Origin of the sequence: Staphylococcus gallinarum (assembly GCF_000875895.1) — a bacterium.
Taxonomy (GTDB): Bacteria; Bacillota; Bacilli; order Staphylococcales; family Staphylococcaceae; genus Staphylococcus; species Staphylococcus gallinarum.
The window spans coordinates 230,687-346,029 of record NZ_JXCF01000003.1 but is presented as its reverse complement, the minus strand read 5'-3'; the positions used below and the strand labels follow the sequence as shown (position 1 = coordinate 346,029).

The 115,343-nt window shown below is 32.7% G+C and carries 104 protein-coding genes and 1 tRNA gene; 35 read left to right on the top strand and 70 right to left on the bottom strand.

Annotated elements, in window-relative coordinates:
* The first annotated feature begins 78 nt into the window (after window positions 1–78).
* The 3 genes from SH09_RS03575 to SH09_RS03565 all read left to right on the top strand — a co-directional run bounded on the left by SH09_RS03575 (window position 79) and on the right by SH09_RS03565 (window position 1,760).
* Window positions 79–276, top strand: coding sequence for a hypothetical protein (locus SH09_RS03575; protein WP_042738247.1), 198 nt, complete (start codon window positions 79–81; stop codon window positions 274–276).
* A 378-nt stretch (window positions 277–654) separates the two neighbouring features.
* On the top strand, window positions 655–1,551 hold the full coding sequence (locus SH09_RS03570; protein ID WP_042738246.1) for a TIGR01777 family oxidoreductase: 897 nt from the start codon (window positions 655–657) through the stop codon (window positions 1,549–1,551).
* Between the two features lie 26 nt (window positions 1,552–1,577).
* Entirely contained in the window at window positions 1,578–1,760 is a 183-nt protein-coding gene (locus SH09_RS03565; protein WP_042738245.1) for a hypothetical protein, read from the top strand.
* Window positions 1,761–2,269: 509 nt separating this feature from the next.
* On the opposite strand, the gene clpP is transcribed toward SH09_RS03565, so the two are convergent.
* Window positions 2,270–2,854 carry an ATP-dependent Clp endopeptidase proteolytic subunit ClpP gene (gene clpP / locus SH09_RS03560; protein ID WP_042738244.1) on the bottom strand — a complete coding sequence of 195 codons (585 nt, stop codon included), beginning with the start codon at window positions 2,852–2,854 and terminating at the stop codon, window positions 2,270–2,272.
* Between the two features lie 154 nt (window positions 2,855–3,008).
* Here clpP and SH09_RS03555 point away from each other — a divergent pair.
* Window positions 3,009–3,080 (top strand) — tRNA-Arg (locus tag SH09_RS03555).
* An 863-nt stretch (window positions 3,081–3,943) separates the two neighbouring features.
* Here SH09_RS03555 and SH09_RS03550 read toward each other — a convergent pair.
* Together SH09_RS03550 and SH09_RS03545 are read right to left on the bottom strand one after the other, a co-directional pair.
* Entirely contained in the window at window positions 3,944–6,229 is a 2,286-nt protein-coding gene (locus tag SH09_RS03550) for a bifunctional glycosyltransferase/CDP-glycerol:glycerophosphate glycerophosphotransferase (RefSeq protein WP_042738243.1), read from the bottom strand.
* Window positions 6,230–6,604: 375 nt separating this feature from the next.
* Window positions 6,605–8,401, bottom strand: coding sequence for a glycosyltransferase family 2 protein (locus SH09_RS03545; RefSeq protein WP_052495407.1), 1,797 nt, complete (start codon window positions 8,399–8,401; stop codon window positions 6,605–6,607).
* Window positions 8,402–8,760: 359 nt separating this feature from the next.
* Here SH09_RS03545 and SH09_RS03540 point away from each other — a divergent pair, with 359 nt between their 5' ends.
* Window positions 8,761–9,087, top strand: coding sequence for a putative quinol monooxygenase (locus tag SH09_RS03540; RefSeq protein ID WP_042738242.1), 327 nt, complete (start codon window positions 8,761–8,763; stop codon window positions 9,085–9,087).
* Between the two features lie 338 nt (window positions 9,088–9,425).
* Here the strand turns inward: SH09_RS03540 and SH09_RS03535 are convergent, their stop codons facing one another.
* From SH09_RS03535 to fakB1, 20 genes are all read right to left on the bottom strand, one after another.
* On the bottom strand, window positions 9,426–10,145 hold the full coding sequence (locus SH09_RS03535) for an SAM-dependent methyltransferase (protein ID WP_042738241.1): 720 nt from the start codon (window positions 10,143–10,145) through the stop codon (window positions 9,426–9,428).
* Between the two features lie 176 nt (window positions 10,146–10,321).
* A complete protein-coding gene (whiA, locus tag SH09_RS03530) occupies window positions 10,322–11,269 on the bottom strand; it encodes a DNA-binding protein WhiA (protein WP_042738240.1) in 948 nt (315 codons plus the stop codon).
* Window positions 11,270–11,310: 41 nt separating this feature from the next.
* On the bottom strand, window positions 11,311–12,306 hold the full coding sequence (locus tag SH09_RS03525) for a gluconeogenesis factor YvcK family protein (protein ID WP_042738239.1): 996 nt from the start codon (window positions 12,304–12,306) through the stop codon (window positions 11,311–11,313).
* The gene (gene rapZ / locus SH09_RS03520) at window positions 12,293–13,219 is read right to left on the bottom strand and encodes an RNase adapter RapZ (RefSeq protein ID WP_042738238.1); all 927 of its coding nucleotides are present in this window, start codon (window positions 13,217–13,219) and stop codon (window positions 12,293–12,295) included. The genes SH09_RS03525 and rapZ overlap by 14 nt, the downstream gene beginning before the upstream one ends.
* A 421-nt stretch (window positions 13,220–13,640) precedes the next feature.
* Complete coding sequence (gene trxB, locus SH09_RS03515; RefSeq protein WP_042738237.1) at window positions 13,641–14,585, bottom strand: thioredoxin-disulfide reductase; 945 nt, start codon at window positions 14,583–14,585, stop codon at window positions 13,641–13,643.
* A 65-nt stretch (window positions 14,586–14,650) separates the two neighbouring features.
* Entirely contained in the window at window positions 14,651–16,087 is a 1,437-nt protein-coding gene (locus SH09_RS03510; RefSeq protein ID WP_042738236.1) for a tetratricopeptide repeat protein, read from the bottom strand.
* A gap of 29 nt (window positions 16,088–16,116) precedes the next feature.
* Window positions 16,117–16,590, bottom strand: coding sequence for an acyltransferase (locus tag SH09_RS03505; protein WP_042738266.1), 474 nt, complete (start codon window positions 16,588–16,590; stop codon window positions 16,117–16,119).
* Window positions 16,591–16,599: 9 nt separating this feature from the next.
* Window positions 16,600–17,436 (bottom strand): prolipoprotein diacylglyceryl transferase, encoded by an 837-nt coding sequence (gene lgt, locus SH09_RS03500; protein WP_042738235.1) that lies wholly within the window; start codon window positions 17,434–17,436, stop codon window positions 16,600–16,602.
* Between the two features lie 3 nt (window positions 17,437–17,439).
* The gene (gene hprK, locus SH09_RS03495) at window positions 17,440–18,375 is read right to left on the bottom strand and encodes an HPr(Ser) kinase/phosphatase (protein ID WP_042738234.1); all 936 of its coding nucleotides are present in this window, start codon (window positions 18,373–18,375) and stop codon (window positions 17,440–17,442) included.
* Between the two features lie 459 nt (window positions 18,376–18,834).
* The gene (gene uvrA, locus SH09_RS03490) at window positions 18,835–21,672 is read right to left on the bottom strand and encodes an excinuclease ABC subunit UvrA (RefSeq protein ID WP_042738233.1); all 2,838 of its coding nucleotides are present in this window, start codon (window positions 21,670–21,672) and stop codon (window positions 18,835–18,837) included.
* Window positions 21,673–21,677: 5 nt separating this feature from the next.
* Window positions 21,678–23,660 carry an excinuclease ABC subunit UvrB gene (gene uvrB, locus SH09_RS03485; RefSeq protein WP_042738232.1) on the bottom strand — a complete coding sequence of 661 codons (1,983 nt, stop codon included), beginning with the start codon at window positions 23,658–23,660 and terminating at the stop codon, window positions 21,678–21,680.
* 305 nt (window positions 23,661–23,965) lie between these two features.
* The gene (locus SH09_RS03480; RefSeq protein WP_042738231.1) at window positions 23,966–24,196 is read right to left on the bottom strand and encodes a CsbA family protein; all 231 of its coding nucleotides are present in this window, start codon (window positions 24,194–24,196) and stop codon (window positions 23,966–23,968) included.
* Window positions 24,197–24,201: 5 nt separating this feature from the next.
* Window positions 24,202–24,843 carry a YfbR-like 5'-deoxynucleotidase gene (locus SH09_RS03475; RefSeq protein ID WP_042738230.1) on the bottom strand — a complete coding sequence of 214 codons (642 nt, stop codon included), beginning with the start codon at window positions 24,841–24,843 and terminating at the stop codon, window positions 24,202–24,204.
* 229 nt (window positions 24,844–25,072) lie between these two features.
* Window positions 25,073–26,002: a COG3942 and LysM peptidoglycan-binding domain-containing protein gene (locus SH09_RS03470; protein ID WP_042738229.1), complete on the bottom strand. Its 930-nt coding sequence runs from the start codon at window positions 26,000–26,002 to the stop codon at window positions 25,073–25,075.
* Window positions 26,003–26,382: 380 nt separating this feature from the next.
* Window positions 26,383–27,493 (bottom strand): peptide chain release factor 2 gene (gene prfB, locus SH09_RS03465; RefSeq protein ID WP_107512795.1). Its coding sequence is split into 2 segments (ribosomal slippage): window positions 26,383–27,420 and window positions 27,422–27,493, totalling 1,110 coding nucleotides; the frame shifts between segments, so codons are not numbered across the junction.
* Between the two features lie 220 nt (window positions 27,494–27,713).
* The gene (gene secA, locus SH09_RS03460) at window positions 27,714–30,251 is read right to left on the bottom strand and encodes a preprotein translocase subunit SecA (protein WP_042738227.1); all 2,538 of its coding nucleotides are present in this window, start codon (window positions 30,249–30,251) and stop codon (window positions 27,714–27,716) included.
* A 295-nt stretch (window positions 30,252–30,546) separates the two neighbouring features.
* The gene (gene hpf, locus SH09_RS03455; RefSeq protein ID WP_042738226.1) at window positions 30,547–31,125 is read right to left on the bottom strand and encodes a ribosome hibernation-promoting factor, HPF/YfiA family; all 579 of its coding nucleotides are present in this window, start codon (window positions 31,123–31,125) and stop codon (window positions 30,547–30,549) included.
* Between the two features lie 66 nt (window positions 31,126–31,191).
* A complete protein-coding gene (locus SH09_RS03450) occupies window positions 31,192–31,866 on the bottom strand; it encodes a ComF family protein (protein WP_042738225.1) in 675 nt (224 codons plus the stop codon).
* Window positions 31,859–32,941, bottom strand: a complete 1,083-nt coding sequence (locus SH09_RS03445; protein ID WP_042738224.1) for a DEAD/DEAH box helicase family protein — start codon at window positions 32,939–32,941, stop codon at window positions 31,859–31,861. Before SH09_RS03445 ends, SH09_RS03450 begins: the two co-directional genes overlap by 8 nt.
* A 282-nt stretch (window positions 32,942–33,223) precedes the next feature.
* Window positions 33,224–34,087: a fatty acid kinase binding subunit FakB1 gene (fakB1, locus tag SH09_RS03440; protein WP_042738223.1), complete on the bottom strand. Its 864-nt coding sequence runs from the start codon at window positions 34,085–34,087 to the stop codon at window positions 33,224–33,226.
* A gap of 174 nt (window positions 34,088–34,261) precedes the next feature.
* Between fakB1 and SH09_RS03435 the strand changes: the two genes are divergently transcribed.
* On the top strand, window positions 34,262–34,903 hold the full coding sequence (locus SH09_RS03435; protein ID WP_042738222.1) for a YigZ family protein: 642 nt from the start codon (window positions 34,262–34,264) through the stop codon (window positions 34,901–34,903).
* Window positions 34,904–35,209: 306 nt separating this feature from the next.
* Here the strand turns inward: SH09_RS03435 and SH09_RS03430 are convergent, their stop codons facing one another.
* Window positions 35,210–36,259: a glycosyltransferase family 4 protein gene (locus tag SH09_RS03430; RefSeq protein WP_042738221.1), complete on the bottom strand. Its 1,050-nt coding sequence runs from the start codon at window positions 36,257–36,259 to the stop codon at window positions 35,210–35,212.
* Window positions 36,260–36,661: 402 nt separating this feature from the next.
* Between SH09_RS03430 and gdpS the strand changes: the two genes are divergently transcribed.
* The 4 genes from gdpS (at window position 36,662) to pepT (ending at window position 40,698) form a co-directional block, all read left to right on the top strand.
* On the top strand, window positions 36,662–37,732 hold the full coding sequence (gene gdpS, locus SH09_RS03425; protein WP_042738220.1) for a GGDEF domain-containing protein GdpS: 1,071 nt from the start codon (window positions 36,662–36,664) through the stop codon (window positions 37,730–37,732).
* 443 nt (window positions 37,733–38,175) lie between these two features.
* Window positions 38,176–38,937 carry a threonine/serine exporter family protein gene (locus SH09_RS03420; protein WP_042738219.1) on the top strand — a complete coding sequence of 254 codons (762 nt, stop codon included), beginning with the start codon at window positions 38,176–38,178 and terminating at the stop codon, window positions 38,935–38,937.
* A 15-nt stretch (window positions 38,938–38,952) separates the two neighbouring features.
* On the top strand, window positions 38,953–39,453 hold the full coding sequence (locus tag SH09_RS03415) for a threonine/serine exporter family protein (protein WP_371664234.1): 501 nt from the start codon (window positions 38,953–38,955) through the stop codon (window positions 39,451–39,453).
* Between the two features lie 12 nt (window positions 39,454–39,465).
* The gene (pepT, locus tag SH09_RS03410; protein WP_042738218.1) at window positions 39,466–40,698 is read left to right on the top strand and encodes a peptidase T; all 1,233 of its coding nucleotides are present in this window, start codon (window positions 39,466–39,468) and stop codon (window positions 40,696–40,698) included.
* 255 nt (window positions 40,699–40,953) lie between these two features.
* Here pepT and SH09_RS03405 read toward each other — a convergent pair whose 3' ends face one another.
* From SH09_RS03405 to SH09_RS03395, 3 genes are all read right to left on the bottom strand, one after another.
* Window positions 40,954–42,078 (bottom strand): glycerate kinase, encoded by a 1,125-nt coding sequence (locus tag SH09_RS03405; protein ID WP_042738217.1) that lies wholly within the window; start codon window positions 42,076–42,078, stop codon window positions 40,954–40,956.
* A 357-nt stretch (window positions 42,079–42,435) separates the two neighbouring features.
* A complete protein-coding gene (gene ytxJ, locus SH09_RS03400; RefSeq protein WP_042738216.1) occupies window positions 42,436–42,756 on the bottom strand; it encodes a bacillithiol system redox-active protein YtxJ in 321 nt (106 codons plus the stop codon).
* A gap of 158 nt (window positions 42,757–42,914) precedes the next feature.
* Window positions 42,915–43,802, bottom strand: coding sequence for an EMYY motif lipoprotein (locus tag SH09_RS03395; protein WP_042738215.1), 888 nt, complete (start codon window positions 43,800–43,802; stop codon window positions 42,915–42,917).
* Between the two features lie 126 nt (window positions 43,803–43,928).
* Here SH09_RS03395 and SH09_RS03390 point away from each other — a divergent pair, with 126 nt between their 5' ends.
* From SH09_RS03390 to SH09_RS03380, 3 genes are all read left to right on the top strand, one after another.
* Window positions 43,929–44,453 (top strand): GrpB family protein, encoded by a 525-nt coding sequence (locus SH09_RS03390; RefSeq protein ID WP_042738214.1) that lies wholly within the window; start codon window positions 43,929–43,931, stop codon window positions 44,451–44,453.
* A gap of 164 nt (window positions 44,454–44,617) precedes the next feature.
* Window positions 44,618–45,538 (top strand): UDP-N-acetylmuramate dehydrogenase, encoded by a 921-nt coding sequence (gene murB / locus SH09_RS03385; RefSeq protein WP_042738213.1) that lies wholly within the window; start codon window positions 44,618–44,620, stop codon window positions 45,536–45,538.
* Window positions 45,539–45,554: 16 nt separating this feature from the next.
* Window positions 45,555–45,869, top strand: coding sequence for a CHY zinc finger protein (locus tag SH09_RS03380; RefSeq protein WP_042738212.1), 315 nt, complete (start codon window positions 45,555–45,557; stop codon window positions 45,867–45,869).
* 79 nt (window positions 45,870–45,948) lie between these two features.
* On the opposite strand, the gene SH09_RS03375 is transcribed toward SH09_RS03380, so the two are convergent.
* Window positions 45,949–46,275 carry a PH domain-containing protein gene (locus SH09_RS03375; protein ID WP_042738211.1) on the bottom strand — a complete coding sequence of 109 codons (327 nt, stop codon included), beginning with the start codon at window positions 46,273–46,275 and terminating at the stop codon, window positions 45,949–45,951.
* A 351-nt stretch (window positions 46,276–46,626) separates the two neighbouring features.
* Between SH09_RS03375 and SH09_RS03370 the strand changes: the two genes are divergently transcribed.
* Window positions 46,627–47,139 (top strand): transposase, encoded by a 513-nt coding sequence (locus SH09_RS03370; RefSeq protein WP_042738210.1) that lies wholly within the window; start codon window positions 46,627–46,629, stop codon window positions 47,137–47,139.
* Between the two features lie 184 nt (window positions 47,140–47,323).
* Here the strand turns inward: SH09_RS03370 and SH09_RS03365 are convergent, their stop codons facing one another.
* The 7 genes from SH09_RS03365 to nrdI all read right to left on the bottom strand — a co-directional run bounded on the left by SH09_RS03365 (window position 47,324) and on the right by nrdI (window position 55,543).
* The gene (locus SH09_RS03365; RefSeq protein ID WP_042738209.1) at window positions 47,324–48,364 is read right to left on the bottom strand and encodes a ferrated catecholamine ABC transporter substrate-binding lipoprotein SstD; all 1,041 of its coding nucleotides are present in this window, start codon (window positions 48,362–48,364) and stop codon (window positions 47,324–47,326) included.
* Window positions 48,365–48,474: 110 nt separating this feature from the next.
* Window positions 48,475–49,275, bottom strand: coding sequence for an iron ABC transporter ATP-binding protein (locus tag SH09_RS03360; RefSeq protein ID WP_042738208.1), 801 nt, complete (start codon window positions 49,273–49,275; stop codon window positions 48,475–48,477).
* Entirely contained in the window at window positions 49,272–50,231 is a 960-nt protein-coding gene (locus SH09_RS03355; RefSeq protein ID WP_042738207.1) for an iron chelate uptake ABC transporter family permease subunit, read from the bottom strand. Before SH09_RS03355 ends, SH09_RS03360 begins: the two co-directional genes overlap by 4 nt.
* Window positions 50,221–51,189, bottom strand: a complete 969-nt coding sequence (locus SH09_RS03350) for an ABC transporter permease (RefSeq protein ID WP_042738206.1) — start codon at window positions 51,187–51,189, stop codon at window positions 50,221–50,223. The genes SH09_RS03355 and SH09_RS03350 overlap by 11 nt, the downstream gene beginning before the upstream one ends.
* Window positions 51,190–51,875: 686 nt before the next feature.
* On the bottom strand, window positions 51,876–52,844 hold the full coding sequence (gene nrdF / locus SH09_RS03345) for a class 1b ribonucleoside-diphosphate reductase subunit beta (RefSeq protein WP_042738205.1): 969 nt from the start codon (window positions 52,842–52,844) through the stop codon (window positions 51,876–51,878).
* 232 nt (window positions 52,845–53,076) lie between these two features.
* The gene (gene nrdE / locus SH09_RS03340) at window positions 53,077–55,182 is read right to left on the bottom strand and encodes a class 1b ribonucleoside-diphosphate reductase subunit alpha (protein WP_042738204.1); all 2,106 of its coding nucleotides are present in this window, start codon (window positions 55,180–55,182) and stop codon (window positions 53,077–53,079) included.
* A complete protein-coding gene (gene nrdI, locus SH09_RS03335) occupies window positions 55,145–55,543 on the bottom strand; it encodes a class Ib ribonucleoside-diphosphate reductase assembly flavoprotein NrdI (RefSeq protein WP_042738203.1) in 399 nt (132 codons plus the stop codon). Before nrdI ends, nrdE begins: the two co-directional genes overlap by 38 nt.
* A gap of 730 nt (window positions 55,544–56,273) precedes the next feature.
* On the opposite strand from nrdI, the gene SH09_RS03330 reads away from it, so the two are divergent.
* From SH09_RS03330 to SH09_RS03310, 5 genes are all read left to right on the top strand, one after another.
* The gene (locus SH09_RS03330) at window positions 56,274–57,140 is read left to right on the top strand and encodes a DMT family transporter (RefSeq protein ID WP_042738202.1); all 867 of its coding nucleotides are present in this window, start codon (window positions 56,274–56,276) and stop codon (window positions 57,138–57,140) included.
* Between the two features lie 34 nt (window positions 57,141–57,174).
* Entirely contained in the window at window positions 57,175–57,675 is a 501-nt protein-coding gene (gene queF, locus SH09_RS03325) for a preQ(1) synthase (RefSeq protein ID WP_042738201.1), read from the top strand.
* Between the two features lie 190 nt (window positions 57,676–57,865).
* Window positions 57,866–59,380 carry a peptide MFS transporter gene (locus SH09_RS03320; protein WP_042738200.1) on the top strand — a complete coding sequence of 505 codons (1,515 nt, stop codon included), beginning with the start codon at window positions 57,866–57,868 and terminating at the stop codon, window positions 59,378–59,380.
* 250 nt (window positions 59,381–59,630) lie between these two features.
* On the top strand, window positions 59,631–61,139 hold the full coding sequence (locus SH09_RS03315) for a peptide MFS transporter (protein WP_042738199.1): 1,509 nt from the start codon (window positions 59,631–59,633) through the stop codon (window positions 61,137–61,139).
* A 118-nt stretch (window positions 61,140–61,257) separates the two neighbouring features.
* The gene (locus tag SH09_RS03310) at window positions 61,258–62,220 is read left to right on the top strand and encodes a diacylglycerol/lipid kinase family protein (protein ID WP_119199063.1); all 963 of its coding nucleotides are present in this window, start codon (window positions 61,258–61,260) and stop codon (window positions 62,218–62,220) included.
* 323 nt (window positions 62,221–62,543) lie between these two features.
* Here the strand turns inward: SH09_RS03310 and SH09_RS03305 are convergent, their stop codons facing one another.
* The 6 genes from SH09_RS03305 to SH09_RS03280 all read right to left on the bottom strand — a co-directional run bounded on the left by SH09_RS03305 (window position 62,544) and on the right by SH09_RS03280 (window position 70,932).
* The gene (locus tag SH09_RS03305; RefSeq protein WP_042738197.1) at window positions 62,544–63,092 is read right to left on the bottom strand and encodes a 5' nucleotidase, NT5C type; all 549 of its coding nucleotides are present in this window, start codon (window positions 63,090–63,092) and stop codon (window positions 62,544–62,546) included.
* Window positions 63,093–63,255: 163 nt separating this feature from the next.
* Entirely contained in the window at window positions 63,256–64,311 is a 1,056-nt protein-coding gene (gene hisC / locus SH09_RS03300; protein ID WP_042738196.1) for a histidinol-phosphate transaminase, read from the bottom strand.
* 167 nt (window positions 64,312–64,478) lie between these two features.
* On the bottom strand, window positions 64,479–65,993 hold the full coding sequence (locus SH09_RS03295; RefSeq protein WP_042738195.1) for an ABC transporter permease/substrate-binding protein: 1,515 nt from the start codon (window positions 65,991–65,993) through the stop codon (window positions 64,479–64,481).
* On the bottom strand, window positions 65,994–66,953 hold the full coding sequence (locus SH09_RS03290; protein ID WP_042738194.1) for an ABC transporter ATP-binding protein: 960 nt from the start codon (window positions 66,951–66,953) through the stop codon (window positions 65,994–65,996).
* Window positions 66,954–67,259: 306 nt separating this feature from the next.
* Complete coding sequence (recQ, locus tag SH09_RS03285) at window positions 67,260–69,038, bottom strand: DNA helicase RecQ (protein WP_042738193.1); 1,779 nt, start codon at window positions 69,036–69,038, stop codon at window positions 67,260–67,262.
* A gap of 13 nt (window positions 69,039–69,051) precedes the next feature.
* Window positions 69,052–70,932 (bottom strand): ABC-F family ATP-binding cassette domain-containing protein, encoded by a 1,881-nt coding sequence (locus SH09_RS03280; RefSeq protein ID WP_042738192.1) that lies wholly within the window; start codon window positions 70,930–70,932, stop codon window positions 69,052–69,054.
* Between the two features lie 113 nt (window positions 70,933–71,045).
* Here SH09_RS03280 and SH09_RS03275 point away from each other — a divergent pair, with 113 nt between their 5' ends.
* Entirely contained in the window at window positions 71,046–71,864 is an 819-nt protein-coding gene (locus tag SH09_RS03275; RefSeq protein ID WP_042738191.1) for a ZIP family metal transporter, read from the top strand.
* A gap of 395 nt (window positions 71,865–72,259) precedes the next feature.
* Here SH09_RS03275 and ltaS read toward each other — a convergent pair whose 3' ends face one another.
* The 7 genes from ltaS to SH09_RS03240 all read right to left on the bottom strand — a co-directional run bounded on the left by ltaS (window position 72,260) and on the right by SH09_RS03240 (window position 79,388).
* The gene (ltaS, locus tag SH09_RS03270; protein ID WP_042738190.1) at window positions 72,260–74,200 is read right to left on the bottom strand and encodes a polyglycerol-phosphate lipoteichoic acid synthase LtaS; all 1,941 of its coding nucleotides are present in this window, start codon (window positions 74,198–74,200) and stop codon (window positions 72,260–72,262) included.
* Window positions 74,201–74,978: 778 nt separating this feature from the next.
* Complete coding sequence (locus SH09_RS03265) at window positions 74,979–75,983, bottom strand: 5-oxoprolinase subunit C family protein (RefSeq protein WP_042738189.1); 1,005 nt, start codon at window positions 75,981–75,983, stop codon at window positions 74,979–74,981.
* Window positions 75,971–76,678, bottom strand: a complete 708-nt coding sequence (locus SH09_RS03260; RefSeq protein WP_042738188.1) for a 5-oxoprolinase subunit B family protein — start codon at window positions 76,676–76,678, stop codon at window positions 75,971–75,973. The genes SH09_RS03265 and SH09_RS03260 overlap by 13 nt, the downstream gene beginning before the upstream one ends.
* Window positions 76,679–76,706: 28 nt before the next feature.
* Entirely contained in the window at window positions 76,707–76,910 is a 204-nt protein-coding gene (locus tag SH09_RS03255; RefSeq protein WP_042738187.1) for a hypothetical protein, read from the bottom strand.
* Window positions 76,911–77,063: 153 nt separating this feature from the next.
* Complete coding sequence (locus SH09_RS03250) at window positions 77,064–77,672, bottom strand: aminotransferase class IV (protein ID WP_042738186.1); 609 nt, start codon at window positions 77,670–77,672, stop codon at window positions 77,064–77,066.
* Window positions 77,672–78,811, bottom strand: coding sequence for a chorismate-binding protein (locus SH09_RS03245; RefSeq protein WP_042738185.1), 1,140 nt, complete (start codon window positions 78,809–78,811; stop codon window positions 77,672–77,674). Before SH09_RS03245 ends, SH09_RS03250 begins: the two co-directional genes overlap by 1 nt.
* Entirely contained in the window at window positions 78,795–79,388 is a 594-nt protein-coding gene (locus SH09_RS03240; protein ID WP_042738184.1) for an anthranilate synthase component II, read from the bottom strand. The genes SH09_RS03245 and SH09_RS03240 overlap by 17 nt, the downstream gene beginning before the upstream one ends.
* 253 nt (window positions 79,389–79,641) lie before the next feature.
* Here SH09_RS03240 and queC point away from each other — a divergent pair, with 253 nt between their 5' ends.
* The 5 genes from queC to SH09_RS03215 all read left to right on the top strand — a co-directional run bounded on the left by queC (window position 79,642) and on the right by SH09_RS03215 (window position 82,764).
* A complete protein-coding gene (queC, locus tag SH09_RS03235; protein ID WP_042738183.1) occupies window positions 79,642–80,313 on the top strand; it encodes a 7-cyano-7-deazaguanine synthase QueC in 672 nt (223 codons plus the stop codon).
* 1 nt (window position 80,314) lies between these two features.
* The gene (queD, locus tag SH09_RS03230) at window positions 80,315–80,740 is read left to right on the top strand and encodes a 6-carboxytetrahydropterin synthase QueD (protein ID WP_042738182.1); all 426 of its coding nucleotides are present in this window, start codon (window positions 80,315–80,317) and stop codon (window positions 80,738–80,740) included.
* Window positions 80,733–81,449 carry a 7-carboxy-7-deazaguanine synthase QueE gene (gene queE / locus SH09_RS03225; RefSeq protein WP_042738181.1) on the top strand — a complete coding sequence of 239 codons (717 nt, stop codon included), beginning with the start codon at window positions 80,733–80,735 and terminating at the stop codon, window positions 81,447–81,449. The genes queD and queE overlap by 8 nt, the downstream gene beginning before the upstream one ends.
* 397 nt (window positions 81,450–81,846) lie before the next feature.
* Window positions 81,847–82,443: a hypothetical protein gene (locus SH09_RS03220; protein WP_042738180.1), complete on the top strand. Its 597-nt coding sequence runs from the start codon at window positions 81,847–81,849 to the stop codon at window positions 82,441–82,443.
* 60 nt (window positions 82,444–82,503) lie between these two features.
* Entirely contained in the window at window positions 82,504–82,764 is a 261-nt protein-coding gene (locus tag SH09_RS03215; RefSeq protein ID WP_042738179.1) for a GlsB/YeaQ/YmgE family stress response membrane protein, read from the top strand.
* A gap of 207 nt (window positions 82,765–82,971) precedes the next feature.
* Here SH09_RS03215 and SH09_RS03210 read toward each other — a convergent pair whose 3' ends face one another.
* The 10 genes from SH09_RS03210 to norA form a co-directional block, all read right to left on the bottom strand.
* Window positions 82,972–84,036: a glycosyltransferase family 2 protein gene (locus SH09_RS03210; protein ID WP_042738178.1), complete on the bottom strand. Its 1,065-nt coding sequence runs from the start codon at window positions 84,034–84,036 to the stop codon at window positions 82,972–82,974.
* Between the two features lie 772 nt (window positions 84,037–84,808).
* Entirely contained in the window at window positions 84,809–85,648 is an 840-nt protein-coding gene (locus tag SH09_RS03205) for an aldo/keto reductase (RefSeq protein ID WP_042738177.1), read from the bottom strand.
* A 183-nt stretch (window positions 85,649–85,831) separates the two neighbouring features.
* The gene (locus tag SH09_RS03200) at window positions 85,832–87,181 is read right to left on the bottom strand and encodes a hemolysin family protein (RefSeq protein WP_042738176.1); all 1,350 of its coding nucleotides are present in this window, start codon (window positions 87,179–87,181) and stop codon (window positions 85,832–85,834) included.
* Window positions 87,182–87,449: 268 nt separating this feature from the next.
* Window positions 87,450–88,619 (bottom strand): N-acetylglucosamine-6-phosphate deacetylase, encoded by a 1,170-nt coding sequence (nagA, locus tag SH09_RS03195; RefSeq protein ID WP_042738175.1) that lies wholly within the window; start codon window positions 88,617–88,619, stop codon window positions 87,450–87,452.
* 174 nt (window positions 88,620–88,793) lie between these two features.
* On the bottom strand, window positions 88,794–90,737 hold the full coding sequence (locus tag SH09_RS03190) for a PTS fructose transporter subunit IIABC (RefSeq protein WP_042738174.1): 1,944 nt from the start codon (window positions 90,735–90,737) through the stop codon (window positions 88,794–88,796).
* Between the two features lie 2 nt (window positions 90,738–90,739).
* Complete coding sequence (gene pfkB, locus SH09_RS03185; RefSeq protein ID WP_042738173.1) at window positions 90,740–91,663, bottom strand: 1-phosphofructokinase; 924 nt, start codon at window positions 91,661–91,663, stop codon at window positions 90,740–90,742.
* The gene (locus SH09_RS03180; protein ID WP_229366984.1) at window positions 91,660–92,421 is read right to left on the bottom strand and encodes a DeoR/GlpR family DNA-binding transcription regulator; all 762 of its coding nucleotides are present in this window, start codon (window positions 92,419–92,421) and stop codon (window positions 91,660–91,662) included. The genes pfkB and SH09_RS03180 overlap by 4 nt, the downstream gene beginning before the upstream one ends.
* A 217-nt stretch (window positions 92,422–92,638) precedes the next feature.
* Window positions 92,639–93,094 (bottom strand): Cys-tRNA(Pro) deacylase, encoded by a 456-nt coding sequence (gene ybaK / locus SH09_RS03175; protein ID WP_107512575.1) that lies wholly within the window; start codon window positions 93,092–93,094, stop codon window positions 92,639–92,641.
* A gap of 205 nt (window positions 93,095–93,299) precedes the next feature.
* Window positions 93,300–94,076 (bottom strand): hypothetical protein, encoded by a 777-nt coding sequence (locus SH09_RS03170; protein ID WP_306669273.1) that lies wholly within the window; start codon window positions 94,074–94,076, stop codon window positions 93,300–93,302.
* 366 nt (window positions 94,077–94,442) lie between these two features.
* Window positions 94,443–95,603: a multidrug efflux MFS transporter NorA gene (norA, locus tag SH09_RS03165; protein ID WP_042738170.1), complete on the bottom strand. Its 1,161-nt coding sequence runs from the start codon at window positions 95,601–95,603 to the stop codon at window positions 94,443–94,445.
* A gap of 322 nt (window positions 95,604–95,925) precedes the next feature.
* Between norA and SH09_RS03160 the strand changes: the two genes are divergently transcribed.
* From SH09_RS03160 to SH09_RS03150, 3 genes are all read left to right on the top strand, one after another.
* Window positions 95,926–96,345 (top strand): PPC domain-containing DNA-binding protein, encoded by a 420-nt coding sequence (locus tag SH09_RS03160; RefSeq protein ID WP_042738169.1) that lies wholly within the window; start codon window positions 95,926–95,928, stop codon window positions 96,343–96,345.
* 463 nt (window positions 96,346–96,808) lie between these two features.
* On the top strand, window positions 96,809–97,426 hold the full coding sequence (locus SH09_RS03155) for a DUF1361 domain-containing protein (protein WP_042738168.1): 618 nt from the start codon (window positions 96,809–96,811) through the stop codon (window positions 97,424–97,426).
* On the top strand, window positions 97,423–97,698 hold the full coding sequence (locus SH09_RS03150; protein WP_042738167.1) for a hypothetical protein: 276 nt from the start codon (window positions 97,423–97,425) through the stop codon (window positions 97,696–97,698). The genes SH09_RS03155 and SH09_RS03150 overlap by 4 nt, the downstream gene beginning before the upstream one ends.
* Window positions 97,699–97,913: 215 nt before the next feature.
* On the opposite strand, the gene mdh is transcribed toward SH09_RS03150, so the two are convergent.
* From mdh to SH09_RS03125, 5 genes are all read right to left on the bottom strand, one after another.
* Window positions 97,914–98,852 (bottom strand): malate dehydrogenase, encoded by a 939-nt coding sequence (mdh, locus tag SH09_RS03145; protein WP_042738166.1) that lies wholly within the window; start codon window positions 98,850–98,852, stop codon window positions 97,914–97,916.
* Between the two features lie 111 nt (window positions 98,853–98,963).
* A complete protein-coding gene (locus SH09_RS03140; protein ID WP_042738165.1) occupies window positions 98,964–99,575 on the bottom strand; it encodes a DedA family protein in 612 nt (203 codons plus the stop codon).
* A 76-nt stretch (window positions 99,576–99,651) separates the two neighbouring features.
* A complete protein-coding gene (locus SH09_RS03135) occupies window positions 99,652–99,951 on the bottom strand; it encodes a hypothetical protein (RefSeq protein ID WP_042738164.1) in 300 nt (99 codons plus the stop codon).
* 25 nt (window positions 99,952–99,976) lie between these two features.
* Window positions 99,977–100,885, bottom strand: coding sequence for an aldo/keto reductase (locus SH09_RS03130; RefSeq protein ID WP_042738163.1), 909 nt, complete (start codon window positions 100,883–100,885; stop codon window positions 99,977–99,979).
* 27 nt (window positions 100,886–100,912) lie between these two features.
* Window positions 100,913–101,845 carry a CobW family GTP-binding protein gene (locus tag SH09_RS03125; protein ID WP_042738162.1) on the bottom strand — a complete coding sequence of 311 codons (933 nt, stop codon included), beginning with the start codon at window positions 101,843–101,845 and terminating at the stop codon, window positions 100,913–100,915.
* Window positions 101,846–102,067: 222 nt separating this feature from the next.
* On the opposite strand from SH09_RS03125, the gene mgrA reads away from it, so the two are divergent.
* On the top strand, window positions 102,068–102,511 hold the full coding sequence (gene mgrA / locus SH09_RS03120) for a global transcriptional regulator MgrA (protein ID WP_042738161.1): 444 nt from the start codon (window positions 102,068–102,070) through the stop codon (window positions 102,509–102,511).
* 87 nt (window positions 102,512–102,598) lie between these two features.
* Here mgrA and cydC read toward each other — a convergent pair whose 3' ends face one another.
* Together cydC and SH09_RS03110 are read right to left on the bottom strand one after the other, a co-directional pair.
* Window positions 102,599–104,272 (bottom strand): thiol reductant ABC exporter subunit CydC, encoded by a 1,674-nt coding sequence (gene cydC / locus SH09_RS03115; RefSeq protein ID WP_042738160.1) that lies wholly within the window; start codon window positions 104,270–104,272, stop codon window positions 102,599–102,601.
* A complete protein-coding gene (locus SH09_RS03110) occupies window positions 104,269–105,900 on the bottom strand; it encodes an ABC transporter ATP-binding protein/permease (RefSeq protein ID WP_042738159.1) in 1,632 nt (543 codons plus the stop codon). The genes cydC and SH09_RS03110 overlap by 4 nt, the downstream gene beginning before the upstream one ends.
* Window positions 105,901–106,178: 278 nt before the next feature.
* On the opposite strand from SH09_RS03110, the gene SH09_RS03105 reads away from it, so the two are divergent.
* The 4 genes from SH09_RS03105 to SH09_RS03090 all read left to right on the top strand — a co-directional run bounded on the left by SH09_RS03105 (window position 106,179) and on the right by SH09_RS03090 (window position 108,998).
* Window positions 106,179–107,054: an undecaprenyl-diphosphate phosphatase gene (locus SH09_RS03105; RefSeq protein ID WP_042738158.1), complete on the top strand. Its 876-nt coding sequence runs from the start codon at window positions 106,179–106,181 to the stop codon at window positions 107,052–107,054.
* 203 nt (window positions 107,055–107,257) lie between these two features.
* Complete coding sequence (locus SH09_RS03100; protein WP_042738157.1) at window positions 107,258–107,959, top strand: hypothetical protein; 702 nt, start codon at window positions 107,258–107,260, stop codon at window positions 107,957–107,959.
* Between the two features lie 4 nt (window positions 107,960–107,963).
* Window positions 107,964–108,413, top strand: a complete 450-nt coding sequence (locus SH09_RS03095) for a YaiI/YqxD family protein (RefSeq protein WP_042738156.1) — start codon at window positions 107,964–107,966, stop codon at window positions 108,411–108,413.
* A gap of 18 nt (window positions 108,414–108,431) precedes the next feature.
* Window positions 108,432–108,998, top strand: a complete 567-nt coding sequence (locus tag SH09_RS03090; RefSeq protein WP_042738155.1) for an LOG family protein — start codon at window positions 108,432–108,434, stop codon at window positions 108,996–108,998.
* Window positions 108,999–109,231: 233 nt separating this feature from the next.
* Here the strand turns inward: SH09_RS03090 and SH09_RS03085 are convergent, their stop codons facing one another.
* A complete protein-coding gene (locus SH09_RS03085; protein ID WP_042738154.1) occupies window positions 109,232–109,849 on the bottom strand; it encodes a LysE/ArgO family amino acid transporter in 618 nt (205 codons plus the stop codon).
* Between the two features lie 162 nt (window positions 109,850–110,011).
* Between SH09_RS03085 and SH09_RS03080 the strand changes: the two genes are divergently transcribed.
* Window positions 110,012–111,427, top strand: coding sequence for an aminotransferase-like domain-containing protein (locus SH09_RS03080; RefSeq protein ID WP_042738153.1), 1,416 nt, complete (start codon window positions 110,012–110,014; stop codon window positions 111,425–111,427).
* Between the two features lie 242 nt (window positions 111,428–111,669).
* On the opposite strand, the gene SH09_RS03075 is transcribed toward SH09_RS03080, so the two are convergent.
* The 4 genes from SH09_RS03075 to SH09_RS03060 form a co-directional block, all read right to left on the bottom strand.
* A complete protein-coding gene (locus tag SH09_RS03075; RefSeq protein ID WP_042738152.1) occupies window positions 111,670–112,212 on the bottom strand; it encodes a GNAT family N-acetyltransferase in 543 nt (180 codons plus the stop codon).
* Window positions 112,213–112,305: 93 nt separating this feature from the next.
* Window positions 112,306–112,602, bottom strand: a complete 297-nt coding sequence (locus tag SH09_RS03070) for a hypothetical protein (RefSeq protein WP_042738151.1) — start codon at window positions 112,600–112,602, stop codon at window positions 112,306–112,308.
* 361 nt (window positions 112,603–112,963) lie between these two features.
* A complete protein-coding gene (locus SH09_RS03065) occupies window positions 112,964–113,176 on the bottom strand; it encodes an SA0632 family lipoprotein (RefSeq protein WP_052495406.1) in 213 nt (70 codons plus the stop codon).
* Between the two features lie 39 nt (window positions 113,177–113,215).
* Window positions 113,216–113,686, bottom strand: a complete 471-nt coding sequence (locus SH09_RS03060; protein ID WP_042738150.1) for a GNAT family N-acetyltransferase — start codon at window positions 113,684–113,686, stop codon at window positions 113,216–113,218.
* A 96-nt stretch (window positions 113,687–113,782) separates the two neighbouring features.
* Here SH09_RS03060 and SH09_RS03055 point away from each other — a divergent pair, with 96 nt between their 5' ends.
* Entirely contained in the window at window positions 113,783–114,466 is a 684-nt protein-coding gene (locus SH09_RS03055) for a DUF1129 family protein (protein WP_042738149.1), read from the top strand.
* Window positions 114,467–115,343 lie beyond the last annotated feature (877 nt).

Genomic DNA, 115,343 nt, shown 5'->3' with positions numbered 1-115,343 from the left:
AGTCACCCTTTCAATAAAACAAATGAAAACATAAGTTTTTTAATAAATTATAGCTCGAGTAAGGATGTGTCATAATAAGTGGAAAATAGTGATTTATTCAAAAATTCAAACGATCCACAACAATTTAAGCAGCATGGTATACGACAAATGATGAAAGAAAATGATGAATATGAATCAACAGATAATGATAAGTCTAATCACAAAATAATACCAATCACTTTGGCTTTACTGATTATTATAGCTATTACTCTAATTACCTTTTTTATATTTTTATAACCATAAATGATTATGTATTATTCTCTTAGTATGATTAATTCATTTTTCAAAGTTATCAAAATTCAAAAAGATAATTTTACAACAATAATTGAGATAACATAAAAAAGGTCTATACTATAATGTATAGACCTATACTAAAGGGAGTCAAAATTTTACCTTCATTGTATATTATGGGGTATACTCGAATAATTAAGAAAAGATTAATTATTATTGAAGGTACTTTTATTATAACTTATACAATATGAATATAAAGGCTTCTAAAGGTTAGTTAATGACATATTAATGAACAATTTTTGAAAAAATTATGACCTTCTATTTTAAAGTAACTAAGAAGATGAATAATTAAAATGAAATGCAATTTATTCTAGAGGTGATACGATGAAACAGTATTTAATCACAGGTGGCACTGGTATGGTTGGCAGTCAATTAATTGATGCAATCGTGGAAAGTGATGCGCATATTACTGTATTAACAAGACAAAACAAAATCAATTCACACCCAAAAATTTCCTATGTGAATTGGACTGAATCTGATTGGGAAAGTAAAGTTCCAGATATAGATATTGTGATAAATCTAGCTGGTGCAAGTCTTAACCATAGATGGACTAAGCAACATAAACAACAAATTATGTTAAGTCGTATTCAAGCAACTCAAACATTATATGAATTGTTTAAATCAAGAACAAAACGCCCAGACGTATTTTTCAATGCAAGTGCCGTTGGGTATTATAGACCTGATTATAACCGTACCTATACAGAATTATATAAATCGTTACCTTTTGACTTTCTTTCTGAGGTCGTCTATCAATGGGAACGACGCGCAAAACAATTCGAAACATTAGGTTCACGCGTAGTCATCGGTAGATTTGGTATGGTGTTATCAGACAAAGGTGGCGCATTACCATTAATGAAACAAAGTTACGACTATTATGTTGGTGGCAAACTAGGTTCTGGCCGCCAATGGTATTCATGGATTCATATCGATGATTTAGTTAGAGCCGTTCTATATACAATCAATGACGAAAATGCAAAAGGGGCATTTAACTTCACTGCGCCAATTGTAGAACGTCAAAACTTATTTGGTTATACATTAGCTCGTATTACTCATCGCCCTCACTATACATGGGTGCCGTCACTAGCTTTGAGATTAGTACTAGGACAAATGTCCACTGTTGTTTTAGATACGCAAAAAGTCATTCCAAACAAACTTCAAGCACTAGACTTTAAATTTAAATATCCTGACTTGAAAATTGCACTTGAAGATTTGGTACATTAATTTAAATATAATGAGAGGAGATATACATGAAGCAAGATAGTGTTACTCATATCCTTTTATTAATTGCAGGCATACTTATATTTATTAATGGCATATTTGCATTTGAAAATTCTGTACCGATGATTATTGTTTCTAGTTTTTTCATTGTAATAGGAAGTATTTGCACAGTTTTTGCCAGTCTACTTATATTTAAAAAGTATAAGTCATAACCTTATTCATATAAAAAGTTTGAATCATAAATTCCACAAACATAGCGCTCAGATAAATGAATTCAATTTATCTGAGTGTTTTTTTGTTTTAATTACGTATTGTTGGCTCGCTTTCCTAGGGGACAGCTTCAGCCTGTAGTCTTCAGCTTGTCCTGCTCCCTCAGGAGTCTCGCCAAAATACGTTGAAATTATTTATGTCTTTTAAATTACTGTATATTCAATTCTTATATTCAATTTGTCTTGTTTATGTTGGTATATCAATCATTAAATACTTAATACCTTATCTACTAGATTTTCATTCATAGTACGTTTTGTTGACTCGCCTTCCTATAAGAACAGCTTCAGCCTGTAGTCTTCAGCTTGTCCTGCTCCCTCAGGAGGCCCGCCAAAATTGTGTCCCAAAATTATAAAAAAGGCAACTTCTATATGATTTCAATAGAAATTGCCTTCTAATAATTGTACTAAAACTTTATGTCTTAGAGACTTTATTTCATTGTATCCTTTGAAAATTAATCTTCAGGATTCATAACGTGGTCTACTAAACCGTATTCTTTCGCTTCTTCAGCTGATAAGAAGTTGTCACGATCAGTATCTTTTTCAATTTTTTCAATTGATTGACCAGTACGATCTGCTAAAATTTGATTTAATTTAGCACGTGTTTTTAAAATATGGTTAGCAGCAATTTCGATTTCAGTTGCTTGACCTTGCGCTCCACCTAATGGTTGGTGAATCATTACTTCTGCATTTGGTAATACATAACGTTTACCTTTCGCACCAGCAGCAAGTAAGAATGAACCCATTGAAGCTGCCATACCAATACAAATTGTTTGAACATCAGGTTTGATATGTTGGATTGTATCATAAATAGCAAAACCAGCAGTCACACTTCCACCTGGTGAGTTGATATAAAGATAAATATCTTTCTCAGCATCTTGTGCTTGTAGGAATAATAATTGTGATACGATAGAGTTTGCTACGTTATCATCGATTTGTGAACCTAACATGATAATACGATCTTTTAATAAACGTGAGTAAATGTCATAAGCGCGTTCCCCACGGTTTGTAGTTTCAATTACTGTAGGTATTAAATTCATTAATATTGCCTCCTTATTTCTAACTGATAAACTTATTTTAACCTAAAAGTCAAACATGGTCAAAAAATAAAGCTCAAAATATTTAACCATTTTTATTTCATTCTTGTTGACCCTTACAAATAACATTTGTAAACTAATATTATTGTTATATTTACCCCTCGTAGTGTAATGGATAACACATAAGATTCCGGTTCTTAGAATAGGGGTTCGATTCCCTTCGAGGGGATACCTAACCCATAATTACATACAATTTAAGATAAAGAACCCCATAATGATGGGGTTCTTTTTATATTATCTATCAATAATATACTATATTCTACAATATTTCAGAGACTTTTTGGGATTCAATAATTGCACGTAAAGGTTTTGGAAATAAATCACCTTGCTCAAAGTTGTAGAGCAGTCCCTAACGCGTTAACATGTAGCAAAATTGGTGGCATATATTGATCCATTTCGAAAATAAGTTTTATCATTTAATAAATTATTACATCAACAATTTAAGAGAAGTAATTTATTTATTATATCATTCGCAAAATCAGAATTTTTGTATGGTATTTAGGCGTACTTTCTGAAAGCAACACATATCAAAAACCGAGACCAAAACACATTCCCTGAAAACAAGACAACAATACATGTTATCGTAAATAAAATAACCAGTAAAAGTATGATATGTTCCCTTCAAATTATACATACAAAACGCAACTTTTGAAGTGAGCATATCAATATAACTCATTTACTGGTTATTATTCTAAAATTTATAAACCAAACTATTAAAAAGTGAGAAAATAATTTAACAGATTAGCTATTAGCATACAAAGGACCTTTTAAAAGTAAAACAACTTTTATAAGTTTAAAATTGCTTTAGCATTGGTAGAAATTATACACCAAACATAGTCTATTTAAACGTACATCCCATAGTCGATTTTACTCCCCTATATAAAAACGGCAATTTAAATAAATAAATAGCCTTTATTCTTCATCTTCAACAGCATAAAATTCATGTATTGCATTTATTTCTCTATTTTTATAATAAACTACTCCCAAAATGACTAAAATAGTAATTAAAAATCGTTTCATTATAAGCTCCCCCTATTTTATAACTTTATCAACAATTCTTTTTGTTGCATTCCCATCTTCTAAATAACAATATTTTTGATAAAATGTTTCATATTTCTCTTTATATTTTTCAACTGTTAAATCAATTTGTTTAATAGCCTCTATGAGTTCATCATTTGTTCTTAATAAAGGACCTGGCAAATCGTTGTTCACATCAATATAAAATCCTCTTAACATACTTTTATATTTTTCTATATCATATGTGAAGAATAATATTGGCTTTCTTAAGTTGGCAAAATCAAAGAAAACTGATGAATAATCTGTGATTAAAATATCACTAGAAATATATAAATCATTGATATCGTTATATTTAGAAAAATCATAAGCAAAGTCTTCAAATCCAGTTAAATCGATATTATCTGAAATGAAATAATGCATTCTTAATGCAATTACATATTCTTCTCCAAATTCTTTACGCATTCTGTTAAGATCCATTTGAAGTTTAAATTTATAATTACCTGCTGAATGGAATTCATCGTCTCTCCATGTTGGTGCATATAATATTACTTTTTTAGAAGTCGGTAAATTCAACTTTTCCTTAATGTGCTGCTTATACTCTGAAGTGTAATTGTGTAATATATCGTTTCTAGGGTAACCATATGTCAATATGTTCTCCTTTGGATACATAAACGCACTTTCAAATATTTGTTCACTATACTTATTGGCAGCAATTAAATAATCCCAATTACGAGATTGATTATAGAAATCTTTTTTATAATTTTTATTTGCTGACGTTACATTTTCCATATCGAACACTAAACGTTTTAGTGGCGTACCGTGCCAAGTTGATAGTATTATTTGTTCTGCTTTTTTATACAACCATTTAGGTTGTCTCATATTTAAGATGAAATATTTGGAAACAGTAACATAGTAGAAATATTGCCACCCAAAACGTTTGATAATTTTTACATTTTCATTTTTAAATTCTTGTTCATTTTCAACTAGGTTTTTGTCATTAAGAATCCAAACATGATTCCATTTATCTTTATCATTCTCTAAAAGATAATTAAATATTGCTTTAGGACTATCAGAATAGTTTCTCCCCAAGAAACTTTCGTATAATATCGTATTTTCTTTTATTGGGAGTTTTGTAAATACATTTTTCTGCACCTTTTTCTGTCTAAATCTTTGATTTTTCGGTTTCATAAATTGATAAGTTTTATAACCAAGTACTCTTGACTTACTTAGCATAAATGCTTTTTTTAGATTTCCATTTTTAATTGCATTTATTTCAAAAGAATGACGCTTACTTAATTTAATCTCATTAGATGGATAATTGAAAATTTCATTTAGGAGTTGGTAAATTTCAAACATTTCACTACTAAAATCAGTAAACAAATCACTTTTAATAACTTTATACAAGTAATATCTCATTGCTTCAATTTTTACTTTTTTAGCTATTTCAGGATCTATACATTTAAGCAAACCTTCTTTTAAAGCTCTAACTCTTTGAAGTATTCTATCCTCATGTTCTTCTTGTGTTAGAGAAGGCGCATTTATAGGGTCATTATGAATAAATTTATAATACAGTTTCGTATTTGATTGTATAATATATGGCGTTTTATTATAAAGCTCTAATAAAAACGGAATATCATTATAAAGTAGGTTCTCATTATCAAATTTAATATCATTCTGAATTAAGAAAGATTTGCGTATTATGTAGCTATGTACTCTAAACTGATAATTTAATTTTTTAAAATAATTTCCAGGAGAATAATCCGTGAATTTATGACCGATTATACCTTTCTCAAACATACCATTTACAAAGCTTTTAACTTGTTGATTATTAAGTTCTATATCTACATCTTTGAAAATCTCTTCCAATTTAGTTAATGCTTCATTATCAAAGAAAGCTCTTTTATTAGTGTTTAATGTGGATGTTTTATCTAAATTTGTCTTACTTATTCCGAATTTGAATACATTTCTCTCTAATCCGTTATCTTCAATCATTTGCTTAGCATAAATCAAAGCATTTGGATGTAAAAAGTCATCAGCATCTATAAATATTAAAAATTCTCCTGTTGCATGTTCAATTGCTTTATTCTTATATTTTGAGATTCCATCACTTTCTTTCATCTCAATAGTTTTGATATTTAAAGTATTATCTTTAATTAATCCACTTATATATTCAATGTCGTTATGAACAAGTATAACTTCATAATCATTGTATGTTTGATCAGCAATACTTTCTAAACATCTCTCTATGTATTTCTCATTACCCTTTTTATTTTTATAAGTAATTAAAATTGAGAAATTCATATTTCCCACCACTTTCTTTTTCTTTGAGTATATTTTGAACGTTAAAACCATAAATAATTATAATATCAAGATTCCTTAAATACAACGCATTTTTAAAATTAAATTTTTTAACGTTGCAAAATTTTATATTTAGTATAAAAAGATATGTTATATCAATACTAATTATAATAAAATATCATTTCATTTAAATACATGTAAAAATAACTACACATTAAACTAAACTAATATTAGATTTTTAAAAGTTTAAACTATCAAAATAAAAACGCCAACTTCTTTAGTTGTATCAGATAGAAGTTGACGTTTACTTTTAATATTGATAGGTATTTTTTGGATAGTCTAACCTTAAAATAACTATTTCATTTTATTATCTTTATGCTAATTTTTTTTGTTTAAAAAACTTCTTCTTAATGAAGATAAAACACCTGATTTTGTTTCAGTCACTTTAGTTTTTGAATCATTATCTTTTATACTAATGTTTTCATCTGTTGAACTCACTGATAATACAATGTCTTTATTTGCTGATATATATAATCCTTCATTCGTAATAAATCTTGGTGTTTTTTTAGTACTTTTTTCAAATCCTTTAATTTCAACAATTTGCCCTTTGGGCATCGGATATAGTTTTTCTTTAAAATCAACATCCTTATAAATATTAGTATTTTTTATTGTAACAATACGTTTAGGCGCTGATTGATAATATTTTTTAGCGTTTGATTTCACTACCTTTTTAGGTTCCACTATCTTTTTAGCTTGTTTTGAGACAATGAATTCTGTCTTAGCATTTTGTCTATATAATTTACTATTATCACTAACATTTGGATAACTTGCGTAAACTAATGATGATTCAAAATTATTAAAGCGAATAATGATATTAAAATTATTACCGTCTAAATATAAATGTTCTTTTTTAATATAAATAAACCCTTGTTCATATGTGAATTCTATATTTTTAGAGATTCGTTCATCATTTATTTTGACTAGTTCAACGGAATTAATAACTGAATTTTCTTCTTTAAATATCTCAATTACTTCGTATAAATTATCATTAATCATTCTCGTACCATTATGGATTCCAACACATTTTGCTTTTAATTCTGGTAAATTATTAAATTTTTCCGGGTACTTATAGCGGACAATACCACCTTTTATATATTTATGTGAATTTGCCTTATACAACATAAACCTAATATAATCTTCAAAATCTTCTCTGTTATGATGGTACGCAAGATAGACATTACGATATCTTGCATTTTCTAATAATTGTTCTATTTCGTATCCTGCGTTTTTAATCATGTTTTCTACTTTATCAAACATTTCATAATAAAATGATTTATTATTAGAATTTAAGAATGCTTTTTTAATAAAGAATCTTGATATAAAATCCATTTCTATGATACGACACAAAATTTGTTCTTTTGCGTATTTAGGCAAGTCCATTTGGATTAATTCAGTTAGTACTTCAAAATTTAAATTTGCTTTTTCAATATCATCCGTCTCTTTTACTAATGATTCATTGTCGGTATATCTATTCACATGATAAACATGATCCGTTGTCATTGAAGCACTTTTAGATTTACTCATCAATTCAGAATAAAATAACTTATCTTCCGCATATTTTAAATTCTTAAACTTAATATTATTATCAATTACTGTTGAACGTTTAAAAACTTTTCCCCATGGACCAATTGCTCTAAATATTTTATATAGTTCATAAGGAACAAGTCCATTATCTATTTTATACGAAGCAAAATTTGCAACTTTTACAATTTCATGATTTCTATGTTTAAAACATTGACCAAATCCAAAATCAGAATCGTGTGCGTCCATTTGATGTACTAAGTTAGGGAATCCATCTGACTCCAACCAATCATCTGCATCTAATACAGTTACATATTTTCCTTTAGATTCTTGTATACCAATATTTCTAGGTTCAGCTGGTCCACCCGAATTTTCTTCTAATTGGATACAACGTATAAAATCATAATTTGTTTCATATCTCTTTAAAATTTCATATGAATTATCTGTTGAAACATCATCAACAAATATTGCCTCTATTTTTGATTTATCAATATTTAAATCAATCAATGATTGAATACATTTATCAATAAATTTTTCTTTATTATAGACTGATACAATAATTGAAATTAGCTTTTCTATTTCAATCTCCCCCACATATTATTATTAATAAACTATTTCCCCTAATTATATATCACAGGTAAACAATTGTTCAAAACTTTAATAAAATATTAGATTTTATTAAAAAATTAATATGGCGAGAATTGTAAAATTATAACATAAGCTATATTTTATTCTTTCATATTATATGTGCGTAAAAATTATTTAATGAAATAATCATAATTATCACTTCTAAAGCCACAAATTATAATCAAGCTTATATGAAATTAATAAAAATAAGTATGTAATTCATCATGTTTGATTTAAATTAGCGTTAATCTATAATACATATATCGAAAGAATTATATTCTCATGAAACAATTTAATTCTATAATATTAGATAGGAGATTTTTAAAATGAGTTTAACTGTAAATTTATATTATACTGGTAAAAATGGAAGCGCAAAACGCTTTATCGAAGCTATGATTAATGAAGGAATTGTAGCAAGAATTAAAGCGCAACCTGGTAATTTAAAATATGATTATTTCTTATCTTATGAAGATCCTGAAACTGTGTTACTGATAGATAGTTGGATAAATCAAGAAGCATTGGATAAGCATCATGCTTCAGATATGATGAAAGAAATTGCTGCATTACGAGATAAATATGATTTACATATGAAAATGGAACGTTACAAAGAAGATAATGGTTCACATAATGATGATCATTTTTTAAGAAAGTAATTGCAACTTTTCACAAAAGGTGAGTTTTTACGTTTTTTATACACATTAATTTCATTGATTGACTGCGCATTTCGCGACTTCTAATGGCAGTATTAAGAGGTGCGTTCTGAACTACACCTTATCCTAAACATGCAAGCAACAATAAGACAAAGTGTTAACTTAATGATTATCACTTTGTCTTTTTTAATATGATTTTATAATGCTATTTTTTTAATTATTTTCAACAAAAATATCAGTCCGACTTTCACAACTTATATCAGTTTGATAATAGTAAACTTTTTACAGCATAAACTATCAATTTCATTTTCTAATTATTATGGTTATAATTCTGTGTTATGTTATAGCTCAACTTTATCATTACCTCTTATTGTAATTTTCATCATAGTATGCGCATTTTTTTGAAATTCATAATCAACTTTAATCAGTTCTGTCTCATGACCTAAATCTGAAATATAGCTCAAAATCTCAGATAGATATTGGTATTGCTCACCTTTTAAATCAACTATAGGAAAAATTCTAATTTCATTCTTTGACACGCGAAGCATTTCATTAATGCAAGCACGATGAAATTCATAATCTAACTGGTCAGCGTACATAAATAAAAAATGTGCAGATAATAAAATATCAAAACTATGATCTGCAAATGGCAGAACAGGCAACTTCGCGGCTACATAATCTTCCTTATTAATGACCATATCCGAATAACAATTCTCTAATGCTTGGATGCGCGAATTTTTTAATTCTTGTGTATTCTTAAAATATGTCCAATTATAAAGATGCTTTGCTTTCTCTATATTTTCTATCGCATGTTCAATATCTTGTTGCCCTTTCTTATATAATGATTGTTTATCAAAATAATAAGCTATGTCACATGATTTAATATTTATTGAAGACGATTTCATTTGAGACCCAAAAGCACATGCACCTGCTGGACAATCAAGTATATTCTTCCCCTTTAATTCTGACGCATTTAAATTAAACATTTTCATATATTCATCAAACGTTCGTCCAATAAATATAATTCTATCTAGACTTAACCAATCTGTATTTACGCTCAAACAAAACACATCCTTCACAAAATTGATTTCATATATCCATCTTTTAACTTAACATTTATTAGAATATTCTGAAATAAGTGATTAAATAAAAAAGAGTTCACTTATTAATGAGTGAACTCTAAATTTATACTGTTGTTATTTTATAATAATTTCTTTAAAAGTTTCATACATATCTACTATTTCAATTCTAATGGTTCTCCGCTTCGAATTTTATCAGCCATTTCGTTTAATTTTCTTAAGCGGTGATTCACACCTGATTTTGAAATCGTACCTGTAGACATCATTTCACCTAATTCCTTTAAAGATACATCTTGATGTTCTACTCTTAATTTAGCAATCTCTCTTAATCTTTCTGGCAAATTATCCAGCCCAATTTCCTCATCAATCAGCTGTATGCTTTCAACTTGTTTCATTGCAGCACTTACAGTTTTATTTAAATTAGCTGTTTCACAGTTAACTAAACGATTTACTGAATTTCTCATATCTCTGACGATACGGACATCCTCAAATTTTAATAATGCTTGGAATCCTCCGATTAGGCTTAGGAAATCAGATATTTTTTCTGCTTCTTTTAAATAGGCAATGCTCCCCTTTTTACGTTCTAAATGTTTCGCATTCAATTCATAATTATTCATTAATTGTGTTAAGCCTTCTGAATGATCTTCATATAATGAAAAAATTTCTAAATGATATGAAGACGTTTCTGGATTATTTACAGATCCTCCTGCTAAAAAGGCCCCTCTTAAATAACTGCGTTTCATTTCATCATCTTGAATCATAGACTCATCAATTTCTCTAGTAAATACGCCGTCCTTTAAGATACCTAAATCATTCAATATCTCTCTAGATTGTGATTTGATACGACAAATATAAATGTTATTCTTTTTTAGCTTCATTTTTTTTCTCACAAGTAGTTCTACTTCAACACCGAATACCTTTTTAATTAAAGAATAAATACGGCGTGCCGTCGTGGCATTTTCTGTTTGAACATTTATGACAAATTGCTGATTGGCAAGACTGAGCGCACCATTCATTCGAATAAGTGCACTGAGCTCTGCTTTTGCATTCGCTTCATCAACTTCTATTCTCGTGAGTTCATTTTTCATATCGGATGCAAAGCTCATTGTTTATCAGTCCTTTCCTTACTAAATCACTTTAGTAAAATTTATTTAGTCTTTTCATCTCTATTAAATTCAATTGTTTCTGTTTCGTTAATTGCGATTTCATAAATCATTTTAGCTAAAATTTCATAATTATGTCGTACATAATTTTGAGTTGAAATTTCAATTAAATCTGGGTGTGTCATCACTTTGATACCTAATTTTTCCATTTCTTGAATATCGCAATGTACAGGTTTAGCATTTTCCTCCCTGTAACGTCTCAACACTTCTTCATTATAGGTTTGTGGCCCACAAATTGCATAATCAATGCATCTTTCACCAATGTGTTCATGTATCGCATTAACATGATCTTCTGCAGTGTAACCTGTTGTTTCACCAGGTTGTGTCATCACATTAGATACATATAATTTTGGTGCTTCACTTTGTAATAAAGCTTTACTAATACCTTTGACACATAGATTGGAAATCACGCTCGTATACAGCGAACCAGGACCAAGTACAATTAAATCAGCATCTTCTAATGCCCTAACCGCCTCTTCCATAGGCTCTACGTCTTCAGGCTCTAAAAATACACGCTTAATCCTTTTATTCTTTTTTGGTATTTCTGACTCACCATAAACAACTTCACCATCATCCATCACTGCATTTAAACGTACACTGGTATTCGTAGACGGAATCACTCGACCCTTTATATTTAAAATTTCACTCAATAACTTTACCGCATGACCAAAATCATCAGTAATATTTGTCAAAGCAGCAATAATCAAATTACCCAATGCATGTCCTTCGACTTGATTCTCTTTAAAACGATATTGAAATAGTTGATTTAACGTTGTTTCTGTTTCGCTTAATGCTGAAATTACATTTCGAATATCTCCAGGCGCAGGAATATCCATTTCATTTCTAATCTTACCTGTACTACCACCATCATCAGCTACAGTTACTATCGTAGTTATATCAATTTGGTAATCTCTTAAGCCACGTGCTAGTACGGATAAACCTGTGCCACCTCCGATGAGTACAAGTTTAATTTTTCTCATTTTTATTTCTCACGCCACTTTCAACATGTGCATCACGATGGTGCACATAGACATTATAGTCAAAGCTATCTTGCAAATCTGCTCCTATACGCTTTGCTAAAGCAACAGACCTATGTTGACCACCTGTACAACCAATTGCGATAACTAATTGTGATTTCCCTTCCTTTTTATAACCAGGAATCATAAATTTTAGTAAATCCATTAATTTCTCAAAGAAGATATTTGTCTCTTTCCATTTCATTACATAATTGTATACAGGCTCATCTTCACCAGTAAGCGGTCTTAGATCGTCAACGTAATGTGGATTAGGTAGGAAACGTACATCAAATACTAAATCTGCATCCATTTGAATACCATGTTTAAAGCCGAAACTTGTCACGCTGATATTAAAGGTATCGATGTCATTGCGATTAAAGTAGTCTTCAATTCTTTTACGCAATTCTTTTGGTTTCATGTATGATGTATCGATCGTATAATTAGCTAAACTTTTTATTTCATTTAAAAGATAACGCTCTTCATCTATAGATTCTATGAGTGAACGTTGACCATTTTCATTTAATGGATGAGCTCTACGTGTTTCTTTGTATCGAGAAATTAGCTTTTCATTTGAAGCTTCTAAGAATATTAAATCGACAATTAAATTAGTATTGCTCTTTATTTGATCTATTTCTTGAATCAATGATTTAAAAAGTTCTTTCCCTCTCAAATCAATTGCTATTGCAACCTTTTGTAATGATGGGTTTCCCTGTTCCATCAATTCAACAAATTTTGGTAACAAAATGGGTGGCAAATTATCAACACAAAAATATCCAATATCTTCTAAACTTTGTATAACGACTGATTTACCAGCACCTGATAAGCCTGTTACAACCAATAATTCACTTTTAATTGTTTCCTTTTCTCCATGTTGCATATCTTCACACCATCCGTTACATATTTTCTATTACACTTCACTATAGATGACAATCTTATCAACCATATTGTCGTTGTATAAAATCAACTAATATTAATCATGCTATCATATTATATTTTACATTAAAAACCACATAGGTAATAGTTTATTATCTTAATTATTAAACCACATTTTAACAACTTCGTCTTTATGTACTTATCATTTTTAAATAATATGTTTTTGTGTGAAAAATCTTATGCTATTTCTTTTCCCAAATAACTTTAAAGATAACAATAATAAACTTTTTATTAACCTCTTTCATATCTCTATATACATACGTAAAAAAGCTAGAATGTTATATTCACCATTAATTCTATGTGATAAACATTCTAGCTATGACTGAATTATTATTTTATTGTTCGTGTACTGCGAATTATATTAATTATGCTTCAATTGTATCCATTAAGTGTTCGATATATGCAATGGCACTTTGTGCAGCAATACTACCGTCGCCAGTTGCAGTAACGATTTGACGTAAACCTTTATCACGAACATCTCCTGCTGCATAAACACCAGGAATGCTTGTACTCATATCTTCATTTGTTACGATATATCCAACTTCGTTTGTAATGCCTAAATTTTCAAATGGCGCAGTTAGTGGTTTCATACCGATATAAACAAACACACCGTCTGCGTCTAATGTTTGTTCAGCACCATCTTTAGTTGATTCTAATGTTACTGACCCTACTTTACCATCTTTTTCATTGATTGTTTTCAGTGTGTGACTCCAGATAAAGTCAATTTTGTCGTTTTTAAATGCACGATCTTGTAAGATTTTTTGTGCGCGTAGTTCATCTCTACGGTGAACGATTGTCACACTATCTGCAAATTTAGTTAAGAAAGTACCTTCCTCAACTGCTGAGTCACCGCCACCGATAACGAATAATTTTTTGCCTTTGAAAAATGCACCATCACATACGGCACAATAACTTACACCGCGGCCACCTAATTCTTGTTCGCCAGGAACACCGATTTTCTTATATTCTGCACCTGTTGAAATAATAACAGCACGTGCTGTAATTTCGCTATTACCTAAATTGATGACTTTATAGTCGCCTTTATCTTCAATTGATTTAATATCGCCATATTGGTATTTTGCACCAAATTTTTTAGCATGTTCGAACATTTTTGTTGATAAATCTGGTCCAGTTACCATTTCGAAACCTGGGAAATTTTCAACTTCTTCCGTATTCGCCATTTGTCCACCTGGCATACCACGCTCTATCATAACAGTGCTTAAATTTGCACGAGATGCATAAACTGCTGCAGTCATACCTGCTGGTCCAGCACCAATAATTGCAACATCAAAATCCACTTGTTCAGCCATTTAAATTGCCTCCTGTTTATTAATTCATTATGCGCATTATATATGATTTCTTGATTTTATTAAACTTATATGCTCAATAAATAATCTATGGTTTTATTTAATTTATAATTAGAAATTTCAAACCAGTCACAGACTTGTTGCTTTGTGACCTTTTGCTCAGAAGCTCTATAATGCATATACACATAAGCTGCAACATAAGCATTTACGTCTGTTAAATCTGATTGTTCGGCAATAATTGCTTCTGCTTGGTCAATCCAAATAATAAATAACATTTCATTATTTTTTAATGCTTCCACATTGTACATCATCAGTAGGCCTTTGTGAATGAAATCTAATTTAGTTAATTTTAAATCTTGAATTAAATAAGTTAGATATAACTTCTCATAATCATTCATTGTTTCTAATACAGACCAAATTTCTTCGGTCATAAATACTTCCTTACCCCTTAATTGATTCAATAAAAAAATACCATATAATCTATGGTGATTATCATCATTCATTAACAGTGGTAAAATTTGTTCATCAAAATATACTTTACTTTCGGCAATGACCCACGGTGCATAGCCAACGTCAACTTGTGCAATATCTTGTAATTTTGACCAAAAATATTTACTTTCTTCAATATTATTTAAATGGTAATAATTAAAACTGAGTGCATTATACATTTGAATTGAAAGAAATTTGCCTTTTTTATATAGAGGTAAGAGCACACTTTGCGAAGCTTCGTATTGCTTTAAATAACAAAGAACGATACCGAGTTTAAACGATTCATCTTCATTCATCGGTGCGACTTTATTCAATAAATTTAAATAGCGTTCATACTTTTCTACATCATTTGTATTGTACAGTAACAACGTGTAATGGCAGAGTGCGTGTACATCGGTGTTATCTTCAGCTAGTAATTGTTCAAACATTTCACGTGCCGTATCATATTTATTGAGATATAAATAGCACATTGCAAGTAAATTACGTAGTACTCGATGTGCTTGAAGTGTGTCACTTTGCCTTAACAAATATTTCTGAGCATCTACTAAACGTCCATGTGAAAATAAATATTGGAAAATTAATTGTATGGCAAATAATTGACTCTCAATTTCTATTTTCTCTGGAGAATGATAAGATACTTCGAACATCTCTTCTAATTCTTCTTGATAATCTTCATCCTCAGCAAGAATAACGTAATTCATTCCAAATAAGAAGGCCTTATTAGGATCATTTTTTATAATATTTAACTGACTTAATTCGTAATAACTATCAGCAACGTCTTCATCTTGTGCAATGCTTTCATAATAAAGCTGTTCTGCTTTATTACTTAATCCCAATTTCACAAGACTTTCTGCATACTTTACTTTGCTCTCAAAATCATGGGGTGACATATCAAGCACTTTTTCGAAGTATTCTGCAGCCTTTTTATAATCTTGATGTTGAAATTTTTGTTCAGCTAATCGCTTATAAAAATGACTATCTAATTTCATTTGTATCACTTTATTGTTTTGCGCCATCTATGTTCACCTCCTAGTTACATGTTTCATTATTTAATTTGCATTGGATTGCCGTATGCGACAGCATAATCTGGAATATCCTTTGCAACGACCGTTCCAGCACCTACTTTGACATTACTACCTATCGTCACACCAGCTAAAATTGTAACATTTGCACCAATTAATGTGTTGTCACCAATCTGAACTGGTCCAGTGCGATATTCATCAACTAAAAATTCATGCGTTAAAATAGTTGTATTGTAGCCTATTACACAATTATTGCCAATAGTAATAAGTTCCGGCTTAATGATATCTGGAACAACCTTAAATGCAAAGGCTGTATTCGTACCTATCTTCATCTTTAATATATGCTGATATATCCATCGCTTAACCTTTAAGTTTGGCATATAGCGACATAGTTCTATGACTATCGTTTGCTTAAATACTTTAACGGCTTTGACATATCGATACATTTGCCAAAGGGGATTAGACCCCTTGGATGGCAACTTTGTTAACTTACGCATAAACAATCATCACTTCACCTTTTTAGTTGGCCAAGCTAAAGGTCCGACAGCTTTATACTGTGGCGCCTTATATTTCACTCTACGTATTACCATTATCACGATACCGACGATAATAAGTACTACGGACATCACTTGTGCAACTCTAATATGTTCTGTCAACATAAGACTATCCGTACGTAATCCTTCAACGAAAAATCTACCGATCGAATACCATATTAAATAGAGACACAACGTATCTCCAACACGTAAATGCTTTCTAATAAAGATTAACACAATAAAACCAATAATATCCCAAAGTGATTCGTATAAAAATGTCGGATGATAGTACTTACCATTTATATGCATATTCTCAATAATAAAATTTGGTATATGTAGGTTCTCTAAGAAACTCTTAGCAACAGGACCACCATGTGCTTCATGATTCATAAAGTTACCCCAACGACCTATACCTTGACCTAATATCATACTTGGTGCAATCACATCACCAATTTGAAATGGATTGAGATTCTTATGTCTACACACAAAGATACCGGTAATAAATCCGCCTATTAAACCACCGTGTATTGCGATACCCCCATGCCAAATCATAGGGATTTCTATTGGATTCTGTGCATAATATGGCCATTGAAATATTACAAAGTAAATACGTGCAACGATAAATCCTACAATAGCACTCCAAAAAATAATATCTACTAACGTATCTTTATCATGACCAATTCGCTTCACACTAGCCTGTGCAATAAAATAGCCAAGTAATATACCAGTAGCGATAATTATGCCATACCAACGTACTGAAATTGGTCCTAATTCAAATGCAATAGGATCAATATAATTTAAACTCATCATCAATTAGTTCTCCTCACTGTGGTGTCCATTTCTCATAATTTCAGCATTGAGACGATCATTGAATTCTTCAGCAGTGTTGATACCCATAATATTTAAACGATAATTCATCGCTGCTACTTCAATGATAACGGCCACGTTACGTCCGGGTCTGACTGGAATCGTCTTCTTCGTGATTTCATTATCTAGGATTTTTAACTTTTCCTCATTTAAACCAACACGGTCATACAATTTATCTTTGTGCCAATTTTCTAAATGAATATTTAAACGTAGCCTTTTTTCAGTTAAAATTGATCCCGCACCAAATAGCGTCATTACATTGATGATACCTAAACCTCTAATTTCAAGTAAATGTTCGATTAACTTTGGCGCTTTACCAATGAGTTCGTCTTTACTCACTTCTCGAATTTCGACATTATCATCTGCAACGAGTCGATGACCACGTTTAACAAGTTCTAATGCTGTTTCACTCTTACCGATACCAGAATCACCAGTAATTAAGACACCTACGCCATAAACGTCAACTAACACACCATGTAATGAAGTCGTTCTAGCTAATTCATGTTCTAAAAACGTTGTCAAACGACCCATTAATTGTGTTGTCGCAATCGTTGATGTAATCAATGGTGTTTCAAGCTCAGTTGCAGCTTGTATCAACTCTTCAGGTGGTTCTAAATCACGCGTTACAATGATAGCTGGTGTTTCGGGGCGACATAGCTTTCTCATTCTACCCTTTCGCTCTTCATCTGGCAACAAGTTATAAAAAGATAATTCCGTTGTTCCCAATAACTGAATACGGTCAGAGGCATAATGAGAAAAATAACCTGCCATTTCTAAACCAGGTCTTGAAATATCAGTATTTTTAATTTGCTTATTTAAACCCGCTTCACCTGCAATAATTTCAAGTTCAAAGCGTTCGACTAAGCTTTTCGTAGTTAACATAGCTTCACCTCTATCAATATTTCTCCTACATTTGCGCTATGTATTTATCATATCAAAAAGCATTGATAATCCATATTAAAAAGTGTAGTAGTTAATAAAATAATTCATACAATACTATTCTACCTTACATTTCTGTTTAGCGATATTACGATATTAAGTCTCTATAATCATGCTTTATCGCTAAATTTCAGCCTAAACTTATAATGCTTTATAGTAGTTTAATGAAATCTATTCGTTATGTATTGAACCAATAAATTAAAGCATAAAGCTCACGCCTTTAAATTTAAGTTCTTCGTCGATTCCGACTGTTACGAATAATTTATCAGCAGTCTAACTTATTATAGAACCAAAATTTAATAGCTCAATATAATTAAAGGCCGATTGGATAATTATAATCCAATCGACCTCATATGAATACACGATAAATTAATATCACTGATATATGCTACTATTGTTGAACTAAGATGTGATTGTATCTCTTTCTAATACTGGCTTTAAGTATCGACCTGTATAGCTTGCTTCAACATTCGCAATCTCTTCAGGCGTACCTGTGGCAACAATTGTACCGCCACCATCTCCACCTTCAGGACCTAAATCAATAATATGATCTGCCATTTTAATAACATCCAAGTTATGTTCAATAATAACGACAGAATCACCATTTTCTACTAATTTATTCAATACTTTAAGCAATCTACTAATGTCATCAACATGTAAACCAGTTGTCGGTTCATCTAAAATATAAATGGATTTACCTGTTGAACGTTTGTGTAATTCTGAAGCTAATTTAACACGTTGCGCTTCTCCACCTGATAATGTCGTTGCGGGTTGTCCTAAGGTTACATATCCTAGGCCAACATCGACTAATGTTTTTAATTTACGATGTATTTTAGGTACATTTTCAAAGAAATTAGTCGCATCTTCAGCAGTCATCGCTAAGATATCAGCAATATTTTTCCCTTTATAAGTTACTTCTAACGTTTCACGATTATATCTTGTACCGCCACATACTTCACATGGAACATACACATCTGGCAAGAAATGCATTTCGATTTTGATAATTCCATCGCCTTTACAAGCTTCACAACGGCCACCTTTAACATTAAAGCTAAAGCGTCCTTTAGAATAGCCACGAACCTTGGCTTCATTTGTTTGTGCAAATATATCTCGAATATTGTCAAACACACCAGTATATGTTGCTGGATTTGATCTTGGCGTTCTACCAATTGGTGATTGATCAATATCAATAATTCGTTCTAGTTGATCAATACCTGTGACCTCATCACAATCACCAGGTTTAACTTTAGATTTATTAATTTCTTTTGCTAATGATTTATATAATACCTCATTAACTAGTGAACTTTTACCGGAACCGGATACACCAGTTACTACTGTCATTGTAGATAGTGGAAATGACACGTTTACACCCTTTAAGTTATTGCTACGTGCACCTTTAACTTCTATCTTTCTGTCAGTAACTTCACGACGTTGTTCTGGTACTTCAATACGTTTCTTACCACTTAAATACTGACCTGTTAGTGATTTTTTATTATTCATAACTTGCTTTGGTGTGCCACTTGCAACAATTTGACCACCATGTTCTCCGGCACCAGGTCCTACGTCCACTAGATAATCAGCAGCTCTCATCGTATCATCATCATGTTCAACAACGATTAATGTATTACCTAAATCTCTCATTTCTTTTAACGTGTTAATCAAGCGATCATTATCACGTTGATGCAATCCAATAGATGGTTCATCGAGTACATAGAGTACTCCAGATAATCTAGAACCAATCTGTGTGGCTAAACGAATTCGTTGCGCTTCTCCACCAGATAGTGAACCTGACGCTCGATTTAAAGTTAAATATTCTAACCCAACATTATATAAAAATTCTAATCGCGAAATAATTTCCTTTAGGATTTGATCGGCAATTTTTTGATCTTGCTCTGATAAATCGATATGTTGATATAAATGTAATGCGTTTTTAATAGAATTCTCTACTATTTCACCAATATTATGACCTGCTACATAAACTGATAGCGCTTCTCTACTCAATCGTTTACCATGACATGTTTCACATGGTAGCTCAGTCATATACTTACTCATCATTTCTCTCACTAGTTCTGATGGTGACTCATGATAGCGACGATTAATATTTGGAATTACACCCTCAAACTCCATTGTACGTTTACGTGTTTGACCATTACGTTGTTTAAAGGTAAATTCGATTTCCTTACCTTTAGAACCATATAAGATGATGTCCTTTTGTCTATCTGTTAATTTTTTATAAGGTTTATCCATATTTATTTTAAAGACTTCGCAAACACGTTTTAACAATGTTGGATAATATTCCGAACTTGTTGGTTCCCAAGGGATGATTGCACCTTCATTCAGTGTTTTGTTTGGATCAGGAACAACTAAGTCTAAGTCTACTTTTAACTTTTGACCTAAACCATCACAAGTTGGACACGCTCCAAAGGGACTGTTAAAACTAAACATACGTGGCTCTAGTTCTCCAATAGAAAACCCACAAATTGGACAGGCGTGATTTTCAGAGAACTTTAACTCCTCACCATCGATAATATCTACGACGAGGTTGCCATCTGCAAGTTGTAATCCTGTCTCAATTGAGTCTGCTAGACGTGTTTCGATACCATCTTTCACAACTAATCTGTCGACTACGACTTCGATAGTATGATTTTTATTCTTATCTAATTCTGGCACTTCATTAATATCAGTAATTTCACCATCTACTCGTACACGAACATAACCTTTCTTACCAATATCATCAATCAACTTCTCATGAGATCCCTTTCTATGAGAAACGACGGGTGCTAACAATTGAATTTTAGTACGGTCTTCCAACTCCATAACACGATCGACCATCTGTTGCACTGTTTGTGATTCAATTTCAATGCCATGATTTGGGCATATTGGTTTCCCTACACGTGCATATAATAAACGGATGTAATCATAAATCTCTGTAACTGTTGCTACCGTCGAACGTGGGTTCTTACTTGTTGTCTTCTGATCAATAGATATTGCAGGTGATAAACCTTCAATTGTATCAACATCGGGTTTATCCATTTGACCTAAAAATTGTCTTGCATATGCACTTAATGACTCTACATAGCGACGTTGTCCTTCGGCATATATAGTATCAAACGCTAGTGACGATTTACCGGACCCTGAAAGTCCTGTCATCACAATCAACTTATCTTTAGGTATTTCGATATCTACATCTTTTAAATTATGGGCACGAGCGCCTTTAACTACAATAGATGGTTGTTTCATATACTTCACCCTTCTGCTTTTAATTCAAATAACATATCTCTCAATTCTGTCGCCTTCTCGAAATCTAAATCTTTGGCGGCTTGTTTCATTTCCTTTTCTATATTGGCAATTGTTTTTTCGCGTTCTTTCTTCGTTAATTTCTTAGGTACTTCTGTTTGTTGTTTTTCATTTGTGTCATCATTTTCTACTGTCGCGCTAATAACGTCATGGATTTGTTTATTAATGGTCGTTGGTGTAATACCATGTTTTTCATTGTATGCCATTTGAATATTACGACGACGTTCTGTCTCATCAATCGCATATCTCATAGAATCCGTAATTTTATCTCCATACATGATTACTTCACCTTTACTATTACGCGCAGCACGTCCAATTGTTTGAACTAATGAACGCTCTGATCTTAAGAAACCTTCTTTATCAGCATCTAAAATTACAACAAGTGATACTTCTGGTATATCTATACCTTCTCTAAGCAAATTAATCCCGACGATTACATCATAGGTACCCATTCGTAAATCTCTAATAATTTCAATTCGTTCTAATGTCTTTATTTCCGAATGTAAGTAGTTAACCTTAATTCCTGCTTCTTTCATATATGTCGTTAAGTCTTCACTCATTTTCTTCGTCAATGTCGTAACTAGTACACGTTCATTTCGGTCTATTCGTTCTTGAATTTCGCCAAGTAAATCATCAATTTGATTTTCCGTAGGTCGGACCTCAATCTTAGGATCAAGCAAGCCAGTTGGTCGAATAATTTGTTGTACCATTTCGTCTGTGTGCTCTAGTTCATAAGGTCCTGGTGTTGCAGAAACGTAGACCAGCTGATTTGTTTTTTCTTCAAATTCTTCAAACTTAAGCGGTCTGTTATCCAGAGCACTTGGCAAACGGAATCCGTGATCAACTAAGACTTGCTTTCGTGCACGGTCACCATTGTACATACCACGAATTTGTGGCAATGTCACATGAGATTCATCAATCATAACCAGCCAATCGTCACCAAAATAATCAAGTAAGGTATATGGTGTCGAGCCCATTGGTCTCAATGTTAAATGAACGGAATAGTTTTCTATACCAGAACAAAAGCCCATTTCTCGCATCATTTCTAAATCATAATTCGTACGTTGCTCTAACCGCTGCGCTTCTAGTAGTTTATTTTCCGCTCTCAATTCTTCCAAACGTTCTGCTAATTCATTTTCAATTCTTTGTATTGCAGATTTCATCTTTTCCTCACGTGTTACGAAGTGGGATGCCGGGAAAATTGCAAAATGTTCGCGCTCTCTCAATACTTCTCCAGTTAAATAATTGACTTCGCGTATACGATCAATCTCATCACCGAAAAATTCAACTCGAATACACATTTCCTCACGAGAAGCAGGAAAAATTTCAACAACATCACCGCGTACTCTAAAGGTACCTCTTCGGAAATCAATGTCGTTTCTAGTATATTGGACGTCAACTAACTTTCTCAGTAACTCACTTCTATCCATTTCCATACCTACACGTACACTTACAACTAAATCTCTATATTCTTCCGGATTACCTAAACCATAAATACAGCTCACACTGGCAATTATGATGACATCATCTCGTTCAAACAAAGCACTTGTAGCAGAATGTCGTAGTTGATCAATTTCATCATTGATTGATGCATCCTTTTCAATGAAAGTATCTGTAGATGGTACATATGCTTCCGGCTGATAATAGTCATAGTAACTTACGAAATACTCTACTCTATTTTCAGGGAAAAATGTCTTAAATTCACTATATAATTGACCTGCTAATGTCTTATTGTGTGCTATGATTAACGTCGGTTTGCCGACTTCTTTGATAACATTACTCATCGTAAATGTCTTACCAGTTCCCGTCGCACCAAGTAATGTTTGATGACGTTTCCCTTCATTTACACCTTTGACAATTTCTTTAATCGCTTCTGGTTGATCACCTTGTGGCTCGAAATTGGATTGTAGTTTAAATGGATAGTGTTCCATGTTGACACACGCCTCCTATATATTTTCTTATGTGACAAATGTAACGCAAAGTTCTATGCTTTAATATTGATTTGTCTACTAAATTGTAAATTATTGTGTATAGTGTATAACCTTATTCTATATTTTAACAGATTTATGCACAAAAAGACAAACGTTTGTTCGTTATTTTAACATGTGTAAACAACAAAAAACAAACATAGTATCTTACCATGTTTGCCTTAATTTATTGCTTTATTTATTTTAAGAAGGTAATTATTTTATAGTTTACAAGTCATTTTTACAACTAGATTGCTTGTAACTTATCATTAATCAACATCATGCTTATGAAATTCGAGTTGATCGATAATAATATATCCCGCTAATAATGACACGACATCAATAAATATGATCCATTCATTATGAAAAAAGCCTTTGGCAACAGATGCCCCAATTAAGATGAGTGTCAAAATAGTGCCGACCCATTTATTTCTCGTCAGCACACTAAATAGTACGACTAATATGCATGGAAAAAATGCCGCAAGCATATACCAAATCATCTATGTCACCCATTTCTATTATTTAGGATTGTCATCGTTGTTTCTCTCAGTTCGGCACGTGGAATAAAGTTCTCAGTTAACATCTCTGGAATAATATTATCTATAAAATCTTGCACGGAACTTAAATGATCAAATTGCATAATTGTTTCTAAAGACATCTCATAAATTTCAAAAAACAATGGTTCCGGGTTACGTTTTTGTATTTCTCCAAATGTTTCATATAATAAATCAATTTTATCTGCTACCGATAAGATTTGACCCTCTAAGGAATCATCCTTACCTTCTTGTAACCTTTCACGATAGATATCTTGGTATGCTTCAGGAATTTCTTCGTTAATAAAATGATCTACCATTTCTTCTTCAACCTGTGAGAATAGTTTTTTTAATTCTCCACTCGCATATTTAACTGGTGTCTTAATATCACCTGTAAACACTTCAGCAAAGTCATGGTTTAGTGCTTTCTCATATAAACTTTTCCAATTCACTTCATTGCCATGATATTCTTCGACAGTTCCAAGATATTGAGCAATTTTAGTTACTTTAAATGAATGTGCAGCAACATTATGTTCAAAGTATTTGAATTGGCCTGGTAATCGAATTAATTTTTCTAAATCAGATAAACGTTTAAAGTATTGATGTACGCCCATGATATCGCCTCCTAAGTTTATTTAATGAATGATTATACTTGCTTTTATAATATCATTCAACAATCAAAATGTCTTATCAAATAGCTGTTAAACAAATAATTAGCAATTTAGAATTTCTATCTTTTCAGTTTATTAAGATTTCATATAAATTTTTATCGTTAAAATAAAGCCACACCGTAATATAACAGTATGGCTTTATCTCATATTAGATATTATTTTTAAATTGTTACTAGTGAATATAGTTATACGCACTAGGTTGTTGTATCGTACGATATGATTTCTGTCCGACGCCTTGCCAATTCATTTCAGAAACAACAATGGATCCATCGGTATTTTTATGTTCTACCACACCAACATGTCCATTTGGACCAGATGTACTTTGCATAATTGCCCCTACTTCTGGCGTATGATTAACTTCATAACCACTTTGTCTAGCTGCATTTGCCCATTGATTGGCATTACCCCATAAATTGCTTACAGGCTTACCTAATTGACTACGTCTATCAAATGCGTAACTTGTACACTGACCATTATCATAGTAATTAGTGCCACCACTACGGCCAATACTTTGTTGTCCACTGTAATAATGATTGGCGTCATATTGATAAGCATTGGAATAATTACTATTTACATCATTATTCCACGATTGATAGTTAGAAAATTGAGTTGGTTGAGCCACATCATTCTGAGGATAATTCGGTGTCAATATTTGCGAATCACTTTCATCTGTTGGTTGTTGTAATGCATCTGGTGTCCCCCAGCTTGCTTTATCATCATTATATAAATGCTTTGAACCTGCTTCCGATATAGCAATAAGTTGCCCCGGATGAATCGTTTCTGTAATCTGTGGATTCAATTTAAATAAGTCATCTAATGATATCTCATGCTTATTGGCGATATTTGTAAGTGTGTCGCCACTTAATACTTCTACGATATCACGATCAGGCACGACCACTTTTGTTCCAGTCGCAATAGAAGTCACACTATCATCCAAATTGTTTAGCGCCTTAATTTCATCGATATTGGTAGCAAATCTTTCAGCAATTTGCGTAAGTTCCATCTCCGAAGATGTTGTATGTATTTGTTCCGCTGACGCTATATGATTCACACCTAAAAACAGTGCCGTCGTCGATGCAGTAACTATTAAACCTTTCTTCATTGTTATGTTCATTCCTTTGCTGTCTTATTATTATACAAATTTAATATAGCACAAAATCTTTTGCCTTATTGAACTGTTAACAGACTGTAATACAATGGTTATTTAGTCCTATATGCAGTAAAATAAAATCCCTTAAGAAAGCTATGGTATAACTAGCTTTACTAGCTTAATATTACTAAAATTGCACCCTTCATATATAAGCTCATGTAATATAACTAGATGATAGAAGCATATAATTAGAACATCATATCAATTTCTGCATAAATTATTGTACTATTGCTGACAACAATGCCACCTCTATATAATAAAAATGCCTTATAAGCCAGTTGCAAGATGCACAACTGTATATAAGGCATAAAATGATTTATAAAACTATTGTATTATGAATGATCCATTTGACTACGTAAGTATGCTTCAATAAATGGCCCAATTTCACCATCCATGACCGCATCAGTCTTACCGGTTTCTTCATTCGTTCTATGATCTTTGACCATTGCATATGGATGGAACACATAAGATCTAATCTGGCTACCCCAGCCAATCTCTTTTTGTTCACCACGTATTTCTGCCATTTCTTGTTCTTGCTCTTCTAATTTTAATTGATATAGTTTAGATTTCAATGTCTTCATGGCAGCTTCTCTGTTCTTAATTTGTGAGCGTTCATTTTGGTTGTTAACAACAATTCCAGACGGATGATGAGTAATTCTAATTGCAGATTCTGTTTTGTTAATATGTTGACCACCAGCACCTGATGCTCTAAATGTATCTACTGTGATATCGTCTGGATTTATATCGATTTCAATATCCGCATTGTTAAATTCAGGAATAACATCACAAGATGCAAAGGACGTATGCCTTCTTCCAGATGAGTCAAATGGCGAAATACGAACTAATCTGTGTACACCCTTTTCAGCCTTTAAATACCCATATGCATTGTGACCTTTCACAGCAAATGTCACACTTTTAACTCCAGCTTCATCACCTGGTAAATAATCCATAATCTCTACTTTAAAGCCTTGTTGTTCACAATAACGTTGGTACATACGTAATAACATGTTTGTCCAATCTTGTGATTCTGTACCACCAGCACCTGGATGTAACTCGACGATGGCATTGTTTGCATCATATGGTCCATCTAATAAGAGCTGTAATTCAAATTGGTCCAAATTATCTTTGAATTGTTGGACTGACGTTTCTAAATCAGCTTTCATCGTTGCATCCTCTTCTTCAAGTAATAATTCTCTTGTCGTTTCCATATCTTCAATTTGTGCTTCTAGATCACGATATGCATTAACAATACTTTTCAAAGCGTTATTTTTATCAATTATTTCTTGTGCTTTATCTTGATTGTCCCAAAATGTTGGATCAGCCATCATTTCTTCATATTCTTGAATATTCGTCTCTTTTTCTTCTAAGTCAAAGAGACCCCCTAAGTTGCTCTAATTTTTCATTATAACTCTCTATATTTCTTTTTATTTCCGATAATTCCATCTAAACATCGCTCCTATTATAATTGAAAATTTACTTACTATTACATAACAATTGATTGAAGAAAAGCTAACTAAAGCTACATAAATGGTTCACTCCGTTTCAATAGTATACGAGCATCATGGTTATTATATGTTAAACTCACACTCATTTTCAAAATAAAACCGGAAGTTGATAATCACAAATCAATGCTTCCGGTTTCATACTGTCACGCTTAAATCACCTAAGCGCCATGACAGTTTTTATATTTTTTACCGCTGCCACAAGGACAAGGATCATTTCTACCAATATGCTCATCTTTAACGTAAGGTTGAGCCTTTACCTTTTCTTTACCATCTTCAGCATTTGCTGATACGTGTTCAGCTTTACCGAAATCAGTCGTTTTGTCACGTTCAATATCATCTTCAACAGTAATGACAGATTTCAAGATATATTTACTTACATCTTCTTCTATTGTTTCCATCATTGTATCAAATAATTGGTGACCTTCATTTTGATAATCACGTAATGGATTTTGTTGTGCATAAGAACGTAAATGAATACCTTGTCTCAACTGATCCATTGTATCGATATGGTCTGTCCAATGATCATCTATAGATCTTAATAGAATCATGCGCTCAAATTCTGCGAATTGACTGCCTATTTTTTCCTTTTGATCTTTAAATGCAACTTCGACTTTTGCCCATACAATTTCAAAGATATCATCATTATCTTTACCTTTTATTTCTGATTCTTTCAAAGCACCTTCGCTTAAGAATACATCATCCACATAGTTGATAAATGGTTCGTAATCTGGTTCGTCCTCTTCGTCATTTACATAGTAACGTACACTGCGTTCTAAAGTAGCACGCATCATTGCTTCGACTAATTCACCACTAGAATCACTATCAATAATACTATTACGCTCTGTATAGATAATTTCACGTTGTTTACGTAATACATCATCATATTCAAGTACACGTTTACGTGCATCAAAGTTGTTACCTTCAACACGTTTTTGGGCAGATTCTACAGCACGTGACACCATTTTTGATTCTATTGGTGTTGAATCATCCATGCCTAAACGGTTCATCATATTTTGTAAACGTTCAGAACCGAAACGCACCATTAATTCATCTTGTAGTGATAAGTAGAAACGACTATCACCTTTGTCACCTTGTCGACCAGAACGTCCACGTAATTGATCATCAATTCTTCGTGACTCATGACGTTCGGTACCAATAACAGCAAGACCACCAAGTTCTTCAACGCCATCGCCTAGTTTAATATCCGTACCACGACCAGCCATGTTTGTAGCGATTGTTACAGCACCCTTTTGACCTGCGCCTGCTACAATTTCTGCTTCTCGTTCATGGTTTTTAGCGTTTAATACATCGTGTCGAATACCTTTTTTCTTTAATAAGTCTGAAATATATTCACTCGTTTCAACTGCTACTGTACCTAATAGTACCGGTTGACCCTGTTTGTGCTTTTCAATGACATCTTCAACGACTGCATCGAATTTACCTTTTTGACTAATATAAATTAAATCCGGTTTATCTTGACGTTGTACAGGTTTATTGGTAGGAATTTGTGTTACCGTCATATTATAAATATTGCGGAACTCTTCTTCTTCCGTCTTAGCAGTACCTGTCATACCAGATAGTTTATTGTACATTCTGAAGTAGTTTTGGAATGTAATTGAGGCCATGGTTTTGGATTCGTTTTGAATCGTCACACCTTCTTTAGCTTCAATGGCTTGGTGCAGACCTTCTGAGAAACGTCGACCAGGCATTGTACGTCCAGTAAATTGATCGACGATTAATACTTCGCCGTTATTTACCATGTAATCTACGTCTTTTTGCAGTGTCACATGTGCGCGCAATGCTGTATTGATATGACTAATGATTTCTACGTTTTTAACATCATAGAGGTTATCGATTTTGAACATACGCTCTGCTTTATCGATACCTTGTTCTGTTAATTGAACTGCCTTTGTTTTTTCGTCATAATTATAATCATCTTCATTTTTTAACATCTTAGCGAAAACGTTAGCTTGTGTATATAATGAAGTAGATTTTTCCGCTTCACCAGAAATAATCAATGGCGTACGTGCTTCATCGATTAAGATTGAGTCTACCTCATCAATGATGGCATAGTTTAAAGGTTTCATTACACGCTCTTCAGCATAATTCACCATGTTATCACGTAAATAATCGAAACCAAGTTCATTATTGGTACTATAAGTGATATCACTTGCATAAGCGTCACGTTTTTCTTCGGTAGACTTACTATTTAAGTTCAAACCAACCGTCAAACCAAGGAACTCATACAATTCCGCCATTTCTTGACTTTGACTACTTGCTAAATATTCATTGACAGTAATAACGTGTACCCCACGACCTGTTAACGCATTGAGGTAGGTTGGCATCGTTGCTGTTAAAGTTTTACCTTCACCGGTTCTCATTTCAGAGATATCACCATTATGAATCGCGATACCACCCATAACTTGAACTTTATATGGACTCATATTAAAGACACGCTTTGCACCTTCTCTTACTAATGCAAATGCTTCCGGTAGAATTTCGTCTAATATTTTATTTTGTTTCTTAATGTCCTCTTCATCACGCAATCTTTCTTGATATGATTGCGTTTTTTGTTTAATTTCATCGTCTGTTAATATCGATATATCCTCTTCTAATGCAAGGACTTTATCGGCTAATTTGCCAAGGCGTTTTATTTCTTTTTTATTGCCATCTGCAATTTTTGATAAAAAACCCATTTTGTTCGCTCCTTTAGCTTAATAACTCTTAGCTTACAACAATTTATGATATCATTTATAAGCCTAAATTTACACTTATAGACCTCTCTATTTCCTACTTTATTAACATATATGTGTCAATTCATTAATATCATTGTATTGCCTTAATTAAATACTACCCATTGATATAACTTTGCATGTACTATTATATTTCACTTTCAAATTATTTCATAGTAACATAACAAAAATTGGGCGTCCACGATTTAACATAATCATGAACGCCCTGCGTACAAATCATTTATAGAAAGTACAAAGATTAATCAGTAGTTTCAATCAATCCATATTTCCCATCTTTTCGTTTGTATACGATGCTAGTTCCATCAGTTTCACGATCTGTGAAAATAAAGAAATCATGCCCTAAAAGATCCATTTGTAATACTGCCTCTTCTGAATCCATAGGTTTCAAACTGAAGTTCTTTGCACGGATAATTTCGATATCACCGTCACCATCATTTTCAATTGGCTCGGCTTCTAATTGTTCAGCTTCATTTTCTTCTGGTAGTGAAGCGAACACTTCTTGTTCACCGCGATTACGCTTTTTGCGGTTAACACGTGTTTTATATTTTCTTACTTGTCTTTCAAGTTTATTATTGATTAAATCAATGCCAGCGTATAAATCATCGTGGCGTTCTTCAGCTCTCAAAGTAACATTTTTCAATGGAATAGTTACTTCAATCTTAGTAGCTGAATTTTGATATGTTTTTACTTTAACGTGCGCAGTTGCGTTTGGCACATCGTTAAAATAGCGTTCTAATTTACCAATTTTCTCCTCAATATAGTTGCGAATCGCATCAGTAATAGTGAGGTTCTCTCCGTGAATTTCAAATCTAATCATAGTAATCGACTCCTTTAAAACCTCTATATTGGTAATATTGCTTACTCATATAATACCACGTTTATGCTACCGTGCAAACGTAAACACATCGAATTTTCTGATTTTTCTAATAAAAAGCTTTTCCGCAGCTTGATGCACCGTTAATCCAGTCGTATAAATATCATCTACCAACAATACTTGTGCATGAGTTAAATCAATATCGTCTATGACATGGAATGGATTACGCGCATTAATTCGATTACTTTTTGGCAAATTCGCCTGTTTCTCTCTATAATCCATCGTAAGCACTGCTTTATATTGTATACGCATTTGTGACAGTACCATCCTAATAGGATTAAAGGTTCTTTGATAATCGCGTTCCTTGGGTGATGGTATCGGTATAATTAAATCATAGTGTTGCTTTGGTAAGTTCATCATTGATGCGAATTGTTCACACAAGGCAACATCTTTATCAAATTTATATCGCTTTATCAAATCCTTCATTACGCCATCATATTGAAATTGACAATATAATTGATCCATTAACGTATAATTGCTTTCTAAGTATTTACAGTCTAAACATGTCTGTTCTTCTGTACTTAAATACTTTAAACATCTCGAACAACGCTTTATATTATCTTTTATTTTCACTTTTTCCCAAAGTTTTGTGCATTGTTTACAAAATAGTGTAGCTGGTTTGAACAATGTAACTGCATTTAATGGTTCGGTAAAATAACCTCTACAATGGAGGCATTTAATCATGAATCCACCCCTTTTTACGTGCGAGTTTATTCATCTGCACAATTGTACTTCGTGCTTTAATCATCTTAAATGTAATACCTTGATGACAGAACATGACTAAACCAGTTGGTGATGCCATTTTTCTACCAACCCGCCCAGCTATTTGTATTAATGCACTACTTGAAAATTTATGACTGTCTACAACAATTACATCTAAGTTAGCCATCGTGAATCCACGCTCTAAAATTGTCGTTGTAAATACAACACGATATTGTCCGCTTCTTAATGCCTCAACTTTATCCAACCGATATGGATCTTGACTATGTACAGTCGTAAGCGTTTCAATATCTTTGTGATAAATTTGATACATATATTCCATTATTTCAATATTATGAAAGAATACAAGTGTATACCGTTTAGCTTGTATTTGTTGGGTTAATAAACTTAAAAACTTAAATTGCTTTTTATGAGGGATAATTCGAAAGTATTTAAAAATAGGTACTGGCAAGGGGTATTGGTGAAATCTCGCTGGCAATCTAATGATGTGTGATTTATCAAATTGTTTGATTAACCATGGTGTTGGTGTAGCAGTCATATAAACTGCACTACCATCTTCATTTTGAGCAGCAGTAATGACTGACATCAGTGTAGGGTCCATTGATAATGGAAATGCATCAACCTCATCCACAACAATAAAGTCGAAATGACCTTTAAAGCGCATTAATTGATGCACAGTAGCAATAACAAAATGTCCATCGAATTTTTGCCTTTGTCCTTGATACAACACATCGATTTGTTCATCGTGAAAGGCCTCTCGTATTCTGATTTGCAGTTCAATTATCACATCGACACGTGGAGATACGATAGCTACATTTAAACCTTGTTTTCTTGCTTGATGAATCGCCTCAAATATCATTTCAGTTTTACCAGCACCTGTGACAGCATATAGTAATAGCGCTTGACGTTTCATTAATGCCGTCACAATTGCTGCAGAGGCATAATGTTGTTGGGGAGATAACTTGAAAGGTAAATCATAAGCTGCTTCACTCTTTTTATGCCCTGTTACAGTGATATAAACTTGATGATGACTATCCATTTTTCCAAGAGAAATACAGTTTCGACAATAAACAATTGCTTTATTTAGACAATCCGACCGATACGTATAAAAGTGTTGCTGAACTGTTGTTTCACATTGTTTACAATGCCACTGACCTCCAATGTCACATACACCTGTAGTTACTTCATGAATCGTTTCTGTCGTTAATAACTTGCGATCTGTTACTAACCTTCCATAATAATGTATATTAAATCTACCTCCTTTAATTAAAAAAAGACATCACATTACCGAAGCATGTCATGTCTTTATCTCTATATGTTCTTAATCTAAGCGAATATTTCTACCAACGTACCCTACTGCTATGCCACCAGAACCTAAATGTGCAGCGACAACAGGTCCAAAATATGATTTGTGAATTTTATGTTGTGGGAATGTCTTTTGCACTTCATTGTACAACCACTCACCATCTTCTTCGATGTCACCCACGACAACATGTAAGGTCACTTCATCAAAGCCTTGAATATGTTCATTTACTTTTTCAATAATTTTTTTCAATGCACGCTTTTTAGTTCTTACCTTTTCATCTGGAACAATTAAACCGTCATCGAATTTTAGAACAGGCTTCATTTTTAACATTGTACCAATCCATGCTTGCGCACCTGTAATTCGTCCACTCTTTTGTAAATTTTTCAGATCATCTACCATCAGAATGGCCCCCGTAACATCAATCATGCGATTTAATTCTTCGAGAATCTGATCAGGTTTATTTCCCTGTTCAACCATTTCGATAGCACGCAAGACGTAACTGCCTTCAATCATGGCTGCTAACTTCGAATCAAAGGTATGTACGTTGATGCCTTCAATCATTTCACCAGCTTGTGTAGCAGTTTGATAACAACCACTAATACCAGATGATAAGAAGATACAGATGACGTCGGTATACCCTTCTCCACGTAATGCTTCAAAATGCTCTATAAAAGTACCAATAGCAGGTTGACTTGTTGTTGGTATAGTTTTAGATGTCTTCATCTTGTCATAAAATTCTAATCTAGAAATAGATTCATTTTCAACGAAATTTTCCCCAGTATCAAACGTAACACTTAAAGGGGCAACTCTTATATTATATTTATCAATTAATGTTTGTGATAGATAGCTTGTAGAATCTGTCAAAACAGCAATCTTCATCATAATCCTCCTTCATTATACTCACAACAATAATACATTATTTTTAGTTAAAAGAAAATTTATTTTTAAACATTTAATACAGGCTTCATTTCAGTGTATACTATATATAAATTGACTAACACGTATAATAAATAACATATATAATTTACGTCGTTTTTATTGGAGGGCAAAATATTGGGAGAATCAATTATTACAATTAAACGTGCACATACAATAGAGAATGTAATTAACAAATCACGTTTTATTGCACATATTCAACCTGTTGCTTCCGAACAAGAAGCAAAGGACTTTATTGAACATATCAAGAAAGAACATAAAGAAGCGACACACAACTGTTCAGCTTATACCGTTGGTGATCAGATGAATATACAAAAGGCCAACGATGACGGTGAACCAAGTGGTACAGCAGGTATACCAATGTTAGAAATCTTAAAAAAATTAGACATACACAATGCCTGTGTTGTGGTTACACGCTATTTTGGTGGTATAAAACTCGGTGGTGGCGGTTTAATCCGCGCATATAGTGGTGCCGTTAGAGATGTGATTTATGATGTAGGACGTGTACAATTAAGGCCAGCCATCCCAACTACGGTCAGTATTGGTTACGATTTAACTGGTAAATTTGAGTATGAACTTGAAACGACTCCCTTCTTCTTGAGAGATACTGTCTATACAGACAAGGTGAGTTATCAAATCGATGTAGTAGCTACCGATTATGATGACTTTATCGCCTTTTTAAACCGCAATACATCTGGTAATTATGATTTAACACAGGATGATATCGTACTTTTACCATTTGATATCGAAACTGCGTAGCCTCAATACTTTACTAGACATACAATCAACATCAGCAAATTCGTCTATTTGTATACAAATAGACGAATTTTAATATTTATATTGTCCTTCGTCATGTAGTCTATTAAAGAGAAAACATTTCAAAGAGTAGCGTCAGATGGCATTGCTCGTTTTCAACCAGTCTTATAGTTATATTAGCTCGATTACAAACACTTAATAATTTATTTCTTATTAAAAACTCAAAGATATTCATTCTATTTTAACTTGCTACAGTGCTAAAAATAAGACCTATTCGACTTAGCCGAATAGGTCTTATTTGATCAGCAATTAATCATGCTTTTCCTTATTTTCTATTAATTTCAATAATGGTCTATAATCATCGTCTATCAATCCCGTAAACTCTACAATTAATTCTATTGTTATCAGTATCAAGATTAACATCATCAAGACACCCCATGGTTGAGATAGATACAAGATGATACTCGACAAACTGAACAATAATGCTATCGAATAAATTAACATGACAGTTTGTCGATGCGTGTATCCTAAATTCAATAATTTGTGATGTAAGTGCGATTTATCAGCTTGCATAATATGTTGACCCTTTTTCACACGTCTAATCATCGCAAATAATGTATCGATAAATGGTACTGCTAATATAACAATTGGGAAGAATAGCGATACAAATGTAATATTTTTAAAACCAAGTAGTGACAAGAACCCAACTATAAATCCAATTAACAAGGCACCACTATCTCCTAAGAATATTTTTGCAGGATGGAAATTAAAACATAAAAATCCGAGCAGTGAACCAATTAAGACACTACAAATCATAATAATAAAAACATTTGCCTGCAAAATTGCTATAAAACCTATTGTAATTAATGCAATCATCGAAACACCTGATGCCAAACCATCAAGACCATCAATTAAATTAATCGCATTTGTAATTGCGACTATCCAAATCACCGTAATTGGAATAGCTAAGATTCCGAAATGAATGGTCGGACCAATTGGCAATGAAATAAAATCAATTGTCACACCATAATATACTACTACTAATGCTGCAATAATTTGACCTAACAATTTCAATACCGGCTTCAAATCGTAGATGTCGTCTATCAATCCTACTAAATACATTAACACTGCACCAATAACCAAAGGTTTAACTTCCGTTTCAATTGGGTGCCCTAACCATATTCCTAATAAAAAAGATAACAAGATTGTAGTTCCGCCAAGAACAGAAACAGGTTTTGTATGAATCTTTCTGAAATTAGGTTTATCTACAATACCTAATTTATGGGACACCTTTATGATAATTGGTGTGAGTATTAAACTGACAATCATTGAAAAAATGATTAATAATAACGTATACATCAGTTCACCTTCAATAAAATAATTCAAAATTATTTAGATTTAAATTTTAGTAAATGAGTTATTCTTTATAATAATAAATTCACTAGTTCATTATGTATTCAACGTATAATATATTTATAACAGCATAATGTATTGAGCAAATTATATTCTATAAATCACTTAACTCTATCATACATGATTCGCTTTTACATATACAAATGGTAATGAGATAATGACTACTAAATGTACAAAATAGTTAATATTTTTATATAATAAGCGAATTATTATTTAGTTATTTCCTCAAACAAATATTTTAACATGAAATTATAGTGATTGTTATAACTTTCTGTTTACATATTGATGACAAAATGTAAGTTTTCACTTACAATAACTAAGGGTTATTCAAAAGGAGCGTAAAATAAAATGTTCGAAGCAATTATTTACAATATTTCAGTTATTGTAGCAGGAATCTATTTGTTCCATCGATTACAATATTCCGAAAATCGAAACATGGTGTTTTCTAAAGAATATGTAACTGTATTAATGACAATTGTTGCATTATTATTATCGGCCTATCCAGTAACGATCTTTAATGAATATTCGTTGTACTTAACATTTGTTCCTATTTTATTTCTAGGACGCTTTACGAACACTTTCTACACTGTGTTATCAGCAATTATCGTGGCATTGATTAATGTCTTATTAGGCAATGATACGGTGATAGCTGCAGTTATACTTGTAGTCATAGCTATTATTGTAGGCGCAGTTGGTCCATTTTTAAAGCAAAATGATATTATATCCATTCAAATTTTGAATGCGATTGCTTTAATTATTTTTGCAATATTGTCGTTAATAAGTCCATATTATGAATTTAAAGAAGTGCTTTATCTTATTCCGCTATCTTATGTGTTATCAATTGCCTCTTCATTTACTTTTGTAGATATGTGGCATTTCTTCTCGTTAGTTAATCGCTATGAGAATGAAGATAAGCTAGATTACTTAACTGGCTTAGGCAATGTAAAGGAATTTGATAGACATTTAAACGAAGTGACACGTATTGCCGAAACAAATAACGAAAGCCTAGGATTATTGTTAATCGATATTGATGGCTTTAAAGATGTTAACGATACTTATTCACATCAATCTGGTGATGCTGTCCTTAGACAAATAGCACAGCTATTGAAAAACTATGTCCCTCAACAATTTAATATTTTTCGTAATGGTGGCGAAGAATTTTCAATTGTCTTAAACGACTATACTTTGGATCAATGTGTAAAGTTAGGTGAAAGTATACGTGCAGGCGTAGAACAATCCACATTCCATTTACCAAATAAAGAAGTTATTAAATTGTCTGTCTCAATTGGTGTTGGTTATTTAACACAAGAAGATTATAAGTCACAACGAAAGGTCTTTAAAGTTGCAAACGATATGTTACACATGGCTAAGAATGAAGGCAGAAATCAAGTCATGTTTAACCCTATTGTAAAACTTTAATACAACCTATTTAATCATGTAGTACTGTTCGTACTATTCAAATTTAATTGCAACAAGTCTTATTACTTTTATTCAATAACATTAGGACACATCTATATAAGATGATTACTGACGTATTAAACGCAGTGATCATCTTTTTTATTGCGCGTCGTTGACTTTATAATATGATATAAGACACAGTTGTCATCATTTTAAAAATAGCCAGCTAATAAATGACACTAACATTATTACTTAAAATAGAGCATCACCTATTTTAGTAACATTACAGCAAATAGTTTATGGTGATTGCACAATTATTTATATTTTAGCCTATTTATTACGTTCTCAATTAATAAGAAATATTAAAAAATGATGACGGAATAATCATTGCTATTGAAAGTTCTAATTGTACACTGTAAACTTTCAATTGTTCTATAAACTACAATTATGGGGGTGAATCATCTATGTCAGAGTCGATTACAATCATTGATGAAGATAAAGTTATCGATGTAGTACTCATAGCTGGGAGAATATTATTGGAGAGTGGCGCTGAAACTTATCGCGTAGAAGATACGATGAATCGTATTGCTGCAAGTTATGGATTAGATGATACATATAGTTTTGTCACTTCCACAGCTATTATATTTTCACTAAACAATCGTACTAATACGCGACTCATACGTATTCGTGAGCGTACGACGGATTTGGAGAAAATTGCATTAACCAATAGTCTCTCACGTAAAATTGCTAGCAAACAACTGGATATCGATGAAGCAAAGTCAGAACTCATTCACTTACACCATGCTTCGTTACAATTTTCATCTATAACAAAATTCTTTGCTGCAGCAATTGCTTGTGGATTCTTTCTCTTTATGTTTGGAGGCGTTATGCATGACTTTATTTATGCAATATTGGCAGGAGCCGGTGCTTTCTTGACCTTTGACTTCGTGCAACGCTTTATTCAAATCAAGTTCTTTTCAGAATTTATTAGTGCCGCAGTAGTTATAACAATTGCAGCATTTTTTACACATATAGGATGGGCACAAAACCAAGATATTATCACTATTGCTGGTGTTATGCCATTAGTACCAGGAATATTAATTACGAATGCCATTCGTGACTTAATGGCTGGTGAGTTACTTGCCGGGATGTCTCGTGGCGTCGAAGCTGCCCTCACATCTTTTGCAATTGGTGCAGGCGTTGCAATTGTCCTATTACTATTTTAAGAAAGGAGCAGTAAAATGGTCTTGATATATTGTCTTCTCCAATTTGTTATTAGTTATTTAGCTACAATGCTTTTTTCTATTATCTTTAATGCACCACGACGCTTATTGTTAGCATGTGGTTTTGTTGGCGCTATGGGATGGTTTATTTACAAATTAACGGTTGATTTAGATTTAGGTAAAGTTATGGCATCATTTTTAGGTAGCTTTATCTTAGCCTTAATGAGTCATGTGATGAGTCGACGTTACAAGAGACCTGTCATTATCTTTATTGTTCCAGGTATCATCCCACTTGTGCCTGGTGGATTAGCATATGAAGCGACACGCTTTTTAGTCAGTAATCAATACACACACGCAGTTAACACATTCCTAGAAGTGACATTAATTTCAGGTGCCATTGCCTTTGGAATATTATGTGCTGAAATAATTTATTATCTCTATACACGCATCAAACAATATTTTGGTAAAATGAATGGTAAGATATATAAAAAATCTTATAATATGAACAACAGAGCTTAAGAGGTGTTAACTATGAAAAAAGATATAATCGATCGTTTAACAAAATACGTCATTATTGATACACAATCTGATCCTGAATCAAATACAACACCATCTACTGAAAAGCAGTGGAATCTATTAAATTTATTACAACAAGAGTTAACAGATTTAGGTTTAGAAACTGAATTAGATGACAATGGTTATTTATTTGCAACCTTAGCAAGTAATGTCGAAGCGGATTTACCGACCGTAAGCTTTTTAGCACATGTTGATACGTCACCAGATTTTAATGCTACAAATGTAAATCCACAAATAATCGAAAATTATGATGGCAATACTATTAAATTGGGCGATACAACACGTGAATTATCACAAGATGTCTTCCCTGGCTTAAAGCAAGTCGAAGGACATACATTGATGATAACTGACGGTACATCTTTATTAGGTGCAGATGATAAAGCTGGTGTTGTGGAAATTATGGAAGCAGTAAAATACCTTACTGAACATCCAGAAATCAAACACGGTGATATTCGTATCGCCTTTACTCCTGATGAAGAAATCGGTAAGGGACCTCACGCATTTGATGTGGAACGTTTCAATGCTGATTTCGCTTATACGATGGATGGTAGTGAGTATGGAGAATTACAATATGAAAGTTTTAATGCTGCAGAAGCGAAGATCACATGTCATGGTGTGAACGTACACCCTGGTTCTGCCAAAAACACTCTTATTAATGCTATATTACTCGGCCAACAATTCAATGCCTTATTACCACAACAAGAAGTCCCTGAACGTACAGAAGGTTATGAAGGATTTTATCATTTGATGAAATTTAATGGTGATGTAGAGAAAACAACGTTACAATATATTATTCGAGATCATGATCGCGAACAATTTGAATTACGTAAAAAACGTCTGCTCGAAATTAAAGAAGATATCAACACACATTATCAAGATGATCCAATCGAAATAGAAATCAATGATCAATATTATAATATGGGTGAAAAAATTGCCGAAAACCCACACGTTATTGATATCCCAAAACGTGTTTTCGCAAATCTTGGTATCGAGCCTAATACAGAACCTATACGTGGCGGTACAGATGGATCACAACTCTCGTATATGGGCTTACCAACACCTAATATTTTTACTGGTTGTGCTAACTTCCATGGCCCATATGAATATGCCTCAATTGATGTTATGGAAAAGGCAATCGATGTAATAATTGGTATTGTACAAGAAGTCGTTAACACATACGAACAATAATTTATCTAGGAGTATTCAGGTCAATCGTTAGGTTATTATGATTATCACTTATCACATTCGATAGAGAAAACAAAGAATGTAGCTAGTCGTAAAAGATTATGGACAGAAAAATCGATGATTTTTACAATTTCACAGTAAAAATCATCGATTTTATTTTTTAGTCTGAAAGACTAAAGTCCCGGATCCATATACTATTTATTAATAATATGCTGAATTAATCGCATTCTACGAACATAACATAAACTTTATTCTAATTTATTTTGTCGAATCAAAATCTGTTTTTAATAGCTTAATAGCTTGAACAGCATAATGTCTGATTTGAATTCCCATTTTAAAATCAGTAAAATACTTTGGCATTTGAATAAACGTATTAAACATAGATGTAACACCCATTGATTCAAATAAATCAAACTTATCGTCAGTCGCACATATCGCAATTGATGGTTTATGATGCTTCGTCGCTAATTCCGCAATACGAATCGTCGTCGTTTCTAATAAACGGTCTTCTTCACTTACACCCTCGCCAAATATTACTAAATCAGCTTGTGCTATCAGCGATTCCAAGTGCGTAATTTGGTCAACCAACTCATGACTAGTCATAATCTCAGCATCATATAAAGCATGAAGTACAGCTGCAATACCACCACCTGCACCACCTTTAGCAATAGGACCAAGCGCGAGTTTCATTTCACTTTTAAATATTTCACTTAAATACCAAATCAAGTTATCAATTTCTGCCGCATCGTTTCGCTCAAGACCTAATTGCTCGTGAAGTTGAATAATTTCACTTTCCTTACCATACAATTTACTGTCAAAATCTGACATCAATTGTAACCTGACATCTTTAAGTTGTGGATGTAACCCAGAAGCGTCTATTTTTCGAATATATTTCAATACACGCGTTCCTTCAGTGACATCGACTTCATTTGCTTCATCATCGTAAAACTTCATACCTAGTGCTTGCAACATACCCGCACCACCATCAAAACTATCAATACCACCTAATGAAATAATGATATGTTTAGCATGATTTTCCAAAGCATCTACGATAAGCTCTCCTAAACCATAACTCGTACGTTGATTGATTGGTTTAGTCCCTTTTAAAAATAAATTCCCTTCAATGACAGTTACATCATTATCCGTAATACCATAAACAGCTTCTACTTTATTCATATCTGCATCATGTGTCATAATTCTGTATTTCGTTCCCGATTGCCATAAAAATACAGAATCCATTAACTCATGACGACCATTAAATAATGGTACTTGAACGATATCTGCACGTTCAATCTGGCTCGCTACCGCTTCTTCCACATATCTATTCGCTTGGTAACTTGAAATAATACCATTAAATTCATCCATCGCCACTAATACTTTCATCTTGTCACCTCAAAATATTTATATTAACAACAATTACTATATACTAATTTAAGCATTATTTATTTCAATACATAGTACAATTCAAAAATAGTTAGTGAGTCACAAACGACTTAATGTCGTCACTACATGCTGTTTTTATACACATGTGGCACGCTTCCCACTCACGAAATGATATAGCTACAAAATTTAAGTGCTATAATTTGGCGCACTATCATATCGCAAGCTATAATTTCCCATTCATTTTTACATTATACATGTCATTATCATTTTTTTCACATTAAAAGATAAAATAAGCGCTTGTGATAGGTTTCCATATTAGAAACATACTACAAGCGCTTGTGCTAATTTTTAAGTTTATTATTCTTCAGCATTTGCTAAAGAACTTACATTGATATTTTCGTGATCTGCATTCCAAACCGCTTGTCCCTTCACAAAGTAAAATGCTTGTGGCGATTCGTGCTTTACATTTGTCTTCTCTTCAATATAGTTAGATAATTCACGTTCTTGTTGAACGACTAAATAGTATCCATCCATATCTCGTTCATATAAAAATTTGTTAAATTGATCAAATGCATCTGCTGAAATAGGACAAGTTTCACTATGTTTCAGTACAAATACATAACTATTTTCTTCAATAACTTGTTCAAACTGGTCAATCGAACTCAGCTTTATAGCCATTCTATTCACCTCTAAAAATATTTAACACACAATAAGTTCCAAATTGTGTGAAAGTGCCACGATATTAACATATCATCGTTTCCAATTATACACAATTACCTTTTTGTTGTTAACCGTTTATTTAAATTCTTATAACTAATCAAAAATATTATCTCGTTTTAACTATCTTTAATTTTTTTATACTTCTTGTTAAACGCTTTATCATAACGTTCTAGGTCTTTCCCCTCTTTAGGTAATGCATCGATATCCATTTTCTCTATTTTTTCACTTATTTCTATCGTTTCTTCTCTTGTTTCATAATAATTTTGTAAACTATAGTACATTTCTATTGCATTTTTACGCGCATCATTGACGTAACCACTAGTGATTTCTGTTTTATTTAAATCTCTAATTTCCTTAGTAATCAGCGGCATAATATCATCGTTAATTAATTTTTTTACCTTTTGAGGATCCGAAGAATCAAAACCATCATCTACAGTTGATTTTAATGCTTTATTATTTTCTTCTAATTTTTCCTCAAAATATTTCACATCTGATGTTGCGCCAGCTTTTTTAGCTTTTTTCATATTTGCCTCAACCTGCGAACGATTCTTCTCAAATAATTTCGTATAATCTAATATGTCTTCATTAGCCTTTATAGATTGATTATATAAATCGACAAACTTTTTTGTTTGATTTAGTGCTTTTTTCTTATCTTGAACAACCTCTAGGTATTCAGATTTAAGCGCTTTGGTTTCAGCAGATTTAGCAGGTAAATGTTTCGCTGCCTTTTCATATGCATCCATTTTAGGAATAACCTTACTATTTATTTTATTTTGTAAATCATTAAACTCTTGCTTATTCTTATCAGTGGTGTCTGTTTTACTTAAATCATCCAAACGTTTAAGTTGGATACTGTCCATTGCTTCTTCTACATTCTTCCCTTTATTTTTAACATCATTCAATGATTTGTTAAAATCTCTAAATTCAGAAGACCATTTATGACTACATGACGTCAATATGATTGATATACTAAGTAATAAAACGATGCAAAGTATTCTTTTCATTTCTGCACTCCTTATTATTCCGTATTATACAGAAACTTATTTAACTTGAAAATGATATGTGATATATTATTTCAGAATTTACAGTTTAACAAGAATAAAATCAGAATAAAAGGAGCGCTCAACTTAATGTATTCTCAAGTACAAAATTTTATCATTGAGGATAAAAACATTGATTTTGCACAGCAGTATGAAACGCTTAGTACAACTTTATTTAACCTTTTAGATACGCCCGTAAAATCAACGCACCATATTGGTGGTACGAAACATTTTAATTATCCTACCGAACCTATCTTAGACATTCTTGTAGGAGTAGATAATTTACATGACATAACATCTTTAGATGAAAAACGACTGAATTATGCTGGCTTCTATCGTTTACATCATCCATATAAAAAGAAAGTGGTCATGGCTCAATTTAATAACCTTATTGATTTAAAGCAAATCGCCCGTCTACATATTATCCAAAAGGATTCTACGCTATATAATGATTACTTATTAAGTACAAAGTATTTAGAAAATAATCCATCAGCAGCGCAAACTTTTGGAAATGCTAAACAAAATATTGCTCAACATGCACCTACAATTCGTGCATATGAGAATCAAAAGCAACAGTTATTCTCTAAATTATTAAAGCAAATACATACAGATTAATTTGAATCGGTTTTTACGTTCACTTTTCATACAGACATGGTATAATCAACTCAAATTTTAATAGATGTATAAGTTTTGTGATTAACTAGCATACTATTTAGCAAATACCCACAAATATTGCTATAATGTATAAATGAATTCACTAGGAAAGGACGTACAATACATTGCATAAAGATGACATCTTAAAGGAATTAGAAGCAATTGTACCTAAAGATATAATAAAGATTGATGAACCTTTAAAGCGCTATACATATACAGAAACTGGTGGTCAAGCAGATTACTACTTATCACCAACCACACATCAACAAGTGCAAGCGATTGTGCACTTTGCTTATTCCAATGATATTCCTGTTACTTATTTAGGTAATGGATCAAATATTATTATTCGTGAAGGCGGCATAAGAGGGATTGTTATCAGCTTACTTTCACTCGATTATATTGAAGTTTCAGATGATGCTATTATTTCTGGAAGTGGTGCTGCAATCATTGATGTTTCACGCACTGCAAGGGATTATAGTTTAACTGGTTTAGAGTTTGCATGTGGCATTCCGGGTTCTATTGGTGGTGCTGTATTTATGAATGCGGGCGCCTATGGAGGCGAAGTAAAGGATTGTATTGATTATGCTCTTTGTGTAAACGAAAAGGGAGAATTAATCACCTTAACTAAGCATGAATTAGAATTAGATTATCGAAATAGTATTGTTCAGAAACAACACCTTGTAGTTTTGGAAGCTGCTTTTACACTTGAACCGGGTCATAAAGAAGACATTCAATCGAAGATGGATGATTTAACTGAACGCCGAGAAACAAAACAACCATTAGAATATCCTTCATGTGGTAGTGTATTCCAACGCCCACCTGGACACTTTGCAGGAAAACTAATACAAGATTCAGACTTACAAGGTCATCGCATTGGTGGAGTTGAGGTTTCAACAAAGCATGCTGGCTTTATGGTTAATGTTGATAAAGGTACCGCCACAGACTACGAAGATTTAATACATTATGTACAAAAGGTCGTTAAAGAAAAATTCGATGTGGAGTTACATCCAGAAGTACGAATTATCGGAGAGCATCCGCAAGACTAGTTAGGAGACAGATACAATGGTTAATATTTATGGTCCAACGGTAGATAGCGAAGGCAGATGCACACATTATCAAACGCCTTTAGACATTATTTCAATTAAATTTAAATGTTGCGATAAATACTATCCATGCTATAAATGCCATAACGAAAGCGAATCACATCCTATAAAGCGATGGGAATCAGACGAATTTAATCAACGTGCAATTTTGTGTGGTGTTTGTAAACACGAAATGACAATTAACGAATATATGATGATTGAGGCTTGTCCAGAATGTAATGCGCATTTTAACAATCGTTGTAAATATCACTATCATCTTTACTTTGCTATTTAATGCATAATAAAAACCAGACCTTTTCAAATCCCGGAAAGGTCTGGTTTCTTAATATGAATATTTCATTCTTCTTAATTATTTATGAAGGCATTTGTGACTTAACATAATCCACAAAAGTTTGGATATCACCCTTTTGTAGTTCTTTTATTGGCATTGGTCCCACATTAAAGACAAATTGAATACTATCGTCGTGTGCTTCAATCTGTTCAATTTCATTATAAGCAATACTTCTATAATAAAATTCACCATTCATATCTACATTTAAAATCAATCGCTCATTTGTCGCAATAAAGGCACCTTCGAATTCTGAAGTACCATGCATATTATACTCAATCGTCCCTAATACAGTAGGACCTTGCTCTTCTGTTGGATATAAATCATTAGGATTCACTTTATCTAATATCATCATTGCACCTCTGTTCTAATGTAATTACTCAGTTTCCTTTTAACATTAAAGCTAGAAACGTCACCTTAATTTAGTGTTTATAAACCATTTACCCTTTCCATTTCTAAAATAACACAATTCTACTTTAATCCCAGGTTATTTAAAAGACACTATATTTACGTATGTTTGTTGCAAAATACCTAAATAAACATTGTCATTCTCATGTCTAGATTCAAATGATCTTATCAATAATACAAAGTACAGTAACGAATCTAGAACATAAATACCTAGCATTAAACCCAGTAAAGATTTTTGATGGGCTTGTTATTGTTATCGATACTCAGTATTGTTATTGCTCGCTTACCTAGGGGGATGGCTCAATCCTTGATGTCGACACTCACCCTACTCACTCAAGTGTCTCGCAAACAATACGAAGTTCTTATATGTAATTACTACAAAAATAATGACTATGATTTTAAAAGAGGTTTCAAATTAGACGAATGTGATGATTGTTCAGGGTGTCCACACCCCAACCGATATAGCAAACATAATTCGGAGACTAATAAAAAAGTTTTGAGGAATTATAATTGGGAATCTTTCAAAACTAAAATAAATCAACAGCTTTTAGAACCAGAAATACAAAGATTCTACAATCAAAATAAAATTGAGATAGAAGCTGTTTTTGTATTATTAAAGGCTATTTGTGGATTTACTCGCATGTCACTTCGAGAAATAACAAGGATAAAACATGAACTCGGATTAGCATTATTAGCTATCAATATAAGTAAAATAATAACACTAAGTGATAATCAATTTGATAATAATAGAAAAATCGATAATTTTTACATTTTCACAGTAAAAATTATCGATTTCATTTTAGTCTGAAAACTAATGTTCCAGACTCTTTCATTCTAGGATCTAAATCCCAACCTTTTAGGTCTTATGATTATCTACAATCAAATTCGATACGTATAGAATAAATTCAGTTACTTTATTAACAGTACGAATTTCATATCTAGACAATGCATTTACATCATTTTAACTAACATTTCCCCACTCTAGATGTTAATTATTTTTTGTCTAATGCTTTTTCAACTTCATCCATTTGTTTAATGGCAGTTGTAGTAGAACCACTTGCAAAGTACCATAATTTAGGATCTAGTTCATAGACTTTATTATGTTTTACTGCATCTACATTTTTAATTACATCATTGCCTAAAGCTTGTTTCGCTGTTGATTTACCACCGATTGCTTGTCCGCGGTCCATTGCAAAGATAATTGCTGGATTTTTCTCAGCAATATATTCATTTGTTACGTTTTGTCCGTGTGTACTTCCTTTAATATTATCATCAGCAGCAGTGAAGCCCATTGTATTGAAGATTAATGAACCAAAACGATCACCAGCACCATAAGTAGATAATTCACCTTCATTAACTAGTAAGAACATTGCTTTTTCGTCTTTCATGTCTTTCGTTTTATCTTTTACTTCAGCGATTTTATCATCTAATTTTTTATTTAAAGATTTAACTTCGCTTTCTTTATCGTAAATTTTACCAAGTTTTTCAGCATTTTCTTTTAATGAATTAACTTCATTTTTGTTATCTACACCTACATAAACCACTTTTGCATCTGGTGCTGCTTTCTTAAATTCATCTAAGTTTTTCTGATTAGCCGTACGACCAGATATGTATATAACGTCAGGTTTAGCAGCAGCTACTTTATCATAATTAACTTCTTTCAGACTACCAGTATTTAAGTATTTTTCATCTTTAAAATCACTTAAGAAATCTGGTAATGATTTACCACCTTCACCTTTAGGCACAGCTTTAACTTTGTCTGCTAAGCCAAGTTCTTTCATTGTGTCTAAAGTTCCATAGTCAAAAACTACAGCCTTTTTAGGATTCTTCGGTACTTCTACAGTTTCTTTTACCGTTTTAGCATCGCTACCATCTCGTTTTTCGCCACTTGCTTTATAATTATTTTCAATTTTCACTGTATCTTTAGTGTCCTTGCTTTCTGATTTTTTATCATCAGATCCAGACCCACTATTACCACATGCTGCTAATAAAAACATTAAACCTATAACTAAGACTAAAGCATATTTTTTCATGGTGTTTCATTCCTCCAATTTTTGTTTAATACCCAATCTATCCCACGTTTTAAAAGTAACGCTACGTTTGCATCACTCCCTTCAATGTTTAGGACAAAGACATCTTAGATTTAAATGGATTCTACTAAAGACAGTGCTTCTTCCTCTGTAGACTCATCGAAGTAAACACAGATCCGTTGTCCACGTATTTCTTCGATTTTCACATCCATATCATAAAGTTGTCGTAACACATCCGTTTGAATGACTTCGTCCTTATCACTCGCTTTCACTAATTCACCATGTTTTAACGCGATAATGTCATCTGAGTAACAAGATGCAAAATTAATATCATGTATCACAATGACAATGGTCTTATTCAACTTTTTAGCAAGTTGACGTAACGTTTGCATGATTTGAACAGAGTGCTTCATATCGAGGTTGTTTAATGGTTCATCCAACAAGATATAATCTGTATCTTGTGCAATTGTCATTGCGACATATGCACGTTGTCGTTGTCCACCTGAAAGTGTCTTAAGATAACGATGTCTAATTTCCTGTAATTGAAGTAATTCTAATGCATATTCAACTTGATCCTTATCTTCCTTTTTCAAGTGGCCCTTACAATGCGGAAATCTACCAAAGTTAACTAACTGTTCAACAGTAATATTCAACTCTGTATGATTACTTTGCTTTAAAATAGATAGTTTCTTGGCAAGTTCATTACTTTTAAAATCATTAATCGAACGCCCTTCAATCTCTATCTGTCCTTCTTCAAAGTCCATCAATCGTGTAATCGCACCTAATAAAGTACTCTTACCAGCACCATTTGGTCCAATCATCGATGTGAGCTTCCCTTTTTGGATATCAACATTGATATTCTTTAAAATAGGCTTATCTTGAATTGTTTTATTAAGTCCTGACACACGTATCAATTTGCATTCCTCCTTTTAATTAATAAGTAAATAAAGTAACTACCACCAATTAAATCGATAATAATACTTACTTGTGTTGTCGCTTCAAAGAGATTTTCGACTACTGCTTGCGCAATAAATAAACTCAACCAACTAATACAGATTGTTGCCGGTAAAATATATTTATGTTCATACGTTCTCATCATTTCATGTGCTAAGTTGACTGTTAACAAACCAAGAAATGTAATTGGTCCTACAAGTGCTGTTGAAATTGATACAAGAATAGCAACAAGGATTAACAGTAATCGTGTTAATGTTTTATAAGATACACCAAGATTAATGGCTTGATCTCTACCTAATAACAATACGTCTAGATATGGAATTAATAGTACAGTGACAATAATTAAGACAATAAGTATAATGCCACAAAGGGTGACAAGCTTACTATTTGATGCGTCAAAATTAGCAAACATCGCACTTTGAACCGCTAAATAGTCCTCTGGATTAATAATTAATTCAAGAAATCCTGTGATACTTTTGAAAAATGTCCCTAAAATCACACCTACTAATAATATAAAATAAACTGAAACGTCTCCAATTTTAAATATACCTTGGAAAAGTAGTAACGAAAATACCACCATGACGACCAAAGTAATTATAAAATTGAGATACAGATTCGTAACTAATACAGATTGCACACCAAAAGCAAAAACTAACAGCACCTTAACAAACATATAAACCGCATCTAACCCCATAATCGAGGGTGTTAACAACCGATTGGTCGTAATGGCTTGAAAGATGACTACTGAAGCAGCAATTGCTCCACCGACAAGTATCATCAAGATTAACTTCCTTAATCTACTTGAGAATTGATATTGAAAAATTTCAAAATCAATGCCTACGATTGAATAAATGACGCCCACAATCACAGTTAAAGCAATAAGTATCAATAATTTATTCTTTGCACTAATTTGCATGTTGGTGTCTTCCTTTCATTAGCAAGATTAAGAATATAACAGTGCCGAATACACCAATCGTTAAACCAATATTGATTTCATACGGATAGACGACAATTCTGCCAATAATATCTGAAAACATCACAAATATTGCTCCTAACATTGCTGTATGTGGAAGTGCATTTTTCAAATGATCCCCTCTAAAGATAGAAACGATATTAGGAACGATAAGTCCCAAAAATGGTAATGTACCAACCGTCACAACAACTAATGCAGTAATAGTCGCAGTAATAAATAAACCGATGTTGATTATTTTTTCATAATTCACACCTAAATTATTACTAAAATCCTTCCCCATGCCTGCAATTGTAAAATGATTTGCAAAGATATATGTAAGTAACAGTAGCGGAATGCTTAAGTATAATATTTCATACCTTCCTGTTGTTATAATTGCAAAATTGCCGTTTAACCAGTTGCCAATACTTTGAACAGCATTTGTTCTAAGCGCAATAAAAGTTGAAAAACTTGATACTATACCACCGAGCATAATACCTAACAACGGAATAAAAATGACATCCTTAAATTGTATAAATTGAACTAATTTAACAAACATAAAAGTACCTAAAATACTAAGTACGACAGCAAAAGATAATTTAATTAAAATATTCTCTTGCGGGAAAAAAATCAATGATATCAAAATTCCTAACTTCGCCCACTCCATTGTTCCTGCAGTTGTAGGAGAAACAAATTTATTTTGCATCATTTGTTGCATAATTAAACCTGCAAGCGCTAACGTACTTCCAGATATTAAAATACTCACTGTCCTAGGTATTCTACTTGAAACAATGATATTCTTTTGCTCATTTGTTAAATGAAAAATATCAGTTATCGAAACTTTGCTGACACCTATAAACAAAGAAAGGATGGTTAAAATAACTAAAACAGTAAACAACACTGTACCTTTAAGTAAAAATTTCATAATGCCTTCCCTAAATCCCTTCTATTTAATTGCTCCCAATTCTTATTGGTTATGATAATCATTATCACTGTATATATAAAAATTTTACCACGTTCCTAGTTAAATTCAATAGCAATCGAAAATTTTACTTATTTGTTAAAATAATTTATAGAGCTAAACATATTAATTTATTATTTTCATTTGATTATATTTAAATTAAGTGGCTAGGTTTATTTATACATTAGTTGTTGCAAGAGTAGATAATAATTGTCACTATCTTTAGCAAGTGAATACAGTAACTCCACACTGTTAAGCGAATTCAAAAAATTAGACAACCTATTTCCTGTACAATACAGAATACGTGTAGTCTAATCGAGTCTTTTTATATAGTTTACAATTAAAGGGGTTAGCATCTTTGTATACTGCTTTTTATAGAGTATTTCTCTAGATTATCCTTTATAGTTTTTGTGACAGTGTTTTGGCGGACTCCCGAGGGAACAGGACAAACTGAAGACCATAGGCTGAATCTGTCCTCTAAGAAAGTAAGCCAACAATACGAAGTAATAACTAAAAAAGCTTCACTCTACTTAGAGCGAAGCTTTTTTCTTAATATTTTACTATAACAATAATTATCTTAAACACATCACCACTTCAATAACAATATGCATCGATAATCACTGATATATTTAATTACTTAGCAAAAAAGATTAATCCTCAAAGATAAAATCTTCATCTGTCAATGCTTCAACATTCAATGCAAGTGTGTAACCGTCACCTTTAACAGAGAAGAAATCATGGTTTTTAGTTGATGTATCTAAAGCATTCTCGATAATTGGATTGAACTCTCTTTCTTCAAAGTATGGTTCAAATCCAAGGTTTGATAATGCTTTATTACCGTTGTATCGAACATAATTCAATACATCTTCAGATAAACCAATTTCATCATATAGTGAATGTGTATAAGACACTTCATTTTTATATAAATCATCTAATAATTTATACATTTCTTGATCAGCTTGTTGCTTTTCACTTTCTGATAACTCGTTTCTTAAACTTTGTGCATCCATTCCAGTAAACACACCATGTATTGATTCATCAAGTAAGATTTTACGAATAATTTCACCAGACGTTGTCATTCTACCTTGCCCAGCAAGATATAGAGGATAATAGAAACCTGAGTAGAATAAGAATGTTTCTAAGAATACACTTGATACACGTGCAATATATTGATCATAGATTGAAGCTTCTTTGCCCCATAATTTATGGTAGTTTTCGATAATTTTATCTGATTTATATTTTAAATGAGGTTCTTCAATAACCCATTTATCTAATAAGTAGTTTGTTTCGCTTGAGGGAAGTAATGTCGTAAAAATATGAGAATAACTTTTAGCATGAATTTGTTCCATCATTGCCATGAAAGAATATACAGCTTTTTTACGTAAATCTGTTGTATGTAACATGATAAGTGGCATACCATCATCTGCTTGATGTGTATCCAAACCAGTTAAACCAGCTAACGCTTTTTTAAAAGCATTTTTTTCTGCATCTGTTAACGTCTTCCAACTTGCTATATCCTTAGAAACTTTGAATTCCGTTTCTACCCACATTTGTGAAATATTTTGTCGCCAAAACATATTTGTCATGTCTTCTTGAGTATTCCAATTGACTGCTTTCATTTAGATAATGTCTCCTATTCCAGTATAAATTTATTTAAATAGCGATTATTTACAGTGACAACATAAGCACACAAAGTTAACAGCTAAATCGTTAATATATTAAGACCCTCTTACCGCCCTAATATTAAAGTTACGATTCGCTGTTAACGATGGGTTTCTTATTCATTGATGTAAATATTAAACTGTTGTGTTCACTTACGTTAATAATCACTTTCGTCGTGTTTCACTAAAACTAGATTGAGCAACTTGTACATTCTTCAACACTTAATAATTTATTTCTAGTGTAGTATAAAGACTTTAATCCTTTATGATGTGCATAGACATAGAGTCTAGACAATTCACGTGTAGATATTTCTGAATTCACATATAGAATTGTTGAGATACCTTGATCCACATGTGTTTGAATTGTAGAAATTAAATCGATTAATTTCATTTGGTCAGTATTAAATGCTGATTTATAGTACCACATTGTTTCTGGTGATAAGAATGGCATTGGATAAAATGTTTCCGCATTACCATAAGTACGTCTCTCAATTTGATCAACAATTGGCATAACAGAGCTTGTAGCATTTTGTACATAAGAAATACTTTGTGTTGGTGCAATTGCTAAACGATACGCATGGAATAAACCATGTGTTTCAACTTGTTGTTGCAATGCTTTCCAATCTTCAGGTGTTGGAATTTCTAAACCATCAAACAATTTACGTACTTTCTCGTATTGTGGTGCAAATGTTTGTGACGTATAGAAGTCAAAATATTTTCCATTAGCATAGTCCGACTTTTCGAAACCTACATATGTTTCTTGACGCTCTTTAGCTATTTCCATTGAACGTTCTATTGAATAATAATTCATCATCATGAAGAAGATATTAGCAAAATCTTTCGCTTCTTCAGATTCATATCCAATTTTGTTTTTAGCTAGATAACCGTGCAAGTTCATAACACCTAGTCCAACTGAATGCAGTTCACTGTTAGCTTTTTTAACACCAGGTGCATTCTGAATATCTGCTTCGTCACTTACCACTGTCAATGCATCCATACCTGTGTGAACAGAATCTTTAAATTTACCTGATTCCATTACATTCACAATATTTAATGAACCTAAGTTACATGAAATATCACGTTTAATTTCATCTTCTGTACCATAGTCATTGATGATTGATGTTTCTTGTAATTGGAAGATTTCCGTACACAAGTTACTCATTTTAATTTGGCCGATATCTGAGTTAGCATGTACTTTATTCGCATTATCCTTAAACATTAAATATGGATAACCTGATTGTAATTGTGTTTGAGCAATCATATTCAACATTTCACGTGCATCTTTTTTCTTCTTATCAATGTTTGGATTAGCTACTAATTCATCATAATAAGCTTCTAAATCAATATCATCCAAAGTTACCCCATACTCTTTATATACTGTATGTGGTGCAAACATGTGGAAATCCTTGCCTTCCTTAGCTAAATCAAAGAACTTTGAAGGTACGATTAAACCAGTAGAAATCGTAGATAAACGTAAATCTTCATCAGCATTAACCTTCTTAGTATCTAAAAACTCTTCAACATCATAGTGGAAGATATTTAAATATACAGCACCAGCGCCTGGGCGTTGTCCTAATTGGTCTGCGTAGCTAAATCCACCTTCTAATGACTTAGCAACTGGAAGTACACCCTTTGCAACACCTTTAATGCCTTTAATCGCTTCACCACGTGCACGTAATTTAGATAAATTAATCGCTACACCGCCACCAATTTTACTTAATTGTTTAGCTGTTGCATCGATAAAGTTAATTGAATTTAAACTATCATCTACTTCTAATAAGAAACATGATACTAATTCACCACGACGAGCACGTCCTGCATTTAAGAATGTAGGTGTCGCCGGTTGGTAACGTTGTTCAATCATAGCTGAGATAAATTGCTTAGCTGTTGCCTTATGACCATTAGCAAGATAAAGTGCAACAATTACAACGTGCTGTTTATAATCTTCTAGATATTGACTCTTGTCATTTGTTTTTAATGCATAATCTTTAAAGAATTTACTAGCTGACATGTAACTTGCAAAATTGAATTCAATTTGCTTAGCAAAATCAGTAATTTCTTGAAGATCTGCTTCTGAATAAACTTCAAAAACATCAAAATAGAAGTCGTTGTCGACGAGGTAGTGTAGGCGTTCTAGCTCACTATCAAAGTAAATTGTCTTGTCTTGGATTTCTTCTAAATATACTGTTAACGCCTCTTGGTCCTTTTCTAAATTGAAAAAACCATTGTCTTTACGCTTGGTAACTTCGTTATTTAATTCAATATGATTGTATTTCTTCTCGTCTATTATCTTCATTAAAATGCCCCACCTTATCTTTAAATTCGCTAATGTCTTCCTTTGTGCCTTGAACTTCAAACTTCATTAATAATGGAACGTTATATTGTTCCGAAATAGCGCGTCCAGCTTTGGCGAAATTTTGTCCCCAATTTCGATTACCACTTGCTGCTACCGCTCTAATCAAATCATGATTAATCTCTAAAAATGCTTGTACAGGTTGTGGAATTTCACCAAAACCAATTGTACCAGTGACCATAATGAACGGTTCATCCAATCTTTCCGTGCAATTATTCTGCGTAATTTCCATCGTATTCTTCAATTCTGCTCTGGTAATAAAGCGTCGCACATTACCGGAAAATGAAAAATAAACAACCTTCATCGGCACACCTACTTTCTATCTTTGATCTATCCATTAAATATGGAAAATCATATTATTCCACTAATCTATTCACCTAATTTCAATCGTGTAATGCCCCATAGAAAATCATATTATTTAAAAACACAATATATAGTGATCATGTCATCTACATATAGTGATGCAAAAATACATTTTTGAAGTATTACTACTATATTTGTCATGATTAAGTGGCTAAACCAGTGTGATTTTACTTGAAATTTGGTTTATTATATATAAAGTGACTTGAAACCGAAACACAATATATAGTGTTTCGGTTCTGTCGTTAATACTATATTATGTGTTTCATTATACATAAGTCCGAAGACGATTAAAAGCCTTTTTATTTTAGGAAACTGTGGACAAATTTTGAAAACGGAATGAAAATGGCACCAATTCAACTTTAAATTGAACTCTTAACTTTAAAAAAATTTTTTTACTAAAATTCCGTTCATTTTATTTGATTTTTCTAAAAGTTATACAAAGCGCTATATACCGTTGTTTTGCACATTGCGCCAATTATGTTGTATAAAATATTCAAAAAATTTGCTTTACTTTTTCTAGAATTTAATTTGAACAAAGTCCAAGATAAAAGAGAACGTTTGTTCGTATTTATATGATATTATATTACTTCCCTAATTTCAACCATATATACATGTTTTAAATATTTATGCTAATATAGATACGTCAAATTTTTAAAATTGAGGCGATACTATTGAATCCTAAAGTTAAAGGTATCATCGCTATTTTAATTTCTGCTATTGGCTTTAGCTTTATGTCAGTATTCTTTCGCTTAGCAGGCGATTTACCTGTATTTCAAAAGTCATTAGCCAGAAACTTAGTAGCTATGTTTATACCTCTCTATTTCATATTTAAATACAAGCAACCTCTATTTGGTAAACTAAGTAGTCAGCCATTACTTATCTCTAGATCAACCTTTGGTTTAATTGGTGTATTACTTAATATTTATGCCATTGATCATATGATATTAAGTGACGCAGATACATTGATGAAATTAAATCCATTTTGGACTATTTTACTTAGCTTATTATTCTTAAATGAAAAAGTACGCAACTATCAATTTATAGCTATGATTGTGGCGATCTTCGGTATGCTCTTTGTAGTTAAACCTGAGTTCTCTTCGTCAGTGATTCCTGCTATCGGTGGTTTGTTCTCTGGTATTTTTGCCGCAGCAGCTTATACATGTGTACGCGCTCTAAGTTCTAGAGAAGCACCATATACAATTGTATTTTACTTTTCATTCTTTTCAATCATCGTGTTAATTCCATTCACGATTTTTACATTTGAACCTATGTCGTGGTTACAGTGTCTCTATTTATTAGGCGCCGGATTAGCTGCAGCCATTGGTCAGATTGGTATCACACTTGCCTATAGCTTTGCACCAGCAAAAGACATTTCGATATTCACCTATGCATCCATTGTATTTACTGCATTATTTGGCTTTATTCTCTTTGGAGAGTCACCAGATCTATATGCAATTTTAGGTTATATCATTATTATAGGATCTAGTTACTACATGTTTGAAAAAGCACGCCGACAACCCATTGACATACAGAAATAAATGCTAAAAATATATCTTAAAAGGAGCGATTTATATGGCTGAAGGCCGCAACAAAGATGAATTACAAGATATTACACTATTAGGTAACCAAAATAATCAATATGATTTTGATTACCGCCCAGACGTACTCGAGTCATTCGATAATAAACACCAAGGTAGAGATTATTTCGTTAAATTCAACTGTCCTGAATTTACATCTTTATGTCCGATCACAGGTCAACCTGATTTTGCGACGATTTATATCTCTTATATCCCTAATATTAAAATGGTAGAATCTAAATCATTAAAACTTTACTTATTCAGCTTTAGAAATCATGGAGATTTCCATGAAGACTGTATGAATATAATAATGAATGATCTTATCGAGTTAATGGATCCACATTATATAGAAGTATGGGGGAAATTCACGCCACGTGGTGGGATTTCAATTGATCCATATACCAATTATGGTCGTCCTAATTCTAAATATGAAAAAATGGCAGAGCACAGATTAATGAATCATGACCTCTACCCTGAAAAAATAGACAACCGTTAAACATTTCTTATAATTATAAAGAGCATCATCAGTGACGAAAACATCTGTTTTCGTCACTTTTTTAATAAATAAACAGCACAAAAGTCCAAACAAATCATTTAGCATTTAATATTGTACAAATAATACATACACTTGTCATTTTTATAAAAACAGTATAAAATTAATCCAACTATAATTGGGGAGGGAATTTATGAGAAAGGTTAATTATACGCACGAAGAAATTATGGAAAGTACACCACGTACAGGTTTCTTCGGACATCCAAAAGGACTAAGCACGTTATTCTTCACTGAATTTTGGGAGAGATTCAGTTACTATGGTATGAAAGCCATATTAATCTATTATTTATACTATACCGTTGCTAAAGGTGGTTTCGGTTTAGATGAAGCAGTCGCACTGCAAATTGTTTCCATCTACGGAACATTGATTTATATGTCGGGTGTAATTGGTGGTTGGATTGCTGATAGAATTACCGGCACTCAAAATGCTGTTTTCTATGGTGGATTCTTAATTATGATCGGACATATCTTATTGTCACTACCAAACAATCTAACTTTGGTAATGATTGCATTGGCCGTAATCATAGCAGGTACAGGCCTATTAAAACCAAACATTTCCACAACAGTTGGTGAACTTTACGATCGTAATGATGTACGTCGTGATGCTGCCTTTACATTATTCTATATGGGGATTAACTTAGGTAGTTTATTGGCACCATTAATCACTGGTTATTTACAAACAAGAGTGAGTTTCCATGCTGGTTTCTTAGCTGCAGCTATTGGGATGTTCTGTGGCTTAGTTGTCTATGCTATCAAACGCAAAAAGAATTTAGGTTTAGCGGGACGCAATGTACCAAACCCATTAACTAAACCGGAAATTAAAAAGTTTGTATTGATCACACTTGTCGTAATCGTATTATTTTTACTATATTTATTTGTACTACATTTAAATAATGCATTATCATTAGAAAACTTTAGTTTATTAGTAACAATATTAGGTATCGTTTTACCAATTTACATTTTCTTGAATATGATATTAAGTAAGGATGTTACCAAAGAAGAACGTTCTAGAATCTACAGTTACATACCACTTTATATTACGTCAGTTGCATTTTGGATGATTCAAGAACAAGGTTCTACAGTTTTGGCAAGTTTTGCTGACAAAAAAACACAACTTGAAATGTCTGTCTTAACAGGCGGTTTAATTGATTTCTCTATCCCAGCATCTTGGGCACAATCATTAAATCCTATCTTTATCGTTTTATTAGCACCTGTCTTTGCTACATTATGGTTGAAACTAGGTAAGCATAATCCTCCAACTGTGCATAAATTTGCATACGGTGTAATTGTTGCTGGTTTATCGTATCTTGTAATGATCATTCCGCTAGCATCTGGACAATCACTAGTTAATCCATTATGGCTCGTATTAAGTTTCTTCTTAATCACGATTGGCGAATTATGTATCTCACCTGTTGGATTATCAACAACGACTAAATTAGCACCAATTGCGTTTACAGCTAGAATGATGAGCTTATGGATGCTAAGTAACGCTACTGCACAAGGACTAAATTCACAACTCGTAGTGGTATATACAAAGATAAATCAAAGTGATTATTTCATGTATTCAGGACTTGTAGCAGTTGTTATCGGTATTGTATTGTTAGTTATTTCACCTATTGTTAAACGTGCTATGAAAGGTGTTTATTAACATTAGTCTATAGAATCATATTAATGCAGTGGTGTATTTATGCACCACTGTTTTTTATGTCTTTTTTATAAGTGTTATTTTACAATAATTATATTTTATACATCTTTATGATATCCTATTCTATCAATTAATTATGCGAATATTCGGAATATTGTTATTTTAAGAATATTATTGAAATTCAATAATATTAGGAGTAAAATCTTTTTTATACATTTTTTTATTGGGATCAAGAAAGGACGGGGAATGTTTTATGCAAAATCAAACAACAACCCATGAGCAAGACGTGCAGTCTATCCCACAAAAAGGCTTTTTCGGTCATCCAAAAGGACTTGGCGTATTATTTTTCGTAGAATTTTGGGAACGATTTAGCTACTATGGCATGCGCGCACTACTCATTTTTTATATGTATTTCGCTATTAAAGATGGCGGTCTCGGTATGGACAAAGCCACTGCACAGTCAGTAATGGCAGTTTATGGTGCATTGATTTATATGACTTCAGTACTAGGCGGTTGGATTGCTGACAGAGTTACGGGGACACGTTCAGCAACACTAATCGGTGGTATATTAATCATTATTGGTCATATCTTCTTAAGTTTACCACTTGATATTATAGGATTATTTATCTCAATGTTCTTCATCATTGTAGGTTCTGGTCTAATGAAACCAAATATTTCAAATATTGTTGGTAGACTTTACCCTGAAAATGACGTAAGACTAGATGCGGGCTTCGTTATCTTCTATATGTCAGTTAATATGGGTGGATTAATCTCACCATTAATTTTAAATCATTTCGTTGGTACAGGTAATTTCCATGGTGGATTCTTAATCGCGGCAATCGGTATGGCATTAGGATTAGTATGGTATGTATTATTTAACAAGAAGAATCTAGGTACAATTGGAACGAAAGCATCAAACCCACTAAGCGCTAGTGAGAAAAAGAAATACGGTATATTATTCACTATTGCGATCATAATTATTGCTGCTGTATTAATTATCACTGGCTTGACTGGTACCCTATCATTCAACATTATCAGTACTGCAGTACTCGTGTTAGGTGTAGCATTACCAATCATTTACTTCACGATTATGATTCGAAGTAAAGATGTGACAGATGATGAACGCTCAAGAGTTATAGCATTTATTCCATTGTTTATTCTTGGTGTCCTCTTCTGGTCAATCCAAGAACAAGGTGCCAACGTACTTAATTTATATGCATTTGAAAGCAGTGATATGAAGTTAAATCTCTTCGGATGGAAATCAGATTTTGGTCCAGCATTATTCCAATCAATCAACCCATTGTTCATTGTGCTATTAGCACCAGTGGTTTCAATGATTTGGGCTAAAATGGCACGACGTCAACCAAGTCTACCAACTAAATTTGTCTTGGGAGCATTTTTAGCAGGGGCATCATATATTATGATTGGTTTAATTGGTCATTCTGCAGGCGCTTCACATATTAGTGTTAACTGGGTCATCTTATCGTATATTATCTGTGTTATTGGTGAATTATGTCTGTCACCTACTGGTAATAGTGCTGCTGTTAAGTTAGCTCCAAAAGCATTTAACGCACAAATGATGAGTTTATGGTTATTAACAAATGCCTGTGCACAAGCAATCAATGGATCACTCGTTCACTTAATTGAGCCACTTGGTTATAAGAACTATTTCTTATTCTTAGGTGCTGTAGCAATTATTGTCAGTGTGATTATTTTAGCTTTTGTACCGAAGATTGTTAAAGGTATGCGAGGAATTAAATAATTGTTAAACTTAACTATGGTGAACTGAATGGTTCATCATAGTTTTTTTATTGTTATAAAAGGTATAATAAATAAGTAGGTATTGCTAAACATAAATAAAGAGAAGTATGGTGAATATATTGACTAACAAAAAATATAATCATGGTGTCTTATTTTACCATGAACATTCTGGTATCAAAGATATTTATCGAGGATTAGGTGACGTTACTGCTGCATTGACAACATTTTGTAAACACCTATCTATTCAACTAAGTGAAAATGAAGGCGATATTATTGAATATTGTAAGAAAATCAAATCAAAGTCATATAGTGATGATGTAGATATTGTCTTTATATTGGGTGGAGACGGAACGGTCAATGAATTAATCAATGGAATCATGCATAGTGAACTCGATATCCCTATCGGTATTATTCCTGGTGGAACCTTTAATGACTTTGTCAAAACGCTAAACCTAAGTCCACGTCATAAAGCAGCTAGCCAACAATTAATAGAGGCCGAGTTGCAACCCTATGATGTAATGAAGATTAATAACCAGTACGCATTAAACTTTGTCGGATTAGGTTTAATTGTACAAAATGCCGAAAACGTTCAAAACGGTAACAAAGATGTATTTGGTAAATTGAGTTATGTTGGTTCGACCGTTAAGACCTTGCTAAATCCTGAATACTTTAACTATAAAGTCACTGTAGACGATAAAGAAATAAATGGTAAGACGTCTATGCTAGTCGTTGCAAATGGACCTTTCATTGGTGGTAGTCGTATCCCATTAACTGATTTATCTCCAAGTGACGGTTATTTGAATTCATTTATATTTAAAGAACAAAATACTCGAGTTTTAAATGATATTTTCAAACAACGTGATAGTATGAATTGGAATCATATGACTGAAGGTATTCAACACATTTTAGCCAAAAAGATTTCGATAACTACTGACCCCGTAGTCAAAGTAGATATCGATGGTGAAATTGCATTAGAAACACCATTAGAGATAGAAATCATTCCAAACACTGTTCAAATCCTAACACTAAATAATACAGTATCAAATAACAATACAACAGCGGATGAAGAAATCGAATCGTAGTTAATATCGCTATTATTATTACTAAATAGTCATACGCTGATAGCACACTTTAACCATCGAAAAAATAATGACTTTGTTCAATTGTTTATTGTTATAGAAGTAAACTATTTACTTGCGTATGTGTGGGCGAGACTCTTGAGGGAACAGGACAAGCTGAAGACTACAGGCTGAAGCTGTCCCCTAGGAAAGCGTTGCCCTTTACATACGCTTAAAAAACAAAAAAATTAGCCATTAAATGAATCAAAAATAACTTCATTTAATGGCTATTTCTATTTATAGTGCAGATTATTTACTCTATATTTTCAACAATAGAATAAATCTACCTAAATTTGATATGATTTATCTCCTAAGAAATAAGCTTCCACATCTTGCCAATTATTAACACGTGTGAAACGATCATCATTAATATTATGAGACGCTGTATACATAATAGGCTTACCTGTAAAAATACTCAACTGCCTTGGATTATCATCAATTAAATAATCCGCATGTACAATATTTTTTCTACCACAAAAAACAAACTGTTGTGGATCTAAAAATGGAAAATACTCCCTTAACCATTCATATTTATCGTGAAAAGAAGTCGGTACATCCATCGCAGCTGTCGCAATATACACATCATAATGCTCAGTTAGTTTCTTCACAACTGCTTGCGCATCAGCCATAACCTCTAATTTCCTAAAGAAACCTGGTTCACGAAGGATTTCAGTCAGTAGTCCATCATGTTCTGGCATTGCATGTCGCAATTTCATACCATCCAACATATCATATGAAATGCCTAAATCCGTTCGTTTATTAACGTCTTCAATTAATGCACCTACTGTATCTGCTAATACTTCATCCATATCAATTGCAATAGATTGTCGTGTCATTTAATACTCTACTCCCTTTTTAATAACATCATTCATTTCAAACATCACTAAGCTATCTTTCCCTTGCTACTATCCCTACCACATCTTGTAAAATGGGACGTTTTCTACATCATCATAAATGTATCAACCATAAAGCATAATTGGACTATTTTTTATTTATATTTTATAACTCAAAGTCCTTTAGTACCTCAATCATTTTATCATTTTGTTCTGGGAAGCCAATCGTAATTCTTACACCATTTGGAAATTCTCGCGTTATACAACCAACATTTAACAATGCTTCATATAACTCATGTGGTTTGGAAGTATTTACAAAGACGAAATTGGTTTGGCTATCAAAGAATGCATCACGTTTATCAATTGCGAAGAATTTTTCTCGTTCTTCCGCATTACGTTCACGAATAAACGTTAAATAGTCTTGATCTTCTAACGCCGCTAGTGCAGCGTATTCTGATAAGCGTCCCACATTAAATGGTGGGCGAATAATATTCCATTGTTCTATCGCTTCTTGTGCAGCAACGACATAGCCTATACGCATGCCTGCTAAGCCATATGCTTTTGAAAATGTACGTAATAAAAATGCATTGCTAAATTGTTGCTGTAATGCTAAAGTATCAGGAAAATCTTGTGCAGTGACAAATTCTACATATGCTTCATCTACAATTACTGGAATATGACTTGGTACTTGTTCTAAGAAGCCTTTAAGTTCTTCATGCGTAAAATATGTCCCAGTCGGATTATTTGGATTACATAGCCATACTAACTTTGTTTCGTCGTCAATTTCATTAAGTATTCCATTTAAATCAAAGTAGCCATCTTTCAATGGTACTTGTACTACTGTTGCCGCTTCAACTACTGCGTTGTGATAATACTGACCAAATGTCATTTCACTTGTCACTATTTTATCACCAGCAGTCAACATCGCACGAGAAATCATCAGGATGACTTCATCTAAACCCGCTCCAAACAGGATACGTGATGGTTCGACATTTAGATGTTTACTAATTGCTTCTTTAATCATTGGAGAACCCGTTTCCGGATAAAAATTCAACTCTTCTAAATGACTTTGAATTGCTTCTTTAACCTTTGGTGATGGTCCATATAAATTTTCATTTGATGCTAATTTATATAATTCACCTTCAATGCCGTAAGTCTCTTTTAATGCACGAGGCGATAACCCCGGTTCATATGCTGATAATTGTTCTATTTGTTTTTTCATGGTTGCTTCGGTCCTCCTTAATTTTACAGAAATTTCAAAACTTAGTAACTATTATAAACCTTATATGATGGGAAAATCAATGTGTCCCCTAGACAGAAGAAATGCTCTGATATACAAAAAGAGAGTTTTAAATGTAAAATACATAAAAACTCTCTTATTATTCCAATTTATTTTAAAATGTGTTCGCGTTCCAAATAATCCTTTGCAACTTGATATGGGTCCTTTTTCTTCACGGTTACATCATAATTCATTTGTTGCATGTCTTCATCAGAAATTTTATTAGCTAATTGATTTAATGGTTTTTTAATTTCAGGATGTTCTTTAAGGTACTTTTCTTTAAACATCGGTGCACCTTGATATGGTGGGAATACATGTTTATCATCTTTTAATACAACCATATCATATTGCTTTAATTCCGCGTCCGTTGAATAGGCATCTATTAAATTAATGTCACCACTTTTGATTGCTTGATAACGTAATTTAGGCTCCATTGTCTTCGGTTTAGATATGTCTAAATGATATGCTTTTTTTACTGCAGGGTAACCATCTGAACGATCATTAAATTCCAAGGTAAAACCTGGCTTAATTTGATCACTTACTTTATTTAAATCACCAATTGTTTTAATATTATGCTTTTTAGCAAAGTCTCGTTTAACCGCTAAGGCATAAGTATTATTGTATTTCATAGGTTTCAGCATGGTCATATCGTATTTTTTCTCTAAGCTATCTTTAGCTTGTTGATAAACTTTATCTTCTTGTTTTGATTTTAAGTCTTCTTTCGTTAATTCTCCAAGCACAGTGCCAGTAAATTCTAAATAACCATCGATATCGTCAGACTTTAAGGCATTAAATAAGAATGATGTCTTACCCATGCCATCTTTAACTTCTACCGTATCGTCAGTCTCTTTTTCTATCAATATCTTATACATATTCGTAATAACTGATGGTTCTGATCCTAATTTACCAGCTAACGTTACTTTTTCACCCTTCTGAGCTAATAAAGGTGCGATAATAACTAATAATAATACAATTACGATAATTGTTAATGAAATAATCAATTTTTTGTATGATAAACCTTGCATATAACGTAAGGCTAAATCAAATAATATCGCTAACAACGCAGCAGGTATTGCACCAATAAGAATAAGTGAACTATCATTTCTATCAATACCTAATAGAATTAAATCCCCTAATCCCCCTGCTCCAATAAGTGCAGCAAGCGTAGCGGTACCAATAATCAATACCATAGCAGTTCTAATACCAGCCATTATTACTGGCATTGCAATAGGTAACTCGACCTTTGTTAGTCTACGTCCTGGTTTCATACCAATACCCTTTGCCGCTTCTACAAGAGAAGGGTCTACTTCTGCTATACCTGTATATGTATTTCTTAGAATAGGTAGTAAGGCATAAACTACAAGTGCGATAACGGCTGGCACTTTACCAATACCAAACAATGGAATCATTAATCCTAATAGTGCTAATGATGGAATAGTCTGGAGTATCGCAGCGATATTCATAACAATTTCAGATAGTTTTTTAGTTTTTGTTAATAAAATACCTAAGGGTACTCCAATTAACGCCGCAATAAGTAATGCAATAAATGAAATTTGTATATGTTCAAATATCGTCGTCAGTAGTTGACCGCGTCTATCTGAAAGTGTCTGTAATATTTCAGTCATCTAAGACACTCCTTTCGGTTCAGCGAACAATTTAAACACATCTTGTCTGTACATCAAATAGCGTTGGGCATTAGCTTTATCATCTATGATTACTGCATCATGTGTAACAAAATGCGAATATACATCCTTGACCAATTGACCACTGTCTACTAATGGATACGTCTGCACTTCCTGTGACTCATTAATTAATGTTAACTGTTCTGTTAACTCTGATAATTTCACATCATTTAATGAGCGTTGTACCTTATTGCCTAAAAATTGTTCTACAAATGCATTATTAGGTCTTGTAGCAAATCCCTCTGGTGTATCAATTTGTTCAATATGACCTTCATTCAATAAACATATTCTGTCACCTAATTTCATTGCTTCTTCAATATCATGTGTGACAAAAACAATCGTCTTCTTAATTTGTTGTTGGAGTTGAATTAAATCATCTTGTAGTTTTTCTCTGCTAATCGGATCTAATGCACTAAATGGCTCATCCATGAGTATAACGGGTGGATCTGCAGCAAGCGCCCTTACTACCCCAACACGTTGTCGTTGCCCACCAGATAATTCATCAGGTTTACGTTCTTTGTATACAGTGGGATCTAAACCAACCATATTTAATAATTCATCGATTCGCGTTTCAATATCTTGCTCTTTCCACTTCTTCATCTGTGGTACTTGGGCAATATTTTCTTTAATTGTCATATGTGGAAACAGTGCAATCTGCTGTAACACATAACCAATATCCCAGCGCATCTCATATACAGGATAGTCACTTATTGGTTTGTCTTTAAAGTAAATATAACCTTCAGTTAGAGTAATCAATCGATTAATCATTTTCAGAGTAGTCGTTTTGCCACAACCTGATGGACCAATTAAGACAAAAAACTCTCCTTCTTTAATATTAAAACTTACATGATCGACCGCCGTCTTATCCCCATATTTCTTTACAACATCTTTAAATTCTATCACATTGTCACCTTCAGTCTTTTATATACACTAATATACAATTAATTGTAGTGTCCGTATTCCCTTTTAATTAAATGTATATGTAAATATCATTAATTTATCCCAAAAAAATACACACTTACAAAATTAAATACCACAAAATCTATTTAATACTCAAAAAATAAAGTTAATTTTAATAACCAATCAAAATAATGCCTATACAAGACTTATTTCGACATGTTGTTAAAATTAACTTTGAGATAATTTATAAATTGCCCATTGTTGTACAATGGTTATCAACACTACATATGCATTTTCCGCATAGTCAATTTAAATTTGTGCTTTATAAGATTGAATAGTCTCTAAGAACATTGGACAGTAATGCTTTAATTTATAACTTCCTACACCATCAATAGAGATCATATCTTGTTTAGATTCTGGCTTTCTTTTTGCAAATTCTTCTAAGGTATAATCTGAGAAAATACTTACCGGCGCAATATCCAAATCTTCACTCAATTTCTTACGGACTGCAATCAATTCATCAAATAATGCACGATCAACACCTTCGACGGTATTGATATTCACAATTTCTTTCGATTTACGTTTAAATGGAGTTGTAAAGATTGTCACTTCATCCGTCAACAATTGTTTGACTGAATTATCACACGTCAAAATTTCATCGTGTTCGTTTAAATATCCCTTAAATCTAAGTTCATCGATTAAATGACTAAGATCTGAGGTTGTATATTGCTTCATTATGCCGTGTGTAGATAATTTATTATATTCACAATAACGGATATAATCAGTATCTTCACCTCGTAGAACTTGAATAATAACACTATAGCTTTCTTTTTGTTTCATTCTCGCGATACAACTTACAATCATTTTTGCTTCATTAGTCATGTCATACGTCTTGTTCTCTCGCGTACAATTACTACATTGCTCACACTCTTCTAGCTTTTCATTTGGTTCAAAGTAATGGACTAACGTTGCTTCCAAACACTTCTTCGTTTTTGTATAAAGAATCATCTTTGTTAGTTTTTCACCCATTTTATCTTTGTAATCATCATCTGCTTTTGAAGCAGAAATGAAGTACTGATGCAAACCGATATCGCGTTCACTAAAGAGTAAGATACAATCACTTTTCAGACCATCACGGCCAGCACGACCTGCCTCTTGATAATATGACTCTAAATCACCTGGCATATTATAATGTATCACAAAACGCACATTCGACTTATCAATCCCCATACCAAATGCATTCGTTGCAATTACTACACGCACACGATCATAGACGAAATCATTTTGCGCAGCTTCTCTGTCTTTGTTAGATAACCCTGCATGATAAATCGTACTGCTGATTTCATGATCTTCTAATGCTTCTTGCAACTCTTCAACCTGTTTACGCGTAGAACAATAAACAATGCCAGCTTCATTTGCATGTGATTTCACATATTCAAGTACAAATTTTTGGCGTTGATAAGTTGGGTTGACTTGAAAGACTAAATTACGACGTTTCGTACTTGTTTTAACTTCATCGTGTTTATTAATATTTAGTCTTTCCATGATATCTTTTTGCACTTCAGTCGTGGCAGTTGCAGTCAAAGCTACAATTGTAAAGTCTTGTGGTAAAGCAAATACCTTATGAATCACTTCTTGATAACTTGGTCTAAAATCATGCCCCCATTTAGAAATACAGTGTGCTTCATCAAATGCTACTAAATGGATAGGTAGACGTTGTAATAACGCCATAAAATAATCATTATTAAAACGTTCTGGAGCAACATAAAGAAACTGTATGTCACCATTTTTCAATTGCGCTTCAATCGCCTTTTGTTCTTTCTGCGTTAAACTACTGTTTAAATATGCTGCGCGAATACCAGCAGCCTTCAATTGATCGACTTGGTCCTTCATTAATGAAATTAATGGACTAATGACAATTGTCGTACCACCTAGCATTAAACCTGGCACTTGATAACAAATCGATTTACCACCACCAGTTGGTAACACCCCTAATACATTACGTTGATCCATTACTTTTGAAATTATTTCCTTTTGGCCAGGACGAAACGTGTCATAACCAAAATAATGCGATAAAGTTGATTCCATGTTATAAGATCCCTCATTGTTCTTTTAGTTCTTCAAGTTCACTCCATCTAGCAATATCATCTTCATAAGTTTGATTTAGTTCTTGTTGCTCTTCACTTAATGCTTTAATCTTTGCGTAGTCTGAACTTGCATTTATCATTTCTTCTTCTATCTCTTCTAGCCTTTGTTCAGTCGTTTCTATGCGCTCGATAATTAATTCGTATTCTTGTTTTTCTTTATAGCTCAAACCTTTTTTCCTTTTTTGAGTAGGCTGAGGTTTCACTTTTTGTTGTTGTTTTTCTATTTCCCGTTGTTTATCTTGTTCTTTTTTATAAGCTTCATAATCGTCAAATGAACCAATAATACGCTCCATTATACCATCATGAATATACCAAAACTCTTTAGCAACTTTATTTAAGAAATATCTATCGTGACTGACGGTAATTACTGTACCACCAAATGTATCGATATATGATTCCAATATCGTTAACGTCTCAGTATCTAAATCATTCGTTGGTTCGTCGAGTAATAGGACGTTCGGTTGATGTACTAATAATTTCAATAAATACAAACGTTTCTGTTCTCCTCCAGAAAGTTTATAGACTTTCTTTCCATGTGTTGCACTCGGGAATAAAAATCGCTCTAATAGTTGCGTAATTGACACTGATGTTCCATCTTTTTCCTTTGCAACTTCACTTTCTTCTCTAAGATAGTCAATCATACGAATATCTCTGTCTAAACGCTCTTCTGTCTGTTTAAAGTATGCGACTTTGACGGTTTGTCCAACCTTTAAGGTCCCTTCAAATGCACTATCTTCACCACTTAAAATATTCAATAACGTTGTTTTACCGACACCGTTAGGTCCGACAATACCGATTTGTTGACCATTTTGTATAATTTGCGTAATATCTGCAAACAATGTTCTATCTAGAATACGTTTTGTTAATTGTTCTAATTCAAACACTTGCTTGCCTAAACGTGAATACGCTAAGTTGAGCGAAGCTTGATCTTGTTGCTGTTGTTGCTTTACTTCTTGTTCTAAATCACTAAATCTATTCTTCCTTGCTTGTTGTTTGGTAGTTCGTGCCTTAACTCCTGCACGCATCCATGCTAATTCTTGTTTATACAGTGAGCGTTGCTTAGCTTGTTGCTTTTGCTCAATGATTTCGTTCTCAGCTCTTTGCTCAATATATGCCTCATAATTCCCTGGATACGTTTTTAATTTTCCTTGTGTTAATTCAATGATTCTGGACGAAACTTCATTTAGAAAATAACGATCATGCGTTACAAACAAAACAGTATGAGGATATTGTTTCACATAGTTTATTAACCAATTTATAGATTCAAAATCTAAATGGTTGGTAGGTTCATCTAATAATAGTAAATCAGGTTGCTCGATTAATGTTTTAGCGAGGCCGACACGCTTTTGTTGGCCTCCTGATAATTGATTTACAGGCTTCGTCGTATCATTAATGCCTAGCTTAGATAATATTGTCTTGATTTCAGAACTGTAATCCCAAGCTTGATTGGCATCCATTGCTTCTTGAGCTTGCATCATTTTCTGAAAATGTGCATCAGTTTGTTCTGCACTATATTGATTCACAGCAAACTCATAATCACGTATGACTTGTAGTGTCTTTGTCTCCGAAGTTAATACTGCCTCAAAAACAGTTAAATCTTCATCAAATTCTTGCTTTTGAGAAGAATAACGGATGCGATAGGAGTTGGGATGCGTGATTTCTGCATCGTAATCTTCGTCTATACCTGCTATTACCTTTAATAAAGTACTCTTTCCAGTACCATTAATACCTACGAGACCAATTTTTTCACCATTGGATATCGAGAGTTGTAAATCATCAAAGATAACTTTATCGGCATAGGATTTATGTAAATGTTCTATTTTGTAAGCTTCCATAATCCAACATCCTTTTTAAATATCGATAAATATAGTTAATTCTGTTAAAATTAATTTCAGTTCCATACATTATACACCTTTTTGGGTTCAAATGATACAAAGGAGACAAGCTTATGACGGAATTTTTCCAAGCATTACCTCCTTATATCCAAGCACTAATAGCTGGAATTATCACTTGGCTATTAACAGCACTAGGAGCTGCAGCCGTATTCATATTTAAACGTGTAAATGATAAGATTTTAAACTCAATGCAGGGTTTCGCCGCAGGGATTATGATTGCTGCAAGTTTTTGGTCTTTATTACAACCTGCCATCGATTATGGTAAGGACTCCTCATTTGCATGGTTACCAGCTGCTATCGGATTTTTATTGGGTGGGCTATTTATTCGTGCCTTAGATTTAGTTATACCTCATATCCATCCCAATACATCCGATGAGAATCAGTTCCATGAAGGTGTTGGCACTAAGAAACTCAACAAGAATACTTTACTAGTCTTAGCAATCACGTTACACAATATACCCGAAGGCCTCTCAATTGGTGTTGCTTTCGGTGGTATTGTTTCGGGTAATGGTCAAGCGACATTATTAGGGGCATTAAGTTTAGCTATAGGTATAGGTATACAGAATATACCTGAAGGGGCAGCACTATCTATGCCTATTCGAGCAGCGGGGGCATCTCGATGGAAGGCTTTCAACTATGGGCAAGCATCAGCAATTGTAGAGCCAATATTTGCTACAATTGGTGCAGCTGCAGTATTAGTCATTACACCTATGTTACCGTATGCATTGGCATTTGCTGCAGGTGCGATGATATTTGTTGTTGTTGAAGAATTAATCCCAGATTCACAAGCTAGTAATAACACCGACCTTGCCACACTCAGTCTAATGTTAGGATTCACCATAATGATGATTCTTGACGTTGCACTTGGATAAGGACGATAGCATTACTTATTAATATCTGATTTACAACAAAGCGTTTAGCATATGATTTATAAATGATGACATTACGGTAATATTGTTTGCGATGACTAAGCATCAATCTCATATCATACCTAGTGACTTATTGTTCATTTATATCATATCGTCATTAAACGCTTTTTTGTTTTATATATAGATTCCTCATGTATGCACAAATAAGGCAACATAACGCTTGTGAAGTTAGCGTATTTGCACTAGATATACAATTTTTTAATACAGCGATAAAATCACACTGTACCATGCGCATAGCGTAAGGTTTTTTAATACAAAAAAAAAGGTAACGCTCTGTTTCATCGAGCGTTACCTTCTTGCTATTGATCATTATTTTTACATTAAAGTTAAAGTCTCTTCTAATTTTTTTCTTGTCCTTTTGGACCTGTTTTATATTCATATTTAGAAGGATTTATTTTATCGAAATCAGGGTTCTTATAGAATCTGAATAAGTCACCGTTTAAGACATTGTCACTCATTTCTAAGTCTTTTTCAGCTTGTTGTTTACGTTTTTCAAAGTCTTTCGGTGTTTTTGTTACAGGTTCATTTGTCTTATTATCATAAATTCTACCATTAACATATTTATAGTCTTTAGTAATAAAGTCACCATTTCTGAATGGTACTGTATCATTATGATCTTTAGATAATAAGTCTGTACCCATCATCAAGTAATTCTTAGTATCAATACCCATTAAGTGTAAGATTGTAGGCATTACATCGACTTGACCAGCATATGTCTTATCGACTGTACCTTCTTTACCAGGAATCTTCAACCATAAACCTGTACGGTTTAAGTCTGTAAATTTAGCTGGAGTAATGTCTTCACCTAATAGTTTTTCCATGGCTTTATTATGGTTTTCTGAGATACCGTAATGGTCACCATAGATCATGATAACTGAATCGTCATATAGACCTTTTTTCTTCAATTCATTAACAAATTGTTCTAATGATTCATCTAAGTATCTCGCAGTTTGAATATAACCATCAACTGTAGAATCACCCGTATTTGGTCTATCTATTGTTGCATCTTCAGATGACAACGTAAATGGATAGTGGTTTGTTAATGTAATTAAATGTGTATAGAATGGCTCTTTTTCTTTTGCTAAGTAATCAGTTGATTCTTTAAAGAACTCTTTATCTTTAAGTCCAAGGTTTTCGATATTATCTGGTGACATATCGAAGTATGTTGCATCATAGAACTTATCGATACCAAAGTGTTTGTACACTTGATCACGGTTCCAGAAAGTTTTGTAGTCACCATGCATAACGCTTGATGTATAACCTTGTTGTTGATCAAGGATAGCTGGTAATGATTGGAAGGTATTATCACCTTTCAATGAATAAGCTGACCCTTGTGGTAGACCATATAAACTGTTATCCATTGTAAACTCAGCGTCAGATGTTTTACCTTGGCCAGTTTGATGGAAGAAGTTTGGATAATATCTATATCCTTCTTTACCAGTTGACAGTTTATTTAAGAATGGTGTTACCTCTTGTCCGTTAACCTTTTTATTAATTAAGAAAGTTTGGAAACTTTCTAAGTGAATTTTGATAATGTTTTTCTTCTTAGCTGCACCAAAATATTCTTTATTTGGTTCGACTTGCTTTTGCTTTGTATAATTTAACACTTTTGTTAAATCATCTTCGTTTGCAAGCGCTTTTTGCTGTTTGTTTTGAATTGTTTTTACGCCATCATACACTGTGAAGTTATATGGTCCTAAATATTTAACTAAATATTTATGGTCAAATGTACGTGTTAACAATTGTGGACGATCAGATTCTGCAAATGCTAAGTTTAAGAAGAATAACGCGACTGATGCTGCCATTATGACTGGAACAAATTTTTTGCTAAATACGCGTTTATCAATCCATTTTTGTTTAAAGATTAAAATAAATAAGTAAATAATCGTATCAAGGAAATAAATGAAATCGTACCATTTAAATGAAGCTGTTACTGCTCCACCCATCGAATCGACGTTACCCACTTGATTTAACGTACTGAACGTTAAGAAGTCAGAGAAGAATCTGAAATACACAACGTTAGCATACAATAGGAAACTTAAGATAAAGCCTCCAATAAAGATAAACCAAAAAGCTTTCTTACCTTTAAAGAATAAGAAGACACTTAAAATTAAAGCCACTAAACTGTATGGATTCATTAATAAGATTAAGTTTTGAACTAATCCTTTAACACCTAAAGAAAAATCAACATAATATGAAAAATACGTCTTTAACGTGACAGTAATCACCGTCAGTATAAAAAACGCAAAAAGAGTCAATTTCTTTTTGTGTAAACTCATGTTTGTTTCCCCCGTTATAAATTAATATAGGCTGGTTATTATCCATACCTAGAAAAAATTGGCAAAGTTACTGTAATGATGTCCTGTTTGCGATAATCATATTGCTTAGTAATTCATTAAATCGTTATTTGCAAAAATACAATCCTTCAGGCTTTAAAGTCATTAAGAAACACATCAGTTATGTTGGCGATTTTACTTCTTTTTAAATTAAAATTTGAGTTCAATTCATTGTTTTTAATATCAATATGCATATCATAGTTATCAATTGTACCAACACATAATATTAATAATTTGCTATCAAATTTAATTATGTAAAGGCAAGATTTACATTCTGCCTATTTTTGTAATACAACTGTAACAAAACGTATACAGTTCAATTAATTAATATAAAGCAATTCAAGTCAAATTTCAAGTAAAAACACACTTTTTGAGGTGAATAAACTTATAAAAATCCTTTTATTAAGGACTTATTAACGACATATTAACAATCTATTAAGGAACAAGATACGTTTTAATTATACGCACTATCTCTGATATATTAATCAGACTATAGTCCTATATATAAAATAAGAAACAATTATAATATGTATAAATTTCTTATATTTTTTTAATAATATCAAACAATCATCCGTCAATTCAAACTAAAAACGAAAGAAATCACGTTAAAGCAAACGTGATTTCTTTCCGTATTATCTCAATTATTATTAATGAGTACAAACTATATCTGCACGCAACATGATAAGAATATCATATTGTTATATAATTCCACTTTTTTTTGCTATTTCAGCATTTCTAATTGCATTCTATACTCAATGCCATGAAATAATTGGTTTAGCCAGTTAGAATATTTCACAAGATTTTTCTCAGCAGTTTCAACATCTATAAATTGGAATTTTAATTTAGTACCTTGATGTTTTTGTCCTAATTTAGTTAAATGATAGCTCGCAATTGTTCCTAGTTGGGGGTAACTCCCTAACGTATAATGATCATTGAGTAGGATAATCGGTGTACCGTCACGCTTTACTTGAATTGTGCCTCGTTGGACAGATTGATGTGCTGGCATATCCTCATAATATGCTTTTACAGACGGTCCTTCAACGAGCATGCCAACTCTATTTGCCTTACTTGAGACCTTATATTCACCAAGTGTGAAACGATTCAGTGCATTCTTTTTAAAGTCTTCTGTACCTTTATTTTTGATGACATGAATTACATCTGACATATAGTTAAATGATAATGCATAGCCATCTATACCCCAGTCTGTTTCTCGGCGTTCTTCAAGATTTTCAAATAGTTTATGATGACGTTCTGTATAATCACGTTTCATATTTATCTCGTCGCCTTTTTTTAATTTGCGACCATGAAAACCACCAATTTGAGATTTAAAGTCTGTAGACGTAGAACCAAGCCATTCGTCTAATTCAAAACCACCACCGATTGCTAAATAGACACGAGACGTTCGCTTTGTTTCCGTAAAAGCAAGTACATCCCCTTTTTCCATTAAATATAATTTATTAGGCAATACCTTCATATGCTCTGTTGCAGCTTTAAAATTCCCACCACTTAAAGCAATAAGTGTTGGTTCGGTAAAGCGGATACGTGCCATATTATTAGTCATTTCTAATGTTGCTTCACGTTTATCATTTGCGACGAGCCTATTTGCAATTTCATGTGCTAATGGATCTAATGCGCCACCCGGTATAACACCATTATGTTCATATCCTTGACGTCCAAAATCTTGAAAGCTTGAAAATAGCCCCGCATCTTCAATTATAATTGACATGGTTTAAAGCCTCCTAAGTCAAGTTCTTGTTCTGTAACAGGTTTGAATTGCACATTATCTCCTAACTTTAATTTAGCAAAATCAACTTTGTTAGGATTAAATAGCTCAACCGGAGTATAACCAACAACCAACCAGTCACCATAAGTATCCGTTGTTGTTATGCCACACTTTTTTCCTTCAATAATAACTGATCCTGCAGGAATAAAGGTCTTTTCATCACCAGTATGATTGACAAACAAACGTTTTTCCATACCTGTTAAATAAGGAAAACCAGGCGTGTAGCCCATCATTGACACAAAGTAATTAGGCTTCGTATGTAATTTAACAAATTTATCCATTGTTAATTTATAGTATTTTAATAAAGCTTCTAAGTCTGGACCATATTGCCCACCATAAATAACAGGGATTTCTATAGCTGGTGCCGCTTCATCGACATGTGTAATTTCTAGTTGTATGGATTGTAACAATGCTTTCATATACAGAAATGGCGAGCGAATATTATGATGTTTAATCATGTCTCTTGCATCATAACAAATCATCATGTCTGATTCTGTTGGAACAATTTCTGTAATAAAAGAAAAGTTTTTGCTTGATAAATAAGACTTTAACGCCAATAAATCTTCTGTTAAATCTCTTGAGACTTCTTTTTCTATAGAGACCACAATTGCCTGATCTCCCTGGCTATAAATCTTCATAAATTCACCTCATAAATAGTTACCTTACTTAATGGTAGAATACACGCAATCCTTGAACTAAGTGATGTATAAGTTCAATCATAAAAAAGTAAATAAAGATAATTTGGACAATACAAGATATAGTAACTATGATTTGCGCACGTATAACCGCGTGTTGCTTTAATAATTGATTCGTCCATAACTTTGTTAACATCGCTAAAATGATAATCGCTACTGCCCAAATCCATATCATCCATCTTGCCTCACTAACTCATTATTTTTATTTAAACTGTACCTACTCAACGACATATTAATCTAAGTTATTACTTAAAGTTCATTGTGGAAACGATTATTTTATCGTCATTTACTTTGTAATAAAGTATCACTGTTGTACTTAAGCTTTATTTTAAAGATAAAACCTAACCTCGGCAACCTCTCTTAAACTATTTATCAGAAAAACCTCAATCTCTCCACGAATCAATTTATCCTTGAACACGTCTATCGAATAATCTCGCTCTATTAATTTACCTTCTTCAATGAGTTCCTCTCGCATACAACCTTTCAAGAAATCCCCATTATACTCCGGCGTATAATATTGATCATCTTCCTTTATCATGACATTACCGATATCAAATTCTAATAACTTGCCAGATGCATCATATAATAATATCAAATCTGTCGAATGATCGTGTGCCAAATGGTCGCGATGCGTTGTCTTATAAATGACTTGATCTTTGTTAGTTGGCCATTTCAATTGTACTAGTCGTGCCGTAAAATAACTTTTACTTGGTAAATCAGCTACGACATGTTCCATCTGTCCTTGCTCATCAACCAAGACCTTTAAGCGGAACGTCCCATAATGATAAGTTGAACGAACTTCTTTGATAATATCCTCAAATGTTTGTTGTTGAAATTTAATATCGAGATTTTCACATGCACTACGCATTCTTTTAATATGATAATTCAACCTGTTTACTGTTCCATTATCTAACTTCATTGTTTCAAATAATTGCATTATAATCTCTCCAATATACGCGTCTTATCTTTAAATTCTTGAATTTCTAATTCTGGATTTGAATCAATTGTAATCCCAGCACCAACGCCATATACCGCTTTACCATTGATATATTGAATGGTTCTTATAGGCACATTAAAGATAGACTTGCCATTCGGTAAGAGTAAACCTATTGAGCCACAATAAATATAACGCGGTGTTTGTTCTAATGCTTTGATATATTTCATCGTATTTAGCTTGGGCGCTCCAGTTATAGAGCCACATGGAAATAGTGCCTTTAATACATTGACTAGTGACATTGTGTGATTGACTTTACCCGTCACCATTGTCGTCATCTGATAAACGGTCGTGTATGCTTCTATATTAAAAAGTTGATAGACATGGACTGATCCTGATTGTGCAATTCTACCTATATCATTACGTAATAAATCTACTATCATTACATTTTCAGCTTTATCCTTTGCTGAATGACGCAATGTTTCTAAATTTCGACGATCTTCTTCAGGCGTCCGACCTCTCGCTATGGTCCCCTTCATCGGTTTACTGACGATAACATCCTCATCGTCTTTAAATGGCCCCCTCTGAAAGAATAATTCAGGTGATATTGATGCTACTTTCAGTTCTGATGTATCGATTAAAGCAGAATAAAAGCCATTATTTCCTTTTAATAATATTTCATATAATGCCGCAATCGGATAATGAATATCATCTATTAAACGTGTTGTGTAATTTACTTGATACGTATTCCCCTCAATTATTGCCTGTTGAACTGACTTTATATGATCCATCATCGTCGTATGACTTAATTGAAATTGAAAATTGCATCGTTGACTATGCCCTTCATATTTCGGAGGTTCTGTCATATCATAGCTTTCAAAAACATAGGCCGCAGCATAAAGGTTACATTCAGAAATTGAGACGGTTGCCATTTCTGGATTAAAATAGCTTGCCGCTTCATATGATAAATATAATGCGACATAATACCCCATTTTTTGCTTAGTCTCTGCAAAGTTAACCACTTCACCTACATCTTGCAGTTGATAGGCAAGCCTTTGCTCAATACTATTTGTAAAGTTATACTGATGTGTTTCATGTTCTATTTCATCCTTTAAATAGCGATAATTAAACTGGATTTGCATGTTTTGTCACCATAATTTCTATAAATAATTTCAATTGTTCAATGCCATATTCACTTAATATGGATTCCGGGTGGTATTGTACGCCGTATATAGGGAGCCTTTGATGTTCAATTGCCATAATAATTGCTTCATCATTACGTGCAGTAACCTTTAATTGCGATGGCATTGTATCTTGTTGTGCCATCAATGAATGATATCGCATTACTTTAAATGACTGTGGTAAGTCCTTAAATATACCTTCGCCAGTATGCTCAATAACTGTCGTATGACCATGAATTGGGCGATAACTTTTAACAATGTCGCCACCATAGTATGTAATAATATGTTGAAATCCCAAACACACTCCTAAAATTGGCACTTGTTGTGCAAATTCGTCCATTACTTCCGTTAGTATTGGATAATCCTCAGGTGTTCCCGGCCCCGGAGAAATCACAATGCCTTTTGGTTGAATTTGTTGTATCTTCGCAATCGACAACGCTGTAACATCTATAACACAAACACCATCTTTGTAGATTTGCTTAATATAATCTACAATGTTGTATGTGAATGAATCTTTATTATCAATCATTAGTATCATGCGTTCACCTCTTTTTAATAGATATTCTATAATATGATATTAACCCTATTATCACAAATATCACCTTGATTTTACAACGTAAATATATTATTCTATATCACGGCATAAATGAATACAAAGAGGTTCCTAGCTGATACCCTCTATAAAAAACTAGACACTCAAAAACGTCTGTCTTTTTATAGAGACAGACGTTTTTTTGCGTCATTTTCAATTTAAAAAGCTAGTATGAAATTAATAAGGAGTGTACAATACTATGACGCAACAAACATTAAATAATGATAAAGCCATTGTCGTCTTTAGCGGTGGTCAAGACAGTACTACCTGTTTATTCTGGGCTAAGAAACATTTCTCAGAAGTTGAACTCGTAACCTTTCAATACGGACAGCGTCACGACACAGAAATAAAAGTAGCTCAACAAATAGCTGAAGAACAAAACGTCAAACATCACTTGTTAGATATGTCATTATTATCACAGCTAACTCCAAATGCATTAACACAACATGACATGGATATCGAAGAGACAGAAGATGGTGTACCTAATACATTTGTCCCTGCAAGAAACTTATTGTTTCTTTCATTTGCAGGTGCATTAGCTTATCAAACAAATGCTAAACATATTATAACGGGTGTTTGTGAAACGGATTTTTCAGGGTATCCAGATTGTAGAGATAGTTTCATAAAATCTATGAATGTAACACTGTCACTTTCAATGGATAAAGACTTTGTCATTCACACACCTTTGATGTGGCTAGACAAAAAAGCAACATGGGCCCTAAGCGATGACTTAGGCGTACTGGATTATATAAGAACAAAAACACTTACCTGCTACAACGGCATCATCGGCGAAGGTTGTGGGAAGTGTCCGGCTTGTCATTTACGTGCACGCGGTTTAAATGCATATTTAGAAGAAAAAGGAGCGCGATAATATGTTCCAACAAAATTATCCAAGTGTACAACACGATTATCAATTTGAATTAAATAAAGATTTCAATTTTTCAGCAGCACATTACATTCCTAGTGAAGATGCTGGAAAATGTATGAGAACACACGGTCATACTTATTTCGTCAACCTAACGATTGCTGGGGATACATTAGATCATAATGGATTTCTTGTGAATTTTAGTGAATTAAAAAAAATAGTACATGGTCAATTTGATCATCAATTACTAAATGAACTACCACAATTTACAGGTAAGAGTCCATCTACTGAAGTTGTGGCACAAACAATTTATGAAATGGTACAAAGTGCATTAGATGAACGCCAGAATAAGCCACAGTGCTTACAAGTATATGTAAGAGAAACACCAACAAGTTATGTTGTCTTTAGACCTAAGGAGACTTCACATGAGTAAGATACCTGTTCTAGAAATTTTTGGTCCAACCATTCAAGGTGAAGGTCGTGTTATCGGCCGTAAGACGATGTTTGTCAGAACAGCTGGATGTGATTATAGATGTAGTTGGTGTGATTCGAGCTTTACTTGGGACGGAAGTGCAAAAGAAGATATTCAGTTAATGACAGCTGAAGAAATATACGATAAATTATATGAAATCGCCGGTGATTCCTTTAATCATGTAACTATTTCAGGAGGTAATCCTGCATTGATTAAAGGGATTCAATCTTTAGTTGATTTATTCGACAGTAAAAATATCCAAAGCGCTTTAGAAACACAAGGAAGTAAATTCCAACCTTGGATGACACAAATTGATGACTTAACAATTAGTCCCAAACCACCAAGTTCTAAAATGAAACCTAATCTACCTATACTAGATGACGTAATAGCGAAATGTGTTCCAGAAACACTTAACCTTAAGGTTGTTATATTCGATGATGAAGACTATCAATTTGCTAAAATGATTCATCATCGTTATCCAGAGATACCATTTTATTTGCAAGTTGGTAATCCATACTTAGATGGAGAATATGTTGAATCACATACTGAAAGATTATTAACATTATATGAAACCTTGGTTGATCGTGTTATGGCGAGTCCCGATATGAATAATGTTTATGTTTTACCTCAATTACACACACTACTTTGGAGTAATAAAAAAGGTGTTTAAATTGAGATTTTACTGTGATGCGTTGTATAATGCTCTTTGTCCTAACAACGCATCACTTTTTTATGATAAAATTTAGCATTATTAAATAAAATCATAAATTACTGTTAAGCCAATTATTAAATTGAATTTGAAACCCTGTCATTCAAGCTTAACAACCATTACGTTTATTAACTGATTAACAAGTATTTAATAAATGCTATAATAAATAAAACTTACTTAATCATTTAATAGGACAGTTACACTGCTTATTATTAAATATAATTTATTTGAAAAATAATACTAAAATAAAACATTTGAATAAATGATTTTAAACACGTGACATTGCATGTTTTCGTATGAATAAATTTATCTTAATTGATATAATATTGCAGTGAAGTATCTAGGTTAGGAGAGCACCATGCTAATTAATATAATCATAAATATAGCTGCGGTATTAGTCATCCTCGGCATTGATTTATATCGTCAGAATTATAAACAACTCAAGTTTAGCTCTATACTCATTGCATTAACCATTTCTAGCTTTATCAATTTAATTATCGTCGGCAAGTATGACTTCATTTCACTTTATACCAATATACAATTGATATTATGGACAATCTTACAGCTTTACTTAAATAGAAAGGTACATACGTATGTAATTTCACAACAAAAATTCATTGCCTTTATTATTACAAGTATATTGAGCACTTCGTTAATCCTAACGTATAGTACAAGTAATGATTCATACTATATGTCAGTACCTTATTTAGCACCAACAGTATTTATGTTCGGGGCAATCATCGTATTTTATACTACCTTTTCACCAAGTGAAAAGGAGAAATTCGGATTTATACATCGTATTAAACATCCGATTCTTGTAGGACAAATACTAATGATTATTGCTACTACATTAATGACATTACTCACACCTTATTGGTACATGTTTATTATAATCCATGCCATTTTTATCGCTTTTATTATTTGGCAAAATATATTTTTACATAAACGTGATTAATCCAATTCAAACTGTGGTAATTATTAATATCGTAGAAATTAATTATAAGGAGGTTATATTATGGGATTTATATTAATGCTTATCGTCGGCGGTTTAATCGGTTGGATTGCTGGTGGCATCGTCGGTAAAGATATTCCAGGTGGTATCTTAGGTAATATTATTGCCGGTATCGTTGGTTCTGCTCTAGGTAGTTGGCTACTTGGAGATTGGGGTTGGCATTTAGGTGGCATCGCCATTTTCCCTGCGTTAATCGGTACAATTATATTAGTTGCAGTTGTATCATTTGTAGTAGGTAGACTACGTAAGAAAAATTCAAAATAATATAACCAATTAAAATTGTTTGCAGTCAAAATGTTATCAAATGAAACATTTTGACTGCTTTTTTATAATAAAAAGCTTCGTAATCTCAGTATATTTACTGCACATTACGAAGCTTTTATTGAAATGATTCAAAGCAATCAACTTAGTATAATTATCACTATCTCTGGATAATCATTGTGGAACTATTTACTTTGAATTTTTTATAAATTAACGATGATTAACTAACTCTTTATCTTTTCTATAGTGTCTCTTATATTTGAAATGATTGCTATTCAAATCCTCTGTAGTCACATTTGAATCTAAATCATGACTTAAATTCGACTTCACTTTATCATTACTTAAATTAGAAGCTTGCACTATATATTTAGGTCGCGCTTTAACTTCATAATAGATACGTCCAATATATTCACCGACAACACCTATAGAAATGAGTTGAATACCACCAAGTAGTAATATAGCTGCTATAGTTGAAAAGTATCCTGGCGTATTAACTCCATTTAATATAATACCTGCGAAAATAAATGTAATGTAAAGTATACTAACAAAGAATACAAATAATCCAAGATAAATCATTGCACGCAGTGGTTTTGTATTAAATGATAACAATCCATCAATACCATAATTTAACAATTTACCAAATGACCATTTGGACTCGCCATCTTCTCTTTCAACATTTTCATAGGTAAACACTTTAGTATTATAACCAATCCACTCGTATAAACCTTTAGAGAAACGATTGCATTCATCCAACTCTGTAAGTGAATTAACTGCACGTTGACTTAACAATCTAAAATCACCAACGCCATCTTCCAATTCAATGTCTTCGACAAAGCGATTGATTACTTTGTAATAAATGCGTGTCATAATTTTACGTGATTGTTTTTCACCTGTTCTATCTCTTTTTGCTACAACTTGATCATACCCATCCATGTAGCCTTCAATCATTTTAGGGATTAATTCTGGTGGATGTTGCAAGTCAGCATCTATCATAATTACTGCATCACAGTCTTTACTATGCTGATAACCAGCTATCATAGCTGATTCTTTACCGAAGTTTCTACTAAATGAGATGAATTTTACGTGTTGATCTTTAGTAGCTGCTTCTTGAATATAGTTAATTGTTTTATCTTTACTTCCATCATCAACAAATAATAAATCATATTCATATTGATGATGCGCACTATCTTTTGATAATATCTCCGATAAACGTTGATAAGTTTTTAATATTACTTCACCTTCATTAAAGCAAGGCACAATTACTCTTATTTGCATACCTTAACACCTTCATTTCAGTTACTTCTATTCCTACTTTATCAATATTAATCATCTTTATGCTAACTTAATCCTTTGAATTTACACAATCTTTATACTCCGTTAATATTCACGTGTAAAACTTAATCTTTTTAAAATTATAATTGCTTTTTTGATTAGATTTCATTATAAATCTAATAACGGATGGACGTCATTTGTTTGATATATTCAATAATATAATAGTCTAAAACTAATACGCATAAAAATTATAATTAGTTTCAAGTCTTTAAATTATTCCCCTTTTTTAATAATAAAAACAAATTCACTTTATATTTAATACATAAAAGCACTTATTCTAATCGCTCATTAACTCATTTTATTATTTACAGTATTCCGTATTATTGGCTCGCTTTCCTAGGGGACAGCTTCAGCCTGTTGTCTTCAGCTTGTCCTGTTCCCTCAGGAGTCTCGCCTGAATACTTATATAATTTTTGATGTTATTTTAATGCCTTTTTACATTATGGTCTTCTGCTTTAATTTGTGTTGGTTTTAATCTTTTATAATAATCAGTCATTTGTAACGATTCATACACAAAATGACACAATAGGTAAAAATGATGCGTTTGAAATTATAAACTCAAATCTATTTATCTTAAGCTATGACAAAGATATACGTTCATAATTATAGCGTTTAAATATAAAAGAGAGTTAATCCTTTACGGAATAACTCTCTTATTTTGCGAATGGAGATTTAGCCCCTACTCCATTTGTTATATCTTATATTTGCCAATCTGTTATTTTAAAGTGCCTATCGCTACTTTATCAGGATCTTTACCTTGTCTTTCATTCACATTTAAATTATCAATTTGAGCAATATCTGTTAATTCCAAATTGAAATCAAAAATATCAATATTTTCTCTAATGCGGTCTGGTGTTTTAGACTTAGGAATAATGAGTCTATTATGTGCAAGGTGCCAACGTAACACAATTTGTGCTGGTGTCTTATCATATCGTTTCGCAATATCAGTAATTATTGGATTATCTAGTAGTCCTTGATTTCTCATCAACGGCATCCATGCGGTTACTGCTATATCATGCTTGTCACAAAAATCTTGCAACTCTTGTTGGTTAAAGTAAGGATGTACTTCAATTTGATTAACTGCTGGTACCACATCTGTCTCTTCCATCAACCTTTCCAAATGGTGTTGTTTGAAGTTGCAAACACCAATCGCACGTACCCAACCTTGTTCATACAATTTTTCCATTGCTTTATAGCTTTCAATAAATAAATCATTTTCTTCACATGGCCAATGAATAAGGAATAAATCTAAGTAATCTGTGCCAAGGTTTTCAATAGACTTGGTAAAATATTCGATTGTTTTATCATAACCTTGATAATCATTCCATAATTTTGAAGTAATAAATAAATCTTCGCGAGGTATATCTGAATGTTTGAGTGCATTACCAAGTGCAATTTCATTTTTATAAAAATATGCAGTATCAAATGCTCTATAACCAGCTGCTAATGCCGCTTCAATAGATGTCTCCATTTCTTCTTCTGTAATTTTATATACACCGAGACCAACCTTAGGCATTGGGTAACTATTATTTAAATAATAAACGTCTTCAATCATGATGCAAATCCCCTTTCAATAACTTAAATCATTGTTCATTACATTTTAATATACACCGCCATAAAAATATACTAACAGCGCTTATAATTGATTTTCATCCTAATATCAACTCATAAAAAAACCAGCTAAGCCTTTACATAGGCTCAACTGGTTAATTAATTATGACAAGTTCAGAATCAAAAATTAATCTTTTTCTTCTTCGTCTTCTTCATCCTCTGGTGTTGGACGTGTTTCATTAAATTCATATTTTAATATAACACTAATGATTTGATGATTATCAATTTCTGAAATAACCCAACGATCGTATTCAGTATCGACATAATCATTCTGTTGTAAATTGGTATTGTGTGCTTGTAACCATCCACCAATTGTATCAATATCATCCGAATCAACAAATTCAATACCAAATTGATCATTTAAATCATCAAGTAATACTCGACCATTAATTTGATATTTATTGTCAGCTAATTTAACTACATCGTTCACTTCATCATCATCAAATTCGTCTCGGATCTCACCAACAATTTCTTCTAATATATCTTCCATTGTTAAAATACCTGCTGTACCACCATATTCATCAATAATAAGACTCATATGTACATGCTCACGTTGCATACGAATTAAAGCATCACTGATACGTGTTGTTTCAGAAATCATTGGTAAATCATGGATATAATTACTTACTTTAATTGGCTTACCAGATGCATATTCTGTTAAAAATTCTTTAACATTTACGAAGCCTTTCACATGGTCTTTATCACCATCTTCAGTAATAGGATAACGTGTAAATTGATGTTCTTTAATCGTCTCTAATAATTCATCGACATTAAACGGTTCATTTAACGTTATCATTTGTGTACGTGGTACCATGATATCCTTTGCGTGGCGTTCATCAAATGAGAAGATATTTTGCATATAAGCTAACTCAGTTTGATTAATTTCTCCGCCATTATAACTGTTGTTTATTATGATTTTAATTTCTTCTTCAGACATTGCATCGTTATTAGCGTCTGGATCAACTCCAAACAATCGAATAATCATTCTCGCTGATCCATTCATTAACCAAATTAATGGTTTCATTACTGTTCCAAAGTAATACAATGGTCTAGCATAGATTAAAGCTAGTTTCTCCGTATATTGAATGGCCAAAGTCTTAGGCGCCAATTCACCAAGTACCACATGTAAATATGTCACTACAATAAATGCTACGATAAATGAAATGGTTGTAGTCAAAGCCTCTGGTAAGTGAATCAATTCAAACAATGGATGCAATAATTTATCAAATGTCGGCTCACCAAGCCACCCAAGTCCTAAAGATGTAACAGTTATACCTAACTGACATGCTGATAAATAATAGTCTAAATTCTTAATCATCTTCTTCACGACTCGAGCGCTACCATTGCCCTCTGACGCAAGTTGTTCTATTCTTGTCGTTCTTACTTTAACAAGTGCAAACTCCGATCCGACGAATACCGTCGTCAATGCTATTAAAAGAAAAAATATAACTAAGTTCATTATGGTCACAGTTTCCAATTAGTTCCCTATTTCTAGGGATTCACCTCCAAAATTTCGTGTCACAATAGGTGACCGTTCATAAAATTGTTTATCTGGTACTACTATTAAATTAATTACTAAATCCTTCCCATTGTAACACCTCCCTAAAAATACGCATTTCCTTTATTTTATCATAATGTAATCTTGCAATCTAATTTATACTACAAAATTTTATTTGTTCAACTAGACATTTAAACGCAAAAATTTGTTTGAGTCAACTTTCTAATTTTTCTTTTTATTTTATCTTTTAAAATAATCTTTTAACAAATTGGTGTATTTCACCTTCTTTAATCGTTGCACAAACTTGTTGATCGTCATCTAAAATAACTATATCTGCATCTTTCCCCACAGATAAGCTACCTTTTTGATGATCAATATTTAATGCTATTGCTTGATTGAGACTTGTGACACGCCAAACTTTCTCAAGTGGTTCGCCTGTATATTTCAATAAATTATTTAGGCCTTCATTCATTTTTAAAATACTGCCAGCTAAAGCTCCTGAAGCTAATCTTGCCTCAGCACCTTGTACATGCACATTTTGACCACCTAAATCATATTCACCATCTGGCATTCCTTTAGCTCTCATAGCATCAGTAATTAAGAAAAATTGCTCATTACCTTTTTGTTTAAAGGCAATCTTTACAGCAGCAGGATGCGAATGAATACCATCAACAATCAGTTCAGTACTCAATGCGTCATTCGTCCATGCAGCGCCAAACACACCAGGCTCTCTATGTTCAAATGCAGTGCCAGCATTATATAAGTGCGTTACATGTTTAGCACCTTGTGATACGGCTTTATTTACCTCATCATACGTTGCAACAGTATGACCTATTGAGAATTTAATTTTGTCATGGAATGCATTTAATGTTTCTTCGGCTCCAGTCACTTCAGGAGCAAAGGTTATCACTTTAATTTGACCATTCGCAATGCTTTGAAATTGTCGTACTTTTTCAATCGAAGGTCGTTGAACAAATTCTGGATTCTGTGCGCCTACTTTATGTTCAGAAATAAATGGCCCTTCTAGATGGATTCCAACTATGTCTGCTGCTTGGTATTTATCATGTTTACTTTGATAGCTCACAATTGTTTTCAAAGCTTTCGTAATATTATCATCTGATTGTGTCATTGTCGTTGCTAAAAAGCTCGTTGTTCCTTCAGATAATAACGATTTTGCAAGATGTTGTAATCCGTCTTCAGATGCATCCATTGCATCTTCACCATATCCTCCGTGAATATGAATATCAATAAAACCTGGTAATACGTGATGACCTTGTGCGTCATATGTAGTCAGTTCACCTTCATATTTTCCTTTACCTACACCGGCAATCTTACCAGCTTTGATGATTAAATAACCCTTTTCTATTGTTTCATACTCTGTATAAATTCGACCATTTTCAATTACATACTCTGCCATGCCTATCTACCTTCTTTACGTTATTTTACTCATTTCACACACTGACGCTTTTCTCCCATTTTACCAAAATTATTTACCATATTATAATCTTAAGTTTATTTCATATAAAATAAAAAATTCAGTAGAAATACGTTAGCAACGCCTTTCTACTGAATTAATTTAATATATCACATCTTATTCATTCATTGCTTCTGAAGCACGGATTTCTTCTTTTCCAAGTTTAGGCTTCAAGATACCATATAAAATCGCTGCAACGATTGAACCAATAACAATTGCTATTAACGATTGTAATACGTGACCAAAGTCTGTACCAACGATAACGAAGATACCACCATGTGGCGCTTGAATTGAAGAACCTAAACCAAGTGCAATCGCACCTGCAACACCTGAACCAACCATCATAGATGGAATAACACGTATAGGGTCAGCTGCTGCGAATGGAATCGCGCCCTCTGTAATAAATGATAGACCCATTACATAGTTTGGTACTATAGAACCTCGTTGTTCTTTAGTAAATTTCTTCTTAAAGATTAACATTGCTGTAGCAATAGCAATTGGAGGAACCATACCACCAATCATTGCTGCTGTAATTGGAGCCGCATTACCTTCAGTTAGTGCCGCTGTTGCGAATACATATGCTGCCTTATTGAAAGGACCACCCATGTCAATCGCCATCATTGCACCAATAACTAATCCTAGTAACATAATATTTGTGCCTGATAAACTTTGTAAACCATTAAGTAATAAATTATTCAACCAAGATGCTGGTGGATTTAATACATAGATCATTAGTAAACCAGTAATTGCTACAGAGAATACTGGATAAATCAATGTTGGTTTTAAACCTTCAAGTGCTTGTGGTAAACCACTGACCACCTTTTTAATACCTTGTGTTAAGTAACCTGCTAAGAAACCTGCTAAAATACCGCCAATAAATCCTGAATCACCAGAAACTGCTAGCATACCACCGACTAAACCTGCTGCGAAACCTGGTTTATCTGCAATACTACGTGCGATATATCCAGCTAATATCGGAATAATTAAAGCAAAGGCACTATTCTTACCGATATTCCATAATTGCTCTGCAAAGGCATTATGTTCTGAACTTTTTGGATCAAATGAGTTTGGTCCAAATAAAAAGACGATTGCCATCAAGATACCACCAGCAATAACAAGTGGTAACATATTAGAAACACCGTTCATTAAGTGTTTATAAATTGTCTTACCGACACTTTGTTTCTCATTCGAACTTTCTGATTTACTACTATTTCCTCTTGCTACAAATGGCGTTCTTGAAGTATCTTGAGCCATATCAATTAACTCTTTAGGTCGCTTGATACCATCAGCAACTGGTACTTCAATTACATTTTTACCATCGAAGCGATCCGTTTCAACATGAACATCAGCCGCAACGATAATTCCTTGAGCACGTTCAATATCTTCTGCTGTTAGATGGTTTTTAATTCCGCCTGAACCATTTGTTTCAACTTTAATATTGACGCCCATTTTTTCCGCTTGTTTCTTCAATGCATCACGTGCCATATACGTATGTGCGATACCTGTCGGACATGCTGTAACAGCTAATACATATGGTTCATTGCTATCAGCAGATGTTGTTGCTGATGCTGCAGCTGCTTCTGAAGCTTCCTCTTCTTCGGTTGCCTCATCATCAGCTCTATCAATAATATTCAATACTTCTTTTTCAGATGATGCGTTTAATAAATCCTTTCGAACATCTTCATCCATTAAGATACCTGATAATTTTGCTAATGCATCTAAATGCGTTTGTGCGCCGCCTTCCGGTGCTGCAATCATAAAGAATAAATGCGCTGGTTGCATATCTAAACTTTGATAATCGACACCTGCTTTAGATTTCCCAAACGCAATTGCTGGTGTGTCCACTGCTGCAACCTTAGCGTGCGGTATTGCTATTCCTTCCCCAATTCCCGTCGTGCTTTGTGATTCTCTATTATGAATTGCTTCTTTAAAGGCTGTAACATCATTTAATTTACCAGCTTTGTTTAATTGATTAACTAATTCATCAATTACTCCATTTTTATCGTTTGAAGAAAGGTCCATCGCTATCGTGTCTTTTGTTAATAACTCAGTAATTCTCATAGTTATACACTCCCATCTAGTGTCTTAATTTCAACTTGTGACTGGATGTCTGATATAGCATCACGCGTCGCTAAATCTTCGCTAAACGCTGTTGCAGTCCCTGCTGATACTGCTTGTTTAAATGCTTCTCCCACAGATAATCCATTTTCTAAACCGGCAACCATACCTGCCACTGTGCTATCACCTGAACCAACAGTATTAATAACTTGGCCATTTGGGACAATAGCTTTAAAGCTTTGTTTGCGATCAACATAAATCGCTCCATCTCCACCAAGTGAAATAATGACTGACACTGCACCCTTATTTAAAATTTCATGTGCATACTTAATCACTTGTTTATCAGTTGTAATCTCTGTATTAAACATAACCTCTAATTCATCTTTGTTCGGCTTGATAAATAGCGGATTATACTTCAACACACTTTCTACTAAATCTTTCTCAGCATCTACTACAAGCTTTGCACCTGTTTCACTAGTAATCTTTGCAATTTGTTCATAAGCATCCGCTGGTACACTTTTTGGAATGCTACCCGCAACGATAACTGTGTCTTGGGGAGTCGTTGATTCTATTTGCTGTAATAAATCTGAAAATTGAGTCTCTGAAATAGTAGGTCCTGGTGCATTAATTTCTGTTTCTTTCCCAGTCTTTAATTTCACATTGATTCTGGTATCCTCGTCTACCTTTACAAAATGAGTTGCAATATCTGCTTGCTCTAATGTATCTTCGATAAACTGTCCAGGAAATCCTCCTGCAAAGCCTAATGCAGTTGACGAAACGTCTAAAGTCTTTAATACTCTTGATACATTAATTCCCTTTCCTCCTGCAAATTTATATGTTTCTGTAGCACGGTTTAAACCATCTAGTTCGAAACCTTGTGCAAACATTATATAATCGATAGAAGGGTTAAAAGTTACTGTGTAAATCATAATGTTCCCCCGATAAAATTGTATTTTTCTGAAAAATATTGAAACGTCGTACCTTCTATTGCTTTCTTAGATGTAACTAATGTCACTTCATCAGAGAGTGGCACATGTGCAAAATACACTTTGTTAAATTTTGAATGGTCTACTAACACAAAATTTCGTGTTGCTAAGCCCATCGCTTTATTCTTAATAATGGCTTCTTGGTCATCTGGAGTCGTCAATCCATATTTCAAATCAATACCATTCATACCGAGAAATGCCTTATCAAAGCGATAACGATCCAGTGTTTCAACCGCGCTAACTCCGACAGTTGCAAATGTCGTAGATTTCACTTCTCCACCAATAATCAATGTACGTATACCTTGCTTTAACAGCTCTTCAACATGGGTTAAACCATTTGTCACAACAATAATATCTTGCGCTTGTATATACGGAATCATTTCCAGTGTTGTCGAACCAGCATCTAAATAGATACAATCATTATCTTCAATTTGCTGTGCTGCTAATCTTCCTATTTCTTGCTTTTCTCTATGGTTAGTACTGCGCTTATCTGCTAAATTAGGTTCTAATAGAGATGATTGGTTGAGTGTTGCGCCACCATGAACTCTTTTCAGTTTACCTAGTTGCTGAAGTTTAGATAAATCTCTTCTAATTGTTGAAGCACTACATTCAGTTCTATCAATCAATTCCTGTAACGTTAGAAAGTCTTTTTTTGACAGTTCAGTCAAAATTAACTCATGGCGTTTTTCCGTAATCATCATTTCACCTCATCTCAAAGATATTATAATGTTTCCGCTTTCTTTTTTCAATCACATTTTATCAAAAACAATCAAAAACAATCATTATTTCTGAAATTTTTCAACTTTTTGTCACTTTTTGCCCATTCATTTCGAAAACAACAAAAAAAGATGCACAAACGATCAAATACTTTACTCGTTTATACATCTCTGTAACTTCATTGTATATAATGTTAATCAGCTAACTTTCAATAATTGAGGTAACTTGTGCTTTAGTTTGTGTTATTAAATCTGTTACTTTAATCTGAATTTGGGTACCTCTCTCACCACCACTTACATAAACAGCGTCTAATCGTTCAGACTGACTATCTATGACTGTTGGGAAAAGTTTTTTCATTCCTATTGGCGAACAACCACCTCGCACATAACCAGTCACCCGCTTCAAATCATCAAGTGGCATTAAATGAAGTTTCTTTTCCTTTACTGACTTTGCTGCTAGTTTCATATTTAAAGTTGCATTAACAGGAATGATAAATACAAAATGCTCGTGTTGTGCATTTTCTAATACTAAGGTCTTAAATACCTCATCTACACTCACTCCGACGAGTTGCGCTACACGAGTACCGTCCATATGTGCTTCAGTAACAGGATAGTTGTTAACTTTATAGTCTATATGATTACGATCAAGCATCCGCATTGCATTTGTTTTTTTGGATTTCACGTTAAATACACCTCATCTACTTCTCTTTAAATCAATTGTACGCCTCTTATTATGATTAAACTAGCTAATCGCTTGCTTTACCTATTATAATTTATTTCAAAAATCAATAACGCTAAAAAAATAACTGACTATTAGACTACAATCAATTCATACGCGACTGTAGTATAGTCAGTTTCGATGTTTATTTTAGTGCAGGTTGTTGAATAACATCTCCCGCCTTAGTAATAACTACTCTGCATTCATTTTCTGTTTTAGAGTCTATGAATGTATAATACATGCCCTCTTTAGCTTCCTTAACTTGTTTAAGGCTCGCATTCGCACCTAAATGATCTGCTGCATACTTTTGGGCTATGACTTCAGATTCTTGTGGTGATATACATGGTGCATTTTGTGATGGGTTATCTGTTACTCGGTATGATTTATCAAAGATTTCTGCATTACTGTGGGTATTAACAGTGACTCTATAATAAGATCCTGGATTCTTGTCATTTTTAAAGGTGAAAATATAATAGTATACACCTTGACACGTGCTATCTATACCATAATCATTATATTGGTTATTACTATGATTATCGTTATTCACCTTTTTTTGTGCAATAGCTAAGGCTTTACTAAATTCAGGTAAATTAGCTTTTCCAACTGCATTATTTTCTAAGTTATGTGTAGAATTCTGTGCAATCGGAACAAAATTCTTGGCGTTATGCGGCTTTTCGTTTTCATCCTTTTTCATTGATGCTTCAATAATTCCCTCATGCTTATCGTTCTGCGCTTTATCTTGTTTATGTGCTTGCTTTGATTTATCTTTAGCTTCAACCACACTTTCAACACCTGAATAACTTGAAATCTTTTCATGCACTTTAACTAATGCATTTTGATGTGTTGCTAAAAATAACAACAAGACTAAGCAACTAGCTAATACCATCGCTGACAAAGCCAAAGTTATATTTTTCATACTCATTTATATAGATACCCACATTTCTTTTAACATTTCTCTACATATTAGCACATAAAATTAACAAAAAACTTATATAGACCACAATTTAAAACAAATGTAATATCTGTAACAATAGTATTACGCAATATGATTCAATTTAATACAATTGTCATGTTTACTTCACTCCACTAAATCCAATATTCAGCTATTGATCTCTACTATATCTGCAATTGTTTCTCATTTTACTCCCATATAAAAACAGTGTTTAAACCGTTATGAACTCATTGACTAATTGAACTAATAAAAAAGAGAATGATTAGAATTGAGTTATCCTAATCATTCTCTGCCTATAATTTAAATAGCATATTGTTTAATTGTTCATTTTTAGTTTTAAGCCTTATTAAACTTCTTTCTGATAGACTTTTCTACAAAAATCACAAAAATACCTAATAGCATAACCAATACTGCCATATATAATGGAAATTCATAGTTTACATCATATAGTCCTCCAGCTACAAGTGGACCAATAAAGTTCCCCATACTTGTAAACGTTGAGTTGAGACCACCAGCAAATCCTTGACGATCTGCTGCAATATTTGAAAAATAATTTGTAATTGCTGGACGTATCATGTCAAAACCAATAAATACAACAAAACTGATAATCATAATTGACCAATAGCTATGCACTAGAGTCAATCCAAGTAAAATTAACGCTGAATATATCAGTGCATATGTGATAAATGTCAATTCTTTAAAGTATTTCATGAATTTATCGAAGAAAAATACTTGGAAGATAGCACCAAAGATGCCTCCACCTGTAATTGCAAATGAAATATCTAATGGTGAATAATGTGCTTTATCAGCAGTATATAACGGGAACAATGTCTCAAATGCTGATAGACCAAATGCTAATACCAAAGTTAGAACAATAGGTGTTATAAACACTTTCCAATTAATTTTAGACAATAATTCTGGCTGATATTTTGTAAAACCATCTTGCGTTTCATTCTTAGGATTTTTAATTAATATCACAGATAATACCAAGGCTAAACAGCCACTACCACCTGCAACAAAGAATGGTAATCTATGTGAGAATTCTGCTAAAAATCCACCTAGCCCAGGTCCTAAAATAAAGCCAGAGTTAATAATTGCAGACATATAGCCAAAATTTTTGGCTTTGTCTTTTCCTGGTGAAATGTCGGCAATCATACCTGTTACACCAGGCATAACCATCCCTGCACTAAATCCACCTAATATTCTTGAAATAATTAGCAAACTAAATGAATGACTTACCGCAAATAAAAATTCAGATATCGCAAATAGTGCCAATCCAATACAAATGATTAACTTTTTACCAAGTTTATCTGCTAACGTCCCTCCAAAAGGCGATATGACCATTTGAGCAAGTGCAAATGCTGCTACTAGCACTCCAAGATCACTACCATTAAGCCCTAAGTCTTTAAGATAAACTGGTAGTACCGGTACAATTAAGCCAATACCTAAAAAGACTAGAAAAATATTAAAATATAAAATTACAAATTGCTTATTCACATGGCTCCCTCCATTCTATTGCTTTGGATAGAGTAAGTACGATTTACATTTTCAAATTGAAGTTCACAGATGTTTAACCTATTTAACAAATAAAGACTATAATTTTTAATTAAGATAAAATTTTATTAACTCACATTTTTTAAACTATAAATACCTTATACCCTATTCCCTATATAATTGTCGCAAACATAATATTAGAACATTCTATAACATATAGACTATAAAACACAATAGAAGAATTTTATTTTTTACTGTAAATTATGAAATATGCGTTATTACAGTATATAATAATGGGTAAAGAGTGATAGGACGGTGATTGAGAATGGTATATCAAGAAGATAATAATACAATCGTACTAGTGTTAGAACAAGGAGAAGATATCGTAGAAGCAGTAACGGATATCGCTCGTGACAAAAATGGAAAATTTGGAACTGTGAGCGGTATTGGCGCTTGTTCTGAAGTCGAATTAAACTTCTATAATCTAGAAACTAAAACTTATGAGAAAAAACTGATACAAGAGCCTTTAGAATTAACAAGCTTATTAGGTAACATTTCACATATTGATGATCAACCGTTTGCACATCTACATGCGACGTTTGGCACGAACAAATATGAAACTTATAGTGGTCACTTATCGAAAGCAACTGTTTCTGCTACAGCAGAAATTGTTATCACAATGACAAATTTAGATATTAACCGAAAGTTCAATGATGAAATAGGTCTTAACCTACTCAATTTATAGAAAAAATCATATATCGATTAACTCAAGAGCTTATGACAAAGTGTATTGTTATGTACTTGATCATCGACAGTAATTATGTTGCTATTTAACTTGGAGTTTAGCAGAACTATATACAGATTAATTACTGCACACGATTTTCTGAATACATTCAATACTATTGTCCTAGGCTCTTTCTTCTTTACATGAGATTTTTGATATTTAGTGCTTTATACACTTACACCACTTATACCACGTATTAATATCACACAATCGATTGCACATTAACCTTAATTATATTTCTACATTACTACTGCAAAAAATTAGCAATTATTGATTTTTATTTTTACAACTTGTATTATGTATATTTGTATTTCAAAAATGTGGAACTACATTTTTTTATTATCTCTGGGAATTACGTGCAATACTCCCGAGGTTAAATATTTTAAAATTTATTATTTAATATAATTAAAAGGTAGGTGTGAATATGCGCGCACGTTATATTGCTAGAACTGTTTTTCTTATTTTAATGATTGTATCTATATTCTTTAATAGTTTTTATAAATTTATGACACTCAACTTATTTCTAGCCTATGTACCATTTGAGCTTTGTTTGTTACTCAATTTATTTAAACCCAAATTTAAATTTGAATGGCCACTTTTTATTATTTTTTCACTTATTTTCTTATTGATGGTCCCGAACACATTGTACATGGTTACAGACCTAATACATTTAAATCAATTTTCATTTAATTTTTATCAGGGCTTGATACTAATTGAATGGGCGTATTTTACTTTTCTTGTATCAGCAGTCATATTTGCGCTATACCTCTTAACTATTATGTTTTTAGAAATGGAACGATTCACACATTACAAATGGTTAAATTATGTGCTGATTGTCATAATGATGTTCTTAAATGGATTCGGGATATTTATCGGTCGCTTTTTAAGATTACATTCCGTGTATCTGATTAATGAACCGATGCGAATATTTAAAGAGGTCGTATTACGCACTGATATAAATGCATTTGGTTTTATTCTATTATTAGTCGTGCTACAAGTCTTATTATTTTCATTCGCGAAAGGAGTGCGAGCTATCAAATGACGTTTAATATTATACTCCTAGTGATTGTATTAATTATCGCTCAACTTATCATTGGTCATTTGTTACATGATATTGGCTTTAGTTACAAAAAAAGTATTATCTTAATGTGCTTTCCCCTTGGTATTGGTCTATTTTATTTACAACTCTTCTACTATGAACGCCGATATCATAAATGGGATGTTCCAATACAAGCCAAGTTAAGACTAAAATATATGTATATCTTAACCTTTTTCGAATATGTAGCAGTCTATATCTGTTTATTTAAAATGTAATAACATATATGAACTTCGTATTGCTTGCGAGACACCTAAGGGCGTAAGGTGAATGTCGAGAGCAAGGCTCGCCCCCCCAAGATAAACAAGCAATAACAATACGGAATATTGATATAAATAACAAGCCCATCAAAGATTTTTGTTCTTTGATGGGCTTAATGCTGGGTGTTTATGTTCCAAACGCTTTATAAATAACTATTATTAATAGTAGTCTTTTATTTATTTGTTAATGATTGTTTTACTTCAGTCACCGAATCAGCTGAAATTTGCAATTGTTGTTGTTCATCTTCTGATAATTGTAACTCGACAACTTGTTCAATTCCATTTGCTCCTAAAATAGTTGGAACGCCTAAACAAATATCAGTAAAACCATATTCACCTTCTAATAGTGCAATACTTGGTAATAATCTCTTTTGATCCTTTAAAATTGCCGCAATCATACTATAAATTGCTGAAGCAGGTGCATAATATGCTGAACCATTGCCTAATAATTCAACAATTTCTGCTCCTCCCTTTCTAGTACGTTCAACAATTTTTTTAATTGTATCACTATCCAACATCTTACTTAAAGGTATGCCGTTGACATTTGTTGAATCTACTAAAGGTACCATTGTGTCACCATGACCACCTAAGACCAAGCCTCTAATATCCTTTACAGATACATTAAGTGCCTCCGCAATAAATGTCTGATATCTTGCTGTATCTAAGATTCCAGATTGACCAATCACTCGTGATTTAGGGAACCCAGATGCCTTTATTACTGAATATGTCATCGCATCAACCGGATTAGTCAAGACAATGATTGTACAATCAGGTGAATATTTAACAATATTTGTTGTAACATCATGCATGACGGATTCATTTACTTGAACTAAGTCATCTCTACTCATTCCAGGCTTTCGTGGAACCCCTGCAGTAATTACCACGATGTCAGAATCTGCAGTATCTGCATAATCGATAGAGCCTTTCACATCAACATCAAAGCCATAAACAGGACTACTTTCTAAAATGTCTAAAGCTTTACCTTTAACTTGACCTTCGTTGTGTGGTCGGTCAATCATTACAACATCTGCAAGTTCTTGCTGTGCGATAATGAACGCCAATGTTGCTCCTGTATTACCTGCTCCTATAATTGAAACCTTTCTATTTGCCATAATATCCCTTCAATCATTAATTTATTATCTTTATTATAACATCAGAAATAAATATATTGTCTCAGCACAAATAAAATAGTGATTCATTTTAGTTAACTAGGTTTATCAGCTTTACTTATTCTTTTTAGAACGTTTTAACCATTTCCAAATAACGAAAATGATTAGAATAGCTAAAATGATATAGATAATACGTGAATATATATCCATATAATGTACAATCGTATGCCAATTACCACCGACAGCTTGCCCTAAATAAATTAATACAATATTCCAAATCAGAGTACCTATCGTGGTAAAAATAATAAATAATGGCATGTTCATTCTTGTTAAGCCTGCTGGAATTGAAATCAAACTTCTTAATAATGGTACAAAACGACAGAAAAATATCGTCCAATAGCCATACTTTTCAAACCAACCAATTGTTTTATCTAAATCTTGGGTCTTTACACGTAATATTTTCCCATAGCGATTAACAAAACGATATAGATTTCGTTCACCTATCCAAGCGCCGATACCATATAATACAATAGCACCTAACACTGAGCCAATCGTTGATGTGATAGTAACGCCAAGAAAACTCAAATCAGATTTCGTAGTCATAAATCCACCAAAGGTTAATATAATTTCTGAAGGAATTGGTGGAAACACATTTTCTAAAAAGATTAGAAACGCGATTCCCCAATAACCAAATTTCTCCATAAAGTGTGTAATCCAGACTTCCATTCATTTCCCCCTATAATCGTATTATCTATTTTATGATTATAATTCCCAATTCTTAGCCTAGCTAAAATAGAAAATATTATATTAAATTGTTTGCTGCTGCGTATAAATAAAGTGATAAACCGAATAATGTTAATGATAAGATGGTTAATATTAATGACAAAATTGTAGTTCGTTTATAATGTTTTATAAATGATACGAACAAAATGCCGCCATTATATAAGAAAAATAATCCAAATAATGTCATCATTATATTTATATCCGGAAAGCTTAGATTTAATATCGCAATAATTAATGCAAATGCTAAAAATGGAATATTAATAAAGTTACGTTCAAATTTAAGTTGCTTTCTACGATGTGTTTCATTTTGGTTATTCATTACTTTTACTCCTCTTACAAATAAATTACGCTATGTCATGTCCTAAAGATGCCGTATAAATATCAAACCATTCTTGATCCGTCAATGTTAATCCAAAGCCATCTATTGCTTCATCTATTCTATTAATATTATGTGTACCTAATACTGGCATAATAGATGCAGGATGCTTATTTAACCAAGCCACAATAATACTATTTGTAGATACATTATATTTTTCTGTTAATGGTGTTATTACAGTCATGATGCGTTGTGACCTTTCGTCTTTCGGATCAAACAATTTACCACCAGCCATAGGACTCCATGCCATTATTTTAACATCATCTTTAAACATATGGTTGATAATACCATCATCAAGCGCATCTAAGGTATATGGTGAAACCTCCAATTGATTGACAGTAATATGTAGTTTGTCGCAAACCAAACTACGATTTATTAAATCATATTGAGATTTGTTAAAGTTCGACACACCAAAGGACTTGACCTTACCTTCCGTAACCAACACCTTTAACGCGTCTGTAATTTCTTCAGGATCCATTAATGGTGATGGCCTATGGATGAGTAGTGAATCTAAATATTCCACGTTCAACTCTTGAAGAGAGCGTTCAACTGAACGTTTAATATGTTGACTACTGTGATCATAGCGATGACCATCTGCATTTGGTATGCGGTCTGTCGGCAAAACAATGCCACATTTCGACACTATTTCTAACTGTTCACGCAATTGCGGTGATAACTTTAACGCCTCTCCAAAGATACCTTCACAACTATAATTGCCATAAATATCGGCATGATCCATTGTAGTGATTCCTCTATCATGTAATTCGTTGATATATCTATTTAATTCTTGCGCCGTCCAATTCCAGTCTTTCGCCCTCCAAAATCCTTGTATGAGTTTAGAGAAAGATACGTGTTGATTAATTTTAACTTTTTCCATAATTGCACCACACCTCTACCTTTTTAATTATGTGAATTGTAATCCGTCTAATTTATTGCGTAATCGATTGATGTCAAGTTGTTCGCCAATTAATACAATCTTTAATTCCATTGCCTCATCAATAACATGGTAATCTGGCAATCCATTTGCATATTGAAATTCATAAGTATCCATCGGTGCATCTCGAAACTTAACATATCCCTTTAATCTTAGAACATTATCAGGCAACCGTAAAATAAATTGATAAAATAGTTGTCTATCAATCGGACTAGTAAAGGTATAAACTAAACTATTAATACCATGATGATGTCCATATTTAACTCCAGTCATTGATGGTGTGGCAATATTTGCCTCATTAAGTAGTTCCTCAATATCACATTCTGTATATGTTGTGTATGTAATTGCAGCATGAGGATTTAACTCTTTTAATACTTTCAAATTTTCTTTTGCTTCATTGTCAATTAAATCCATTTTGTTAACAATAATTGCGTGACACACTTTTAACTGTTCTTCCATTAAATCTTTTGTATTATTTGTATACAACTTTCTTTTTAAAAATTGTGGCCCATCAACTAAGCCGATAACAGTAGGCACATCAGTATATTCAGCAATTTCTGGATCTTGACATGCAGCTATAATTTCTATGGGATGGGCAATGCCAGTTGCTTCAATTATTATATGGTGCATTGCACTTTCGTTAATAAAATGTTTTAATTGTTTTATTAAATCTAGTTGCGAATCACAGCATACGCAACCATTTAATATAGATGCGACCTCTACTTGATTACCGAGCGCATAGCTATCAACATCTAAATTCCCGTATTCATTAACAATAACTTGTGGCTTTTCTTGGTTGTTTAATAGGTAACTTACATATTTATTTAAAAATGTAGTTTTCCCACTACCTAGAAACCCCGTTAAGATTGTGATAGAAATTTTTCGATTTTTAATATTTTTCAAAATTATCACTCATTTCCAATAAATGTTTGCATAAGAGTTTAAATACTTATATAATTAGGTCTTTATTTGATACAATATTAAAAGACTTCCGAATTTTTGTACAGGTTTTATTTTAGCATGGCAAAGCACAAAAGTATTCAGGAGGTAGTATCGCACAACATTAGACGGATTCAGTCCGATACAGAGAGAACAAAACGGATAGAATGTCTGGAGGAGAACTTTATGTCTGAAGAACTTAATTTAAAGGAACAACTTTGTTTCAGTTTGTATAATGCTCAAAGACAAGTAAATCGCTACTACTCAAACAATGTCTTTAAGAAATACAAACTTACTTACCCACAATTTTTAGTTTTAACAATTTTATGGTCTGAGTCACCCGTAAATGTTAAAAAGGTCGTAACAGAGTTGGCACTTGATACAGGTACTGTATCACCACTACTTAAAAGAATGGAACAGGTTGATTTAATTAAGCGTGAACGTTCTGAAGTAGACCAAAGAGAAGTATTTATTCACTTAACTGAGAAGAGCGAAGAAATTCGTCCTGAGTTAGACACTGCATGCCAAGACGTCGCTGTGGCATCGTCATTAAGCTCAGATGAGTCAGATGAATTAAATCGCCTATTAAGTAAAGTAATTAATGCTTTTACTGAAGAAAAAGCAAAATAATTTTTTCTTAAGTTAAAGTCAAACAATCAAATTATAAATTTTGTAATATTGAGAGCTCAAACACAAACGTATTTGAGCCCTCTTTTTTTATTCATTTCTATTGATTTGTAACATTTGATATAAGTAACCTTTATTAGCTATCAGTGTATGATAATCTCCAGATTCTACAATATGACCTTCTATCATAACAATAATTTTATCGAAGTGTGGTAACAATCTTAAATCATGCGTAGCCACGATTAATGTTTCTGCCACTGTATGAATCTTTTCCATGATTGCATCTGTATGCGTAATATCTAATGCAGTCGTTGGTTCATCTAATATCCATAACGTAGCCTGTTTCAACAATAATCTTGCTAAGCCTAATCTCTGTATTTCTCCTCCAGATAAAGTGTTTCCACTTAATGTTATTTCTCTATCTAATTCAATATGTTGTAATCCTAAATCATTAAATACTTGTCGAATTGACTTATCATCTTTGTCCGTAAACAAATTTTCTCTGACAGTACCGTCAAATAATTGTTGAGCTTGTAATAATGCATTTATATATTGATATTTGGACTGATCTTCGACCTCAATTATGTCTTGTCCCTTTAGCTTCAGTTGTCCAGTCTCACTTTGATAAAGTCCTAGCATCAATTGTAGTAGCGTACTCTTACCAGAACCAGACGGTCCTATTACCGCTATTTGTTCACCTTCATGGATTGTTAAATTTATATTTTCCAGCACGTTTTGTGATTGATTCCAATATTTAAAGGCTACATTTTCAAGTTCAAGCAAAGGTTGTTGCTCAGACTGGTCTAACGCATGTGTACCTTGCTTAACTGGGTGTGCAATCACTTCATTTAAACTCGCTAGTGATTCATCCGTATCTGCTTTATAGTAGGCAACATTACTCATTGGTATCGCTTGTTCAAATAACGTTAACATCATTAAAACAATACTCGTCAAATACACGACATCTAATTCGTGGTGCTGAACTTGAAAGGCCCCTAAAGCTAAAGTTCCAAATAATGCGATCATGGAGACAATATTCAAACTATACTCATATAGCGTCAAGAAATTTTGCTCTCTCGCCTGAGCCTGTTTAAATGTAGTTAACTTTTGTAGTAATCCCGTTTTAAATTGGTCTACTTGGTTGAATCGCACGAGTTCTTCATAACCTTCTTTATAATCATAAAATGTACTGAGTAAGGCACTTTGTTCACGATCCACCTTTATTTTCAACTGACGGGCACGTTTACCACTTAACCATGGAATAACTAGTAATGTTAATAGCATACTTAAACATATGATTATTGCATGTATATACGAAAAATAAATCATTACAATTCCAGCAACTATTGCTGTTATACCTATTACAATAGGCGGATAATACACTCTTAGATAGATATTTTGTAATGCTTCTACCCGATCTACCATTTTTGAAATTAAATCACTTGAATTATATTTCCGATAAATATCTGGCACCACTGGAATCAATTTTTTAAAAAATTGAACTCTTACATTACGTAACATTGTAAATGTAGTCCGGTGTGACAATAAACGTTCAATATAACGCGCAATGGCACGTAAAAATCCAAACATTTTCACCGATACAATGAGTACCATTAATGCAAATAACGGTGCCCCCAGTGCACTTTGGGTAACCATATATCCACTTAAAAAGAACATTCCTAGCGCTACAAGACTACCTACCACACCTACGACGATTGAAAGTATTAAGTCTCTATCTGCTTTAAATTTAATATGGGGTTTCATCGTCTTTCACCATCCTTGTATGATTGAACAGGTTGCGTTGTGCGTTGTGATTGCACACAACCATTGTTCATCTCAATACATTTATTCGCATTTTTAATCGTATGGGCACGATGTGCAATAGTAATCATTGTTGTTTTCCGGAATGATGTGAGCAAGACCTCTTGAATAATATGTTCTGTCTTAACATCAAGCCCCGTCGCTGGCTCATCAAAGATCAATAAATCAGGTCTCAGTAATAAGATTCGTGCAAGTTCAATACGTCTCATTTGTCCACCTGATAACATTTCTCCACCTTCACCTATCACCGCATGAATACCATTTTTCAATGCTAGAACCTGTTGCTTAAGTCCTACATCATCTAGCACTTTAATAATTGTCTCATCCGGTACATCATCAAACATAGCAATATTTTCTTTAATTGAGCTACTAAATATATAGGGTGATTGACTTAGAAAGCCAATCTTTAAATCTTTATATTTAAAGGAGACACTACCCTCTATTGGTCGAAATCGTTGAGCGATAACTTGTGCTAATGTTGATTTACCTGCACCGCTTGACCCAACTAAAGCAATATTATCACCTTCATTGATATCAAGATTAATGTTATTTAATGCATTTTGTGTCGCATCTTTGTATCGATAAGTAACATTACGTAATTGTACAAGTGGGATTTGATTGATATTGACGTTATATTGTCTTTCCTCTGGTACAGTAGATTGATCAAGTAATTCAAACACTGCGTCACTGGCACCTTCACTCTGCTTTCCTGTATGGAAGGATTGACCTAAATCTTTGATTGCATTATAAAATTCAGGAGCTAAGATTATTGCTATCGCTGCTGTCTTAAAATCAATATTATGAAATAGAATAAGTCCTAAACCAGCCTCTAATGCAACTAAGCCGATACCTAACATACTAATAAATTCCAACATTAAACCTGATAAAAAAGCACTTTTTAATATTTTCATAGTTAGATCTCTGAAAGTTGTACTCTCATTATATAATTCTTGTTCAGTTACTGATGTTTTATTAAACAGTTTTAATGTAATTAATCCCTTCACCTTATTCAAAAATTGTTGGCTAAATTGATTTAGATACATCATTTTATCTTTAGATTCATCCCGCGTTTTTAAACCGAAAATGATGTAAAACAAAGGAATAAATGGTGCGGTAACAATCATTATTAATGCAGTATTTAAATGGATAAAGCACATCGCCACAATAATAAAGATTGGAATCATCATAGATTTAAATACTTGTGGCAAATAACCATTAAAAAACGATGTTATTCCGTCGATATTTTGAGTTAATGTATTTAATTGTGCGCCAATTGGTGCTACAGATTGTTTTGATATTAATTGTTGTCGCAGATCATATTTAACAACCTGAGCTAATCTATCACCCATGAGTTGATTTAATGTATTGAAGGTCGCTCTAGCTAATAATATAAATAATGTAATCGTGATTATGACGACGACATCTTGATTTGTTTTTAGCAGTAACCTATTCAATATTTCTGCGATTGAAACATTCTGTATTACAACCGTAATTGCTAATAAAATACTAAATATAAACATTAGTATTGGATAAATTTTATATTGTAAAACCATATTTGTTAATCTTTTCACAAAATATCACCTGTCACATATTATAAACTTATTCTATGAAAGTTGAATTAATTCGCATTAAATTTTAGTGGAAAATTTATGGTGGTTTCATATTTCTGTCATATTTATATTTTTTAATATTAATAGTTAAAATACCCATCAATATATAGAATATTACTACAATTTAATCTTTCTCTTAAATTCACAGATATATGTGGTAAATCATATTTTTGTTATGCTATGATTAAAAAATGAACAGCACCATATTATTGAACAAAAAGACAGAAAGTAGGTAAAATATGTTAATACTTGAATTAATAAAAGGTATTATCTTAGGTATTGTAGAAGGCTTAACTGAATTTGCCCCTGTTTCATCTACAGGTCATATGATATTAATTGATGACATGTGGTTGAAATCAAGTGAGTTCCTCGGCTCTCAGTCCGCTTTCACTTTTAAAATTGTAATTCAACTCGGCTCTGTTTTTGCCGGTGCATGGGTATTCAGAGAACGTTATTTTGAAATGTTACACATTGGTAAATATAAATCAGAACCCATCGACGGTATTGGCCAAAAGCCTAAACGTTTGAATTTATTACATATCTTAGTAGGTATGATTCCTGCAGGTATTTTAGGCGTATTATTTGATGACGTAATTGAAAAATATTTATTTAGTGTTCCAACAGTTATGATTGGGTTGTTTATAGGTGCAATTTACATGATAGTTGCAGACATCTATAGCAAAAAAGTTACTAACCCTAAAACTGTAGACCAAATCAACTACTTCCAAGCCTTTGTCATTGGCTTATCACAAGCTGTAGCGATGTGGCCAGGTTTCAGTAGATCAGGGTCAACAATTTCAACTGGGGTATTAATGAAGATGAACCATAAAGCAGCCTCTGATTTTACATTTATTATGGCTGTCCCAGTTATGCTAGCAGCAAGTGCACTATCTTTAGTCAAAAATATGGAATATATTCACATCAGTGATATCGGATTCTATATTTTAGGTTTCTTAGCTGCATTTATAGTTGGTTTAATCGCAATTAAGACGTTCCTATTCTTAATCAGTAAAGTAAAGCTGATTCCATTTGCAATTTACCGAATTATTTTAGTTATTATCATTGCAATTCTTTACTTTGGTTTTGGTATTGGACAAGGCATCACAAATGCATAATTACAACATACTTTAAGATTGGACACATGCGTCGCATGTGCCCAATCTTTTTTTGCACCAAGAGCATATATCTCGAGGATTTAAATGCGTAGCGCGCTATTTATTTATTTTTAATAAGCCTTTTATAAAACTGTAATTACAGTTTATTTTCATGTATCATAGGGTAATATGAAGATAGTATAAATTAAATGGAGGCAACGAGTATGGACAAAAAACAATTAATCAAAACAATCATCACAGTAGCTCCTGTGTTTTTAGTACCTCTAATTGTTGAGCGAAAAAAAATAAAAGATCATCCAGATGTTAAAAAGGCTACAGATAAAACTGTAAGTGTTTCAAAAACAGTAGCAGGTAAATCAGTTCAATTTAAAGATGCAGTTGTTGATAAATCATCTACTGCAAAAGACTATGTCGTAGAGAAAAAACATGACAGAGATCAAAAACGTGAATTAAAGCGTATTGCTAAAGAACATGACCCTGCTTATATCGAGAAAAAAGGCGAGAAATTAGCTAAAGAAAATCGTAAAGAAGCTAGTAAAATGGATAAAATTTTACAAAAAAACATCGAAAAGCGTCATAAACAAGAAGATAAATTACGCGAAGAAAACAAAAAGCAACGTATTAAAGACATGAAAAAAGCCAACAAACATATGGAAAAAGTTGGTCTTACACCTGGAAAGCTTGACGCTACTACAGAGAAAAAAGGCGAGAAGTTAGAAAAAGATAACCGTAAAGATATCAATAAATTAGATAAAATTCTACAAAAAAATATTGATAAACGCCATAAACAAGAAGAAAAAGAACAAGAGCAGAATAAAAAAGCTAGATTAGCTGAATTTAAAAAATATAAAAACTACGTTGCAAAAAGTGTCGTAAAACAAAACAACGAAGAAAAAGGCAAATAATTTCATGACACGAGTCATAATAGATGGAGATGCTTGTCCTGTAACCAATTCAGTTATTGAATTGACCAAAGGGACAGGCATTTTTGTTATAATAGTACGTAGTTTTAGTCACTTTTCTACTGTAATACAGCCTGCTCATGTAGATACTAAATATGTTGATGATGGACCAGACGCCGTTGATTATCGTATTGTGCAACTCGCCAAATCAAATGACATTGTGATTACACAAGACTATGGTTTAGCCAGTTTACTAATCAACAAGGTACATACTGTACTCCACCACAAAGGATTTCGTTATGATGCACAAAATATTAATACATTATTAGAACAGCGCCATGTCAGCGCACAATTTCGAAAAAGTGGCGGTCGGACAAAAGGACCTGCTCCCTTTACAAATCAAGATATTAAAGTTTTTGAGTCAAAATTTATAACATTAATTCAAGAATTGTTATAAACAAAGGAGGATATGAATATGAAACGCATTGCTGTTTATTGTGGTGCAAGTAAAGGAAACAATGAAACATATATGAAAGAAGCATATCAATTAGGTAAAAGTATGGCAGAACAAGGCTATGAACTTGTGTTTGGCGCTGGTTCTGTTGGTATTATGGGCGCAATTCAAGATGGTGTGTTAGACCATGGTGGACGCGCTATCGGTGTTATGCCTAACATGTTAAATGAACGAGAAATCACTAGTCAAAAACTAACAGAACTTATACTAGTTGATTCAATGCATGAACGAAAGTATAAAATGGCAGAGCTTGCAGATGCCTTCGTTATGGCTCCAGGTGGTGCTGGATCATTAGAAGAGTTTTTCGAAATGTATAGTTGGGCACAAATAGGTATTCATGAAAAACCAATCGCAATTTATAATATCAATCATTTCTATGACCCATTAAATACTATGATTCATCATATGATTGAGGAAGGTTTTATCGATGATAAATATAAATCACTGGCCCCATTGTGCGAAACGCCCGAACAGCTATTTGAAACAATTAATACCTACCAACCATTAGGTATTAGAACATATGACTAATTGTCACTATCATTAAAACGTATTATATTTACTTTCATCTTTGTTAATTGCTTACCAAAGCACTCTGTTCCATCCTAAAGTAATAGTTTTCATATACAATAAAAATGCTATTCTTCTCTACGTTATGAGAGGAATAGCATTTTTTATTACATATTTTCAAATCATATTACCGTCTGGTGAATGTTTTGCCTTTTAAACCTTATTATTAAAGTTTCACGTCAAACATTAACCGCTTATTTAAATAATTGAATAAGTTGTTTAATAATAATAAATACCACAACTAAGATAATAATACTTGATATTTTATTAAGTATTACAATCCATTTGCCTCTCTTATCTATGTGATGTAAAGTTTTTCCCAATATTGCAAGCAAGACAAACCATATCCATGAAACCAATATAGTAGCAATAGTAAATGCCACCTTATCCTCACCATGATACAGTGTTGCATTGGTCCCTATTACACCTACTGTGTCCATAACAGCGTGTGGATTTAATAGAGAAACTGACATTGCAAAAGTAATTTGTTTTTTGACTGACAATGCCGACTGTTGAGACACCTTTCCAACTTGTTCATTCCATAATGTCCAAGCCATATATAGTAAAAATACTAACCCAATTACATATATGATTACTTGTAACATTGGTAGCGAATAAAAGATTAGCGACACACCTAATACTGCTAATAGTATAAGAAACGTATCACAACACCCTGCCGCAATAATAACTGGCGCGACACTTTTCAAACCATTATAGTTGGCACCCTGGTTAAAAATAAAAATATTCTGTGCTCCTAATGGTAGGATTAAGCCTAGCGCTAAAATAAATCCATGTATAATAGCTTCTATCAACGAACGTCCCTCCAAATTAGCTTCTCTTAACATGCTATGGCACAACCCATAATCGTAAGAATTAATATAAATCTATAATCATTATGCTATAATAAAATTCAAATATTTTGACCAACCACGACATAATTTATAACCCAACCAATCATGAGGAGTCGTTTGCTAATGGGAAAAGCAAAATACCAACAAATTATCGATGATATCCTTCTCCAAATTCAAAATGGCTCACTTGAAGCTGGTATGAAATTACCAACTCAACGTGAACTAGCCACAATGTATCAAGTGAATCGCTCAACTGTGATACAAGCTTTGGATATATTACAAAGCTATGGCACTATTGAAAGTAAACCAAGAAAAGGATTATTTATTGCCGATAACAAATGGAATACTTATATCAAAGATAATATTCAATGGCAAACTTATATGAGTCACAGTACTTCTAAAAATAATCAGTATTTTATACAACGAATCAATGAATTAGAATTTCGTTCAGATTTATATAGGCTCAGTACCGGAGAGTTAAGTCCAAGTTTAATCCCTAACCAACAATTCAAAGAAATACTAGCACAGAGTAATGATATTCCATTAACATCAAATTATGAATACCCGTTAGGGAGTTTGAGTTTAAGAAGCGCTATTGTCGAGCATGTGAAACAATGGGGAATTGACTGCACGGTAGATCAAATATGCATTACTTCAGGGGCATTACAAGGATTGAAATTAATTGCTGATGGTTTACTGGTACCACAATCACATATCATTATTGAATCGCCTTCATATATTCATTCCATTCGAACATGGCACAATATACATGCTGAATTAAAGTCACTACCAATTTCAACAATTAAACGTAATATCAATCATATATTTAATCATTCACAACGTTTTAGACATAGTCTATTCTATACTATCCCCACCTGTCATAATCCGACACAACATAGCTATAGTATAGAAGAACGCAAAAAAATCGTTCACCAATGCCAACTACATGGTATTCCAATTGTTGAAGATGACGTATATGGCGAGCTCTACTTTAATAGGCCTAGACCACGCCCATTAAAGTCACTAGATCATAACGACAACATTCTTTATTTAGGTAGTCTATCAAAATCTGTAAGCCCTGGACTAAGAATAGGTTGGATTATTGGTAAATCAACTGTAGTTTCACACTTAGCAGATTTAAAAATGCAAAATGATTATGGAGCAAGCTCAATTTCTCAATATATTGCTACACAATGGCTTACAAATCCACAGTATCACCAATGGCATATTCAAAAATTAAAGCATGAATTATTAATAAAAAGAGACCAATTCTTACAATCATTAACAAGTTATTTTTCAAATTTAGGAACATGGCATATTCCTGAAGGTTCGTTTTACATTTGGTTTGAGCTCTATCATCCGATTGATATGAAAGCACTTTTCGATTTAGCCATCAGTCATCACATATTGATCAACCCAGGTGAAATCTATAGTGAACAAGCCAATCGCGCTATCAGATTCTCATATTCCTATATAGATGTATCAGACATAGACAACGCATTAAAACAACTAAGTCAATTGATTATTCAATTACAGTAACAAACTTATTCATTCATTTCTTACTCCTATCCTTTGTTTAACAGCGCAATAAACATCAAAATAACAGGCTGAGATATTAAACTAAACATATCTCAGCCTGTTGCATTATTTATTCATTAATAACTTATTAAAAACATTTGATTTTAAATTGTTTCCACTGTATTGATACTTCTTTAAGGTATATGTGTATATATTATTGTTGCGCCCATAGTTGAATCTCCCAACGACAATAAAATATAAAATTAAGTAAGCTTAATATGATATCGTACACACGATTTCAATTCATGATAAGGGCTCAATTCTGGATACTCAAAATGATCATAAAAGGTCATTCCAATCTTTTCCATAACTTTACGTGATGGTATATTATTTTCAGTTGAAAATGCATATACTTCAGATATTCCTTTTTGTTTAGCATATTGTAATACTGCTTCTGCACCTTCTGTAGCAAAGCCATTGCCCCACACTTCAGGTATTAAACGCCAACCAATTTCATAAAATGGCAATTCATCAAATTTATATTTACTATCACTTGTTATGTAATTTACACCAATAAAACCAAGCCAGCCATTTGTCTCCTTTAGTTCCACTGCAAATAGCCCAATACCTTCTTGATTAATTGCTTTATTCATTTTATTCATATCGCTTTTTGAACGTTGGTAACTTAATAAACTTGGAAAATATCTTCGAACTTGCGGATTGGCATTCATTTGTTGAAATAGCAGTAGATCATTTTCCTCCCAGTCACGTAACCTTAAACGTTCAGTTTCAATATAAACTGTCATTTGTTACACCTCGATACTGGTTAATTACTCCCTATACAAAAGTAACGCGTTATGACTAATCATAGCGCGCTACTCACCTAACATCAAAATTCACTAAGCTCTTGAAATATAACTAATTAATTCTACGTGAACCGGTATTTCTTTCAAACGATTACGCTCACTTTTCGGAGCAGTAAATGTCGCATCAATGAAATCATTTTGATGATTCAATTGATAAGTAGCTACGAATGTATCCGTATCTGATTCAAAATTCGGTAAATGTGCGATAACACGTTTGATTTCTCCTGTAGAATCTTTTATTTGTCTACCAGTAATATTTTCTATTTCTCTACCTAATTCAGGTAGCGTTATTGATCGACCTTCTAATAAATTAAAATCTTGTTCATGCATAATAATTACCTCTCTCCTTATATAGGATAATCATTCATTTGTTTTAACCTTAGTTTAAATGTCCCTATAAAACAAATGTAAAACAACATAACTATCCAGTAAGCCAATTCTTTTTTTATATTTTCAATTAATACACATATACTAAACTGCATTTATCATTAATGATACCCATTATAACAAGTAGCAAAACCATATTACAATAATTTCCTAGGAAATAAACAACAAAATAATAGTATATTTAATTAAACCACATATGTTTGATTTACGAATCATTTATATACTGAGCAGTTATTTCGTTCGATTTTAGAAATTTTCTTAAACAATTACTCTCATTATATTTCTAATATTTTTCTTATGCTTGTTACGTATCTGCGTTAATTTCTTTTTCTAAATCTTTTGACTTGTCTTTTAGTTTATCATGTTGCTTTTGTAATTTTTCTTTTTGTTCTTTTAAAGATTTATTATCTTTTTCAAGCTTTTTAACATCTTTCTCTAATGCTGCTTTCTCATCGCTTTTTCCACATGCAGTCAGCGCCAAAGTAGACGCTAATATTAAAGCTAAACATTTTTTCATTTGGGAGCTCCTTTTTCATACATTATCACAATTATCTTATCATTTATCCTTGTTGTGTTCATTATTTAACGGTAATTTTTTGGTCATTATTACTTTACTCACTTGGTAACCTTTTTGTTGATTCAACTGTTGCATCATTATATTATGAGCATCAACTGTGCCTTGTATTTCCTCAGCTCCTTGATCTATCGCCCATTGCTCTATTTCATCTTTCAACTTTGATGCTATACCTTGTTGTCTATACCTCAAAGCGACATATAGAAATTCAATGAGGACCTTCTGTTCATGCTTTAAATAGCGTCCCCAAATCACTCCTATTAATGTATCATCTACAATATGTGTAATTAGGACATCCGTTCCGTGGTATAACCCATTTAAGAGCATCTCTTCGCGTAACGCGACCGACAAAGTTGTCTGTTGATAATCTTGATTCTGCCTTTCAAGTTCACTTTCATGAAGCTGTGCTATTTGTGAAATAATATGCTTATCTTCGTATGTTATATATCGCATGTAGCCCCCTATAAAAAAGTTATATTGATTTCTCTTATTATATTCGTCATAATAAGCCTATCATTAATATTTTATAAAAAGGAATGCGAAATTCAAATGAAATCTACTGAAAAATTGATGCGCGAAAATAATGTTAAATCTTTACGCCTAAATAATACGGATAGAGAAATTTTCGAAAATTATATGACATATGTACGTGCTGATTTAAGTGTGAATCCTCATGATTCTGAAAAAATGTTGAATCGCATTTTAAATCAACTTTTTAAAGCTGAAAATAATGGCACTTTAGCTATGGATTTCTTTGACCATGATCCAAAAGCACATGCCAAAAAAGAGTTAAAAAAATTGCCTAATGAAACACTGTACAATATTTTTAAATACATCGTTCAACATCTATTATTATTTTTTGGTATCTTTTGTTTTTTAAAGGGCTTTATAGGTTTCTTCATTGGCGCGAATCGTCTATATTTATATACATTCCCAATCATGATACTCATTGGCATTTTCATCATCTTTTTGTTTATTTGGATGGCTTTTAAAACAGTACAGATGCAGTGCTTTACAAAATCACATTGGACTTGGATAATTACATATATAGTAATATTGCTCCTATTATCAGCAATATTTTATGTATTTTTTATTCCACAATCTAGCTTAGCTTTTGGACCCTATATCTTTGTTGGTAATTGGACATTTATCATTATCTCATTCATCGTGTTACCCATTGCCTTGTATATAGATCACAAATTCATTAAAAAGGAAACAACTACTTCCTTATAAAACACATTTTTATAAAATAACGAGTCTGAAACATAAAGTTTTGGATCTGTATAAACAGGCAATTTCTATTGAAATAATATAGAAATTGCCTATTTCAATATTATTTGGAGTGATATGTTTTACAACTATGCTAACATTTGAATTCATCAAATTTATTTCCAGGCCTTATTTCAACGATTTCATTAACTTAACGCGATATAACATTTGATCACATACGTACTGAAGTTACCTTTGGTAGTCTAGCTGAGTCATGTTACAGTCTTTATACTTAAAATATTTCGGTATTTTATTTTATAAGTGGTTATTAAATGAGAGGATCTTAACTTTTTCTTTCAATAGTATACTAATCTGACTTTACACATAGACACATTGTATATAGGTGAGACTCCAAAGAAGCAATGACAGTTGAAGACCAAAAACGAGAAGGCAAATAGGAAAGCGAGACAACAAATAATAAATGAAGTACTGTGTGTTTTATGATTTAAACATAAACAAAAGATATTTAATTAACGTACCTTAAAGTATTTCAATGTAAAATCATAATTCTTTACAACGTATTTTGGCGAGACTCCTGAGGGAACAGGACAAGCTGAAGACTACAGGCTGAAGCTGTCCCCTAGGAAAGCGAGACAACAATACGAAATATTGAAAAAATAATAGATAAGTTATCTTGTGCATTTGATGATTTATATCTCAACACAAACACTATACATTCAATATGGGTACCCTAAAGTATTTCAATGTAAAATCATAATTCTTTAAACGTATTTTGGCGAGACTCCTGTGGGAACAGGACAAGCTGAAGACTACAGGCTGAAGCTGTCCCCTAGGAAAGCGAGACAACAATACGTAATATTTAAATATTAAAAAAGCACAC

Excerpts from the sequence above, each read along its gene's own strand:
- SH09_RS03265 (WP_042738189.1), bottom strand. The coding sequence starts at position 75,983 with ATGTCAATTATAATTGAAGATGCGGGGCTATTTTCAAGCTTTCAAGAT.
- SH09_RS03350 (WP_042738206.1), bottom strand. The coding sequence starts at position 51,189 with ATGAAATTTTTACTTAAAGGTACAGTGTTGTTTACTGTTTTAGTTATT.
- whiA (WP_042738240.1), bottom strand. The coding sequence starts at position 11,269 with ATGAGCTTTGCATCCGATATGAAAAATGAACTCACGAGAATAGAAGTT.
- SH09_RS03475 (WP_042738230.1), bottom strand. The coding sequence starts at position 24,843 with ATGGGCGTACATCAATACTTTAAACGTTTATCTGATTTAGAAAAATTA.
- cydC (WP_042738160.1), bottom strand. The coding sequence starts at position 104,272 with ATGAAACCCCATATTAAATTTAAAGCAGATAGAGACTTAATACTTTCA.
- SH09_RS03365 (WP_042738209.1), bottom strand. The coding sequence starts at position 48,364 with ATGAAAAAATATGCTTTAGTCTTAGTTATAGGTTTAATGTTTTTATTA.
- SH09_RS03075 (WP_042738152.1), bottom strand. The coding sequence starts at position 112,212 with ATGACAGTTTATATTGAAACTGAACGTTTAAGGTTACGTGACTGGGAG.
- hisC (WP_042738196.1), bottom strand. The coding sequence starts at position 64,311 with ATGAAAAAACAAATAGAACAATTATCAGCATATGAACCGGGGTTATCG.
- SH09_RS03140 (WP_042738165.1), bottom strand. The coding sequence starts at position 99,575 with ATGGAAGTCTGGATTACACACTTTATGGAGAAATTTGGTTATTGGGGA.
- SH09_RS03525 (WP_042738239.1), bottom strand. The coding sequence starts at position 12,306 with ATGAGAAAAATTAAACTTGTACTCATCGGAGGTGGCACAGGTTTATCC.
- SH09_RS03470 (WP_042738229.1), bottom strand. The coding sequence starts at position 26,002 with ATGAAGAAAGGTTTAATAGTTACTGCATCGACGACGGCACTGTTTTTA.
- nrdI (WP_042738203.1), bottom strand. The coding sequence starts at position 55,543 with ATGAAGGTTGTTTATTTTTCATTTTCCGGTAATGTGCGACGCTTTATT.
- SH09_RS03375 (WP_042738211.1), bottom strand. The coding sequence starts at position 46,275 with ATGATATTAGATAAAGTGAATCCTAATGATTTATATCCAACAGAAGAG.
- SH09_RS03405 (WP_042738217.1), bottom strand. The coding sequence starts at position 42,078 with ATGAAAGTATTAGTGGCGATGGATGAATTTAATGGTATTATTTCAAGT.
- SH09_RS03320 (WP_042738200.1), top strand. The coding sequence starts at position 57,866 with ATGAGAAAGGTTAATTATACGCACGAAGAAATTATGGAAAGTACACCA.
- SH09_RS03510 (WP_042738236.1), bottom strand. The coding sequence starts at position 16,087 with ATGGCGCAAAACAATAAAGTGATACAAATGAAATTAGATAGTCATTTT.
- SH09_RS03380 (WP_042738212.1), top strand. The coding sequence starts at position 45,555 with ATGGTTAATATTTATGGTCCAACGGTAGATAGCGAAGGCAGATGCACA.
- SH09_RS03480 (WP_042738231.1), bottom strand. The coding sequence starts at position 24,196 with ATGATTTGGTATATGCTTGCGGCATTTTTTCCATGCATATTAGTCGTA.
- clpP (WP_042738244.1), bottom strand. The coding sequence starts at position 2,854 with ATGAATTTAATACCTACAGTAATTGAAACTACAAACCGTGGGGAACGC.
- SH09_RS03395 (WP_042738215.1), bottom strand. The coding sequence starts at position 43,802 with ATGAAAAGAATACTTTGCATCGTTTTATTACTTAGTATATCAATCATA.
- SH09_RS03220 (WP_042738180.1), top strand. The coding sequence starts at position 81,847 with ATGCTAATTAATATAATCATAAATATAGCTGCGGTATTAGTCATCCTC.
- SH09_RS03275 (WP_042738191.1), top strand. The coding sequence starts at position 71,046 with ATGACGGAATTTTTCCAAGCATTACCTCCTTATATCCAAGCACTAATA.
- SH09_RS03370 (WP_042738210.1), top strand. The coding sequence starts at position 46,627 with ATGGCTCAATCCTTGATGTCGACACTCACCCTACTCACTCAAGTGTCT.
- SH09_RS03305 (WP_042738197.1), bottom strand. The coding sequence starts at position 63,092 with ATGACACGACAATCTATTGCAATTGATATGGATGAAGTATTAGCAGAT.
- SH09_RS03565 (WP_042738245.1), top strand. The coding sequence starts at position 1,578 with ATGAAGCAAGATAGTGTTACTCATATCCTTTTATTAATTGCAGGCATA.
- SH09_RS03135 (WP_042738164.1), bottom strand. The coding sequence starts at position 99,951 with ATGAATAACCAAAATGAAACACATCGTAGAAAGCAACTTAAATTTGAA.
- hprK (WP_042738234.1), bottom strand. The coding sequence starts at position 18,375 with ATGTTAACTACGAAAAGCTTAGTCGAACGCTTTGAACTTGAAATTATT.
- SH09_RS03550 (WP_042738243.1), bottom strand. The coding sequence starts at position 6,229 with ATGAATTTCTCAATTTTAATTACTTATAAAAATAAAAAGGGTAATGAG.
- SH09_RS03160 (WP_042738169.1), top strand. The coding sequence starts at position 95,926 with ATGGTATATCAAGAAGATAATAATACAATCGTACTAGTGTTAGAACAA.
- SH09_RS03170 (WP_306669273.1), bottom strand. The coding sequence starts at position 94,076 with ATGAGTATGAAAAATATAACTTTGGCTTTGTCAGCGATGGTATTAGCT.
- SH09_RS03090 (WP_042738155.1), top strand. The coding sequence starts at position 108,432 with ATGAAACGCATTGCTGTTTATTGTGGTGCAAGTAAAGGAAACAATGAA.
- ybaK (WP_107512575.1), bottom strand. The coding sequence starts at position 93,094 with ATGCGGATGCTTGATCGTAATCATATAGACTATAAAGTTAACAACTAT.
- pepT (WP_042738218.1), top strand. The coding sequence starts at position 39,466 with ATGAAAAAAGATATAATCGATCGTTTAACAAAATACGTCATTATTGAT.
- SH09_RS03260 (WP_042738188.1), bottom strand. The coding sequence starts at position 76,678 with ATGAAGATTTATAGCCAGGGAGATCAGGCAATTGTGGTCTCTATAGAA.
- SH09_RS03210 (WP_042738178.1), bottom strand. The coding sequence starts at position 84,036 with ATGCAAATAAGAGTAATTGTGCCTTGCTTTAATGAAGGTGAAGTAATA.
- SH09_RS03295 (WP_042738195.1), bottom strand. The coding sequence starts at position 65,993 with ATGACTGAAATATTACAGACACTTTCAGATAGACGCGGTCAACTACTG.
- SH09_RS03055 (WP_042738149.1), top strand. The coding sequence starts at position 113,783 with ATGAAATCTACTGAAAAATTGATGCGCGAAAATAATGTTAAATCTTTA.
- lgt (WP_042738235.1), bottom strand. The coding sequence starts at position 17,436 with ATGATGAGTTTAAATTATATTGATCCTATTGCATTTGAATTAGGACCA.
- rapZ (WP_042738238.1), bottom strand. The coding sequence starts at position 13,219 with ATGCAACATGGAGAAAAGGAAACAATTAAAAGTGAATTATTGGTTGTA.
- recQ (WP_042738193.1), bottom strand. The coding sequence starts at position 69,038 with ATGGAATCAACTTTATCGCATTATTTTGGTTATGACACGTTTCGTCCT.
- queD (WP_042738182.1), top strand. The coding sequence starts at position 80,315 with ATGTTCCAACAAAATTATCCAAGTGTACAACACGATTATCAATTTGAA.
- queE (WP_042738181.1), top strand. The coding sequence starts at position 80,733 with ATGAGTAAGATACCTGTTCTAGAAATTTTTGGTCCAACCATTCAAGGT.
- ltaS (WP_042738190.1), bottom strand. The coding sequence starts at position 74,200 with ATGAGTTTACACAAAAAGAAATTGACTCTTTTTGCGTTTTTTATACTG.
- SH09_RS03065 (WP_052495406.1), bottom strand. The coding sequence starts at position 113,176 with ATGAAAAAATGTTTAGCTTTAATATTAGCGTCTACTTTGGCGCTGACT.
- uvrB (WP_042738232.1), bottom strand. The coding sequence starts at position 23,660 with ATGGAACACTATCCATTTAAACTACAATCCAATTTCGAGCCACAAGGT.
- SH09_RS03100 (WP_042738157.1), top strand. The coding sequence starts at position 107,258 with ATGGACAAAAAACAATTAATCAAAACAATCATCACAGTAGCTCCTGTG.
- trxB (WP_042738237.1), bottom strand. The coding sequence starts at position 14,585 with ATGGCTGAACAAGTGGATTTTGATGTTGCAATTATTGGTGCTGGACCA.
- pfkB (WP_042738173.1), bottom strand. The coding sequence starts at position 91,663 with ATGATTTACACAGTAACTTTTAACCCTTCTATCGATTATATAATGTTT.
- hpf (WP_042738226.1), bottom strand. The coding sequence starts at position 31,125 with ATGATTAGATTTGAAATTCACGGAGAGAACCTCACTATTACTGATGCG.
- nagA (WP_042738175.1), bottom strand. The coding sequence starts at position 88,619 with ATGGCAGAGTATGTAATTGAAAATGGTCGAATTTATACAGAGTATGAA.
- SH09_RS03570 (WP_042738246.1), top strand. The coding sequence starts at position 655 with ATGAAACAGTATTTAATCACAGGTGGCACTGGTATGGTTGGCAGTCAA.
- uvrA (WP_042738233.1), bottom strand. The coding sequence starts at position 21,672 with ATGAAACAACCATCTATTGTAGTTAAAGGCGCTCGTGCCCATAATTTA.
- nrdE (WP_042738204.1), bottom strand. The coding sequence starts at position 55,182 with ATGAAGATAATAGACGAGAAGAAATACAATCATATTGAATTAAATAAC.
- SH09_RS03240 (WP_042738184.1), bottom strand. The coding sequence starts at position 79,388 with ATGATACTAATGATTGATAATAAAGATTCATTCACATACAACATTGTA.
- SH09_RS03280 (WP_042738192.1), bottom strand. The coding sequence starts at position 70,932 with ATGGAAGCTTACAAAATAGAACATTTACATAAATCCTATGCCGATAAA.
- SH09_RS03415 (WP_371664234.1), top strand. The coding sequence starts at position 38,953 with ATGGTCTTGATATATTGTCTTCTCCAATTTGTTATTAGTTATTTAGCT.
- SH09_RS03540 (WP_042738242.1), top strand. The coding sequence starts at position 8,761 with ATGAGTTTAACTGTAAATTTATATTATACTGGTAAAAATGGAAGCGCA.
- SH09_RS03315 (WP_042738199.1), top strand. The coding sequence starts at position 59,631 with ATGCAAAATCAAACAACAACCCATGAGCAAGACGTGCAGTCTATCCCA.
- SH09_RS03105 (WP_042738158.1), top strand. The coding sequence starts at position 106,179 with ATGTTAATACTTGAATTAATAAAAGGTATTATCTTAGGTATTGTAGAA.
- SH09_RS03245 (WP_042738185.1), bottom strand. The coding sequence starts at position 78,811 with ATGCAAATCCAGTTTAATTATCGCTATTTAAAGGATGAAATAGAACAT.
- fakB1 (WP_042738223.1), bottom strand. The coding sequence starts at position 34,087 with ATGAAGATTGCTGTTTTGACAGATTCTACAAGCTATCTATCACAAACA.
- nrdF (WP_042738205.1), bottom strand. The coding sequence starts at position 52,844 with ATGAAAGCAGTCAATTGGAATACTCAAGAAGACATGACAAATATGTTT.
- mgrA (WP_042738161.1), top strand. The coding sequence starts at position 102,068 with ATGTCTGAAGAACTTAATTTAAAGGAACAACTTTGTTTCAGTTTGTAT.
- gdpS (WP_042738220.1), top strand. The coding sequence starts at position 36,662 with ATGTTCGAAGCAATTATTTACAATATTTCAGTTATTGTAGCAGGAATC.
- SH09_RS03095 (WP_042738156.1), top strand. The coding sequence starts at position 107,964 with ATGACACGAGTCATAATAGATGGAGATGCTTGTCCTGTAACCAATTCA.
- SH09_RS03190 (WP_042738174.1), bottom strand. The coding sequence starts at position 90,737 with ATGAGAATTACTGAGTTATTAACAAAAGACACGATAGCGATGGACCTT.
- queC (WP_042738183.1), top strand. The coding sequence starts at position 79,642 with ATGACGCAACAAACATTAAATAATGATAAAGCCATTGTCGTCTTTAGC.
- SH09_RS03205 (WP_042738177.1), bottom strand. The coding sequence starts at position 85,648 with ATGATTGAAGACGTTTATTATTTAAATAATAGTTACCCAATGCCTAAG.
- SH09_RS03080 (WP_042738153.1), top strand. The coding sequence starts at position 110,012 with ATGGGAAAAGCAAAATACCAACAAATTATCGATGATATCCTTCTCCAA.
- SH09_RS03130 (WP_042738163.1), bottom strand. The coding sequence starts at position 100,885 with ATGGAAAAAGTTAAAATTAATCAACACGTATCTTTCTCTAAACTCATA.
- SH09_RS03215 (WP_042738179.1), top strand. The coding sequence starts at position 82,504 with ATGGGATTTATATTAATGCTTATCGTCGGCGGTTTAATCGGTTGGATT.
- SH09_RS03150 (WP_042738167.1), top strand. The coding sequence starts at position 97,423 with ATGACGTTTAATATTATACTCCTAGTGATTGTATTAATTATCGCTCAA.
- SH09_RS03250 (WP_042738186.1), bottom strand. The coding sequence starts at position 77,672 with ATGCAATTATTTGAAACAATGAAGTTAGATAATGGAACAGTAAACAGG.
- SH09_RS03180 (WP_229366984.1), bottom strand. The coding sequence starts at position 92,421 with ATGATGATTACGGAAAAACGCCATGAGTTAATTTTGACTGAACTGTCA.
- SH09_RS03505 (WP_042738266.1), bottom strand. The coding sequence starts at position 16,590 with ATGCGTAAGTTAACAAAGTTGCCATCCAAGGGGTCTAATCCCCTTTGG.
- SH09_RS03060 (WP_042738150.1), bottom strand. The coding sequence starts at position 113,686 with ATGCGATATATAACATACGAAGATAAGCATATTATTTCACAAATAGCA.
- mdh (WP_042738166.1), bottom strand. The coding sequence starts at position 98,852 with ATGGCAAATAGAAAGGTTTCAATTATAGGAGCAGGTAATACAGGAGCA.
- SH09_RS03390 (WP_042738214.1), top strand. The coding sequence starts at position 43,929 with ATGTATTCTCAAGTACAAAATTTTATCATTGAGGATAAAAACATTGAT.
- SH09_RS03255 (WP_042738187.1), bottom strand. The coding sequence starts at position 76,910 with ATGATATGGATTTGGGCAGTAGCGATTATCATTTTAGCGATGTTAACA.
- SH09_RS03430 (WP_042738221.1), bottom strand. The coding sequence starts at position 36,259 with ATGTATACGTTATTATTAATCATTTTTTCAATGATTGTCAGTTTAATA.
- SH09_RS03355 (WP_042738207.1), bottom strand. The coding sequence starts at position 50,231 with ATGCAAATTAGTGCAAAGAATAAATTATTGATACTTATTGCTTTAACT.
- secA (WP_042738227.1), bottom strand. The coding sequence starts at position 30,251 with ATGGGTTTTTTATCAAAAATTGCAGATGGCAATAAAAAAGAAATAAAA.
- SH09_RS03445 (WP_042738224.1), bottom strand. The coding sequence starts at position 32,941 with ATGGATAGTCATCATCAAGTTTATATCACTGTAACAGGGCATAAAAAG.
- SH09_RS03450 (WP_042738225.1), bottom strand. The coding sequence starts at position 31,866 with ATGATTAAATGCCTCCATTGTAGAGGTTATTTTACCGAACCATTAAAT.
- SH09_RS03155 (WP_042738168.1), top strand. The coding sequence starts at position 96,809 with ATGCGCGCACGTTATATTGCTAGAACTGTTTTTCTTATTTTAATGATT.
- SH09_RS03420 (WP_042738219.1), top strand. The coding sequence starts at position 38,176 with ATGTCAGAGTCGATTACAATCATTGATGAAGATAAAGTTATCGATGTA.
- ytxJ (WP_042738216.1), bottom strand. The coding sequence starts at position 42,756 with ATGGCTATAAAGCTGAGTTCGATTGACCAGTTTGAACAAGTTATTGAA.
- SH09_RS03070 (WP_042738151.1), bottom strand. The coding sequence starts at position 112,602 with ATGCATGAACAAGATTTTAATTTATTAGAAGGTCGATCAATAACGCTA.
- queF (WP_042738201.1), top strand. The coding sequence starts at position 57,175 with ATGGCTGAAGGCCGCAACAAAGATGAATTACAAGATATTACACTATTA.